The organism is Kitasatospora sp. NBC_01302, from assembly GCF_035976515.1.
Taxonomy (GTDB): domain Bacteria; phylum Actinomycetota; class Actinomycetes; order Streptomycetales; family Streptomycetaceae; genus Kitasatospora.
In genome coordinates this window covers 7,764,947-7,880,289 of sequence record NZ_CP108404.1, presented here as the reverse complement: position 1 = coordinate 7,880,289, position 115,343 = coordinate 7,764,947, and the positions used below count along the sequence as shown (strand labels likewise).

General features: G+C 73.6%; 75 protein-coding genes, 1 tRNA gene and 2 pseudogenes (2 of these 78 running past the window's edge). 46 read left to right on the top strand and 32 right to left on the bottom strand.

What is annotated here, in order from left to right; all coding sequences use genetic code 11:
* From OG294_RS34385 to OG294_RS34345, 9 genes and pseudogenes are all read right to left on the bottom strand, one after another.
* Positions 1–271, bottom strand: the 5' end (the start) of a protein-coding gene (locus tag OG294_RS34385; protein WP_327071776.1) for a phosphoribosylaminoimidazolesuccinocarboxamide synthase. 431 nt of this gene lie to the left of the window's left edge; 271 of the gene's 702 nt are visible here — the first part of the coding sequence; the start codon lies at positions 269–271; its stop codon lies beyond the left edge, outside the window.
* 21 nt (positions 272–292) lie between these two features.
* Positions 293–1,399: pseudogene (locus tag OG294_RS34380) on the bottom strand (adenosine deaminase); the annotation flags it as partial.
* 157 nt (positions 1,400–1,556) lie between these two features.
* Complete coding sequence (locus OG294_RS34375; RefSeq protein WP_327070466.1) at positions 1,557–1,994, bottom strand: hypothetical protein; 438 nt, start codon at positions 1,992–1,994, stop codon at positions 1,557–1,559.
* Positions 1,988–2,506, bottom strand: coding sequence for an AAA family ATPase (locus OG294_RS34370; protein ID WP_327070465.1), 519 nt, complete (start codon positions 2,504–2,506; stop codon positions 1,988–1,990). The genes OG294_RS34375 and OG294_RS34370 overlap by 7 nt, the downstream gene beginning before the upstream one ends.
* A gap of 46 nt (positions 2,507–2,552) precedes the next feature.
* The gene (locus tag OG294_RS34365) at positions 2,553–3,251 is read right to left on the bottom strand and encodes an SDR family oxidoreductase (RefSeq protein WP_327070464.1); all 699 of its coding nucleotides are present in this window, start codon (positions 3,249–3,251) and stop codon (positions 2,553–2,555) included.
* On the bottom strand, positions 3,248–3,754 hold the full coding sequence (locus OG294_RS34360; RefSeq protein ID WP_327070463.1) for a CYTH domain-containing protein: 507 nt from the start codon (positions 3,752–3,754) through the stop codon (positions 3,248–3,250). Before OG294_RS34360 ends, OG294_RS34365 begins: the two co-directional genes overlap by 4 nt.
* 1 nt (position 3,755) lies before the next feature.
* Positions 3,756–4,994, bottom strand: a complete 1,239-nt coding sequence (locus tag OG294_RS34355; protein WP_327070462.1) for an MFS transporter — start codon at positions 4,992–4,994, stop codon at positions 3,756–3,758.
* Positions 4,995–5,003: 9 nt separating this feature from the next.
* Complete coding sequence (locus OG294_RS34350) at positions 5,004–6,038, bottom strand: hypothetical protein (RefSeq protein ID WP_327070461.1); 1,035 nt, start codon at positions 6,036–6,038, stop codon at positions 5,004–5,006.
* 344 nt (positions 6,039–6,382) lie between these two features.
* Positions 6,383–7,303 (bottom strand): ParB/RepB/Spo0J family partition protein, encoded by a 921-nt coding sequence (locus OG294_RS34345; protein WP_327070460.1) that lies wholly within the window; start codon positions 7,301–7,303, stop codon positions 6,383–6,385.
* 633 nt (positions 7,304–7,936) lie between these two features.
* Between OG294_RS34345 and OG294_RS34340 the strand changes: the two genes are divergently transcribed.
* Both OG294_RS34340 and OG294_RS34335 read left to right on the top strand, forming a co-directional pair.
* Positions 7,937–8,701: an SAM-dependent methyltransferase gene (locus OG294_RS34340; protein WP_327070459.1), complete on the top strand. Its 765-nt coding sequence runs from the start codon at positions 7,937–7,939 to the stop codon at positions 8,699–8,701.
* Between the two features lie 314 nt (positions 8,702–9,015).
* Positions 9,016–10,146, top strand: coding sequence for a serine hydrolase domain-containing protein (locus OG294_RS34335; protein WP_327070458.1), 1,131 nt, complete (start codon positions 9,016–9,018; stop codon positions 10,144–10,146).
* Between the two features lie 79 nt (positions 10,147–10,225).
* Here the strand turns inward: OG294_RS34335 and OG294_RS34330 are convergent, their stop codons facing one another.
* The 3 genes from OG294_RS34330 to OG294_RS34320 all read right to left on the bottom strand — a co-directional run bounded on the left by OG294_RS34330 (position 10,226) and on the right by OG294_RS34320 (position 13,156).
* Complete coding sequence (locus OG294_RS34330; protein WP_327070457.1) at positions 10,226–10,840, bottom strand: DJ-1/PfpI family protein; 615 nt, start codon at positions 10,838–10,840, stop codon at positions 10,226–10,228.
* Positions 10,837–11,880: a GlxA family transcriptional regulator gene (locus OG294_RS34325; RefSeq protein ID WP_327070456.1), complete on the bottom strand. Its 1,044-nt coding sequence runs from the start codon at positions 11,878–11,880 to the stop codon at positions 10,837–10,839. The genes OG294_RS34330 and OG294_RS34325 overlap by 4 nt, the downstream gene beginning before the upstream one ends.
* A 112-nt stretch (positions 11,881–11,992) precedes the next feature.
* Complete coding sequence (locus tag OG294_RS34320) at positions 11,993–13,156, bottom strand: ADP-ribosylglycohydrolase family protein (RefSeq protein WP_327070455.1); 1,164 nt, start codon at positions 13,154–13,156, stop codon at positions 11,993–11,995.
* A 194-nt stretch (positions 13,157–13,350) separates the two neighbouring features.
* On the opposite strand from OG294_RS34320, the gene OG294_RS34315 reads away from it, so the two are divergent.
* The 5 genes from OG294_RS34315 (at position 13,351) to OG294_RS34295 (ending at position 18,611) form a co-directional block, all read left to right on the top strand.
* Positions 13,351–14,271 carry a YhjD/YihY/BrkB family envelope integrity protein gene (locus OG294_RS34315; RefSeq protein WP_327070454.1) on the top strand — a complete coding sequence of 307 codons (921 nt, stop codon included), beginning with the start codon at positions 13,351–13,353 and terminating at the stop codon, positions 14,269–14,271.
* 36 nt (positions 14,272–14,307) lie between these two features.
* Positions 14,308–15,612 (top strand): hypothetical protein, encoded by a 1,305-nt coding sequence (locus tag OG294_RS34310; protein ID WP_327070453.1) that lies wholly within the window; start codon positions 14,308–14,310, stop codon positions 15,610–15,612.
* A 137-nt stretch (positions 15,613–15,749) separates the two neighbouring features.
* Positions 15,750–16,370, top strand: a complete 621-nt coding sequence (locus OG294_RS34305; RefSeq protein ID WP_327070452.1) for an FxLYD domain-containing protein — start codon at positions 15,750–15,752, stop codon at positions 16,368–16,370.
* Positions 16,371–16,695: 325 nt separating this feature from the next.
* Positions 16,696–17,928, top strand: a complete 1,233-nt coding sequence (locus OG294_RS34300; protein WP_327070451.1) for a sensor histidine kinase — start codon at positions 16,696–16,698, stop codon at positions 17,926–17,928.
* Positions 17,925–18,611: a response regulator transcription factor gene (locus OG294_RS34295; protein WP_327070450.1), complete on the top strand. Its 687-nt coding sequence runs from the start codon at positions 17,925–17,927 to the stop codon at positions 18,609–18,611. The genes OG294_RS34300 and OG294_RS34295 overlap by 4 nt, the downstream gene beginning before the upstream one ends.
* 10 nt (positions 18,612–18,621) lie before the next feature.
* Here the strand turns inward: OG294_RS34295 and OG294_RS34290 are convergent, their stop codons facing one another.
* Positions 18,622–19,233, bottom strand: a complete 612-nt coding sequence (locus tag OG294_RS34290) for a helix-turn-helix transcriptional regulator (RefSeq protein WP_327070449.1) — start codon at positions 19,231–19,233, stop codon at positions 18,622–18,624.
* Positions 19,234–19,932: 699 nt separating this feature from the next.
* Here OG294_RS34290 and OG294_RS34285 point away from each other — a divergent pair.
* From OG294_RS34285 to OG294_RS34210, 16 genes are all read left to right on the top strand, one after another.
* Positions 19,933–20,256 (top strand): phosphopantetheine-binding protein, encoded by a 324-nt coding sequence (locus OG294_RS34285; RefSeq protein WP_327070448.1) that lies wholly within the window; start codon positions 19,933–19,935, stop codon positions 20,254–20,256.
* Positions 20,246–23,608, top strand: coding sequence for a non-ribosomal peptide synthetase (locus tag OG294_RS34280; RefSeq protein ID WP_327070447.1), 3,363 nt, complete (start codon positions 20,246–20,248; stop codon positions 23,606–23,608). Before OG294_RS34285 ends, OG294_RS34280 begins: the two co-directional genes overlap by 11 nt.
* Positions 23,608–25,797, top strand: a complete 2,190-nt coding sequence (locus OG294_RS34275; protein WP_327070446.1) for a beta-ketoacyl synthase N-terminal-like domain-containing protein — start codon at positions 23,608–23,610, stop codon at positions 25,795–25,797. The genes OG294_RS34280 and OG294_RS34275 overlap by 1 nt, the downstream gene beginning before the upstream one ends.
* On the top strand, positions 25,794–29,000 hold the full coding sequence (locus tag OG294_RS34270; protein WP_327070445.1) for an amino acid adenylation domain-containing protein: 3,207 nt from the start codon (positions 25,794–25,796) through the stop codon (positions 28,998–29,000). Before OG294_RS34275 ends, OG294_RS34270 begins: the two co-directional genes overlap by 4 nt.
* Entirely contained in the window at positions 28,997–29,743 is a 747-nt protein-coding gene (locus OG294_RS34265; protein WP_327070444.1) for a thioesterase II family protein, read from the top strand. Before OG294_RS34270 ends, OG294_RS34265 begins: the two co-directional genes overlap by 4 nt.
* Positions 29,744–29,787: 44 nt before the next feature.
* Positions 29,788–29,976 carry an MbtH family protein gene (locus OG294_RS34260; protein WP_327070443.1) on the top strand — a complete coding sequence of 63 codons (189 nt, stop codon included), beginning with the start codon at positions 29,788–29,790 and terminating at the stop codon, positions 29,974–29,976.
* Positions 29,977–30,027: 51 nt separating this feature from the next.
* A complete protein-coding gene (locus OG294_RS34255) occupies positions 30,028–31,617 on the top strand; it encodes an amino acid adenylation domain-containing protein (RefSeq protein ID WP_327070442.1) in 1,590 nt (529 codons plus the stop codon).
* 23 nt (positions 31,618–31,640) lie between these two features.
* Positions 31,641–34,763, top strand: a complete 3,123-nt coding sequence (locus tag OG294_RS34250) for a condensation domain-containing protein (protein ID WP_327070441.1) — start codon at positions 31,641–31,643, stop codon at positions 34,761–34,763.
* A 7-nt stretch (positions 34,764–34,770) separates the two neighbouring features.
* Complete coding sequence (locus OG294_RS34245) at positions 34,771–35,658, top strand: TIGR03621 family F420-dependent LLM class oxidoreductase (protein ID WP_327070440.1); 888 nt, start codon at positions 34,771–34,773, stop codon at positions 35,656–35,658.
* A 179-nt stretch (positions 35,659–35,837) separates the two neighbouring features.
* Positions 35,838–36,311, top strand: coding sequence for a DUF5709 domain-containing protein (locus OG294_RS34240; protein WP_327070439.1), 474 nt, complete (start codon positions 35,838–35,840; stop codon positions 36,309–36,311).
* A gap of 213 nt (positions 36,312–36,524) precedes the next feature.
* Positions 36,525–37,259, top strand: a complete 735-nt coding sequence (locus OG294_RS34235) for a (Fe-S)-binding protein (protein ID WP_327070438.1) — start codon at positions 36,525–36,527, stop codon at positions 37,257–37,259.
* A complete protein-coding gene (locus tag OG294_RS34230) occupies positions 37,256–38,710 on the top strand; it encodes a LutB/LldF family L-lactate oxidation iron-sulfur protein (RefSeq protein ID WP_327070437.1) in 1,455 nt (484 codons plus the stop codon). The genes OG294_RS34235 and OG294_RS34230 overlap by 4 nt, the downstream gene beginning before the upstream one ends.
* Positions 38,707–39,345: a LutC/YkgG family protein gene (locus tag OG294_RS34225; RefSeq protein WP_327070436.1), complete on the top strand. Its 639-nt coding sequence runs from the start codon at positions 38,707–38,709 to the stop codon at positions 39,343–39,345. The genes OG294_RS34230 and OG294_RS34225 overlap by 4 nt, the downstream gene beginning before the upstream one ends.
* 227 nt (positions 39,346–39,572) lie before the next feature.
* Entirely contained in the window at positions 39,573–40,346 is a 774-nt protein-coding gene (locus OG294_RS34220; protein ID WP_442789277.1) for a GNAT family N-acetyltransferase, read from the top strand.
* Positions 40,347–40,442: 96 nt separating this feature from the next.
* Entirely contained in the window at positions 40,443–41,402 is a 960-nt protein-coding gene (locus OG294_RS34215) for a hypothetical protein (protein WP_327070435.1), read from the top strand.
* Between the two features lie 87 nt (positions 41,403–41,489).
* Entirely contained in the window at positions 41,490–41,945 is a 456-nt protein-coding gene (locus OG294_RS34210) for a VOC family protein (protein WP_327070434.1), read from the top strand.
* A 40-nt stretch (positions 41,946–41,985) separates the two neighbouring features.
* Here the strand turns inward: OG294_RS34210 and OG294_RS34205 are convergent, their stop codons facing one another.
* Positions 41,986–42,564 (bottom strand): 3'-5' exonuclease, encoded by a 579-nt coding sequence (locus tag OG294_RS34205; protein ID WP_327070433.1) that lies wholly within the window; start codon positions 42,562–42,564, stop codon positions 41,986–41,988.
* Between the two features lie 222 nt (positions 42,565–42,786).
* On the opposite strand from OG294_RS34205, the gene OG294_RS34200 reads away from it, so the two are divergent.
* Positions 42,787–44,559 carry an MOSC and FAD-binding oxidoreductase domain-containing protein gene (locus tag OG294_RS34200; protein WP_327070432.1) on the top strand — a complete coding sequence of 591 codons (1,773 nt, stop codon included), beginning with the start codon at positions 42,787–42,789 and terminating at the stop codon, positions 44,557–44,559.
* A 33-nt stretch (positions 44,560–44,592) separates the two neighbouring features.
* On the opposite strand, the gene OG294_RS34195 is transcribed toward OG294_RS34200, so the two are convergent.
* Entirely contained in the window at positions 44,593–45,333 is a 741-nt protein-coding gene (locus OG294_RS34195) for a class I SAM-dependent methyltransferase (RefSeq protein ID WP_327070431.1), read from the bottom strand.
* 626 nt (positions 45,334–45,959) lie between these two features.
* Between OG294_RS34195 and OG294_RS34190 the strand changes: the two genes are divergently transcribed.
* The 7 genes from OG294_RS34190 to OG294_RS34160 all read left to right on the top strand — a co-directional run bounded on the left by OG294_RS34190 (position 45,960) and on the right by OG294_RS34160 (position 60,647).
* Complete coding sequence (locus OG294_RS34190; protein ID WP_327070430.1) at positions 45,960–48,245, top strand: WD40 repeat domain-containing protein; 2,286 nt, start codon at positions 45,960–45,962, stop codon at positions 48,243–48,245.
* Positions 48,246–48,347: 102 nt separating this feature from the next.
* Complete coding sequence (locus tag OG294_RS34185; RefSeq protein WP_327070429.1) at positions 48,348–48,920, top strand: hypothetical protein; 573 nt, start codon at positions 48,348–48,350, stop codon at positions 48,918–48,920.
* A 133-nt stretch (positions 48,921–49,053) separates the two neighbouring features.
* Positions 49,054–51,411, top strand: a complete 2,358-nt coding sequence (locus OG294_RS34180; protein ID WP_327070428.1) for a WXG100-like domain-containing protein — start codon at positions 49,054–49,056, stop codon at positions 51,409–51,411.
* Positions 51,412–51,502: 91 nt separating this feature from the next.
* A complete protein-coding gene (locus OG294_RS34175; RefSeq protein WP_327070427.1) occupies positions 51,503–52,609 on the top strand; it encodes a hypothetical protein in 1,107 nt (368 codons plus the stop codon).
* A 5-nt stretch (positions 52,610–52,614) separates the two neighbouring features.
* The gene (locus OG294_RS34170; RefSeq protein WP_327070426.1) at positions 52,615–59,292 is read left to right on the top strand and encodes a WXG100-like domain-containing protein; all 6,678 of its coding nucleotides are present in this window, start codon (positions 52,615–52,617) and stop codon (positions 59,290–59,292) included.
* 5 nt (positions 59,293–59,297) lie between these two features.
* On the top strand, positions 59,298–59,870 hold the full coding sequence (locus OG294_RS34165) for a GNAT family N-acetyltransferase (protein ID WP_327071774.1): 573 nt from the start codon (positions 59,298–59,300) through the stop codon (positions 59,868–59,870).
* A gap of 300 nt (positions 59,871–60,170) precedes the next feature.
* Positions 60,171–60,647, top strand: coding sequence for a DoxX family protein (locus OG294_RS34160; RefSeq protein WP_327070425.1), 477 nt, complete (start codon positions 60,171–60,173; stop codon positions 60,645–60,647).
* Positions 60,648–60,778: 131 nt separating this feature from the next.
* On the opposite strand, the gene OG294_RS34155 is transcribed toward OG294_RS34160, so the two are convergent.
* The 6 genes from OG294_RS34155 to OG294_RS34130 all read right to left on the bottom strand — a co-directional run bounded on the left by OG294_RS34155 (position 60,779) and on the right by OG294_RS34130 (position 70,672).
* Positions 60,779–62,047, bottom strand: a complete 1,269-nt coding sequence (locus OG294_RS34155) for a S53 family peptidase (protein ID WP_327070424.1) — start codon at positions 62,045–62,047, stop codon at positions 60,779–60,781.
* A gap of 455 nt (positions 62,048–62,502) precedes the next feature.
* Positions 62,503–63,228, bottom strand: coding sequence for a class I SAM-dependent methyltransferase (locus tag OG294_RS34150; RefSeq protein ID WP_327070423.1), 726 nt, complete (start codon positions 63,226–63,228; stop codon positions 62,503–62,505).
* A gap of 115 nt (positions 63,229–63,343) precedes the next feature.
* Positions 63,344–64,129: a DUF7158 domain-containing protein gene (locus OG294_RS34145; RefSeq protein ID WP_327070422.1), complete on the bottom strand. Its 786-nt coding sequence runs from the start codon at positions 64,127–64,129 to the stop codon at positions 63,344–63,346.
* Entirely contained in the window at positions 64,126–68,376 is a 4,251-nt protein-coding gene (locus tag OG294_RS34140) for an NEW3 domain-containing protein (RefSeq protein WP_327070421.1), read from the bottom strand. Before OG294_RS34140 ends, OG294_RS34145 begins: the two co-directional genes overlap by 4 nt.
* A gap of 76 nt (positions 68,377–68,452) precedes the next feature.
* Positions 68,453–69,409, bottom strand: coding sequence for a glycosyl hydrolase family 18 protein (locus OG294_RS34135; RefSeq protein WP_327070420.1), 957 nt, complete (start codon positions 69,407–69,409; stop codon positions 68,453–68,455).
* Positions 69,410–69,652: 243 nt separating this feature from the next.
* Positions 69,653–70,672 carry a LacI family DNA-binding transcriptional regulator gene (locus OG294_RS34130; RefSeq protein WP_327070419.1) on the bottom strand — a complete coding sequence of 340 codons (1,020 nt, stop codon included), beginning with the start codon at positions 70,670–70,672 and terminating at the stop codon, positions 69,653–69,655.
* A gap of 163 nt (positions 70,673–70,835) precedes the next feature.
* On the opposite strand from OG294_RS34130, the gene OG294_RS34125 reads away from it, so the two are divergent.
* The 9 genes from OG294_RS34125 to OG294_RS34085 all read left to right on the top strand — a co-directional run bounded on the left by OG294_RS34125 (position 70,836) and on the right by OG294_RS34085 (position 81,126).
* Entirely contained in the window at positions 70,836–72,149 is a 1,314-nt protein-coding gene (locus OG294_RS34125; RefSeq protein WP_327070418.1) for an ABC transporter substrate-binding protein, read from the top strand.
* Positions 72,150–72,182: 33 nt separating this feature from the next.
* Positions 72,183–73,055: a carbohydrate ABC transporter permease gene (locus OG294_RS34120; RefSeq protein WP_184933890.1), complete on the top strand. Its 873-nt coding sequence runs from the start codon at positions 72,183–72,185 to the stop codon at positions 73,053–73,055.
* On the top strand, positions 73,055–73,978 hold the full coding sequence (locus tag OG294_RS34115; RefSeq protein ID WP_327070417.1) for a carbohydrate ABC transporter permease: 924 nt from the start codon (positions 73,055–73,057) through the stop codon (positions 73,976–73,978). The genes OG294_RS34120 and OG294_RS34115 overlap by 1 nt, the downstream gene beginning before the upstream one ends.
* A gap of 37 nt (positions 73,979–74,015) precedes the next feature.
* Complete coding sequence (locus OG294_RS34110) at positions 74,016–75,275, top strand: glycoside hydrolase 5 family protein (RefSeq protein WP_327070416.1); 1,260 nt, start codon at positions 74,016–74,018, stop codon at positions 75,273–75,275.
* Between the two features lie 58 nt (positions 75,276–75,333).
* Positions 75,334–78,378, top strand: a complete 3,045-nt coding sequence (locus OG294_RS34105) for an alpha-mannosidase (protein WP_327070415.1) — start codon at positions 75,334–75,336, stop codon at positions 78,376–78,378.
* 57 nt (positions 78,379–78,435) lie between these two features.
* A complete protein-coding gene (locus OG294_RS34100; protein WP_327070414.1) occupies positions 78,436–79,473 on the top strand; it encodes an ROK family protein in 1,038 nt (345 codons plus the stop codon).
* A gap of 63 nt (positions 79,474–79,536) precedes the next feature.
* Positions 79,537–79,610 (top strand) — tRNA-Met (locus tag OG294_RS34095).
* Positions 79,611–79,700: 90 nt separating this feature from the next.
* A complete protein-coding gene (locus tag OG294_RS34090; protein ID WP_327070413.1) occupies positions 79,701–80,003 on the top strand; it encodes a hypothetical protein in 303 nt (100 codons plus the stop codon).
* Between the two features lie 106 nt (positions 80,004–80,109).
* The gene (locus tag OG294_RS34085; RefSeq protein WP_327070412.1) at positions 80,110–81,126 is read left to right on the top strand and encodes an aldo/keto reductase family protein; all 1,017 of its coding nucleotides are present in this window, start codon (positions 80,110–80,112) and stop codon (positions 81,124–81,126) included.
* Positions 81,127–81,188: 62 nt separating this feature from the next.
* Here OG294_RS34085 and OG294_RS34080 read toward each other — a convergent pair whose 3' ends face one another.
* From OG294_RS34080 to OG294_RS34070, 3 genes and pseudogenes are all read right to left on the bottom strand, one after another.
* Entirely contained in the window at positions 81,189–82,427 is a 1,239-nt protein-coding gene (locus tag OG294_RS34080) for a cytochrome P450 (protein ID WP_327070411.1), read from the bottom strand.
* On the bottom strand, positions 82,424–82,654 hold the full coding sequence (locus OG294_RS34075) for an MbtH family protein (protein WP_327070410.1): 231 nt from the start codon (positions 82,652–82,654) through the stop codon (positions 82,424–82,426). The genes OG294_RS34080 and OG294_RS34075 overlap by 4 nt, the downstream gene beginning before the upstream one ends.
* Before the next feature lie 86 nt (positions 82,655–82,740).
* A pseudogene (locus OG294_RS34070) lies at positions 82,741–90,225 on the bottom strand (amino acid adenylation domain-containing protein); the annotation flags it as partial.
* Between the two features lie 555 nt (positions 90,226–90,780).
* Between OG294_RS34070 and OG294_RS34065 the strand changes: the two are divergent.
* Positions 90,781–91,962: a tryptophan dimethylallyltransferase family protein gene (locus OG294_RS34065; RefSeq protein WP_327070408.1), complete on the top strand. Its 1,182-nt coding sequence runs from the start codon at positions 90,781–90,783 to the stop codon at positions 91,960–91,962.
* Between the two features lie 47 nt (positions 91,963–92,009).
* Here the strand turns inward: OG294_RS34065 and OG294_RS34060 are convergent, their stop codons facing one another.
* The 3 genes from OG294_RS34060 to cpt all read right to left on the bottom strand — a co-directional run bounded on the left by OG294_RS34060 (position 92,010) and on the right by cpt (position 93,907).
* Positions 92,010–92,639: a helix-turn-helix transcriptional regulator gene (locus tag OG294_RS34060; RefSeq protein WP_327070407.1), complete on the bottom strand. Its 630-nt coding sequence runs from the start codon at positions 92,637–92,639 to the stop codon at positions 92,010–92,012.
* A 152-nt stretch (positions 92,640–92,791) separates the two neighbouring features.
* Complete coding sequence (locus OG294_RS34055) at positions 92,792–93,238, bottom strand: hypothetical protein (RefSeq protein ID WP_327070406.1); 447 nt, start codon at positions 93,236–93,238, stop codon at positions 92,792–92,794.
* A 135-nt stretch (positions 93,239–93,373) separates the two neighbouring features.
* Positions 93,374–93,907 carry a chloramphenicol phosphotransferase CPT gene (cpt, locus tag OG294_RS34050; protein WP_327070405.1) on the bottom strand — a complete coding sequence of 178 codons (534 nt, stop codon included), beginning with the start codon at positions 93,905–93,907 and terminating at the stop codon, positions 93,374–93,376.
* A gap of 104 nt (positions 93,908–94,011) precedes the next feature.
* On the opposite strand from cpt, the gene OG294_RS34045 reads away from it, so the two are divergent.
* Genes OG294_RS34045 through OG294_RS34035 form a run of 3 tightly spaced genes read left to right on the top strand, consistent with a single transcriptional unit; the run spans position 94,012 to position 97,960 of the window.
* Entirely contained in the window at positions 94,012–95,646 is a 1,635-nt protein-coding gene (locus OG294_RS34045; protein ID WP_327070404.1) for an alpha/beta fold hydrolase, read from the top strand.
* Positions 95,643–96,524 (top strand): AAA family ATPase, encoded by an 882-nt coding sequence (locus OG294_RS34040; protein WP_327070403.1) that lies wholly within the window; start codon positions 95,643–95,645, stop codon positions 96,522–96,524. Before OG294_RS34045 ends, OG294_RS34040 begins: the two co-directional genes overlap by 4 nt.
* The gene (locus OG294_RS34035; protein ID WP_327070402.1) at positions 96,521–97,960 is read left to right on the top strand and encodes a vWA domain-containing protein; all 1,440 of its coding nucleotides are present in this window, start codon (positions 96,521–96,523) and stop codon (positions 97,958–97,960) included. Before OG294_RS34040 ends, OG294_RS34035 begins: the two co-directional genes overlap by 4 nt.
* Here the strand turns inward: OG294_RS34035 and OG294_RS34030 are convergent.
* A complete protein-coding gene (locus OG294_RS34030; protein WP_327070401.1) occupies positions 97,938–98,846 on the bottom strand; it encodes a LysR family transcriptional regulator in 909 nt (302 codons plus the stop codon). The two genes, OG294_RS34035 and OG294_RS34030, sit on opposite strands and share 23 nt — an antisense overlap.
* A 116-nt stretch (positions 98,847–98,962) precedes the next feature.
* Between OG294_RS34030 and OG294_RS34025 the strand changes: the two genes are divergently transcribed.
* Positions 98,963–99,370 carry a nuclear transport factor 2 family protein gene (locus OG294_RS34025; protein WP_327070400.1) on the top strand — a complete coding sequence of 136 codons (408 nt, stop codon included), beginning with the start codon at positions 98,963–98,965 and terminating at the stop codon, positions 99,368–99,370.
* Here the strand turns inward: OG294_RS34025 and OG294_RS34020 are convergent.
* Positions 99,328–99,870, bottom strand: a complete 543-nt coding sequence (locus tag OG294_RS34020; RefSeq protein ID WP_327070399.1) for a helix-turn-helix domain-containing protein — start codon at positions 99,868–99,870, stop codon at positions 99,328–99,330. The genes OG294_RS34025 and OG294_RS34020 overlap by 43 nt on opposite strands.
* A gap of 255 nt (positions 99,871–100,125) precedes the next feature.
* On the opposite strand from OG294_RS34020, the gene OG294_RS34015 reads away from it, so the two are divergent.
* Positions 100,126–102,540 (top strand): ATP-binding protein, encoded by a 2,415-nt coding sequence (locus OG294_RS34015; protein ID WP_327070398.1) that lies wholly within the window; start codon positions 100,126–100,128, stop codon positions 102,538–102,540.
* A 23-nt stretch (positions 102,541–102,563) separates the two neighbouring features.
* Here OG294_RS34015 and OG294_RS34010 read toward each other — a convergent pair whose 3' ends face one another.
* The 3 genes from OG294_RS34010 to OG294_RS34000 form a co-directional block, all read right to left on the bottom strand.
* Positions 102,564–102,932, bottom strand: a complete 369-nt coding sequence (locus OG294_RS34010) for a hypothetical protein (protein ID WP_327070397.1) — start codon at positions 102,930–102,932, stop codon at positions 102,564–102,566.
* A gap of 192 nt (positions 102,933–103,124) precedes the next feature.
* Positions 103,125–104,441: an MFS transporter gene (locus OG294_RS34005; RefSeq protein ID WP_327070396.1), complete on the bottom strand. Its 1,317-nt coding sequence runs from the start codon at positions 104,439–104,441 to the stop codon at positions 103,125–103,127.
* Positions 104,431–115,343, bottom strand: the 3' portion of a protein-coding gene (locus OG294_RS34000) for a non-ribosomal peptide synthetase (protein WP_327070395.1). The gene runs 5,746 nt beyond the window's last position; the window shows 10,913 of its 16,659 coding nt (coding positions 5,747–16,659); the start codon falls outside the window, past its right edge; it ends in the stop codon at positions 104,431–104,433. The genes OG294_RS34005 and OG294_RS34000 overlap by 11 nt, the downstream gene beginning before the upstream one ends.

Sequence of the window (115,343 nt, the reverse complement as noted above, 5' to 3'; positions counted from 1 at the left end):
ACGGCGGACCGGGCACGAAGTCGGCGCGGTAGGAGGTGTCGCTCAGGCGCTCCCGGAAGACCGTCCGGATCCCCCGCTCGGCGAGCCGGGCGGCGGCGGCCTGGTAGAAGTCCAGGCGCAGCTTGGCGGTGGCCGGGATGAGCTCGTCGCGGTCGTAGGTGTAGCTGCGCAGGCTGGGGATGATCTCGATGTCGCAGGTGCCGTCCGCCCTGCGCCACAGCCGCTTGCTGCGCCCGACGATGTCCGGGGCGCCCTCGCCGTCGGCGGGCACGGGCGGCTCCTGCACCGGCGGCTCCGCCTTCAGTGCGGCGAATCCCGGCTTGATCACGTCGTTGATCAGGGCCAGCCGCTCGGTGAAGGGCAGGAACGCGGACTTCATCGCGTTGACGGTGAACCACTGCACGTCGTCGAGGGTGTAGCCGAAGGCGGCGCTCAGCTCCTCGAACTCACGGCTCAGGCTGGTCCCGCTCATCAGCCGGTTGTCGGTGTTGACCGTCACCCGGAAGCCGAGCTCGCGCAGCTTCCCGACGGGGTGCTCGCCGTACGAGGCGGCGGCGCCGGTCTGCAGGTTCGAGGTGGGGCACAGCTCCAGCGGGATCCGCCGGTCGCGGACGTAGGAGGCGAGTTCGCCGAGCGCCGCGGTGCCGTCCTCGGCCACCTTGACGTCGTCGATGATGCGCACGCCGTGGCCGAGCCGCTCGGCGCCGCACCACTGCAGGGCCTCCCAGATCGAGGGCAGGCCGAACGCCTCGCCGGCGTGGATGGTGAAGTGGGCGTTCTCCCGCTTCAGGTAGTCGAACGCGGCCTGGTGGCGGGTGGGCGGGAAGCCGGCCTCGGCGCCCGCGATGTCGAACCCGACCACGCCCTCGTGACGGTAACGCACCGTCAGTTCGGCGATCTCCTGCGAGCGGGCCGCATGGCGCATCGCGGTGAGCAGGGCCCCGACCCTGATCGGGTGTCCGGCCTCGGCGGCCCGGCGCTCGCCCTCCCGGAATCCCCCGAGCACCGCCTCCACCACCTGCGCGGGCTCGAGGCCGGCCTCGACGTGCAGCTCGGGGGCGAACTTGACCTCGGCGTAGACGACGCCGTCGGCCGCCAGGTCCTCGGCGCACTCCATCGCGACGCGGAACAGGGCGTCCCGGCTCTGGGTGACGCCGACGGTGTGCCGGAAGGTCTCCAGGTAGCGCTCCAGCGAACCGGAGTCCGCCGCGGCCCGGAACCAGGAACCCAGTTCCTCGGGGTCGGTCGTCGGCAGGTGGCCGTACCCCGACTGCTTCGCCAGCTCGACCACGGTCAGCGGGCGCAGGCCGCCGTCCAGGTGGTCGTGCAGCAGCACCTTCGGTGCGCGGCGCAGCTGCGACGAAAGCGACCGGCTGACACGCGAGTTCGTAAGTGACATGACGAGAGCCTAGGTTCGACGCGCGTAGACATCAAGGGTGGTCCGCGGATCAACGGCACACCGCACGAAGGCGGTTGACGCAGGTCACGACAGCCCTCGGGGCCCGCGGGCGTCGATCCCGCGGGCCCCGGGGGCCTGCCCTCTCGTGCTGCGGCCGTCAGCCGCCCGTGGCAGCGCTGTCGTCGAGCACCAGGCGCAGCGCCAGCACGACGCCGTCCCGCAGCCACACCGACACCTGGGCCGTGCCGACCAGCCGGCGGTGGGCCATGCCCGGCCTGAGCCGGATCCAGACCCACCCGCTGTCGGCGTCCAGCAGCCAGGAGCCCGCGCCCTCGCTCTCCGTGCTGTTCCAGGAGTAGCGCGGCCGGGCGGCCCGCGGGACGACCACGGCCAGTGCGTCGGGCACGTCGTGGAGGTCGACCGCCATGACCCCTCCGTCGCTGTCCAGGGTCAGCCAGGCGAGCCCGCTGAAGGCCAGCAGGTCGACGCCGTCGGCCTGTTCGTCGCCGACCTCCCCCACCGAGAGGGACGACCGCGCGGCGTCCCAGCGCACCGGCGCGGTCACGGCGCCCCGGGCGCCGCCGCCCCCTACCATGACAGGAACTCCACGATGTCCGTCACGCACGCCTCGAACGGCCGCTCGCTCGTGTCGAGGAGGAGCGTGTCGGGCGACAGGGCCGCGTGGGACCGGTACAGCCGCTGGTAGTACTCGTGCTCCTCGAAGTCGCCCGGGTCCTCGCCGCGCTCGGCGAGACGGTCCATGACGACCTTGGTGTCCGCGTGGCACAGCACGGTCGGGCACAGCGGGTACCAGGCCTGCCAGTAGCTCTCGGGCAGCACCGTGAACATCGTGCTCCAGCACCGGTCGAACAGGACCGGGCGCGCCGGGTCGGACTTCTCCAGCACGCGCTCGATGCTCGACCTGGCGAGCGCGTCGGCCTCCGCGAACCGCTCGCCTCCCCACAGCCAGGCGATGTGGTCGCCGAGGCTGTCCGGATAGGGCTTGAGGACCTGCGCTCCGACGCGTTCGGCGACAGCCTGCGCCAGGGTCGACTTCCCGCAGCCGTCGTGGCCGTCCAGGGCGGCGTAGCGGCGTCCCGTGATCATGTCTCTTCTCCTTCGTGTCAACGCCGGCCGTTCGGGTGAAGGTCGGTCAAACGCGCTGCAGCCGCGCCAGTCCGCTCTCCGGCCCCTGCTCCAGCACGGCGGGGCGCACCTCGATCTCGCCCACCGCGAGGTCCGCCGGCATCCGGTCGACCAGGTCGACCACGAGCGAGCCGAACGAGGCGGTGGAGATCTTGCTCGGCGAGGCGTCCCAGTCCCGGTTGGCGATGGCTCCCGGCGAGACGAGCACCGCGCGCACGCCGTTCGCCCGCTCCTCCAGCAGCAGCACCTCGACCAGCGCCTTGAGCGCCGCCTTGGTCGAGCAGTATGCCGCCCCGCCCTCGAAGTACCGGGTCCCGGCGTGGCTGCCGATGAAGACGTACCTGCCGCCCGAGCGGCGCAGCAGGGGCAGCGTGGCCCGGGTCAGCAGCGCGGGGGCGAGGAGGTTGGTGGCCACGCTCGCCGACCAGGACTCCTCGTCGAGGTCCGCGACGGCCCCGAGCCGGCGGACCGCCGCGTTCCAGACGCAGACGTCGAGCCGGTCGGTGCGCCGGTGCACCTCGGCGACGGCCTCGGCCAGCGCCGCCGGGTCCGACAGGTCGCAGGCGACCTCCTCGACCTCCGGGGCGTCACCGGGCGTGCGGTTCAAGGCGATGACGCGGTACCCGGCCGCGTGCAGCGCGAGCGCGATGCCGCGCCCCGCGCCGCGGTTGGCGCCGGTGACCAGGGCGACGCGCTGCCCGCTCACGACCGGCTCCCGCGGGTCGGCTCCGGTGCGCCCGCGGCGCCCGGCACGGCCCCGGCGGCCAGCACGGCGTTGGAGTAGCGGTCGTCGTCGGTGACCTCGGTGCCGAGCCAGCCGGGGAGCACGGCGTCGGTGACCCCCTCGTCGTACTCGACCTCGGCGAGGAGCAGGCCCTGGTGGACACCGCCGAACTCGTCGACCGTCAGCTGGTAGCCGTCCGCTCCGCAGACGTGCCGCACCTTGTCGATCCGGCCCGGCAGGCACATCCGGTCGAGCATCTCGATCGCGTCGGCCACCGGGATGGGGTACTCGTACTCCGGGCGGCTGATGCCGCTGCGGGCCCCCTTGACCGTCAGGTACCCGGCGCGGTCGTCGACCACCCGGATCCGGACGACCCGTTCGAGGTCCCTCGACAGGAAGCCCTGGCGGATCCGGTGGGCCGACACGGCTTCGGCCCGCCAGTCCTCCCCGGTCACCAGGAACTTCCGCTCCCGCTCTGTTCCCATGTCAGTTCCTTTCCGGCCGACCGGCGGTGTGTGAGCGCAGCATCAGGCAGAGGAGCAGCGCGCAGGTTCCCCCGGCCGCCAGGACTCCCCAACTTCCCTCGGGCCCGGCCCTGGCGACCGCTGCGGCACCCATCGCCGGTCCGGCCAGGGTGCCCAGGCTCCAGGCGGAGCCCGAGGTCCCGGTGGCCCGGGCGGCCGCCCCCTGGGCGACCAGCCCGACGATCATGGGGGTCAGGGCGGAGGCGGCCACCACCTCCCCCGCGGCGAAGACCACCGCGAAGCAGACCAGCACGGCCTTGCCGAGCAGCGGCCGACCGTCACCGAGGCCGGCCGCTGCCAGGCCCAGCGCGTAGGCGGCCGTCCAGCACCCGGCCCCCGCGGCGACCGCACCGGCGTCGCTGAACCGGTCCACCCGCGACCGCAGCACGCGCTGCAGCACGACGACGGCGACGGCGTTCACCACGGTCACCGTCGTGACCATGGACAGGCTCTGCCCGGCGAGCCGCCGCAGGACGAGCGGAACGGTGGACTCCAGTTGCACCGCGCCGAAGGCCGACATCAGGAAGGTCACGACCAGCGCGATGCCGAAGGCGCGCGACCACACGCGCGGCCGCCCCGCGCCGGCGCCGCCGTTCTCGGGGTGCTGCTCCCGGGTCCCGCCGCCGTTGCGCCGGACCCAGAGGATCAGCGGGAGGTAGCTCGCGGAGTTGGCCAGGAAGAGGACGGCGGGCGCCACGCGCACGACGAGGAGCCCGGACAGCGCCGCCCCGGCGGCGATCCCGAGGTTGAGCACGGTGTACCGGAAGCCGAAGGTCCGCTTCCGCCGCTCCTCCGGGATGCCCGCCACGATCGTGCCGAACAGGGCGGGGAAGAAGAGCGATCCGCCCACACCGCACAGCACCGCCACCACCATGACCTGCGCCACGGAGGAGGCGAACGCCATCGCCGCCCAGCCCGCGATCTGGCACGAGCCACCGGCGAGCGCCGTCACCGGCGCGCCGAAGCGGGCGGTCAGCGCGCCCCCGACCGGGCCGCAGGCACTGGCGGCCACCGCCAGCGTGCCGTAGAAGAGTGCCACCGCCGGGACCCCGAGCCGCAGGTCCGTGGCGATGTGGATCGCGGTGACCGGGTAGACCAGGCCCGTGCCCGCCGCGGACGCGAAGGTCGCGATCCACAGGGCCCGCAGGGCCACCCGCCGCTCCTGCGACGGCGGGGCGACGGGGGAAGCCGTCCGTGTCATGGCGGGCGCCTAGCGCCTGACCGTGAGCAGGCCGGCCGCGACGAAGTCGTCGAGGTACTCGGCCGCTTCGGCCTCGGTGACCTGTCCGCCGCCCGCGCGCAGGTGCTCCAGGGTCAGCCGCACGGCCTCCTCGCGGGTGCGACCGTGGGCCAGCCCGAGGAGCAGGAGACCCTCCCGGCTGATCTCGGCCGCGTCGCCGCCGCGCAGGTAGACGAGCACGGAGTCGCGCAGCGGGACCGCGCAGGCCGTCGCCTCACGGCCCAGCTCGCCGGCGGCCACCCCCCGCCGCAGCGGATACGTCCGCCCGGTGATCGCCTGGATCAGCAGGTCCTGGCAGACCGCGACCGCGTCCCCGAAGGCCACCGGGTCGGCGGTCGCCGCCGCCGGCGACGGCAGCGCGAGGTCCGCACCGAAGGTCCGCGCCCAGCGGGCCCAGACCCACTTCTGCCCGAGGTAGAGGTCCCCGTGCGCGGCGAGGAGCGCCTCGGCCGCGGAGAGGAAGGCGAGTTGACCGGCCCAGGAGGCGGCTTCGAGGTCGCCGACCGCGTGGAACCCGTGCGCGTCCTCCAGGGCGTTGTGGACCTCGAAGGACATCACCCCGACGACGGTCCGCACCAACTCCGGGAGCGACTGCCGGGCCAGGGACGCGAGCGCCGCGATCGAGCCGTCGTCCAGGACCACCTCGCCCAGCAGGAAGCGCACCAGCGGCGCCAGCGACTTGCGCCCCATCGTGTTCAGGACGCCGAGGTCGTCGCGGTCCGCGCGGTAGTGGGAGGTCTCGGCGATGAGGGCCCGCAGCGATCCGACGCTCTGGTACGCGACGTCGAAGCGCCGTCCGTCGACGAACAACTGCCTGGCGGCGGAGGGCGTACCGTCCGCGACGACGAAGTAGACGTCCACATCCGACATCGGGGTACCCAGTCCGGCGGCGAGGGCACCGCCGATGTAGGCGGCTTCGACACCCTCCGCCCGGGCCAGGGAGAGAACGGCCTCGCGGGCCCGGTCCAGCTCCTCGGGATATCGGGGGAGGAATTCCTTCAGCATCTTCGCCGTCCTTGTCCTGGCGGTTCCTTCGGATTCTGCACATCGTGCACAGAATTCTTCGCACGGCCTTCTTGGGACACTCGGCATCCCGGTGGCCACCGCGCGCGCGTCGATCGGTGCGGGTGCGGTGGCCAGCCACCGCACCCGCACCGGTTCATATCGTCAGGACACGCCGTGAGCGGCCTGAGCCTTGACCATCGCAAGCTTGATACCCATGTCACCTCACCTCTTTCCCTCTCCAGAAGGCGGGCCGGAGTTGTCCCCTTCCGGGATTTTCCGATCGCCCGCCGGGCCGGTTCGAATAAGTTATCCGGATCCGCAGGGGAGCAACAGGTGTTCCGGTGTCAGGCGCCCATGGCCGGACGCTTTTCGGCACTCCGCAGGCTCTTGGCGAACTGATTCCAGGCGCGGCCGTAATCCGCGGCGATTTCCGCCACCAGGTCGACGCAGTGCGGCGGAACCGCCGCGAGCAGTTCCTCCCACTCGGCCGGTTCGATGGCGTTCGCGGTCAGCCGCCGGAGCAGTCCCCGGCCGGCCTCGGAGAACCTCAGCGACGGATCGTTCGCCAGCGCCTGGACGATGGTCCGCCCGTCCCGCTGCGTCGACGCCACCCGCTCCTGCCCCGCGGAGCCGCCGGCGGCCAGCTCCTGGCGCACCCGACGGGCCGTCCCCATCGAGACACCGGTGCGGCGGGCGACCTCCCGCAGGGAGGTCTCCGGATGGCTCGCGATGAGTTCGGCGGCCACCCGCCGCGGCTCGACCGAGCGCAGCGGGCGACTGCGCCCGTCCTGGCCGATCCGCGTGTGCAACTGTGGAATCTCCTCGGCTGCACGCCGCCTGACCACACCGGCCGTCTTCGGCGAGAGGCCCACGGTCTTGGCGACCATGCGGTCCGACCACTCCGGGTGCACCGCCAGGATCCGGGCCGCAGCGGCCTTGCGGTCGCTCAGCGACAACGGCAGGCCGTGCGCGATGTTCTCCTCGACGGCCCGCACGAAGATCTCGTCGTCCGGGCCGTCGACGTAGCTCACCTCGATCCGGGTGTCGCCCCGCAACTCGGCCGCACGCAACCGGTGCATGCCGTCCACGACCACCAGGGTGCTCCGCTGGACGAGGATCGGGGGCAACCGGGCCCCGCACTCCGCGAGCATGCGGACGTGGGCCTCGTCCTCCCCGGCGAGCCGGGGCGAGAGTCCCGGCCGGAGCGCCCCGACGGGCAGGTACTCCGTGCTTCGTACTGTGACGATGTGAGCGACGCTGCTCACATCGTGCGCCGTTTCCTGGGTGATGGGGTCACCTCTTCAGTGCGTAGCGGGCGTCCACGATCTTCCTGGAGCCGGGGGCACCGCTTCAGTCCGATCAGGAGCCGTCAAGACGATCAGGAAAATCTGGGTCGATGGTGGACGAACCCGCACAGCAGGCGAGTTGACGCCGCATCGGACCTGGGCGGTCCCGCCGCGGGCCGCTGCGGTGCGTGCCGCCGCCGCACCGCCTTCCCCCTGCCCCGACCGGGCTCCGCCTGCCCTCGGCCGGGTCGCGCGCGCTCCCCGCACGGCGAGGGAGGGCGGATCGGAGCTGCCCACCCGGACGGTCGGCGCAAACGGTCTGACATGTCCAGAGACTAAGTTCCACGCGCGTAGAGTTCAAGACCGGATATTCACCCCAACGACCCCTGCCATGCCTTGTATTCGAGCGGACGACCCACCCTCGAAGTCGACTCCCCACTCCCCGCGCCGGCGATTGTTACCAAAGAGCGTGAACCGATCTGACGATCCATCCGTTCGCGAGGGCGAAACCTGCGAACTGCGGAACCCCCGACGGCGACCCGGTGCGAGGAACGGGCCTGAACGGCCCTAAATCGGTGCCCGTCCGGCCCGCGCCGGTCTACCGTGCGCGTCATGGACGACACCGACCTTCCGCCGCGGCTGACCCGGCTCACCTTCCACGGCCCGCTCTCCGAGGCCCGCGCCGCCCGGCTGACCGGCAGGCTCAGCCGGGCCACGCCCACCACCGTGCTGGACATCGGCTGCGGCTGGGGCGAACTGATGCTCCGTGTCCTCGAAGCGACCCCCGGTGCCACCGGCCTCGGCGTCGATCTCAACGCCGTGGACCTCGCCCGGGGACGCGACAACGCCCGGGCCCGCGGGCTGGCCGACCGCGTCGAGTTCGCCGAGGAGTCGGCGATCGGCACCGCGCGCGAGCCCGCCGACCTGGTGCTCTGCCTGGGCGCGAGCCAGGCGCTCAGCGACGCCGAAGCGCCGCACCACACCGTCGCGGCGCTGCACGCACTGCGCCGGCTGGTCAGGCCGGGCGGGCGGGTGGTGCTCGGCGAGGGCTTCTGGCAGCGCCCGCCGACCGAGGCCGAACTCGCCGCCATGTGGCCGGGCGCCGCAGCTTCCGAGCACCACGACCTGGCCGGCCTGGTCGACCTCGCCGTCGCCGCCGGGTTCCGGCCCTCGTGGATCGAGACGGCCGATGCCGATGAGTGGGAGGAGTTCGAGTCGGGCTACCAGTGCGACGTGGAGGAGTGGCTGGCCGGCCGCACCGGCCACCCGCTCGCCGCCGAGACCCGGGAGCGGCTGGACCGTCACCGGGCGAGCTGGCTGCGCGGCTACCGAGGAGTGCTGGGCCTGGCCTACCTCACCCTGGTCCCCGTGCTCTGACCGGCCGCGCGACAGGTGACCGCAGCGCTCCCGGCGGGCGTGCACAGCGGGTTGCGCAGTCGGGCTCGCCGGCACCGGTGTGCACCTGGTGGGCAGCGGCTGGCGTTCGTGATGCGGCAGACGGGCTTCCCGGCGCTGCGCGCCCGGCAGGATCCGTCAGAGGGGCCCTGGGCCACCGGTCACGGATGGCCGGTGGCATGACCGGCCGGATGGCCTGTTCGGACTTCCCGCCCGGGCAGCAGCATCGGAGGTGTCCGGTCCACCGTCGCGCGCCGCGGCGGTGGACCACATCCGTCCGTCCATCAGGGAGTCCCATGAGGTCCGTACGTCTGATCGCCGCCGCCGCGAGCCTGACCCTGGCCGCGCTGGCCGGCATCGGCCCGGCGAGCGCCGACGTGCCGAGCGCGGTCGCCATCCTGCAGGCCGGCGCCAAGCAGGGCGTCCTCGACGGGTACCCCGGCGAGATCGGTCTGGTCCGCCAGGGCGACAGCACCACCTACATCCACGAGGGCAACGGCACGGTCACCGGCAGCGTCCCCGCCGACCCGCAGGCACTGTTCCGGATCGGCAGCAACACCAAGGCGTTCGTCTCGACCGTGCTGCTCCAGCTGGAGGCCGAGGGCCGGCTGTCGCTGGACGACTCCGTCGCCAAGTGGCTGCCGAACGCGGTCACTGCCAACGGCTACGACGGTTCGAAGATCACCGTCCGGGAGCTGCTCAACCACACCTCCGGGCTGCCCGACTACCTGCCGCTGGTCGCCCTCACCTGGCGTGCCAATCTCAACCCGAACCAGTCCTTCGCGCCGCAGGACCTGGTGAACCTCGCCCTGAACTCCCGCAAGCCGACCACGGCACCGGGCCAGCAGTGGGCCTACTCCAACACCGGCTACCTGCTCGCGGGCATGGTGATCACCGCCGTCACCGGGAACAGCCCGGCCGACGAGATCCAGAACCGGATCATCACGCCGCTCGACCTCACCCACACCTCGTTCCCCAGCGGCCCGGGCATGTCCGGCACCTACCTGCACGGCTACCAGTACGTCTCGGACTTCCTCCTCCTCGATTCCACGGTCTCCGACGTGCAGATCACCGGCACGGCCGGGGCGATGGTGTCCAACATGGACGACCTGGCCGCCTTCAGCCGGGCGCTGCTCACCGGCAAGCTGCTGCCGCCCGCCCAGGAGGCCGAGCTCAAGACCGGGGTGCCCACCGACAACACCGGCACCTCCTACTACGGCCTCGGCATCGTCCACAGCCAGATGCCCTGCGGCACATGGGCCTGGTCGCACAACGGCTCCGTCCTCGGCTACTTCAGTACCTGGGCCAGCAACGACGACGGCACCAAGCAGGTGGTGCTCGTCAACAACGAGTACCACCTGGCCCAGGGCACCACCGGCCAGCGCGACACCGGCACGGCCCTGATGAACGCCTACTGCGCGCTCTGAGGCGCGGCAGCCCCACGCCGACCCCACGCGCTTCGGCGCCCGGCCACGACAGACCCGCGGCCGGGCGCCGAGGCGCGTGTCAGTCCGCCAGCGGCTCGTCGGCCAGGTACGGCGGGGCCGGCTCGTACTGGATGTAGCGGCGCACGGCGCGGGCGTGGTCGCGGCCGTGCAGGCGGCCGATCAGCCACAGCGCGAGGTCGATGCCCGCCGAGACGCCCTGGCTGGTGGCGAGCCGACCGTCGATCACGTACCGGGCGTCGCGCACCACCGTGATGTCGCCGCGCGCCTGGAGGGTGTCCTCGAAGGCGTGGTGGGTGGCCACCCGGCGGCCCCGGGCCGGGCCGGCCTCGTGCAGCAGCAGCGCGCCGGTGCAGACGCCGGCGGTCCAGGCGGCCTGGGCGTCGGCCTTGCGGATCCACTCGAGGAGCACCGGGTTGGCCACCTCGGTGCGGGTGCCCTGGCCGCCGGGGACCAGCAGCAGGTCCAGCGGCGGGTGGTCGTCGAAGGTGTGGTCGGGCAGTACCCGCATGCCCTTGCTGCAGCGCACCGGGCCGGGGCGCTCGGCGATCAGCACGGCCCGGTCGGTGTGCCCGGCCTCGGCGCGGAGCATGGCGGAGGCGGTGAACACCTCCCAGGGGCCGACGAAGTCGAGCTCCTCGGCACGGTCGAACAGCAGCAGTCCATAGGTCGTCATGTCGCGCTCCCTCGAAGCTCGGGGACGGGGGCTGGATCGGGGACGGGCACCGGGCCGGGGACGGGCACGGGGTCGGGGTTGATGGTGCGGAAGCGGTCGCGGTAGTCGGAGGGCGTCACGCCGACCTGCCGGTGGAAGGAGCGGCGCAGCGTCTCCGCGGTGCCGAAGCCGTACCGGCGGGCGATCGCCTCCAGCGGGTCGTCGCCCTCGGCGAGCGCCCGGCGGGCCGCCTCCACCCGCACCCGCTCCACGTAGCCGGCCGGCGGGGCGCCGAGCTCGGCGGTGAAGCGGCGCTGCAGGTGACGGGGGCTCAGCCCGGCCTGGGCGGCCAGGTCGGCGACGGCGTGCCGGGCGCCGGGGTCGGCGTGGATCGCGGCCACCGCGGTGCGGATCGGATCGCTGGACGGCTGACGGGACCAGAGCGGCACGCTGAACTGCGACTGGCTGCCGGGGCGGCGCAGGAAGAGCACCAGCTCCTGGGCGACGGCGTGGGCCACCGCCCGGCCGAGGTCGTCCTCCACCAGGGCGAGCGCCAGGTCCATCCCGGCGGTCACCCCGGCCGAGGTCCACACCCGCCCGTCCCGCACGAAGATCGGATCGCAGTCCACCTGCAACCCGGGGTGCTCGCGGGCGAGTTGCTCACCGCGCGACCAGTGCGTGGTGACCCGGCAGCCGTCGTCGACCAGGCCGGCGGCGGCCAGCAGGAAGACCCCGCTGCAGACGGACGTCACCCGGCGGGCGTCCGCGCCGGCGGCGGCGACCCAGTCGACCAGCGCCCGCTGGTGCCGGGCCCGGTCGACGCCCGCGCCGCCCACCGCCACCAGGGTGTCGGTGCCCCGCGGATCGAGGTCCGCCACGCCGTACTCGGCGTGCACCGGCAGGCCGCCGGCCGAGCGCACCGGCCCGGCGGCGGGCGCCACCACCTGGCACTCGAAGCCGCCCGACTGGCGGCCCGCGTGCTGGAACACCTCGTACGGACCGACCAGGTCGAGCGGCTGGAAGCCGTCGAAGATCACGAAGACGATGCGGGATTTGGCCACGCCCTCAGCCTGCGCCCGCGCCGATCGTGGCGTCAACGACACGCATCCCACGAATCGCGCCATCCACCCGGAGGGGCGCACGGCACGGCGCCGGGCCGGGGCCGGCGGGGTGTCAGTAGATCCAGCTGCGCTGCTCGCCCGGGGCCACCTCGGCGGCGATGTCGTCCGCGAGCACGGCGATCGCCCGCCGGCCCTCGATCCGGCGCAGCCAGTCCGGCGGCAGGCACACGTCGCCGTACTGGGCGCCGAGCAGGTTGCCGCAGATCGAGCCGGTGGAGTCGCTGTCGCCCGAGTGGTTGACCGAGAGCAGGAAGGCCGCCTCGATCGGGGTGCGCGGCGGGCTCGGGTGGCAGTGGGTGCCCTGCTGGTCGACGTAGAAGGTCTGATGCCGGGTCGGCGCGAGCGCGGCGTAGACCGCGATGGCCAGGGCCTCCTCGGCGACCCAGCCGGCGCCCAGCGTCTGCAGCTTCTCCGCGGTCGCCTCGCCGCCCTCGGTGGCCAGCTCGTAGGCCGCGCGCAGGGCGGCGGTGGTCTCCTGGTGGCCGGGATAGCGGGCGAGCAGGTCCAGGGCGAGCAGCACGGCGGCGGCCAGCGGCACACCGTCGAGCAGGTGGTGGATCAGGGCGGCGAAGGCGCCGGCGGCGTAGTAGCCGGTGGGGTGGCCGTGGGTGATCTGGGCGCAGTGCGCCGCGGCTTCGAAGGCGGCCTTGGCGTCCCGGTCGGTGAAGCCGAAGGGGGCGGAGCGCATGACCGTGCCGCAGCCCTTGGAGTGCGGGTTCACCGGTCCGGGCCGCCCGTCGAGCGGATCGCCCAGGCGGGGGACGTGGGTCTGCCGCAGGCCGGACAGGCAGGCGTTGCCGGGCGCCCGACGGGCGTACAGCCACTGCTCCTCGCGCAGCCATCCGGTGCGGTGGCGCAGCCCCTGGTGCGGCGGCGGCGACGGCTCGGTCTGGGTCTCCAGCCAGCACAGGTAGGCGTCGCGCAGGATCGTCGTCTCCGCGCCGCCGATGCCCTTCGCCTTGGCGCGGGCGTAGCCGCTCAGCCAGCCGGAGGCGGTGAAGAGCGTCATCTGGGTGTCGTCGGTGACCCGGCCGATCACCCCCTCGCCGTCGGCGACCGGACCGGTGACGCCGTGCTCGCCGTACTTGGCCCGGATCTCCGGCAGGGACAGGAACTCGATCGGGTTGCCCAGGGCGTCCCCGATCGCGCCGCCGAGCAGGCAGCCACGCAGCCGCGCACGGTAGGCGGTCAGTTCGTTCCACGAGCGCTGCTTCACGCTGACAGATCCCCCTCGGGTCGTTCTCCGGCATTCCCGGCGCAGTGCAGCATTCCAGCACACTCCTCGAACGGACGGACGTGCTGCTCCGTCCGGCTGGTCGCCCGCCCGTCGCGGTACCCGGGCCGCGCTGCGGGGGAACACCTGGCGAGTTCCCCCGCAGCCGCCCGCAGCCCGAAGGAGCAGCCCCCTCGATGGCGCCCGATCGGCACGGTGTGCGCGCGCGGGTCTCCTCCTGGTCACGGTCGACGCGTGACTACTGCGGGCGCACGATCAGCGATGCCGAACGGCGGATGCCGGTGCTGACCACCCTGACGGGGCGTCTGATCGCCGCCCGCATCATGGAGTCCGGCACCCGGCTGGCCGCGCAGATCTTCCTGACCGCCGTCCCGCTGCTCTTCGTCGTCGCCGCCACGGCGCCCAACACCGTGCGCACCAACCTGGTGCACTCCGTGCGCACCGTCTTCGGCCTCACCGGCGCGGGCGCCGAACAGCTCCAGGCGCTCTACGCGACCGAGGGCGGCAACCTGCGCGAGACCACCAGCGTGATCGGCACCATCATGGTGCTGCTCTCCGCGACCGGCTCCAGCCGCGCGCTGGCGCGGATCTGCCAGCGTGCCTGGGACCTGGGGCCGTCGCCCACCCGGGTCGCGATCTGGCGGTGGTTCGCCTGGATCATCACCTGGCTCGTGGTCCTGGTCCTGCAGGGTCCGGTGCGCAACGGCTTCGGGGCCGGGCTCTGGGTGGGGGTGCCGCTGAGCTTCCTGAGCAGCGTGTGCCTCTGGTGGTGGACCCAGCGCCTGCTGCTGGCCGGCCGGGTGCCCTGGCTGCCCCTGCTGCCCGCGGCGGTGCTCACCGCGGCGGCGACCGCCGCGCTGTCGATCACCGCCCACCTCTACATCCCGCGCGCGCTCAACCGGAGCCTGGCCGCGTACGGGGCGCTCGGGTCGATCTTCACCCTGCTGTCCTGGCTGGTCGCCGTCTGCGCCGTGCTCACGGGCGCGCTGACCATCGGCGCCACCCTCGCCAAGGAGACCTTCCTGGCGCGCTACCTCGGCACCCCCGAGGACGACCCGCGGGAGCGGCCACCGCCGGTGGACCCGGCGGACGAGTAGCCGGCCCATCCGAGGGGGGAGGAACGGAGACCTGAGATGGCGACAGCCGATCCCACCGACGGCAATCCCCCCGGGGGCGAGCCCGCCGACGGCGAGCGCACCGACGCCGAGCGGGCCGGGCCGGCGGCGCGGCGCACCCGGGCGGCCTTCGCCGGGCTGCTGCTGGTGCTCGCGGCGCTGCTGACCCCGCTGAGCGTGGTCGCGGTCTGGGCCGCGAGCCTGGCCGAGGACACCGACCGCTACGTGGCCACCGTCGCACCGCTGGCCGGCGACCCGGCGGTGCAGAACGCGGTGGCCGACCGGATCGCCACCGCCGTCACCCAGAACCTGAGCGTCAACTCGCTGATCCAGCAGGTGGCGCCCTCCGACCAGTCCGTGCTGGGCGGGCTGCTCGGGCAGCTGAGCGGCTCGATCGACAGCGCGCTGCAGAGCCTGGTGCGCGGCGCGGCCCAGAACGTGGTCTCCAGCCCCGCCTTCGCGAGCTTCTGGGTGCAGGCCAACCGCACGGTGCACGACCAGTTCACCAAGGCGCTCACCGGCCAGGGCGGCGGCGCGGTGCAGCTGACCGACAACGCGGTGACCATCGACCTGGCCCCGCTCATCGGCCAGCTCAAGCAGCAGCTGGTGGACTCCGGGGCGAGCGTGGCGAACGCGATCCCCACCATCCACGTCCAGTACACCGTGCTCGACTCCTCCCAGGTCGGGTCGGTCCGCACCGGGATCCGCCTGCTGGAGCTGGCGGGCACCTGGCTGCCGGTGGCCGCGGTGCTGTTCGCCGTCGTCGGCCTGCTGCTCGCCCGGCACCGGCGCACGGCGCTGATCGCCCTCGCGCTCGGCGCCACCGCGGCCACCGTCGCGCTCGGGATCGGCCTGAGCGTCTTCCGGGTGCTCTACCTGGACGCGCTGCCCGCCTCCGTCTCCCAGCCCGCGGCGGGCGCGGTCTACGACGCGCTGGTGCGACTGCTGCGGGTGAGCGTACGGACGTACGTGGTGCTCGGGCTCGCGGTGGCCCTCGGGGCCTGGCTGAGCGGCCCGAACCGCCGGGCCCGGCAGCTGCGCGAGATCTGGCGGGCCGGTCCGCACGCGGCACGCGCGGCGGCCGGGCGGGCCGGGCTGCACACCGGGCCGGTCGGGCCCTGGGTGCACCGGTCCAAGCGGGTGCTGGAGTGGGCGGTGGTCGGCGCGGCCGGGCTCACCCTGGTGCTCTGGCCCTACCCCACCGGCTGGGTCGTGGTGGTGCTGGGGCTCGCGGTGGTCTTCGTGCTCACCCTGATCGAGCTGCTGGACGTGGTCGAGGAGGAGGCGACCCGACCGGCCGGACCGCCGGCCGCCGGCCCCTGAGCGCCGACCGGACGCCGACGCCCGGGTCCGGCCGGGCGCCGGTTGGAGCAGCGCGGGTGGCCGCCTGCTCGGGCCACGGGTGACGGTGGGTCATGACGGCGCGGGAGCGGTTCCCGGCCAGTGAGTAGGGCGGAACCTTGAACAGAAGCCACGCAGGGAACTCCACACGCCACACGACGGCCGGCCGCCTGACGGCCGCGACGGCGCTGGTGCTGACGGCCGGCGCCGTCGCCGGGCTGGCGGCGTGCAGCAGCTCCTCCAAGACCTCCTCCGGCGGCGCCACCAGCGCCACCCCGTTCTCCCCGGCGACGGCCTCCTTCTCCGGCTCGGTGCCCTCCGGGGTCTCCTCGCTCGCCTCCTCCGCACAGGCCGCGGTCTCCTCGGTCTCGGCCGCCGCCGCCTCCTTCGAGGCCTCGGTCTCCGCGGCCGGGGCCAAGGCGCAGGCCTCGGCCTCGGCCGCGCTCGCCGACGTCACGGGCACCGGCAACGCGGTGGGCGACGTGACCCTGACGGGGGTGCCCAAGGCCACCTCGGGCGGGCTGAACGCGGTGGTCGTGACCATCACCAACAGCACTTCCAGCGCGGCGAACTACGCCGTGCGGATCGACTTCCTGGACGCCTCGGGCGCCAAGGTGGACAGCACCGTGGTGGGCGTCCAGCACCTGGCCGCCGGTCAGAAGGCGCAGCCGGTGGCGTTCAGCACCAAGGACACGGACGTCGCGCTGAGCGCGAAGGTCACGACGGCGCAGCGCTACTGAGGGCGGGTACCCCGCGGGTCGGCCCCACCGCGACGAACGGTGGGGCCCGACCCGTGTCACGCGGTCCTCCGGCAGTGGTGCAGGTGCCGGGGGCTCCCGGCTGATCTCCAGACCATCACGGCCCGACCCCCGCCACCTCGGGGCACAGGAGGAGAACGCCACCGGGACCGGGGGCCGGGGAAGGGCCCGTGACCAGGACCCTGGTCCTGGTCACGGTCACCGCGGGGGCCCGGGGCAGGCTCCGCCCGCGGTGCGAGAATGGGCGCCGAACAGCTGTCATGGCGTACCGGTGAAGTCCCGGGTGCCGCTGCGGGAGGGACACCACATGGCCACGCGCCGGGCGCCGAGCGCGCTGGGCACACGGGTGCGGCAGGCGTTGCAGGCCGACACCCTGCTCTGGACCCGCAACGACGCGCTGCTGTGCGCCGGAGCGGCCTGTCTGGACCTGCTCGGCTACACGCTCGGCGGTTCGGCGGACGGCCGACCGGTCCAGGCGGCCGGCCTGGTGCTGACCGTGCTCGCCGTCCTGCCGCTGCTCGCCCGGCGCCGCTGGCCGCTGGCCGCGCCGGCGGCGGTGCTGGCCGTCAACCTCCTGCTCAATCAGGGCGCCTCGGCGGCGCCGCACCACTTCGGTGCCTCCCTCGCGCTGGCGCTGTTCTTCGTCGCGCGGGCCGGACGCATCGCGGTGACCCTGGCGGCCGCCCCGGCCACGGCCGCCGTGACGCTGATCGGCCGGGGGCAGCCGTTCCCGCCCACCCTCGGGGACGCGTCGAGCGCCGTGGTCGCCGCCGCGCTGGTCGTCGGCACGGCCGCCGTGGTCAACTACGTCCAGCGCGAGCAGGCCACCAAGCGCAAGCTGCTGGCCGACCGTGCGGTGGCCCGGGAACGCCGCCGCATCGCCCGGGAGTTGCACGACATCGTGGCGCACCACATCACCACCATGCAGCTGATGGCCGGCGGCGCGCGGGCCAACCTCGGGGGCGACACCGAGGTGGTGCGCGAGGCACTGGTCACCCTGGAGGGCTCGGGGCGCCTGGCGCTGCGCGAGATGCGCCAGCTGCTCGACGTGCTGCGGGCCGGTGACGAGGCCGAGGAGGCGCCGAACGCGCCGCAGCCGGGCACCGGGGACCTGGAGCGGATCGTCCAGGAGTCCCGACTCGGGGGCCTGCCCGTGGAGTTCACGGTGCGCGGCGAGCAGCGCGCGCTGGCGCCGACCCTGGGCCTGACCGTCTTCCGGATCGTCCAGGAGGCGCTGACCAACGCCCGCAAGCACGCCGGCGGCCAGGCGCAGGCCTATGTCCAGCTGACCTACCGCCAGGACCGGATCACCGTGGAGGTGCGCGACACCGGCCCCGGGGTGCCGACCGGGGTCGGGGCAGGCCGCGCCGGGGCGGCGGGCCCGGGGCCGGGGCGCAGCGGGTACGGTCTGATCGGAATGCAGGAACGCGTCGCCCTGCAGGGCGGCACCATGGTGGCCGGACCGCTGGAGCACGGCGGCTTCCGGGTGGCGGCCAGCCTGCCGGTGGCGCCGGGCGAGCGAGAGGAGCTGCTGGGATGAGTGAATCGCCGCAGCGGATCAGGGTGTTGATCGCGGACGACCAGCCGCTGGTGCGGCGCGGGCTGGCGCTGATCCTGGCCCCCGACCCGGCCGTCGCGGTGGTGGCGGAGGCCGAGAACGGCGAGCAGGCGGTCGAGCTCGCCCGGCTGCACCGGCCCGACGTGGTGGTGATGGACATCCGGATGCCGGTGCTGGACGGGGTCCAGGCCACCGAGCGGCTCGTCCGGGAGCTGCCCGAGTGCCGGGTGCTGGCCCTGAGCACCTTCGACATGGACGAGTACGTGGTGGCCGCACTGCGCGCGGGCGCCTCCGGGTTCCTGCCCAAGGACGTCTCGCCGGAGGAGCTGCTCGCGGCGCTGCGTACCGTGCACGGCGGCGAGGCCGCGGTGGCACCGCGCCTGCTCACCCGGCTGATCTCCACCTTCGTCACCACGCCCCGGCGCCCGCAGCCGCCCGCACCGGCGCCGGAGCTGGGCGAGCTGACGCCGCGTGAGGTCGAGGTGTGGCGGCTGATGGCCGGCGGTCTGGACAACGCCGCCATCGCGGGCGAGCTGGAGATCAGCGTCTCCACCGTGAAGAACCACATCACCAGCATCTTCGGCAAGCTCGATGTGCGCGACCGCGCGCAGGCGGTGATCGCGGCCTACGAGAGCGGACTGGTGACGGCCGGCTCCGCCGGCTGACGCCGGGGCGTCAGATGATCCCGGTGCGCAGCGCGTAGACCACGGCGTGGGTGCGGTTGCGCAGGTTGAGCCGGGTGACCACGCCGTGCACGATGCTCTTCACGGTGCGCTCCGAGTAGCTGAGCTTCGCCGAGATCTGCTTGGTGCTCAGGCCCTCGGCCAGGAACCGCAGCACCTCGACCTCGCGGTCGGCCAGACCCGCGAGGTTGAGGCCGGCCGGCGCCAGCGCCGTGTCCCGCAGCGCCCGGATGTGGCCGATCAGCGCCTGCTGCACCGAGGGGTCGCGGCCGCCGGCGGCGGCCTCGTGGACGGCCCGCTTGATGTCGTCGAAGCCGCTCTCCTGCCGGTGCAGATAGCTCACCAGACCGAGGTCGATGGCCCGCAGCATGTGGTGCTCGGGAAACTCCTGGGCCACCAGCACCATCGGCAGGACGCTGTCCGGTGTCTCGTGCTGGACCCGCTCCACCCGCGCGAGGGTGTCCGCGGTGACCTCGGTGGCCAGCACCAGCAGGACGTCGGCCGGGTGGCGCCAGGTCCAGTAGCTGGCGGTGATCTCCTTGCAGGAGGAGAGCCACCAGACCGCCCCCTCGCCCGTCACCGGGTCGTTCGCAAGAACAGCCACCGTGACGGATTTCACGGATTTTTCACTCATGATTAGCCCCCCGGCTACGCGTTGGACCGAATTCCCTGGGCGGGTATTCCGCAAGGGCCTGCCGAGGTGCACCACAGGTACTCGCGAGCCTCGTCGGACCGCCCGGCCCTGCGCTGACAAAGCGGCCCCGGACGACCGGAAGAGGCTAGATCGATCACGGTTGTCGGTGCAAGTTCAACCCGCTTCGGCGACTTGAACCCCGTCATTATGCGCCGTTCTCGGAACTCCCCGGATTCCTGGGCACAGAACCGGACAGTCCGGACAGGAGCGGCCCTATCGCCCCCACCGAGCAGCATCGCACCCCTGCCCGAGTGGCTGGAACTCGGCCCTGTCGGGCGTCCGCGAACCGCTCGACCGTGCAAGCGCCCGGCTGCACCATGAGGCGCACCCGAACTGCCCGAAGGGGCATCTCGCACAGCCCGGCCGCCCATCGGGCCACGACCACCGAAACCTTCCCGTGATCACCGGCCGGGAAAAACGGAATTTGGACTTCCGTTGCCCCTAAGTGCGACCGTCCTCGCCCCAAGGGGTAGGACGGGTTGCATTCCCTCTGCCCGGCCGGGAATCTTTGGATCAGTGCCAGGCCCCGCAACCTGTGTGAAGGTCTTTGCAGCAGGCCCGAATTGACCCCTTCCCACAACGCTTCGGACAGAGAGGAAGCCTGCGGCCATGACCCTCCACGGGCAATCGACGGACAGCACCGCACAGCAGGTGCCGGAATCACCGGCCAGCGTTGGTTCGCTGGACGAACTGCAGAACGCGCTCACCCTCATCTGGCAGGACGTGCTGCGCCTCGACGACCTGACCGCCGACGACAACTTCTTCGAGCTGGGCGGCCATTCGCTCACCGCCTCGCAGGTGATCTCCCGGGCCCGCCGGACGCTCGGGGTGGAGATACCGCTGGCGGCCTTCTTCGACCACCCCACGCTTGCCGAACTCGCCGGCTACACGGCACCCCTGCTCGCCGGAGAGGTGGCCACCGGTGAGCGGTGACGCGCACCAGCCGCTCTCGCCGCTCTCCTCGGCCCAGCAGCGGCTCTGGTTCTTCTGGCAACTGCGCCCGGACAGCAGCGAGTACAACGTGCCGCAGGCCACCAGGCTGCGCGGCCCGCTCGACCTGCCCGCCATGACCCGGGCGGTGGCCCGGCTGGCCGAGCGGCACAGCCTGCTGCGCGCCACCATCCCCTTGGTGGACGGCGTGCCGATGATGCGGATCGCGCCGCGGCTGACCGTGGAGCTGCCCGTCACCGACCTCACCGACCTGCCCGCGCCCGCCCGCGAGCGGGCACTGGGCGAGGCGGTGGACCGCCTCGCCCTGAGCACCTTCGACCTGGTGGGCGGCCCGCTCTTCCGGGCCGGGCTGATCAGGCTCGCGGCCGAGGAGCACGTGCTGGTGCTCGCCTTCCACCACATCGTGGTCGACGGCTGGTCGATCGGCCTCCTGCAGCGCGACCTGAACGAGGAGTACGCCGCCGCGCTCGACGGCGCCCCCGAACAGGGCGCCGAACCGGCTGTCGAGGCGTACGACTACCGGGACTACGCCGCCGCCGAGCGCCAGATGCTGGCCGGACCGCGCCGCGCCGAGGCCATGGCCTACTGGCGGGAGCAGTTGGCCGGTGCGCCCGAGCAGTTCTCGCTGCCGACCGACTGGCCGCACCCGGCGGTGCCGAGCGGCGCCGGGGCCTCCCGGCCCTTCCAGTTCTCCCCGCAACTCGCCCAGCAGCTGGGGACCCTGGCCACCCGGTACCGGGTCACCAAGTTCACCGTGCTGCTCAGCGCGTACGCCGTGCTGCTGGCCCGGCTGGCCGGCACCGCGGAGGTGGTGATCGGCGTGCCGGTCAGCGGCCGCACCAGGCTGGAGACCGAAAGGGTCGTCGGACTCTTCGTCAACGTGCTGCCGCTGCGGGTGCGGCTGCGCCCGGGGATGACCTTCGCCGAGCTGCTGCCGCAGGTCCGCGACACCTTCCTGGCCGGTCACGAGTACCAGGATCTGCCCTTCCAGCAGGTGGTGGAGGAGCTCCAGCCCGAGCGGACCACCTCGCGGCACCCGATCTTCCAGCACGCCTTCAGCTATGAGAGCGCCACCACGGCGGTAACCGGTCCGCGCGGCCTGACCGCGAGCCCGGTGCCGATCCGGATCAGCACCGCCAAGTTCGAGCTGACCCTGCAGGTGGCCCTCGGCCCGGAGCAGTCCGGCGGCTACGTGAGCTACCAGAGCGACGTGTACGAGGCGGGCACCGCAGGACTGCTCGGCGAGCGGTTCCAGCGACTGCTGACCGCGGCGCTGGCCGCACCGGAGGCGCCGCTGGCCCGGCTGCCGCTGCTCGGCGTCCAGGAGGAGCGCACCGTGCTGGCCGGTGCCGAGGCGCCGCCGGCGCCCGGCGCCGAGTGCGTGGACACGCTGGTCGAGCGGCAGGCCCGCGAACGGCCCGAGGCCATCGCGGTGCGCACCGCCGACCGGTCGCTGAGCTACGCCGAACTCGACCGCCGGGCCGAGCTGGTGGCGGCCCGGCTGCGTGCGGCGGGCGCCCGGCCCGGCGCCCTGGTGGCGACCTGCCTGCCGCGCGGACCGGAGCTGGTCGTCGCCGTGCTCGGCGTGCTGAAGAGCGGTGCCGCCTACCTGCCGCTGGACCCGGCCAACCCGCCGGGCCGGCTGGCCGCAGTGCTCTCCGAGGCACGCCCGCTGCTGGTCCTGACGGACCATCAGGACATTGAACTGCCGGACACCGTGACGGTGCTGACGCTCGCCCAGGCGCTGGCCGCCGAGGCTCCGGCCGCCGAGGCGGTGCCGCGCGCCCGGCTCACCGACCTCGCCTACGTGATCTACACCTCGGGCTCGACCGGCCTGCCCAAGGGCGTGATGATCGAGCACCGGGCGCTGGCCAACCTGGTCGCCTGGCACCACCGCACCTTCGGCCTGACCGCGGGCGACCGCAGCACGCTGATCGCCGCTCCGGGCTTCGACGCCTCGGTCTGGGAGATCTGGCCGGCGCTGGCCGCCGGTGCCACCCTCGAAGTGCCGGACGCCGCAACCGTGCTGTCCCCGGGCGAGCTGACCGACTGGCTGGTCGACCGCGAGGTGACCAGCTGCTTCGTGCCCACTCCGCTGGTCGAGCGGATCGCCGCCGCGCCCTGGCCGGCCGGCGGCGCCCCGCGCTCGGTGCTGACCGGCGGCGACCGGCTGCGCGGCATCGGGTCCCGGGAGCTTCCGTTCCAGCTGGTCAACAACTACGGTCCGACCGAGGGCACGGTGGTCGCCACCTCCGGCCCGGTGGCGCCCGACACGCACGGCCGCGGCGCCCTGCCGGACATCGGCCGGCCGATCGCGGGCGTCGAGGCCCTCGTGCTGGACCAGGAGCTGAACCCGGTGCCGATCGGGCTGCCGGGCGAGCTGTACCTGGGCGGAGTGGCGCTGGCCCGCGGCTACCTGGGCCGGCCCGAGCTGACCGCCGACCGCTTCGTCCCGCACCCCTTCAGCAGCACCCCCGGCGCCCGGCTCTACCGCACCGGCGACCTGGTGCGCCGGCGGCCCGAGGGCACTCTCGACTTCCTGGGCCGCAACGACCAACAGTTGAAGATCCGCGGCTTCCGGATCGAGGCCGGCGAGATCGAGAACATCCTGCGCGCCCACCCCGGCGTGCGGGACGCCATCGTCGCGCTGGTCGCAGCGGATCCGGCCGGGCCCGACGGGACGGCCGAACCGGTCCTCACCGCCTACCTGGTGCTCGCCGACCCCGCGAGCCCGCCCGACCGGGCCGAGCTGCACGAGCAGGTCGGCCGCCAACTCCCGGGCTACATGCGCCCGCACGACTACCAGGTGCTGGACGCGCTGCCGCTGACCGCCAACGGCAAGGTCGACCGCGACGCGCTGGCCGGACAGGCGGTGCCACTGGCCGGCCGGACCGTGCCGCAGGGCGCCGCGCGCACCCCGCTGGAGCAGCGGATCGCCGCCGTGTGGGCGAAGGCGCTGGGGCACGAGAACTTCGGCACCCAGGACAACTTCTTCGACATCGGCGGCCACTCGCTGCTGCTGGCCACCGTCCGCGAGGCGCTGGCCGCGGAGTTGGACCAGGAGCTGAGCATCCTCACCGTCTTCGAGCACCCCACCATCGCCGCCCTGGCCCGCCGGCTCGACGCCCAGCCCGCCGTACCCGCCGCCACACCCGCCGCCGCGACCGGCGATGCCGCCCCGACGGCCGCCGACCCCGCCCCCGCCGCCGACCGCCTGCGGCGCGGCAGCAGCCGACTGAAGTCGCTGCGCGCCCAGAACCGGCGCCCCACCCCTGCCCGTACCCCCGACGAGACCTCACAGCTCGCCGACAGCACACCGAAGGACACGATCTGATGACCGGCGAGGACTACGGCAGCGACGACTACGCCGCCGAGAACGACACGCACATCGCCATCGTGGGCATGGCGTGCCGGTTCCCCGGCGCCGCGACGCCCGAGGAGTACTGGGCGAACCTGACGGCCGGGGTGGACTCGGTGCGCGCCTTCTCCGCCGAGGAGCTGCGCGCCTGGGGCCACGACCCGGCGGCCCTGGAGGACCCGCGCTACGTGCCGATGCACGGCATCGTGGACGGCGTGGGCGAGTTCGACGCGGACTTCTTCCAGTTCTCCTCCCGCGACGCCACCCTGCTCAACCCGCAGCACCAGATGTTCCTGGAGTGCGCCTGGGAGGCCCTGGAGCGGGCGGGCTACGACCCGCGCGCCACGCCCGGCACGGTGGGCGTCTACGCCGGCACCGGCCGCAACGGCTACGCCGCGCTGACCCAGGCCCAGGCCGAGCGGTTCCCCGGCGTCGACGCCCTGACGCTGACCATCTCCAACGAGCCCGAGCACCTGGCCACCCGCATCTCCTACAAGCTCGGCCTGACCGGGCCCAGCATGGCGGTGCTGACGGCCTGTTCGTCCTCGCTGGTCGCCGTCCACGAGGCCGGCCGGGCACTGCTGGCCGGCGACTGCGACATGGCGCTGGCCGGCGGGATCACGCTGCGGCTGCCGCGCTCGGGCTACCGCTACGTGGAGGGCGGCACGATGTCGCCCGACGGCCGCTGCCGCACCTTCTCCGCGGGCGCCAAGGGCATCGTGGGCGGCGACGGCGCGGGCGTGGTGGTGCTGCGCCGGCTGCAGGACGCGCTGGACGACGGCGACCACGTGCACGCCGTGATCCGCGGCTCCGCGGTCAACAACGACGGGCACGAGCGGGCCGGCTTCACCGCGCCCGGGGTGCAGGGCCAGAGCGAGGTGATCCGGCTCGCGCACGCGGCGGCCGAGGTGAGCGCCGCCTCGATCTCCTACGTCGAGGCGCACGGCACCGGGACCCCGGTCGGCGACCCGATCGAGGTCTCCGCGCTGACCCAGGCCTTCCGCGCCGAGGAGGAGGTGCCGGCCGGTTCCGTGCTGCTCGGCTCGGCCAAGACCAACATCGGGCACACCGACACCGCCGCCGGCGTGGCCGGGCTGATCAAGACCGCGCTGGCGCTGGAACACCGGGCGATCCCCGCCACCCTGCACTTCGACCGTCCCAACCCCGTGATCGACTTCGCCAAGACCCCCTTCACGGTGAACACCGAGCACCGCGCCTGGGATTCGGCCGGGCCACGCCGGGCCGGCGTCAGCTCCTTCGGCATCGGCGGCACCAATGCGCACGTGGTGCTGGAGGAGGCGCCGCGCGCGGCCGAGCGGGCCGCGCGGGACGAGGGCGCCCAGCTGCTGGTGCTCTCCGCCCGGACCCCGGCCGCGCTGGTCGCGATGGCCGAGCGGCTGGCCCGGCACCTGGAGCAGCACCCCGAGCAGCCGCTGGCGGACGTCGCCTGGACGCTGCAGAGCGGCCGGCGCGCCTTCGCGCACCGCCGCCACGTGGTCTGCGCCGACCGCGCCGAGGCGATCGCGGCGCTGTCGGCCACCGCGACGGCGCCGGTCTCCCAGGCCCCCGGGAGCGCCACGCCGGGCGAGCTGCTCGACCGGCTGGCGCTGGAGCTTCCCACGGCTGAACGCGCCTCCCTGCTGGGCGCGTTGGGACGGCTCTGGCAGGACGGCAGCCCGGTCGACTGGGCCCGCCTGCACGAGGGCGCGCTCCCCCACCGGGTGCCGCTGCCCAGTTACCCGTTCGAGCGCCGGCACCACCTGATCCGGCCCGAGCCGTTCACCGCACCGGACACGGACGCGTCGGCCGTCACCGCCGTCACCGCCACCGTTGCTGCTGCCGACGCCGTCACCGGCGCCCCGGCGGAGCAGCCGGCCGGGGGTGCGCAGGACAGCGCGTCCATCGAGGAGCGGCTCGCGGTGCTCTTCGCCAAGGTGCTGGGCGAGACCGAGGACCTGGCGGAGCGCGACTTCTTCGAGCTGGGCGGCGACTCGCTCACCGCCGTGCAGCTGTTCTCGCTGGTCGAGGACGACTTCGGGGTCGCGCCGCCGCTGGAGGCGATCTTCGACGCACCCACCGTCACCGAATTCGCGGTCGTGATCCAGGAGTTGCTCACCACCCTGCAGGCCTCCGAGGCCGCCGACGACACCCGGGGGACCTCGTGACCGACACCGACCCGACCGGCGGCCTGCCGGGCGCCGGACGGTCGCCGGCCAGGACCGCGCCGGCCTCCTTCGCCCAGCGGCGGCTCTGGTTCCTGGACCACTTCACCGGCGGCAACGCCGCCTACAACCTGGTCTCGGCCCTGCGCCTGCGCGGCCCGCTGGACACCGCCGCGCTGCACCGCTCGCTCCAGCACCTGGTGGACCGGCACGAGATCCTGCGCACCACCTTCGCGGCCGAGTCCGGCGAGCCGCACCAGCTGATCGCCGCCGAGCTGCGACTCCCCCTGCCCGTCATCGACCTGACCGGCGTCCCGGCCGCCGAGCAGACCGAGCGGGCCAGCATCCTGGTGGCCGAGGAGGCCCTGCGCGAGTTCGACCTCGCCACCGGCCCGCTGATCCGCACCAGCCTGCTGCGGCTGGGCGCCGAGGACCACGGGCTGGCGGTGATCTGCCACCACGCGATCGGCGACGCCTGGTCGATGGCCCGCTTCCACCTGGAGCTGTCCACCCTCTACGCGGCCTACCGGGCCGGTGAGACGCCCCGGCTCGACCCGTTGCCGATGCAGTTCGCCGACTACGCGGAGCTGGAGCGGACGGAGCTGCTCGGCGAACCGGCCCAGCAGGCGCTGGCGCGGCTCTGCGAGCGGCTGGCCGGGGCGCCGGCCGTGCTCGAACTCCCCACCACCTACACCCGCCCGGCCGTCCAGGGCTACGAGGGCGCCGTCCACGCGTTCACCCTGGAGCCCGAGTTGTGGCAGCGCGTGCTGCTCACCTCGCGCCGGCACCGGGTCACCCCGTTCATGACCCTGCTGACCGCCTACGCCCTGCTGCTCTCCCGGCTCTCCGGCGCGCAGGACCTGGTGATCGGCAGTCCCTCGGCCGGGCGCACGAGCTCCGCGGCCCAGTCGCTGATCGGCATGTTCGTCAACACCCTGCCGCTGCGGATGGACCTGACCGGCGACCCGAGCTTCGCCGAACTGCTGCAGCGCGCCCGGCGCACCACGCTGGCCGCGATCGGCGACCAGGGCGTGCCGCTGGAGCAGCTGGTGACCGCGCTGCGGCTGGACCGCACGGCCAGCCACGACCCGCTGTTCCAGCACATGTTCGCGCTCCAGCAGCCGAACTCGTTCCCGGAGCTGGCCGGGGTCGAGGTGGACGTGCTGCCGGCGCGGCCGGCCACCACCTTCAGCGACCTCTGGCTGGAGATCACCCCGCGCGGGGACGGCGCGCTGGCGGTCATCCGGTACCGGACCGAGCTGTTCGACGCGCCGAGCGTGGCACGGATGGCCGAGCAGTACCGCAACCTGCTGGACGACGCGCTGGAGCGGCCGGAGGCGAAGGCCGCCGAACTCTCGCTGCTCAGCCCGGCGCAGGCCGAGCAGATCCTGCGGGAGTGGAGCCGCAGCGCCGAACCGCACGCCTGGGACCTGCCGGTGCACCAGCTGATCGAGCGCCAGGCCGAGGCCACGCCCGAGCGCGGCGCGGTGGCCTTCGAGGGCACCGGGCTGAGCTATGCCGAACTGACCGAGCGGGCCCGGCTGATCGCCGCCCGCCTGGCCGAGCAGGGCGCGCGCCCGGGCCAGGTGGTGGCGCTCTGCCTGCCGCGCGGGCTGGAGCTGGTGCCCGCGATCCTGGCCGTGCTGCGCGGCGGCGGCGCCTACCTGCCGCTGTCCACCGAGGACCCGGCCGGGCGGCTGGCCAAGCTGGTCCGCCTGTCGGGCGCCGCCCAGGTGCTGACCACGGCCGAGCTGGCCGACTCCTTCGCCGGGGCTGGGGTGCCGGTGCTGGCGGTCGACACCCTCACCGGGCCCGCCACGGCGCCCGCGGCGGCCCGCGTCGACCCGGACGACCTGGCCTACGTCATCTACACCTCCGGCTCCACCGGCGAGCCCAAAGGGGTGGGCGTGCCGCACCGGGGGCTGGCCAACCGGATCCACGCCCTGCAGGACTCCCAGCGCCTGACCCCGGCGGACCGGGTGATGCAGAAGACCCCGTACACCTTCGACGTGTCGGTCCAGGAGCTGCTCTGGCCGCTGACCGCCGGCGCGACGCTGGTGATGGCGGCGCCGGACGGGCACCGCGACCCCGGCTACCTGGTCGACCTGATCGAGCGCGAGGCCGTCACCACGGTGCACTTCGTGCCGCCGATGCTGGAGGCCTTCCTGGAGGAGCCGGACCTGGAGCGGTGCAAGTCGCTGCAGCGGGTCTTCTGCAGCGGGCAGGCGCTGCCGGCCCAGCTGACGCAGCGCTGCCTGGACCGGCTGCCGGTGCGGCTGACCAACTTCTACGGGCCCACCGAGGCCTCCATCGAGGTCACCGAGTGGCAGTGCCCGCCGCCACCGGCCGGCTCCGGTGCCCTGCGCGAGGCCCGGGTGCCGATCGGACGCCCCATCGCGGGCGTCGAAGTGTACGTGCTGGACGGGCAGTTGCGGCCCGTTCCGGTCGGCGTTCCCGGCGAGCTGTTCCTCGGCGGGGTGGCGCTGGCCCGCGGCTACCTGGGCCGGCCCGAGCTGACCGCCGACCGCTTCGTGCCGCACCCCTACGGCGACACCCCCGGTGCCCGGCTCTACCGCACCGGCGACCTGGTGCGCTGGCGGGCGGACGCCACCATCGAGTTCCTGAGCCGCAACGACCACCAGCTGAAGGTCCGCGGCTTCCGGATCGAGCCCGGCGAGATCGAGAACGTGCTGCGCGACCAGGCCGAGGTGCAGGACGCGCTGGTCACCACCACCCCCGCCGCCACCCCCGGCGGCGAACCGGCGCTCACCGCCTACCTGGTGCTCACCGCCGGTGCCGGGACGGCCGACGGGTTCACGGCGGTCCTGCGCGAACGGCTGCGCGACCAGCTGCCGCGCTACATGGTCCCCGGCCACCTGGTCGTGCTGCCCCGCTTCCCGCTCAACTCCAGCGGCAAGGTGGACCGCGCGGCGCTGCCGCTGCCCGACCGGCACCGCTGCGGCGAACCGACGGGGCCGCGCGACGAGCTGGAGCGCACCCTGGCGGAGATCTGGGCGGAGGTGCTGGGCCGCCCGCAGACCGGCGTGGACGAGGACTTCTTCGAGATCGGCGGCGACTCGCTGAAGAGCATCCGGGTGGTCCACCGCGCCCGCGAGGCCGGGCTGGCCATCAGCGTCAGCCAGCTCTTCCACCACCCCACCATCGGGGAGCTGGCCGATCGGCTGCGACAGGGGGGAACGCCGTGAGGAACCGCTGGCTGCTGCGCTTCCCGCCGCGCCCCGGGGCCCGGATCCGCCTGCTCTGCCTGCCCGGGGCCGGTGCCGCCGCCGCGATGTACCGCTCCTGGGGCGAGCTGCTGCCGAGCGAGGTGGAGGTCTGCGCCGTCCAACTGCCCGGCCGCGGCGGCCGGCTGCGGGAGCCGCTGTACACCCTGATGGACCCGCTGGCCGAGGACCTGGCCGAGGCGGTGCTGGCCGAGCCCGCGCTGCCCACGGTGATCTTCGGGCACAGTCTCGGCTCGGTGATCGGCTTCGAACTGGCCGACCGACTGCGGGACTCGGCCGGCCACGCGCCGCTCGCCCTGGTGGCGGCCGGCCACCGGGCACCCCGGCTCGGCAGCGCCGCGCTGCCCTACCACCGGCTGGGTGACCGGGAGTTGGCCGAGATCATGGTCGCGCTCGGCGGCACGCCCGAGGAGGTGCTGGCCCGCCCCGAGGTGCTGCGCCTGGCACTGCCCTCGATCCGGGCCGACTTCCAGCTCGACTTCACCTACCGCTACCGGGAGCGCCCGGCGCTGTCGATCCCGATCAGCGTCTACGGCGGCCTGGCCGACACCACGGTCGCGGAGTCCGAGCTCGACGCCTGGCGCAGCCACACCAATGGCGCGTTCAGCCTGCGGATGCTCCCGGGCGACCACTTCTTCCCCACCGGTCCGAGCGGCCCCGAGCTGCTCGGCCTGCTGACGGCGGACCTGCTCCAGCAGGTCTGACCGGACCCGACCGTTCACCGACCCCGTACAGGTAAGGACTCGAGATGTTCGAGGATGGCGACGACCGCCAGTACCTCGTGGTGCGCAACCACGAGGAGCAGTACTCCCTCTGGCCCGAGGGCCGGGAGCTGCCGGCCGGCTGGCAGGGCGTCGGCGTGACGGGCGACAAGGCCGCGTGCCTGGCCCGCATCAAGGAGATCTGGACCGATCTGCGTCCGCTCAGCCTGCGCTGAGCCCCGGCCGGTCCGACGCTGTCAGCCCCGACGAGGAGTGGGAAAAGTTCCATGCAGTCAGAACTCTGCCTTCACCAGATATTCGCCCAGCAGGCCGCGCTGCGGCCGGGCGCCCCGGCGGTCTGCGACACCGTCGAGGAGTTGACGTACCGTCAGCTCGACGAGCGGGCCGCCAGGCTGGCGGCGGTGATCCTGCGCGAGGTGGCCGGCCCCGGCGCCCGGGTCGGCCTGCACCTGGCCCGCGGCAACGCGGTGGTGGTCGCGATCCTGGCCACCTTGAAGGCGGGCTGCGCCTATGTGCCGCTCGACCCGGCCTACCCGGCCGAGCGGGTGCAGTACATGGCCGACGACGCCTCGGTCGACCTGGTGCTGACCGACGCGGACCCCGGCGCCGACGGCACCACCGTCCCGGCGGCGAAGCGGGTCGTCACGATCGACCCGGGCCTCTGGGCGGACGACGCACCGCGGGCCGACGAGGTCGAGGTGTCCCCGCAGGCGCCGGCCTACGTCATCTACACCTCGGGCTCCAGCGGCACCCCCAAGGGCGTCGAGGTCTCGCACGCCAACGTGACCGCCCTGCTGGCCGCCTTCGACCAGTTGCTGGAGACCGACAGCAGCGACGTGTGGACGCTCTTCCACTCCTACTGCTTCGACTTCTCCGTCGGGGAGTTGTGGGGCGCCCTCGCCCACGGCGCCAAGCTCGTGGTGGTCCCCGCCCAGGCGGCCCGCTCCCCCGAGGCGATGCTGGACCTGCTCGCCGCCGAGCAGGTGACCGTGCTCAACCAGGTCACCTCGGCCTTCCGCTACCTCTCCCGGGCAGCCACCGCCCCGGGCTCGACCGCCGGTGCCAAGGCGGCCCAGGCGCTGCGCTACGTGATCTTCGGCGGCGAGGTGGCGGACATCGACGCCGTCCGCGAGTGGCGCCAGGTCCTGGGCACGAACACCGCGTTCGTCAACGTGTACGGGATCACCGAGACCACCGTCTTCGCCACCGGCCGGCAGCTGCTGCCCGCCGAGATCGACGTGCCGATCGGCTCCCCCGCCCCCGCGGGGTCCGCCGACCCCGCACTCAACATCGGCCCGCCGCTGGACGGCTTCGAGCTGGCCGTCCTTACGCCCGAAGGCGATCTCACCGAGCCCGGCGAGATCGGCGAGATCTACCTGGCCGGACCGCAGTTGGCGATCGGCTACCTGAACCGGCCGGAGCTCGACGCCGAGCGCTACCCGGTCCTCGCACTGCCGGGCCAGGAGCCCCGCCGCTACTACCGCAGCGGCGACCTGGTCATGCTCCGGGCCGACGGCGCCTTGGAGTACGCCGGCCGTGCGGACGACCAGGTGAAGATCAACGGCTACCGGATCGAGATCGGCGAGGTCGAGACGGCGCTGCGCGCCACCCCCGGCATCGGCGACCTGGTCGTGGTGCCGACCACCAGCCGGGTCGGCGAGAAGATGCTGGTGGCCTTCTACACCGCCCCCGACGGCGGCGCGCCGGATGCCGGCCTGGCCGAGCGGCTGACCGGCCACGCCCGGGCCGCGCTGCCCGCCTTCATGGTGCCCGGACGGTTCGTCCACGTGCCCGAGCTGCCGCTGAGCCCCGCCGGCAAGACCGACAAGCGCGCGCTCGCCGCGCGGCTGCGCTAACCCACGGCCCCCAGGAGGACCCGATGGACCAGTCCGTGCCGACCCCGGCGATCCCTGCGACCCAGCTCCCGCTGTCGGTCAACCAGGAGGCGATGTGGGTGACCTGGCAGCTAGCCCCCGCCCGCTGGGAGCACACCGTCTCGCTCGCCCTGGTGGTCGACGGCGAGTTGGAGCTGCCCCGCCTGCGCCGGGCCGTCGCCCAACTGATGCGACGCCACCCCGAGTTGCGGTCCCGGGTGGCGCGCGGTGCCGAAGGGATGATGTGCCTGGACTGGTCCGGCACCACCGAGGAGACCGTGCCGGTCACCGTGCGCGAGGTGGACACCACGCGCACGGCGGCCCTGGCAGCGGCCCGCGTCCCGTTCGACCTGGCCGCCGGCCCGCTGTCCCGGGTCGAGCTGCTGACCGGGCCCGACTGGACGGTGCTGCTGATCGCGGTGCACCACATCACCGTGGACGGCACCTCGGTCACCGTCCTGCTGGACGAGCTGCGCCGGGCCTACGCGGGCGAGCAGTTGGCGCCGCCGGACGACCTCACGCCGCTGATCGAGCACGCCCGGCGCTCCCGGGCCGCGGCCGACGGGGCGAGCGGCGAGCCGCTGCGGTCGTACTGGCGCGAGGCGCTGGCCGAGCTGTCGGCGCCCCGGCTGCTGCCGGATGCGACGGACCCGGCGGATGCGGCGGACGCGGCGGATGCGATGGACGCGGCGGACGCGGCGGACGCGGCGGACAGCGCGGAGGAGGCCAGCAAGTGGCCCGTCCCCGTCGAACCGGAGTTGGCCGAGCGGGTGCGTGAACTGGCCGTGGAGCTGGGCGTCTCCACCTTCACCGTGCTGCTCGGCGCCTTCTTCGTGACCCTGCACCACCACACCGGCAGCGCCGACCTGATCGTCTCCACGCCCTACCACGGCCGTCCGGACGCGGAGTTGAAGGGGCGGGTCGGCTACTTCGTCAACACGCTGCCGCTCCGGCAGCGCATCCGCCCCGAGGACAGCTATGCGGACCTGCTGCGCGAGCTGCGCGCGACCATCCGCGCGGGCCTGCGCCACGGAGCGCTGCCGCTGCCCGCCATCCTGCGCAGCGCGAACCTGCTCGGTCCGGCCCGCCGGGAGCAGAACCGGCAGGTCGTCTTCCGGCACTGGAACACCCTCGCCGAGGACGGATTCGACGTCAGCGCCTTCGAACTCGTGGGTGACGGGACCCGCTGCTCGGTGTCGATGCTCGACCCGACGACGGTGACCAACTTCCGTCTCACCGTGCTGATGACCGAGGGCAGCGGCGGCCTCCGGATGCACTGGATGAACTCGGACGGCTCGGTCGGCCGCACCACCACCGACACGCTGGCCCGCGACTACCTGACCGTGATCGCCGACCTGGTGGCCGCACCGAACCGCACGCTGGCCGAGGCGCTGGCCCTGCTGCCCGCCGTCAGCCACCCGGGCGTCGCCCCGGCCCTCGCCGCACCGGCCGATCCGGAGCAGCTCGCGACGGTCACCGTCGCGGCGGCGACCATTGCGGAGGTCGGCGCGATCTGGACCGAGGTGCTGCGGGTGCCGGACCTGCTGCCCGCGGACTCGTTCTTCGAGCTGGGCGGCCACTCGCTGATCGCCGCCACCCTGCTGGCCCGGATCAACGAGCGCCTGGGCGTGGAGATCTCGATCCGCGACCTGTTCAGCCACCCCAGGCTCGTCGACATCGCCGGACTCGTCGACCGGCAGCGCGGCGCCGCGCCCTTGGTCACCGTGGTGGAACCCACGCAGGGCGAGGACGAGAGCGGGAGCGAAGGCGAGGAGTGGGGCGAGGTGTTCCCGGCCGCCGGCTTCCAGGAGGGCATCTGGCTGGCCCAGCGGCTGGACCCGAAGCACGCGCGCTACCACATCCCGCTCACCTGGCGCGTGGACGGCGAGTTGGACCCGGAGCGGCTGCGTGCCGCCCTCGCCCTGTTGGTCACCCGGCACGAGATCCTGCGCACCCGCTTCGTCGACCATGACGGCCGCCTCTTCCAGGAGGTCGGCCCGGCCTGGGAACCCGAGGTGGAGGAGGTGGAGTCGAGCACGACGACCGCGGCCGAGCAGCGGAAGTGGCTGCGCGGGTGGTGCGACGGCGCCGCCGACCGCTTCGATGCGGCCGCCGGACGGCTGCTCGCGGCGGGCCTGTTCACGCTGCCCTCCGGCGAGCGGCTGCTCGCCCTGTGCGTCCACCATCTGGTGCTCGACGGCGAATCGGTCCCGCTGCTGCTGCGCGAACTGACCAGCTGCTACCAGCAGGCGGGCGAGGACCGGGCGCAGCCCGCCGAGCCCGTGCAGCGGCGCCAGTACCGGGAGTTGGTCCGCGCCCAGCAGGTCGGCGCGGGACGGGTGCAGGCGACGGCGGACCTGGCGTACTGGGCCGACCAGTTGGCAGGCGCCCCCAGCACGCTCGGGCTGAACGGGGCCGCCACCCTCCCTCCGGGCAGCACCGCCCTGCCGCTCGCGAGCGACCTGGCACAGCGACTGCTCCCGGTGCAACAGCACTGGCGGGCATCGCAGTTCATGGTCAAGGCGACCGCGCTGGCCGCCGCCCTGCACCGCTGGTCGGGGCAGCACGACCTCACCTTCGGCGTGCCGGTGGCCAACCGCGCGGGCGGTGCCTTCGACGAGGTGCTCGGCCCGTGCCTCAACACCGTCGTCCTGCGCTCGCGTTGCACCCCCGGCACCACCCTCGCCGAGCTGCTGCGGGCCACCCGCGAGAGCGCGATCGAGGCCTTCGAGCACCAGAGCGCGCCCTTCGACGAGGTGGTCCGCCGGCTGCGCCCCGCCCGCTCCGCCGGCCGCACCCCGTACGTCGACTGCATGCTCAACAACGTCAGCATCGCCGACTGGTCCGGCACGCTCGGGGCGGCCCGGCTGACCTCGCTCGATCACGACCTGCAGGACGAGACGACCAACAAGTTCGGGCTGACCGTGACCTTCAACGCACGCGAGGAGGGGCGGCTGCTGGGCACCCTCGCCTACCGCAGCGGCATCCTCGCGGCCGAGGCCGCGGGGCAGCTGGCCGCAGAGGTGGCCGGCCTGCTGAACCACTTCCAGCAGCTCGCCGACCAACCGGTCCTCTCCCTCGACCCGACCGGGAACACCGGCCCGACCAAGACCACCGAAACGAGCTGAATCCCCCATGCGAAACTTCCGCTTCGGCGTCAACCTGGTCCCCTCGGGCGGGGCCGGCCAGTGGTCGGAGAGCTGCCGCACCGCCGAGCGCCTCGGCTACGACGTGATCGCCGTCCCCGACCACCTCGGCGTGCAGTCCCCGTTCCTCGCCATGGTGGCGGCGGCCGCGGCCACTGAGCGGGTACGGCTGACCACCTTCGTGCTCAACAGCGCCTTCTGGAACCCGGTGCTGCTGGCCCGCGACCTGCTGACCGCGCACGAGCTGACCGGGGGCCGGGTGGAGGCCGGGCTCGGCACCGGCTACGTGAAGGCCGAGTTCGAGCTGGCCGGCCTGGACTGGGGCACCGCGGGCAGCCGCGTCGGGCAGCTGGCCGAGACCGCCGCCGCACTGCGCGGCCTGCTGGCGGAGCCGCGCGCGATCGGCTTCGCCCGGCCCGCCCAGGCGCCGCCACTGCTGATCGGCGGCAACGGCGACCGGGTGCTGCGGCTGGCCGCCCGGCAGGCGGACATCGTCTCGTTCAGCGGCGCCGTGCTGGCCACCGGTTCGAACCGCGGCACCCTGCAGATGATCGACGCCGAGGCGATGGACGAGCGGGTGGCGTTCTTCGCTGCGGCTGCCGGTCCGCGCGACGCGCAGGTGGAGCGCAACGTCTTCGTCCAGACCGTCCTGGTGACCGACGACCGCCGCGCCGCCGCGACGACCGCCCGCCGCCGCCTGCCGTACCTCGGCACCGAGCAGATCCTGCGGGCCCCCACGCTGCTGATCGGCACCGCGGAGGAGATCGCGGCCGACCTGCTGGCCCGCCGCGAGCGCTACGGCTTCTCCTACGTCAGCGTGCAGGAGCGCGACATGGCCGCCTTCGCGCCGGTCATCGCGCTGCTGGCAGGACGCTGACGGTCGCCCCCGGCGACCGGTCGCGCACAGTCCGTGACGTTTCGCCGCACGGACACCGGTATTTTGCCCGCTGCCCCGCCCGTCCCGGCTCTCGGCGTGCCGGGACGGGTCAGGTGTTCCAGCCTGGAACAGGCAGGCAGAACAGGAATCCGGCCGGCGCCGGAGGGAGTGGTGCACAGATGGGACGCGAGGACGACCGCGCCATGGGCGATGACGTGTACCAGCCCGATGGCAGCGAGGTGACCGACGACACGGGCATTCTCGACCCCGAGGACACCCTCAGTGCCCGCGAGGCCGATCCGTACGACGAGGGCTGGTCGCCGCCCGAGCGGCCCCTGGCCGTCGAGCAGATCGGCACCACGGCCCAGGAACAGGTGGACGGCGAGTCACTGGACCAGCGCCTGGCCAAGGAGCTGCCCGACCCGGCCCTGCAGCCGCCCGGTGAGGAGACGGACGGCATCGGTGACGCCTCCGACACCGACGGTGAGCCGGTGGACGGCGAAGTCGGCGACCTGCGGGCCGGGCGGCTGGTCACGTCGGAGCTGGGCGTGAACCACCTGCTCGCCCAGGACGTGGGGATCGACGGGGCGGCGGCCTCGGCGGAGGAGGCCGCGATGCACGTCATCGCGGAGGAGAGCGACAGCGTGCTGTAGGGCCCGCCCGCGCAGCACCGCAGGGCCCCTCCCAAGGACGCCGTCACTCGGGCTCCCGAGGACGCCCGTCACCCGGCCCCCGAGGACGCCTGTCACCCGTTCGGCCTGCCGCCGCCCGCGCGCTGTGGAAGGATCTGCGCTGCGCGCCACGGGCCCACCGCCCCCGGGCCGCACCCGTCCCGGGAACGGAGAGCCCATGCGGTTGGAGGGTCCATGCGGGTAGCCCTGTTCATCACCTGCTTCAACGACACGCTCTTCCCCGAGACCGGCAAGGCCGTGCTGCGGCTGCTGGAGCGGCTCGGCCACCAGGTGGACTTCCCGCTCGGCCAGACCTGTTGCGGGCAGCCGCAGTTCAACACCGGCTACCGCGCCGAGGCACGACCACTGGTCCGCCGCTTCGCCGAGGCCTTCGCCGGCTACGAGGCCGTGGTCACGCCGTCCGGCTCCTGCGCCGCGATGGTGCGCGAGCACCACCCGCTGCTCGCCGCCGACGACCCGGGCCTGCGCCGGGCGGTGGCACAGGTGGCGCCGAAGGTCCACGAGCTGTCGGAGTTCCTGGTGGACGTGCTCGGCGTCACCGACGTCGGCGCCTCCTACCCGCACCGGGTCACCTACCACCCCACCTGCCACTCGCTGCGGCTGCTGCGGGTCGGCGAGCGTCCGCTGCGGCTGCTGCGCGCGGTCAAGGGCATCGAGCTGGTGGAACTGCCCGCCGCCACGGAGTGCTGCGGTTTCGGCGGCACCTTCGCGGTGAAGAACCCCGACGTCTCCGCCGCGATGCTGGCCGACAAGATGCGTCACGTGCTGGACACCCGGGCCGAGGTGCTGACCGCCGGCGACAACTCCTGCCTGCTGCACATCGGCGGCGGCCTGGGCCGGCTGCGCACGGGCGTGCGCACCGTGCACCTGGCCGAGATCCTGGCCGCCACCGAGGAGGATCCGCGATGAGCGGGGGATCAGGACTGGTCTGGCTCGGCACCCCCGCCTTCCCCCGGGCGGCCCGGACGGCGCTCGCCGACACCCGGATGCGGCGCAACCTGCGCAAGGCCACCGGCACCATCCGCGACAAGCGCCTGCGGGTGGCCGCCGAACTCGACGACTGGGAGCAGCTGCGGGACAGCGCCGCCGCGCTCAAGCTCCGCACGCTGCGCCATCTCCCCCGCTACCTCGAACAGTTGGAGGCATCGGTCAGCGCCGCCGGCGGCACCGTGCACTGGGCGGCCGACGCCGCCGAGGCCAACCGGATCGTCACCGAACTGGTCCTGGCCACCGGCGAGCGCGAGGTGGTCAAGGTCAAGTCGATGGCCACCCAGGAGATCGGCCTCAACGAGGCGCTCGCCGCCCGGGGCATCACCGCGCACGAGACCGATCTCGCCGAGCTGATCGTCCAGTTGGCCGACGACCGGCCCTCGCACATCCTGGTGCCCGCGATCCACCTGGGCCGCGCCGAGATCCGCGAGGTCTTCCGCACCAGGATGCCGGACGCACCCGCCGACCTGACCGACGACCCCCGCGCGCTCGCCGAAGCCGCCCGCCGGCACCTGCGCGAACGGTTCCTGCGCGCCAAGGTCGCCGTCTCGGGCGCCAACTTCGCGGTGGCCGAGACCGGCACGGTGCTGGTGGTGGAGTCCGAGGGCAACGGACGGATGTGCCTGACGCTGCCCGAGACGCTGATCACCGTGATGGGCATCGAGAAGGTGGTGCCCGCCTTCGGCGACCTGGAGGTCTTCCTCCAACTGCTGCCCCGCTCCGCGACCGGCGAGCGGATGAACCCCTACACCTCGGCCTGGACCGGCGTGCACGAGGGTGACGGACCGTCGGCGTTCCACCTGGTGCTGCTGGACAACGGCCGCACCGCCACGCTGGCCGACCAGGTGGGCCGCCAGGCGCTCGGCTGCATCCGCTGCTCGGCCTGCCTCAACGTCTGCCCGGTCTACGAGCGCACCGGCGGCCACGCCTACGGCTCGGTCTACCCCGGGCCGATCGGCGCCATCCTGACCCCGCAGCTGGCCGGCCCCGGCCACGCGGACTCGCTGCCCTTCGCCTCCACCCTGTGCGGCGCCTGCTACGACGCCTGCCCCGTGAAGATCGACATCCCCGAGGTGCTGGTCCACCTGCGGGCCAGGGTGGTGGACGCCGAACGCGGACGGACGGTGCCGACCATGGAGTCGCTGCTGATGCGCGCGGCCACCGAGGTGCTCTCCTCCCCCGAACGCCTGAGCCTGGCCCAGAAGGCCGGTGCGGCGGGCGGACGGCTGCTCGGGCGGCGGGGCCGGATCGGCCGCCTGCCCGGACCGCTGCACGCCTGGTCCGACACCCGCGACCTGCCGGTGCCGCCGGCCGAGTCCTTCCGCGCCTGGTGGCAGCGGACCCGACCGGAGGAGGAGAGCGCTCAGTGAGCAGCCGAGAGACCGTCCTGGCCCGGATCCGCGCCGCCCTCGCGGACGTGCCCGCCGAGGAGCGGCCCGAGGACGTCCCCGTCCCGCGCGGGTACCGGCGCAGCCACGCCGGAGCGGATGTGGTCGGCCGGTTCGCCGAGCGGGTGGCCGACTACCGGGCGACGGTGCGGCGGGTGGACACCGAGCGCGAGGTACCGGCCGCGCTGGCCGAGGCGCTGACCGCCCGGGGCGCGGCGAACGTGGTGATCCCGGCGGGCTTCCCGGCGCACTGGCGGCCGGCCGGTGCGTTCGCCGTGCTCTTCGACCCGCCCGAGCTGACGCTGCGTCAACTCGACGCCGCCGACGCCGTCCTCTCCACCGCGGCCGTCGGCATCGCGGAGACCGGCACCCTGGTCCTGGACGGCGGCCCCGGCCAGGGCCGGCGCGCGCTGACCCTGGTGCCCGACTACCACCTGTGCGTGCTGCGCGCCGAACAGATCGCCGGCGACCTGCCCGAGGCACTCGAACGGCTGGACCCCGGGCGCCCGTTGACCTTCGTCTCCGGCCCCTCGGCCACCAGCGACATCGAACTCGACCGCGTGGAGGGCGTCCACGGCCCCCGCACCCTGGAGGTGCTGCTGGTCGGCGGGGCGTAAATAGCGTTGCACGCCGCTCGAAGCCGCTGGTAGAACAGGCGACCTGCATCCCCCACCCGAGGAGGGTTCCCGTTCCCCAGGACCTGATCCTGCGCCCGATCGCCGGGCCGCAGGAGGTCGAGCTGTTCAACCGGCTCCCCTATGTCTTCAACCACGAGATCGCCCAGGACCTCGCCGACGGCCACCGCCGCCGTGAATGGCTGTGGGTCGCCCTGCGGGGCGGGCAGGTGCTCGCCCGCATCGGCTGGTGGTGCCGCGGCAGCCAGGACGACGCGCCGTTCCTGCTCGACATCCTCGACTACGCCGAAGGCGAGCAGGACACCGGCCGGCTGCTGTTCGAGACCGCCCGGGCCGCCGTCCTCCCCGAGGGCACCGCCCAGGTCAACTACACCCGCTTCGCCCCCGCCGACTGGCGCACCGACCCGGTGGCCCGACGCGTCGTCGAGGGCCGGACGGCGATCGTGGCGGGCGGCGGCGCGAGGCCCTTCGTCGAGCGGCTGCGCTTCGAGTGGCGTCCCGGCACACCGGTGCCCGCCCCCAGTGGGCGGCTGTCCTTCCGTCCGTTCGAGGACACCGAGGAACTCCTCACGGTGATGACCGAGGTGCTGGCGGGCACCCTGGACGCGTACAGCCTGCTGGACCTGAGGACCATGACACCCCGCCAGGCGGCCGAGGCCCACTACGAGGACGAGCTGGCCCGGTACACCAGCCCGCGCGAGTGGTGGCGCCTGGCCACGCTCGCGGACGGCGAGCCCGTCGGCTTCGTGCTCCCCTCCCAGGGCGGCTACCACCCGATCATCGCCTACGTCGGCGTCCGCCCCGCCCACCGCGGCCGCGGCTGCATCGACGAGCTGCTGGCCGAGGGCACCCGCGTCCTGGCCGCCGCCGACGCTCCCCGCATCCGGGCCACCACGGACGTCGGCAACCAGCCGATGGCCGAGGCCTTCCTGCGCGCCGGGTACGCCAACTACGAGCGCGAGATCCATCTGACCTGGGACTGACAGACAGAGTCTTCGCACGACTGACCCCCATCATCGCGTGTCGCTGCTGGGGTGTATGAAAGTCACGTCACATTCACACGAGGGGGAATTCCTGACATGCGCAACAGCATGCTCAAGCGCGCCGCCGCGCTCCTGATCGGTACGGCCGCAGTCGTCGGCACGGCGCCCGCCGCCTTCGCGGACGCGCCGCAGCAGCCGACCGTCTCCGCGCCCGCCCCGATCCACCGGACGATGCCGCACTCGCACGCGGTCTCCCGGTTGGCGAAGTCCGCGCAGTCGGCGCAGTCGGCCGCGGCCGCAGCGCCCAACGTGCTGCAGCCGGGCCAGACGCTGGAGCCGGGCCAGAGCCTGACCGACAACGACACCACCCTGGTGATGCAGCCCGACGGCAACCTGGTGCTCTACCTGGTCGCCCCGAACGGTCGCCAGCAGGCGGCGCTCTGGTCCTCCAAGACCTGGGGCAACAACGGCGCTTACGCGCTCATGCAGACGGACGGCAACCTGGTCGTCTACCGCCAGGGCAAGACCGACACGGCCGACGCCCTGTGGAGCTCCTGGACCTGGGGTCACAACGGCGCGTACACCGTCCTGGTGGACGGCGACCTGATGCTCGGCACCGACTCCGCCGACCAGCCGCTCTGGCAGACCAGCACCGGCTTCATCCCGACCCAGGTGAACGGCTCCTACACCGACACCCCGTCGGACACCCTCGCCTCCGGCCAGGGCCTGGCGGCCAACACCTGGGTGGAGTCGGCCAGCACCTGGCTGTTCATGCAGCCCGACGGCAACCTGGTGCTCTACCGCAAGCACGACGGTGCCGCCCTGTGGAGCAGCGGCACCTGGAACCACCCGGGCCTGGTCACCGTGATGGCCACCAACGGTGTGCTGGCCGTGGCGGACAACAACCAGGTCCTGTGGAACAACGGGACCTGGAACAACCCCGGCGCCTACGCGAAGGTGCAGTCCGACGGCAACTTCGTCGTCTACAGCCAGGGCCGCAACGACCCGGCCGGCGCGCTGTGGAGCTCCAACACCTACGGCACGGGCTGGCAGTAACAGCCGCGCGGGGCGCAGCGGCGGTACCCACCGCCGCTGCGCCCCGTCGTCGTCGGCAGTGTCAGTGCCGGCCGGTACAACTGCCGCATGGCACTCCACTGGAAGCTGGTCATCGACACTCAGAACGCCCCGGCGCTCGCGGACTTCTGGGCCGCCGCCCTGGAATACACCGTGGAGGACCCGAGCCCGCTCGTCGAGCGCCTGCTCGCCGCCGGGCAGATCGGCGACGACGCGGTCGCCGAGCACCACGGCCGCCGCATCTTCCGCGGCCACGCCGCCATCCGCCACCCCGCGGACCCGTTCGACGACCTGAGCGGCACCGGCCACGGCCGTCGCCTGCTCTTCCAGGACGTCCCCGAGCCCAAGCCCGGCAAGAACCGCCTCCACCTCGACATCCACGCCGGCCCCGGCGGCCTGGAGCCCCTGGCGGCCCGCCTGGAGTCCCTCGGCGCCACCCGCCTCCGCGAGGTCGACCGGGGCCCGGCCGGCCACTGGTGGATCATGCTCGACCCGGAGGGCAACGAGTTCTGCGCCGCGGGGTGATGGCGAGCTCGACCCCGCACCAGGAGCAGGCCCCGGCGCGTCAGGACGCGGCGGACCGCGGCCAGGCTCCCCGTTCGGAGAGGTGGAGCACGAGGGCGGCGATGTTCCAGGCGTCGTCCTCGCCGCGGTGGTGGCGGCCTTCGAGGCGCAGCCCCGCGAGGTTCAGGGCGTGCGCCATGCCGGGGCGCTTGCGCAGGCCGTGTGCCTCGGTGAAGGCGGCCTTGGCGTTGGTGTGGTGCCGACCGAAGGGATAGGGCGTGCCGGTGGACTCGCACTGCCGGGTGAACTGGTGGCGGTCGTAGTCGCCCCAACTGGCCCACGGGCAGGCCCCGGCATGGTGATCGGCCGCCAGCAGGCGGCACGCCTCGGCGAAGGCGACCCCGCCGTCGACCTCGTGCTGGGTGAGGCCGGTCAGCTCCGTGCAGAACTCGCTGACCGTGGACCGGGCTGGACGCACCAGGATCCGGTGGCGGGCGAGGCGCTCGCCGGCGTCCAGGTCGACGACGGTCAGCCCGATCTCGATGATCTCGCTGACCGCGCCCGGCGGTTGGTCGCCGTCCCAGCAGGTCGCTTCGACGTCCACGACGTTCAGGAGGCGCGCGGCGCCGATGCTGTCCATGGCGGGAAGCGTAGGAGGAGCGGCGCACCGGGGCACCTGGTTTTGCCGGCCGGACGCACCCGCACGGGCGGACCTGGTCGCCGGCCCGGCCGCACCGCGTCGGGCCATCGGCCCGTCGGTCCACGGTGCGCGGCGCACGGACTGACAGACTCGGTGCCGCACGCACAGGTCCGGGCGGGCGCGCCGCCGGTGCGCGGGCCCCGGGGAAGGAGGCCGTGGACGATGGCCCAGTTGCTCTCCGTCAACGTCGGCATGCCGAAGGACGTCTCCTGGCATGACCGGACCGTGCACACCGGCATCTGGAAGACCCCGGTCGACGGACCGGTGACGGCCCGCCGGCTCAACCTCGACGGCGACGGCCAGGGCGACCTCGCCGGTCACGGGGGCGAACAGCGCGCCGTGCTGGTCTACCAGGCCGAATCCATCGCGTACTGGCGCGAGCAGCTGGGCAGCGACGGATCGGGGGCGGGCGGTGCGGCCCAGGACTTCGGCTTCGGTGTCTTCGGCGAGAACTTCACCGTCGACGGCCTCCCCGACGACGAGGTCTGCATCGGCGACCGGTACCGCATCGGCCAGGCCGAGTTCGAGGTCACCCAGCCCCGGGTGACCTGTTACCGGCTCGGTCTGCGCCTCGACGCCCCGACCCTGCCCGCCCTGCTCGTCGAGCACGGCCGGCCCGGGTTCTACCTGCGCGTGATCACCGAGGGGCAGGTGCGGGCGGGGGACGCGATCACCCGCACCCGGCGCGGCCCGCACGCGTTGACCGTCGCCCGGATCGACGCGCTGCTGTACCTACCGAACCGCGACCGCCGCCTGCTCGAAGCGGCCGTGGACATCCCGGCGCTCAGCCCCGGCTGGCGCCAGTCGTTCCAGGACCTGCTGGCGGGGAGCACCGGCACAACCGGGGCGACCGGGGCCGCGCCGGCCTGGAGCGGCTTCCGCCCGCTGTGCGTGGCGGCCGTGGTTCCCGAGAGCTCGACCATCACCTCCCTCCACCTCGCGGCGCCCGACCGGGCGGCGCTGCCGCCCGCGCTGCCCGGCCAGTACCTCACCGTGCGCGTCCCCGGGCCGGACGGTGCGCCGGCGGTCCGCAGCTACTCGCTCTCCTCGGCGCCCGGCAGCGACCGGTACCGCATCAGCGTCAAGCGCGAGGGCGCGGTCAGCGCCTTTCTGAGCACCCGGGTACGCGCGGGCATGAGCATCGAAGTCGCCGCACCACGCGGCGAGTTCGTGCTCGCGCCCGGCACGGGGCCGGTGCTGCTGATCTCCGCGGGCGTCGGCGTCACACCGGTGCTCGCGATGCTCCACCAGCTCGCCGCCGAACACGGCGGCGGCGGATCCGGCGGGCGCGAGGTCTGGTGGCTGCACACCGCACGTGACGCGGCGCAGCAGGCGTTCGCGCGCGAGGCGCACGCGCTGCTGAACGGGATGCCGGCTGCGCGCGAACTCGTCTTCCACACCGCACCGGCGGACCCGGCCGAGCCCTCACCGGTCCCGGTCAGCCACGCCCGCCTCACCGCGCGGGTCCTCGCGGAGCTCGGCCTGCCGAGCGGGGCCTCGGCCTACCTCTGCGGGCCCGAGCGGTTCATGGCCGACACCACCAAGGCGCTGGTCGACCTCGGTCTCGACGCGCGCCGCGTGCACACCGAGCTGTTCGGCACGCTCGCTCCCGTCAACCCGGGCATGCGTCCGGCCGCGCAGGTCCCGCCGCACCCGCCGGCCGGCGAGCCCGGCACCGGGCCGCTGGTCACCTTCGCCCGCAGCGGCCTGAGCGCGCGGTGGAACCCGGCCACGACGACCTCCCTGCTCGAACTCGCGGAGGCGTGCGACGTGCCGACCCGCTGGTCCTGCCGCACCGGTGTCTGCCACACCTGCGTCACCGAGGTGCTGTCCGGTCGGAGCGCCTACCGGCCCGAGCCGCTGGAGCTCCCGGCCACCGGCACCCTGCTCATCTGCTGTTCGCGTCCCGCCTCGGACCTGGTGCTGGACCTGTGACCGGACCGGCAGGTGTGACGGACCGGCCGCGCGTCACCCCCGGCGGGCCAGGGTGATGATCTCCCGGCTGGCTGCGTCGATCGGCCCGCCCTCCCAGTCCCCGTACTGCGCCTCGATCGCGAAGCCGGCCTCGGTCAGGAACCCGCCCAGCGCTTCGACGTCGAGGAACCGCAGGCTATCGTGCAGTTCGCGCAGCACCGTGCCGTCCGGTTCGGCCACCGTTCCGTGGAAGGCGACCACGTCCCCGGTCACCGAGTCGACGTCGTGCCAGTAGCGCAGGTGCCGGCCGCTCTCGGTGACGACGTCGGCGATGTCCTCCGGGTTTGCCGAGGTCCAGCCCTCCCAGGCCCGGGCCTGCGGGTGCCGGGTCTCGAAGGCGAAGCAGCCGTCAGGGCGCAGGGCGGCGTGGATCGCGGCGAGCGAGGTGCGCAGCTCGTCGTCGGTGAGCAGGTTCTGGAAGGCGTGGCCGGTCATCACGGCGAGGTCGAAACCGGTGCCGCTGCTCGCCTCGGCCGCGGTGCCCTCGACCCACTCGATGTCGCCGCGGCGGCGGGCGCGGTCCAGCGCGGCGCGGTCCGGGTCGAGGCCGACGAGGCGGCCGCGGTGGCCGTGGTCGCGGGCGACGTGCAGCATCGCGCCGGTGCCGCAGCCGACGTCCAGGACCGAGTCCGCGGCCATGATCAGCGGGAAGTAGAAGCGGTCCCCGGGCCGCCGGTCCGGATCCCAGGGGTTCAACAGGTCGTACAGCGCGGCGACTTCGGCATCCGAGAACATGGCGACAGTGTCCGCCGCCGACTGCGTGACAGCAACCGGTTCAGGGCGGACGGCAGGTGTCGCGGATCGCATCGACCCGGTGTCGCAACGGACGGGAGCCCCTCCCCCCGCACGTGCCCTTTCGGGCACTCCTCATACTCGTCAAATTTGAACAACCACCAACAACGTGATCTGATAACCCCGCCAGGCGCCACGAGGGGGATTCGATGAGCCTGTCCGCATCGTCTCCAGTCGTGCCGCCAACCGTGGCCGTGGGGGAAACGGACATCCTGCGCAGGTGCGCGGATCGGGCCGGGGGCGCTGCTCAGAGCGCGAACTCCACACCCTCGGAGGTCACGGGCCTTGACGTCCAGCCAGCTGCGGGAGCCGCCCCGCCACTCCCGCCTTTGTCTTGAATTTCGTGGGGAACCGCTCGCGGGTCGTCGTCGTCCTACCGCCAGAATGCTTGACGTGACGTCAGGTCTACGCCCGTAGGTCCCGCCCGGTGCGGGAGACGACGACGCAGCCCTGACCCCGTGGCGCCGGCGGCGTCGGCCCACCCCGGCCCACGCACGTCGAGCCCCGACCCCGAAGGCCCCGCTGACCGCTGGTCAGCCCAACCAGGTGAGTGACAGGAGAGGATCCGCATGTCGGAGATCGACGGATCAGCCAGCACCGGCACAGCCGACGCCGGATCGGTCGGCACCGGAGCGGTCGGCACGGTCGATGCCGGCCTTCGGCTGACCGGCGCAGGCGCCGACCACCTGCCGGGTGGCGCCACCGAGGTGTTCCTCGGCCTGGACGGCGCGTTCCGCGTGACCGCCGGGGCCCTGGTCCGCACGGGCACCACCGACACCGCGTTCCTGCGCCGGGTCGCCACCGAGCTGCGCGCCGCACCCGCCGGCGCACCGGCGGGTGCGGCCCCGGCCGGTGCCGCGGCACGCGGCCTGACCACCACCGGCATCCCCGGGAACGCCGACGCGGTGTGGCGCGACGGCACCGCCCACCCGGTGCCCGCGTTCGCCGCGCTGCTCGACGCGCTGGCCGCCCGGGTGCTGCGGCCGGCCGACCCGGCGGCGCTGCCCGCCGCCCTGCTGCGCCTCGACCCGGTCGGGGCGTCGGCCGACGCCGGCCGGGCGGTGGCCGCGATCGGCGTCGTGCGCGGTCGCGCGGCCTACGCGCTGGCCGAGCAGGACGGTTCGTTCGGCCTCACCGCCCTGGACGACGCCCAGCCGCTGGGCGGCTCGGGCCCGGATGCGGGGCTGCTGCCGACCGCGGTGGCGCTCGGTGCCACGGCCGGCCGCGAGCTGTTCGCGGTCGGCGGTGCGGACGGCGCGGTGCAGGTCTGGGACGCCGTCTCGGGCGCGGTGCTGCACGGGACTTCGGGCGGCGAGGGCGCGCAGGCCGTGGCGGTGGGCCTGGTCCAGGACGTGCCGCTGGCCTTCTCCGGCGGCGCCGACGGGGGTGACGTGCGGGCGATGCGCGCCGACACCGGCCAGGCGCTCGGCACCCTCTCGGTCAACGGGAACGGCGCCGACGTGCTGTGCGCCGCCCGCTGCGCCGACCTCGACCTGCTGGCGGCGGCGGGCCAGGACGGCGTGATCCGGGTCTGGAACGTGGCCTCCGGGACGCAACTGCACCTGCTGGTCGGACACGTCGGACCGGTGGCCGCGCTCGCGGTGCTGAGCCTGGGCGACCAGGCGGTGCTGGCCTCGGGCGGGGCGGACCGGCGGATCCGGCTCTGGGACCTGGCGACCGGCGAGCCGGTGGCCGAGCTCGACGGCCACACCGCGACCGTCACCGGGCTCGCCTTCACCGAGCTGGCGGACCGTCCGGTGCTGGCCTCCTGCGCGCTGGACGGCACGGTCCGCACCTGGGACGTGCGCCGGGCCGAAGCCCTGCACGGCTGGCCGGTGGGCGAGGAGTGGCTGACCGGCATCGTCGCCGTCGCCTCGGGCGCCGGCCCGGTGCTGGTGGTCGGGCAGCAGAACGGCCGGCTCTCGCGCTGGGTCGCGGCGACCGGCTCGACGCTGGGCGAGTTCACCGTCCCGGGCGCGGCGGCCCACCCGGTCACCGCGCTGGCGGGTGGTGAGCTGACCGGCCGTCCGGTGCTGGCGGTGGGGTACGGCGACGGCACGCTGCGGCTGTGGGAGGCGGGGATCGGCGTGGAGCTCTACGCGCTCGCCCCGGACGGCGGCCCGATCACCTCGCTGGCGATCGGTCAGGACGGCCCCGACGGAGCGGTGCTGGTCTGCGGCACGGCCGCCGGCGCCGTCCGCAGCCACGCGCTGACCAACGGCGCACCGCTCCCCGTGCCCGCGCCGCACGCGGGCCCCGTCACCGGGCTCGCCTTCCGCACCGGCGGCGGCGAAGCCACGGCGCTGGTCTCGGCGGGCGCCGACGGCACCCTGCGGGTCCGGTCGGCGCTCGACGGGACGCCACTGCTCCAGGTGGCCACCGGCCAGGACGGCATCACCGCGCTGGCCGCCGGAGAGGCCGACGGCCACCTGCTGCTGGCGACCGCGGGCCGGGACCGGACGGTGCGGCTCTGGCACGGCGTCAGCGGGCAGGCGGGCCCGGTCTGCGAGGGCCTGGGCGCAGCCGCCGAGACCGTCACATTCGGGGTCTTCGGCGGGCGTCCGGTGGTGATCGCGGGCGGTGCCGACGGGTCGGTGCTGGTCTGGGCGGTGCACGACGGGAGCCGGATCGCCTCGCTCACCGGCGGTGCGTCCTCGGTGCGCACGCTGGTCGCGCAGGACCTCGACGGTGAGACGCTGCTGGCGGCCGGCGACGAGCAGGGCACGCTGCGGCTCTGGCACCTGCCGAGCGGCACCCTGCTCAACGAGGCGGGCCTGGCCCAGGCCGCGCTCGCCATCAGCTTCGCGGACACCGGTCTCACGGTGGTCGGCCCGGGCGGGGTCACCACGCTCTGACCTCCGGGCCGGCGCGGCGCGTCGGCACCCGGAGGTCCGCTCCGTCATCTCTGTCGTCCCGGCTGTCCGCAGCCGACTCTAGGAAAACCCGCGGGGGAATCGATGGCTGGTACCGGCGTACAGATCGACCTGGACACGGTCGAGGCGACCGCGAAGAAGATCCACGGCCTGCTGGACGAGCTGACCACGGCCACGGCGAAGCTGAATGCGGTGATCCAGCAGGTCCAGCCGTCGGTGTACGGCACCGACGCGCTCGGCAAGGCGCTGACCGGCGGCAGTTCCTCGGTCGGCGGCCTCGCCGACCACCAGAAGCAGGTGCTGGCCGGTATCCAGGACTACCTGACGAACTCCACCTCGATGGCGCAGAACCTCACCCTGATGTGCCAGCGCCACCGCACGAACGACGGCGAGCAGGCCGCCAACCTGAAGGGCATCGGCACCAACGGCGACACCACCTCGCCCACGCTGCCGGACCGGGGTCCGGACACGACCGACCCGACGCCGACCCCCACGGACGACCCGTCCCAGGGCACGGCCTACCAGGACGACCCGACCAAGGATCCGACGTACAAGGATCCGACCGCGCCGACCCTGCCCGACGACAGCACGACGAAGAAGTACCCCGTCAACAACGTCGGCGCCCACCCTGGTGCCGGCGGGCACCAGCTGATCTGAGCAGGACCACCAGCCGAGCCGGGCGTGCCCCGGCCCGGTGCCACCGTGGCTCGCCGCCGCACGCCCGTTCACCCGTCCTGGCTTTCACCCGTCCTGCCAAGCCCGACCGTCCCGTCGAGGAGAGTGCGTCGCCGTGATCGAACTGCCCGATGATCTCGCCGAGGTCCTGAAGACCGTCCAGAGCAACAAGGACGGTTCGAGCATCGTCTTCCCGGACGCGGACGAGGACCTGATCGGCCAGCTCGCGCAGGCCTGGGACACCTGGAAGTCCGTGGCCGAGAGCCACATCCCGGCCATCGTCAGCAGCGCCGCGCAGGCCTCCTCGGCGATGTCGGGCGAGGCGGCGGACACCTTCCAGGACTACCTGCGCAAGTACGGCAGCGGCGAGGACTCGCACGCGGCGACCACCCTGGCGGCCGGCCGGGCGATCGGCGACTCGCTGCACTCGGCGAGCACCGCCGTCGCGCACACCAAGACCGAGATGATCCGCGAACTCCAGTACACCAAGGAGTGGATCGCCAACAACCCGGCCGGGAAGCACGACGACATCGCGCAGTCGGACGGCGTCAAGAAGGCCGCCGACCTCTACAACTCCTACATCGGCCAGGTCGGCACCAACGTCAACACGATGCTGCGTCAGAACAGCGGCTTCGTGGAGGCGATGACCGGTGCGGGCGCGGTCTGCAAGCTGCCCGGCGGCAGCGGCACCTCCGGCGGTTCGGGGATCAACCCCGTCACCGGCCTGCCGGACGGGACGACCTCGGGCCCGCCGCTGCCCACCGGCGTCGACGCGCTGGGGCCCGACGGCCAGTTGCTGCCCACCCAGGTCGACGCGCTGAAGCTGCCGGACGGCACGTCCCCCGGCGGCCCGGACGGCACGGGGGGCACAGGGGTCACTCCGTTCAGTCTCCCCACCGGCGGTCCGGGCGGCAGCGGCACCTCCGGCGGCCCCGGCTCGACGCAGGCGCCGCTGCCGTTCCAGATGCCCGACGCCACGATGCCGTCCCTGCAGTCGAAGGACGGCACCTCACCGTCGTTCAGCCTGCCGGGCACCGGACAGCTGAAGCCGTTCATGACGGACACCAGCACCGCCCCCACCTCGCCCATGAGCAAGGACGGCATGCCGGTCTTCCAGCCGCTGTCGACCAGTGCCCCGAAGCTGGACCTGGCCGGGCTGGACGGATCGCCGTGCACCACCCCCAAGATCTACTCCACCGGAAGCACCGGCACCTCGGGGCTGAGCCCCTGGCAGGGCGGGTCGCCCACGCTGCCCTCGTTCACCGGGCGCGACGCCGCCAACACCGGTAACTCCGGCTCCACCGGCGGGCCGTTGACCGGTCTCGACTTCCCCGCGCCGATCAGCACGACCGGCGGTCCCGACGGTGTCAGCGGGACGAAGATCCCCTTCAGCCTCCCCACGCCCGACGGCACCGACAAGCTCGGCTCGCTCTCGCTCGCCGGACTGGGCGACGGCACGGGCAGCGGGGGCGGCGGGGGCGGTTTCGGCGGCGGTGGCGGTGGCGGCGCAGGCGGCGGGGTCGGCAGCCTGGGGCTCGGCGGTTCGGGCCTCGGTGGGAGTGGCGGCAGTGGCAGTGGCAGCGGCCTGAACCTGGGCGACGTGAGTGGCAGCGGCGTGGGCGGGGCCAACCTCGCGGGGGCGGCCGGCAGCGCGGCCCTGGGCAGCTCCGTCGCGAGTGAGCTCGGCACGGCCGAGTCCACCGCCGCCTCCCTCGGCTCACAGGCGGCACGGGCCGCCGGCGGGGTCGGCGGGGCCGGCAGCACCAGCCGCAGCGCGACGCCCGTCGCGGGCGGGGCCGGCGCGCTCGGGGGCCGTGGCGGCGGTGGCGCGGGCAGGGCGGAGCGCAAGGGCAAGTCCAAGTACGTCCGACCGACCCGCTTCGGTGCCGAGATCGCGGACGAGGAGGACGAGGCAGCGCTGACCGACCGGGGCATCGTCGGGGTGGCCGGCGAGGGGCGGCAGGGCGACCGTTCCTGGCAGCGCCTGCGCCGCAACTGGCTCGACGGCGCCCGCACCGAAGGCGGTGCGACGGTCGAGGACGGCGCCGTGGAGCCGACCGCCGGGCCGCAGACCAGCGAGGAAAAGCACACCCTGGCCACGCAGTTGACCAGCGCGATCCTGGGCACCGACCCCGACGCGGCCCCGGTGGGCGGGGACGGTGCGGCCCTGGTGGGCGGCGCGGCGCCGGCCCACGAGGCGTCGGCACACGAGGCGCGGGTCCACGGGGAGGCGGCGGATCGGCCGGCGGCCGAGGCGGCACCCTCGGAGCCGGACTCCTACCTCGACCGGGCCAAGAGTGCCGCCACCCGTCGCGGCCACCCGGACGCTCCCGAGTCCGCCGCGCCGGCCGCAGCCCCCAAGAAGGCCCCGCTGCTGGAGGAGGGCGGCTACCAGGTGCCCAGCCCCTTCCTGCGGGCGGCGCTCGCCAAGCTCGCCGACGCCGGGGCGCTCGAAGGCGCCGGAGCGGCTTAGGTGCCTGCGAGCCCCGCCCGCTTCATGGGGCGGGGCTCGCAGGCACCGGACGGACCCACCGACCACGTTGACCAAATGATTCGGAAGCCCCATGGATGACGACTCCCGCACCGTCGCGGACACCATGACGCCGTACTCCGCCGACGCATCCGGCGGTGGGACCAGCACGACGCCGTACCTGACCGAGACACCCCGCAACCTCACCACCGAGGTGCCCCTTTCGCCGGTCGACGCCACCCCTCGTGACCTCACCATCGGGAGGCCCCTTTCGCCGGTCGACGCCACCCCTCATGACCTCACCATCGGGAGGCCCCTCTCGCCGGTCGACGCCACCCCCCGCGACCTCACCATCGGGAGGCCCCTCTCGCCCGACGACGCCACCCCCCGCGACCTCACCATCGGGAGGCCCCTCTCGCCCGACGACGCCACCCCGACCAGCGTCACCCCCTTCCTGACCGACGCCACCCCCCGCAACCTCACCACCGAGACACCCCTCTCCGCCGTCGACGCCACCCCCCGCAACCTCACCACCGAGACACCCCTCTCCGCCGTCGACGCCACCCCCCGCAACCTCACCACCGAGACACCCCTCTCCGCCGTCGACGCCACCCCCCGCAACCTCACCATCGGGGTGCCCCTCTCCGCCGTCGACGCGACCCCCCGCCTCGCCAGCACGACGCCCTACTCCAGCACTGCGACCAGCGGCCCGACCGGTGGCACATCCGGTGGCACATCCGGTGGAGCGGCCGGCAGCGGCTTCGCGGTCGACCCGTCGCGCTACCGCGCCGCGGTCTCGCCCCTGCTCGCCGCTGTCGAACAACTCACCGAGCTCAGCACCGGCATGACCGCCTTCCTCTCCACCATGGAGGGCCAGGCGCCGTGGGGCAACGACGAGTCGGGCAAGAAGTTCGCCGAGGGCGACAAGGGCTACCTGAAGTACAGCGCCGACACCATGAAGACCCTCAACGGCATGCCGGACGGCCTGAAGTACGTCGCCGACGGCCTCAAGGCGATGGCCGACGGCTACGAGGGGGCCGACGGCTCCGTCCAGGGCGACCTGAACAACGCGGACACTCCGGCTCAGCAGAGCGCGCCGCTGCAGCCGATGGAGACGACGGTCAGCCCGATCCTGCCCCGTGAGCCGATGTACCGGGGCGCCCCCGCCCAGGACCGCACCCCCGTGAACGGGAAGGGCTGAGAACCATGGCAGTCGAGTTGCCCGAACCCCTGCAGTGGGTCCTGATGCTGCTCGCCGGCACCCGTTGGCCCGAGGCCGACGAGGACGCGCTGCGGGAGATGGCGGACCGCTGGCGCAAGACGGCGAAGAGCGTGGAGGACGCCGGACACGCCGCCGACAACGCCGTCAAGCAGGCGCTGGACGGGCAACAGGGCTCCGCGGCCGAGTCGTTGAACACCTTCTGGGCGCAGTACACGGTCGGCAAGGGCACCGCGGACCAGCCCGGCTACTTCCCCGGGCTGGTCGACTCCTGCAACAGCATGGGCGACATGCTGGAGGAGATGGCCAACTCCGCCGAGACCGCCAAGATCCAGATCATCGCGTCACTCGCCATCCTGGCCTTCGACATCGCGACGGCGGAGGCCGAGGCACCCGAGACCCTGGGCATCTCGCTCGCGCAGATCCCGATCGCCATCGCGGCCGGCCGTGCGGCCGTGCAGGCGCTGCTGAAGGCCTTCCTGAAGGAGGTCGTCACGATGGCGGCCAAGCAGGCGGCCCAGATGGCGGCCATCAACCTGATGGCTCAGGGCATCGAGGTGGCCCAGGGCCACCGCAAGAGCATCGACTTCAAGGAGGTCGGGCAGGCCGCGGAGGGCGGAGCGGTCGCCGGTGCGGCCGGGCACCTGATCGGCAAGGGCGTCGGCGAGGGCGGGGCCGCACTCGGTCTCAGGGGCGCGATGGGGACCGTCCCCGGCAAGATGGCCACCGGAGCCGCGGTCGGCGTCGCCACCGACGCGACCACGCAGGCGATCACCACCGGGCACGTCGACGGCAGCACCCTGCTCGGCTCGGGGCTCGGCGGTGCCGGGGCCGCCGGTGCGCACGCGGCCGCCGGTGCGTTCCGGGGGCACTCCGGGCCGCCGTCACCGGAGATCCCGCACCACGACCTGCCCACGGGTCAGACGCACCTCGACTCGACCGGCAACCCCGTCTTCACCAAGAGCGGCAACCCGAACCTCGGCGACGACGCAGGAGCCGGGCTCGACGGCACGGGCTCGGGCTCCGGCTCGACGTTCCGCGGCGTCAAGGACACGTCGTCGCAGGACGACGGCGGTACCGCTCCGCACGGCCTGTCACCCTTCACCCTGGATCGCGACACCCCCTCGCCGACCGGCAGCGGCGCCGACCGCAGCGGCTCGAACGAACCGATCGGGTCGACCGGCTCGACCGGGTCGACCGGCGGGCGGACGACGGGATCCTCGCGCGTCGAGCCCGAGCCCGAGCCGCAGCCCGCTGCTCCCGTGCAGTTGAACGCGGACCGCTCGCCCGCGCCGACGGACCTGCCGGCCGAGAACCGGTCGGCCGTGCACGAGCCCGAGCCCGTGGCGCCCACCGTCGAGACCCCGCGGGAGGCCCCTGCCCCGACGCCGGTCGAGACGACCCAGATCCGGCCCGAAGCCCCAACCCCCGTCGAGAGCACCCAGATCCGGCCCGAGGCCCCGACGCCGGTGGAGACCACCCAGATCCGTACCGACGCCCCGGCGCCGGAGGAGACTGTCCGCCCGACGCCCACCGTCGAGACCCCGCGGGAGGCCCCTGCCCCGACGCCGGTGGAGACGACGCAGATCCGCACCGACGCGCCAACCCCGGTGGAGACCAACCAGATCCGGCCCGAGGCTCCGACCCCGGTCGAGACCACCCAGATCCGCACCGAAGCGCCAACCCCGGTGGAAACCACCCAGATCCGGCCCGAGGCCCCGGCCCCCGTCGAGATGACGCAGATCCGCACCGAGGCTCCGGCCCCGGTCGAGATGACGCAGATCCGCACCGACGCCCCGGCCCCGGCCCCGGTCGAGACCACCCCGATCCGCACCGACGCCCCGACCCGGGTGGAGGCTCCGGCCTTCCAGTCGTCCGACGTCCCGCACCCGGTCCTGTCCGGCGTGCACCTCGACGACACGAGCATGCCCGCGCCCGTCCACAGTGCGGTCGCCGTCGACCCGTCCGCCATGCGGTTCGGCGACCACGTGCCGTCCCCGTCGGCCGCGCCCGCCTCCTCGCACGGCGGCGGCGACCACGAGGCCCAGCAGCAGCCGGTCATGGCCGGCGCGCCGCCCGTGAGCGTTCCGGCGGGCGCGGGGGCGGGCGGTGGTGGCCGGGCCGAGGGCTCCGCCTTCGCCACACCCACACCCACCCCCGTGCCCCGTCACGACACATCGGACGTCGCTCCGCCGCCACCGGCGCCCGGCGCCCCCCGCCCGACCACCTCGCTCGGGGGGCTGCGTCCGGCTCCGGAGCGCCCGGCCGGGCCGCGACCCGACTCGGACCGGCCCGCGCCGCCACCCGGCACCAGCAGCGGCACCGGCACCGGCCGGTCGGCCGGGGGCGGTACGCGGCAGGCGAACACCAAGCCCGTGGACAACCGGCCGCCCGTGCTGACCTCCCACACCAAGTGGATGGCGGAGGGTCACAGCCGCGACGTCTTCCGCACGACGGACCTCGATCACGCCACCGAACTCGTCGACAAGCTGCCGGGGATGACACCGGCCGACCGGGCCAAGGCCATCGGCAGCCTGGACGCGAACGGGCGGCACTGGCTCGCCCGGAACCCGGAGCTGGTCGACCGCCTGCGCGACGAGCTGCCGCCGGACGAGTTCGCGCGTACCGCCGCACACTTCATGGTGAACGTCGACCCGCGCAGCGAGCAGCCGGTCTCGGCCCGCGAGGCCGCGCAGGCCCAGGTCGCGCGGATGCTCCAGGACCCGCACGTGGCAGCCGAGTTGCTCAAGCGCGGCGCCGCCGTGACGGTGGTGCCCAAGGGCGTCAAAATGACCGACGTGCCCGCGTTCCAGCGCCTGGCCGGCGCCCAGGCGGGCGGGGCCTCCGGCGGCGGCCGCGGGTGGGACACCATCCGCGGTTCGGGTGGACTGCACACGGCCTTCGCCGAGGAGAACCTGCTCGGTGGGCACACCACCGTGCCGGGTGCCGGGGACTACGCGGACGGCTACTCCACCTCCACGCACGAGTTCGCCCACAACATCCACCAGTACGGCCTGTCGCCCGACGACCGACGGACCATCACCGAGGCGTACCAGGGCAAGATCAACACCGACGACATGACCAGGATGTTCGGCGAGGAGACGCCGATCACCTGGTCCGACGGTGCCCGGAACCTGCACGACACCGACAACGACAACTACGCCTCGCGCGACGAGCTGGAGTACTTCGCCCAGGTCAGCAACGCCTACCTCGGCACCAACCACGGCACCGACCTCTACACCGGCGAGGCGCGCAACAACGGCCCCGACTGGGTGAAGGAGAACGAGCCGGACCTGCTCCCGCTGATGGAGCGGCTGTACGGCAAGGACCCGCAGGCGATCCACCCGGAGCCCGCCAACCCGGTCAACGCGGTGCAGGAGGACCACGACCTGCACGAGGCCGTCCGCAACCTGCTCGGCGACGGCACGCTCCCGCCCGCGCCGGTGGGGCACGCACCCGTGCCCCCGCAGCACCAGCCGCCGGCCGTACCGGGACAGCACGTGCCACCGCAGCGCCAGGCCCCCGCCGTGCCCGGGCAGCACGTGCCCCCCGCCGCACCCACGCAGCACCACGAACCGGCGCCCACCGTGCTGGAGCACCACGACCCCACCACCAACCAGGCGCAGCACCAGCCGGCGGACACCGGCCTGGACCACCAGCAGCCCGAGGCCACCGTGCCCCTGCAGCACGAGCCCCCCGCCGTGCCCGGACAGCACGTGCCCCCCGCCGCACCCACGCAGCACCACGAGCCGGCGCCCACCGTGCTGGAGCACCACGACCCCACCACCGTCCAGGAACAGCACGAACCCCCGACCACCAACCAGGAGCAGCACCAGCCGGCGGACACCGGCCTGGACCACCAGCAGCCCGAGGCCACCGTGCCCCTGCAGCACGAGCCCCCGCTCGCGCCGCCGGCACCGCCCCTGCCGAAGCAGCAGGAGCCCGCGGCCCGTCCCGGCTCCTCGGTGCGCCACGACCCGCCGCCGGCACCGCCGGTGGCGCCGTTGAAGCGCGACGGCTCCGACGTCTCCATGGGTTCCGGGTCCGAGCGCGAGAGCGACGACGACGCGTCGATGGGCCGGGTGTCCGACACGTCCATGGGCCGGGACTCCGATGCCTCCATGGGCCGGCACTCCGAAACCGAGTCCGAGAGCGACTCCGACGAGTCGATGCGCAGTGGCTCGCAGGATTCCCGGACCGGCCCGCCGCGCCCGCCGGTCGAGCAGCGCCGCCCGCTGCCGGTGGGGGTGCACCTGGACGTACCGGAGGGCCGGACGGACAAGCTCGCCGGCCACGAGGTGAGGGTGAGCGAGATCTCCATCTCCGCCGACCGCCCGATGACCCGCTACGGAGGCAAGCAGCGCTCGCACACGGTGCCCTGGACGCTGACCCGCCGCGCGGTCGGCGGACTGGCGGGGCGCAATGCCCACGAGCTGTGGACCGAGCTCAAGACCGAGGTCAAGGAGCTGCGGGAGTACAAGCCGCGCGGCACCGGGGCCGAGGCCAAGGACTCGGCGAAGGTGGCGACCCGCTGGGACGACATCCTCGACCGGCTCGACCGCCTCCCGGACACCCCGCCGCACGACCAGCAGCTGCACGAGTGGCACGAGCAGTTGGGCGACCTGCTCTCGGGTTACGTCGAGCTGTCGCAGCTGACCAGCTTCGCCTCGTTCGCCGACGGCCGGGCCGTCGGCCGCGGTGAGCACTCCACCATGAAGGGGCTCGACCAGGCCGAGCAGAACGCGGCGAAGAAGCCGAAGCCCCAGGAGGACGAGGGCACGGGTGACGAGAGCGACGAGGAGCCGGTGGGGGAGAACACCATCGGGGACGTCGTCCGCAACAAGCTGCTCGACCTCAAGGAGAACAAGTCGCTGACGCCGGAGGACGTGGTCGCCGCGAAGCGGCACCTGGCCCGTGGCCTGCTGCGCTCCTTCCCCAAGCTGATGGAAGGCAAGGAGGGCCCGGCGATCCTCAAGGAACTCGGCTTCGACAAGACCAACCCACCGCCGGAGACCTACGGCTCCGGGAAGCTTCCGAAGCAGGGCTTCCTCGCGGACGTCTCGGTCAAGCCGGGCGGAGCGGACGGGCCCCGGGTCGGCCGCATCATGCTGAGCGAAAAGGACCGTCCCCCCACGCAGTTCGGCGGTGGCGGACAGCTCTCCCACACGGGGTCGTGGTCGCTGCTGCGCGGAACGCTGCTCTCCTTCGAGGGGCGGGGCACCAGGGAGCTGGGCAACTGGCTCGGCGACCGGTTCAGCGGTATGGAGACCGTCGTCCGCGACATGCCGGGCCACGCCGACGACCTCAAGGCCATCAAGGAGGCCCAGAAGCAGCTCGGCACACTGGACTCCGCGAGCGACCACGAAGCGTCCCGGAAGCTGGGCGGCCTCCTGGAGACCTTCGTGACGGTCCACCAGAAGATGCCGTTCGCGAGCTTCCCCGACCACCTGCAGGGCGGCACCGCCAGCAGCAGCGGCGAGATCGATCTGCCGGTCACCAAGGGCGGGCACGACGGGGCCCCCGTCGGGCCCAGGGCGCTGGCGAGCCACTTCGACGGGGCGGCGCCGTACGGCATGGGGCTGAAGGACCTGGCGCACTCGTACCAGGACTGGAAGGCGCACGCCGAGGTCCTGGGGCCGGTCGACCAGGAGGCGATCAACCAACTCGCAGGCCGCACGTTCACCCCGAAGAACCTCGAGGGCCTGAAGGCCAGTTCCGCTGCCAAGACCGCACTCGGGGCCGAGCAGTACCTGAAGGGCCTGGGGAACTGGGACCGCGGCATGTCACTCGCCTTCGGGAAGGAGGGCGAGCAGGCGGTGAAGGGAGCATGGGCCGAGCACCGCGGCGAGTTCGGGCTGAAGGCCCTCGGTACGTTCTCGGCGCCGCCGGATCACATCACGCAGCTCGGCAAGTGGCTGGGCGCGGTCACCAGCGCCGACCGGCCGACGGACCGGCCGCAGGAGTTGGCGGCGCTGACCCGGTACTACCACGGCCTCGTGAACGCGCCGTCCACCCGGTCACAGGCGAAGGCGGCCGAGCTGGAAGCCTTCGCGGAGGCGGAGAAGACGTTCAAGGAGACCCCCGCGACCACCCCGCCGAGCCATGACGAGATCTCGCTCCGACTCGGAACCGCGATGCTCGGCAACACCATCCCGCGTGACGGCGACTGCCTCTACCACGCCGTCGGCGTGGCCCTGACCGGCGCCCCGCCCTCCCATCACGCCGCGCTCGACCTCCGCAGCCGGGTCACCGACTGGGTGCTCCAGGACGGGAACCTGGAGACGGTCCGGCAGCACGCAACCCAGTACGGGGTGGGCATGGACGACCTCATCGAGACACTGTCGACCAGCGGCAACTGGGCGGGGAACGCCGGCGACCTCGCTCCCCAGATCGTCGCCACCGCGCTCGGCGCGTCGATCCGCGTCCACCTGCCGGACGGCACCGAGCATCTCCTCGCACCGCTGACGGTCCAACCCGGCCCGACCAGGATCATCGAGCTGGACCTGGAGGACGGCCACTACGAGGTCCACGGTCCTGGTCTCGGCGGGAAGCGCCAGGACTGGGAGGAGAGCGAAGACGAGAGCAGCGGCGACGAGGGCGACATCGGGAGCTCGGACGACAGCGACGGCGAGATCGTCCAGGCCCAGAAGAAGTTCAAGCCGTGACCGCGATGCGACCGCTCAGTTCGCTGCCCGGCGTGCCGACCCTGGTCGACGGTGACGTCCTGCTCCGGCCGCCCAGTGCCGAGCAGGACGCCGACACCGTGCTGGCCGGCACCCGGGACCCGATCGTGCGCGAGTTTCTGCAGGGCGTCGTCCCGCACCGGGACCGGTCGGCCGCCGCCGAGTGGCTCGACCGGGTCCCGCCGCGGCTGTGGGCCGAGGACCGGGCCGCCTACTTCGTGGTGGCCCTCGGCGCGGGGCCGGCGGTGGGGTGGGCCGAACTCGTCGACTTCCGGGCCGGGACGCAGAGTGCCGAGGTCGTCGTGTGGCTACTGCCGGAAGCCCGCAGCCTGCGCACGGCGACCAGGGCGCTGCGCCTGATCTGCCGGTTCGGCTTCGAGCAGCTGGGTCTGGCACGGATCGACGCCTATGCGGCGGCCGACAACATGCCGAGCCAGGTGATGGGCGCCTGGATCGGCTTCCGCCGGGCGGGCTACCGGCCGGCGCTGTTCCGCAGCTCGAGCAGCCACCGCCTGCACGACGCGGTGCACGCCACGCTGGTCCCCGAGGACCTGAGCTGAACCAGGTGGCAGTGGAACGGTGTTGGGGGCGCGGGGCCTCCCCTGGTGTTTCAGCGGTGTTGCAGCGGTTCTGCAGCAGCCGTACAGAAAATTCTCAGAGCGCTGAGGGGTGGCCAGGAGAGCCGACGGACCGTCAGACTTGACGCAATCGCGTCAATGATGATCATCGGCGCGCGGTCGGTCCGGCCGGTCCTCGGCATGCCGCGGCCCTCCCGCCGCGGTCGGGCGGCGGGGTCCTGGGCAGCGGACTCCGCGCGCCACGCCGCGGCCTGTCCCCACGTCACCCAAGGAGCCCCTTCGATGGCAGCCACTCCCCGCCCGCTGACCGAGCAGGCGACGCCCCACGTGTTAGGGCTGTTCCGGATCGTCACCGCCCTGCTCTTCGCCTGCCACGGCGCCTCCTCGATCTTCGGCATCCTCGGCGCCCACGGCGGCCACAGCCTGCCGGTCGGGCAGTGGCCCGGCTGGTGGGCCGCGCTCATCCAACTGGTGGGCGGCGCCCTGGTCCTGCTGGGCCTGGGCACCCGGCCGACCGCGCTGCTCTGCTCCGGCTCGATGGCCTACGCGTACTTCACGGTCCACCAGGAGCACGCGCTGTGGCCGATCCAGAACGGCGGCGAGCTCTCGGTGCTGTTCTGCTGGATCTTCCTGACCGTCGCCACGGTCGGCCCCGGCAGCTTCGCGATCGACTCGCTGGTGCGCCGCGCCGCCGCCGGTGACCGGGTCGCGCCCCAGGCCCGGCCGACCGCGAAGTCGCCCGCGAAGTCGGCTGCGTAGTACGCACGTCAGGCCCGCACGTCGGGCCGGCACGGCGCGTCGGGCCCGGACAGCCCGCTGCCGCGGAGCGCCAGGCAGGGCGCTTCGCGGCAGCGGTTCAACTGGGTCGACGGCCAGTCGGCCGGCCGGACTCAGCCGGTGAAGGCCGCCAGGCCGTTCGGGGTGCCGAGGCCGGTGGGGCCGTCGTAACCGGCGCCCGCGGTGCACAGGTACGAGCCGCCGCAGTCACCGTTGGTGCCGCTGGTGACGTCGTTCAGCGCCGAGGTGTTGGCGTAGGCGTCGGCCGCCGGGACCGCCGCGCTCGGGTTGCCGGCCAGCGCGTACACCGAGGCGATGATCGGCGAGGAAGCGCTGGTGCCGCCGTAGACGTTCCAGCCGGTGGCGCCGTAGGTGTCGTAGACCGCGACACCGGTGGCCGGGTCGGCGACCGCGGAGACGTCGGCGACGGTGCGGTTGGCGCAGTCGCTGTCGGTCTGCCAGCTCGGCTTGGCCTCGTACGCGGAGCAGCCGGAGCCGGTGCCCTCGCCGCCGGCGCTGGTGCCCCAGACCGACTCGCTCCAGCCGCGGGAGCTGGAGTCCGCGGTCAGCGAGGTGCCGCCCACCGCGGTGACGTACGGGGAGGCGGCCGGGTACTCGACGCCGTAGCCGCTGTCACCGGCGGAGGCGGTGATGGCGACACCCGGGTGGTTGTAGTACTGGTCGGCCGAGGACGCCTCGTCCGAGGTCTCCGAACCGCCGTAGCTGTTGGAGACGAACTTGGCGCCCATGGAGACCGCCTGGTTCACCGCGGTGCCCAGGTCCTGGGTGCTGGCCGAGGCGGCCTCCACCAGCAGGATGTTGCAGTTCGGGCAGGTGGCGCTGACCATGTCCAGGTCCAGCGAGATCTCGCCGGCCCAGCCCTGGTCCGGCGACGGGTAGTTGGTGCCGCCGTTCTCGTCGACTTTGGTGAAGCAGCCGCCGGCCGAGGTGCAGGCGGGCAGGCCGAACTGGCTGCGGTAGGCGGCCAGGTCGGACTCGGCGTTCGGGTCGTCCTGGGCGTCGACGATCGCGACCGTCTCGCCCGCGCCGTTGGAGGCGGCGGCCGAGGTGAGGTTGTACGCGCTCTGGATGTCGGTGGGGCCGAAGCCGGAGACCGAGCCGTCGGCCTTGGCGGACCGGGCGTTGGCGTGCAGGCCCTTGGCGTGCGCCTTGACGGTGCCGCCGGTGACGCGCAGCGCGTTACAGGCCAGGAAACCGGGCAGCGGGTCGGCACAGGACCGCGCGAAGCTCACCCCTTGGGGAGCGGTGCTCGCCGGTGCGGCCGACGCGGGTATCGCGGCGAAACCGGAGACGGCGAGGCCGGCGGCGGCGGTGACCGCGAGGACGGCGCGCCGGACGGCGGGCGTGACGGAGGTACGCAAGGTAACGTGCTCCTCTGTTCTGGTGAACCGGAATGTGGGGGTCGGCCCTGGGCGTGGGGTGCCGAGAGCTCCGGCCGCACGCGAACACTGACGGTGGTTCATCCCGCCGTGACGCGCCTTGGTTGCGGCTGGGGATGACCTTAGATTTGCATGAACTCGTCAGACAACGGGTGCGGCAGGGTCGGCACACGATCCCCTCGCCAGGCCCGCCGTCTCCATCATCTCCGCGCGGTCGTCACCATCGCTTGGGCTGACGATGGGCTGTGCCGCGAAACATGCCTGACGGGAGGTCAGTCCCCTGGCCTGACGGACTTTTGGTGGTCGGCCGGGCCGCATCCACGCGCTGACCCCGCTCTCATCCGGGCATCTGCCCCGGCCTTTCAGCCGACTCCCAGGGAGGCCGTCACTCTCGGTACGCCCCGGTGCCGCCTCGGAAGGCCGGTGACAGCGCCGGTTCAGTCCAGCGGCCGGCCCAGCACCAGGAGCAGGAAGACCGGCGTCCGGTACACGGCGTCGAAGGCCACGCCGTACGCCTCGCGGTGCGCGGGGTCGGGACGCGGCTCGATCAGGTCGAGCAGCACCAGGCCCGCCTGTCGCGCGCTGTCCAGCGAGGCGCTCAGCGGGCGGCGGAAGAAGTGGACGGCGAGCGGCGGGCCCTCCTCGGTGGGCCACTCGTCGTGCACCTCCTCCACGGCGTGGTAGTCGCCGCTGGGCGACAGGCGCTGCTCGGCCATCGGGTGGCCGGTGGAGACCAGCACGACCCCGCCCGGCGCCAGCACCCGGCGCAGCTCGGTCAACGCCGGTACCCAGTCCCGCAGATAGTGCAGGCAGAGCGAGACCACCACCACGTCGAAGGAGGCGTCCCTCGCGAAGTCGAGCGGCTCACGCAGGTCGTGGACGACCAGGCGTGCCGCGCCGCCGACCCGCTGCCGGGCGAGGTCGACCATGGCGGCACTGGCGTCGAAGCCGACCACCGAGGCGCCCCGCGCCAGCAGCAGTTCGGTCAACCGGCCGCCCGCGCAGCCCACTTCGAGGACTCTGCGGCCGGCCAGCGGCGGACAGGCGGCCAGCATGGCCGGCCGCTCCAGCAACGTGTTGTACGGGCTGACCGCACTGTGCCGGTCATAGCGCCGCGCTATCGCGTCGTACTGCGCCCGCTGCGCCGTCTCCTCGGATGTCATACCGTCAGGACCTCCTGATCAAGGGATTCGACCTTGCCCCACGCTAACCGGCTCGGGCTTCCTTGATCAGGTGGTTCCGACGACTTTTCGGTGCACAGAACCGGGCGGGGCCTGGTCAGTGCCGGTGGTGGTTGTCCGGCTGGGCCGGGTCGCCCGGGTGTTCGAGCCCCGGGACCAGGGTGAGGCGTTCGGCGCGAGCCCGGTCGAGCCAGCGGACGAAGGCGATCCGCCGCGCGCAGTCGCGCAGTTGCTCGGCCGCCTGGTCACTCGCCCGGTCGGCCGCCCGGGCGCTCGCCCCAGCGGCCGCCTGCTCCGTCGCCTGCTCGGCCGTCCGGCCGGTCAGGGCCGCCGTCCAGGCTCCCACGGTGACCGTCTCCCCCGCCGGGGCGCTGCGCAGGGCGGCGACCAGGCCGGCCGGCAGGCTCGCCGGGTCGGCCTCGAAGTCGCCATCAGGGGTGGTCAGTTGCCAGCGCTCGGCGACCGGGGCGCGGCTGCCCGCGACAGCGGCGCGGTAGGCGGCGACCTCGGCCGGCGTGGCGTCGACGTCGGCGGTCACGGCGGCGAAGACCGCGCGGACGGCGGCGCTGCCCTCGTAGGCCGCCGCCGCGATCGAGCCCAGCTCGACCGCGGCCCGCTGGTCCAGGCGCACCGGCTCGGTGGCGGAGCAGTCCAGGCCGCGCGCGAGGGCCTCGGCCCGGCAGAGCTGCTCGGTGAGCACCACCTGGGCCACCCAGCGGGTCAGTTGCCGGTCCTCGGCGCTGCCGGGTGCGGGCAGCGCCGAAGCACGCGGGCCCTCGCGCAACGCGGAAAGCCGGCGGTCGAGTTCGGTGCGCGGCAGCGGACGTCCGTCCAACAGGCCGATCAGGTCGACCGGTTCGGCCAGCACCGGCACGGCCGTCACGGCGCCACCACCAGCGCGACGGTGGGCGCGTACTGGCAGCGGCCGAACCACATCACCTTGGTGACCGCCCAGTAGGAGCCCGGGTCCATGTCCAGTGGCGGCGCGACCTCGAAGCCGAAGGTCTGCCGCTCCCCCGGCGCCAGGCTGAAGCCGGCCACGGGCGCGCCGAGTGCCGTCCAGGTGCCCCACGGCGAGACGGTCTGCAGCTCGCCGCGGATCTCACCCCGGGTGCGGTTGGTGAGGACCACCTCCAGCCAGCCCCGCCCGCCGGGCGCCACCCGCAGCTCGGTGGCGGCGGACTCCACCAGCAGCCCGGTGTCGCGCCCGATCTCCGAACCGGTGCCCTGCGCCTTGCCCCAGTCGTCCAGCGGCTCGCCGGGCGCCGGCAGCAGCTCGGGCAGGTCGCCGACCGCGACGGTGGCCACGTCCTCGATCCGCTGGCCCGCGTGCTCGGTGCGCACCGCGACGAAGTACAGGCCGGCCGGCGTGCCGGCGGGCGGGGTCACGGTGACCGGGAAGCGCAGGTGCCCGGCGGCGTCCAGGCGGTAGGGGCGGCGGCGCAGGTCGACCTGCCAGCCGTCCGGCGCGATCACCTCCGCGGTGCCCTCCACCGCCGCGTCCCGCAGGTGCGAGGCGAGCACCACGGAGAGCTCCAGCGCCTCGCCCGCGGCCTCGCCGCAGGTCAGCAGGCCGGGACTGACGCCCACCGAGACCGGCAGGTAGCCCATCGGGGCCGGGCCGCGGTTGTGCAGCCAGTAGCGGGCGTGCACGGGCTGGGCGATCTCACCGACCGGGCCGAGCGGTTCACCGCAGGCCGAGCCGCCCGCCGGGCCACCCTCCGCACCGCCCGCCGAGCCGCCCACCGGGCCGAGCGGGCGGGCGGTGAGGGTGGCGACCTGCGCCCCGGTCAGCTCCAGCTCGCCCGTCACCGGTGCCTGCGGGCGCTCCAGCAGGTCCGCCCGGTGCAGGCCGTCGAACTCCAGCGCGCCGCTGAGGCGCGCGGTGCGGCCGAGGCCGGTGGACTCGACCAGCCGCAGGGTGATCCCGGCGGCCGGGTCGAGCACGGCGGCCGACCCGGCGGCGATCGGGTCGCCGGTGGGCTTGAGGGTGCTCAGCCGCACCTCGCGGGCCGGCTCGACCCGCAGCCAGGACCGGGTCGCGGGCAGCGCCCCGTCCTTGGCCGGCACCACCCGGGCGAGCAGGTCGTGGTTGAACTCCTGGCCCTGCGCGGGCAGCGTCAGCTCCCGCCAGTCGCCCGCGCCGGAGACCAGCGAATAGCTGAAGTCATGCGTCCAGTGCTGGAGTTGGAAGGAGGAGCCGTCCGGCACGGTGCGCCGCGGCGGGTCGATCCAGACCCCGGAGGGCCAGCCGGTGCAGGAGCGCAGCAGCGACAGGTGCAGCGCGCCGGTGGGGTCGACCGCGAAGCCGGGCAGGCCGTAGGTGAGCAGTGCCGCCGTGTGGTCGGTGAGCTGCTCGGTGGCGGGCAGCTCACCGGGGCAGACCGCCTCGATCCGGGCGTCGGCCAGGTCGGCGGCCAGCGGCCCGGGGTCGAGGACCACCAGGGCGGGCAGCGCGCGCAGGTCGCGCAGGTCGGCGCCCGGCTGCCAGACCTCGGTCAGCGGCTTGTCGGCGGGCACCCAGACCCGGCCGTGCTCGGCCAGCACGGCCGCGTGGTCGGCGCCGGCCCGCTCCAGCAACTCGGCCGCGGCGGCGTTGGTCTCGGGGCCGCCGAGGACGATCCGGAAGTCCGGCAGGTTGGAGTCGACGTCCAGCCAGCCGTACCTGGACCAGTCGGCGCTCGCGGTGGTCGCGGTGACCCCGGCCGCGGCGAGCGCGACCACCAGGTCGCGGGCGTCGGCGGCGGCCGCCAGCTCGGGGACGATCACCTCCGCGACGCCCAGCGCGCGCTCGCCCAGCGCCTCGCCGCCCGGGCCGGTGAGCGTGACGCGGGCGGTGGCGCTGAGGCCGAACCAGGTGTTGGCCGGGTTGTCGAGCGTCCAGGGCGCCTCGGCCACGTCCACGTCGGGCAGCGCGAAGCCGCGTCCGACCACGGCGTCGGCCACCTCGCTGACCGGCAGGGTGCCCGGCAGGTCGAGCGGGAAACGCAGTCGCAGCAGGCGGTCGGCGCTGGTGTGGTCGATCACCCGGGTGCGGCAGTCGACCCGCGGCACACCCTGCCACAGCGTAACGGTCTGCTCGTAGGCCAGGCCGTCGACGGTGCCGGTGACCACCAGCCGCTCGCCGAGCGGGCCGGTCTCGCGCCGCACCTCGGCAGCGCCGGCCCGCGAGCCCACCACCGGCCCCTTGGGGACCAGGTGCCAGGGGCCCTCGCCGAAGTCCGGGTGCTGCGGGTACTCCTCGTACATCCGCAGTTCGTTGCCGATCTGCTCGGGGCTGATCAACTCCCGCCCGTGCACCTTGTCGTGGACGCTGCTCAGCCCGCCGCCGCGCTCGGGGTCGGCGGTGACCCGGTAGCGCGCGTTCTCGACGGTCAGGCCGTCGGCGGCCTGCCACAGGGCGTCCGACGGTCCGTCGACCAGGCGCCAGGTGCGCCAGCCGAGCGCGGGCACCAGGCCGGCGTGGAAGTACAGGGTGCCCCGGTCGACGGCGCAGGCCACCGGCGTGCCGCTGTCGTCCAGCACCCGCACCTGGGTCAGGCCCGCGGGCAGCTGCACCGCGACGGTGCCCGAGCGGTCGAAGGAGAGCGTGTTGGTGACCACCACGGCGTGCCGGCCCTCGCCGGCGGTGTCGATCCGGGCGACCAGCGCGTCGAGCGCGGTGTCCCGCACCTGGGCGGCCAGGTCGTGCGCCTCGCGCCAGCCGCCGAGCAGGTCGAGGTAGACCTGGTCGGACTCCGAGCCGGTGATCGCGTCGTGGTGCGCGCCGTAGGCCAGGTGGCGCCAGACCTTGTCGAGCGCGGCCTGCGGGTAGCCGCCCAGCCCCTGCAGCGCCGCCAGGGTGGCGAGCTTCTCGGCGTCCAACGCCGCCACCTCACCGGCCCGCTGGGCCTGCTTGGTGTCGATGTAGGAGACGTCCTTGCCGGTGTAGACCGGGTTCATGTCGCGGGTCTGCGGGCTGGGCCGGCGCCCGGTCGCGGCGAACTCCTCGCGCACCGCGGTGAGGAAGTCGCGCGGGGTCGCACAGACGAACCGCGGCCAGAGGTACTTCTGGGCCCAGGAGCGGTGGATCTCGGTGACCCACTTGTTCGGCGGGGTGTAGTCGGTGCCGACCGGCAGCAGCAGGTTCTTCGTCGCCCCGACCGGCTTGAGCTTGCGGTACAGCTCGTAGACGGCCGCCTCGGCGGTGGCCAGGTCGGCGGAGGAGTCCATCCACCAGCCGGCCGAGTAGTGGTTGGGCATGTAGTGGGTGAGCACGCCGCGCCCCGAGGGCGAGAGCCACTCGAACTCGCTGGGGAACTGCATCACGGTGGCGTCGTCCTTGGCCACCTGGAAGTTCTTCTGGATCGGGCCCCACTGGTGGAAGGGACCGCGGGCCCAGGCGCTGCCGGTCAGGCCCGCGTCGGCCAGGTAGCCGGGGAACTGCGGATCGTGGCCGAAGACGTCCAGCTGCCAGGCGGTCTGCGGGTCGCCGCCCAGGATCTCGCGCTGGTAGCCGATGCCGTAGACCAGGTTGCGGATGGTGGTCTCGGCACCGGTCAGATTGGTGTTGGGCTCGTTGTAGGTGCCGCCGACCAGCTCCACCTGGCTGCGCTCCAGCAGCCGGCGCAGATCGGCGCGGCGCTCCGGGTGCTGGTCGAAGTAGGGCTTGAGGTAGTCGACTTCGGCGAGCACGAACTTGTAGACCGGGTCGCGCAGCGCCAGCTCCAGGTGGGCGTCCACCAGGGCGAAGCCGTTGCGCTCCCACAGCGGGCGGGTGGTGGCGTCGCCGGAGAGCAGCTCCCACGGGGAGGTGTAGGCGGCCTGGGTGTTCCACCACACCGGGTCGTAGTGGAAGTGCGAGACCAGGTACATGGTCCAGCCCGGCTCGGCGACCGTGACCACGGCCTCGGCGCTCGCCTCCCCCGCCGTGACGGTGACCGGGAGTTCGGCGCCCGGGGCGGCGTCCGCGGGCAGGTCGAGCGGGATCTCGACTGTGCCCGTGCCGGTCGCTGCGCCCCGCACACCCGGTCCGTGGACCGCGATCGGGGTGGGCGGGCCTTCGATGGTCACCCGCAGCACCTGGTGGGGTGCCTGTGCGGTGCCGACGAACAGGTCGGTGCATTCGACGGCGGTGATGGCGACCGGCACGGGTCGATCCTCTCTGCTGAACAGTCAGACGGTGGAACGGCTATGCGGTGTGACTACCAAGCGAGTTGGGCGGCCTTCAGCCCATCGCGCGCTTGGCCGCGGCGTACCAGGAGGCCGGGCCGGTGCCGTTGACCGGAACGGCGTTGAAGTACTCCCAGCCCGCCACGCCACCGAAGTTGGCGTACTCACCGACCAGCGAGCCCAGCGTGCCGGCCAGCTGGCCCGGGTCGATGTAGCCCGAGCAGTTGGCGGAGTTGGTCACCGTGCCGGCGACCACCCGGGAGGGGTCGAAGCCGTTCTGGATCACGGCGTCGTAGGCGGAGGTGTCGCCCAGGTCGCCCCAGCCGCAGTAGAACTGGGCGTTGTACCAGGAGATCTTGCTGCCCATGTCCTGGTCGAGCTGGCTGTAGCTGAAGCCGCCGGAGAAGTTCGAGCCGCCGGACAGGTCGCTGGCCACCGGCGCGAGGTTGATGATGAAGCCGCTGCCGAAGTCGGTCCGCAGCTGGTTGATCAGGTGCTCGGTGTCGGCCAGCGAGAAGGTCTCCTCCATGTCGAGGTCGACCCCGTCGAAGTGGTAGGTGCGCAGCGTGTCGCGCAGCTGCGGGTAGTAGGTGTTGAAGTCGTTGTGCAGGTCGGCGTAGCTGCCCTGGGCGGCGCCGCCGAGCATCGCCTCCACGTGCGCGCCGGACTGCTGCAGGGTGGCGAGGTCCTGCCACATCCGGGTGTACTTCGACGAGGACGGCGGGTCGTCGTTGAGCGTGATGCTCTTGCCCGCGTTGAGGTGGAAGGCGGCCACGTCGATGTCGGTGGCGGTGTTCTTCAGCGGCAGCGGCGAGACGTAACTCCCGTTGCTGTACTGGGTCTGGTAGTAGGCGACGACGTGGTGGGCGGGGGTGCCGCGGTGGTGCAGCGCGGTGGCGTTGTGCTGGGTACCGCTGTCGGCGGGCGCGTGGGCACTGGCCTGGCCTGCGGTGAGCGCGAGGGCGCCGACCGCGAGCAGGGCCGTGCAGGCACGAGCGAGGCGACCCGACATGGTTACCTCCCGGTGTGGGGGTGGATGAGGGTGGTCGCGGAGCGTCCGCCGATCGTCGGACGCTCCGCCCCGGGACGCTAAAGCGATTTAGCTCACCCGTCAATGCCATCGACTGTTCTCGACGGCGCCTGCGGTGTCTTCGGCCGGTTTCGCTGCCCTTTCGGCCACCGCCGGCGCCCTCGGCGCACCGCCCGCCGAGCCCTCGGCGCACCGCCCGAGCCCTCGGTGCCGCGGCCCGCGCCCTCAGCGCCGCGGCATCGCCGTGCTCTCGCGCACCGTCAGCCGCGGGGTGGGCGTCTTGAGGTCGGCCGCCGACTCCGGGTCGTCGATCACCGCGAGCAGCGTCCTGGCCACCTGCTCGCCGAGCGTGAAGGTGTCCCGGGAGAGCGCCGTCAGCGGCGGGTGCACGATCCTGGCCAGCACCGAGTCGTCGAAGGAGACGACGGAGAGCTCGGCGGGCACCGCCACACCCATCTCGGTGGCCACCCCGAGCCCCGCCACCGCCATCACGTCGCTGTCGTAGATGATCGCCGTCGGCCGCTCCCGGCGGGCCAGCAGGGTCCGGGTGGCGGCGGCCCCCTCGGCGTCGCTGAAGTCGGTGGGCAGCGAGAGCGCCTCGGTCAGGCCCAGCCGCTTGGCCGCGTCGCGCAGCGCGCGGATCCGGCGCTGGGTGTGCTGGAAGGCGGGCAGGCCGGCCAGGTGGGCGATCCTGCGGTGCCCGAGCGCGGCCAGGTACTCCACGATCGAGAGCATCGCCTCCCGGTCGTCGGCCCAGACGCTGGGCAGCCTGCCGTGCTTGCCGGGGCCGCCCAGCACCACGGTGGGCATGCCGAGCTCCTCCAGCACCTCGATCCGCGGGTCGCGCACCTGCAGGTCGACCAGGACGAAGCCGTCCACCCGGTGCTCGGAGGCCCAGCGCCGGTACACCTCGATCTCGGCGGCGGTGTCCTCGACCACCAGCAGCTGCAGCGCGGTGGAGTGCACCGAGAGTCCGGCCTGCAGGCCGGAGAGCAGCTGGGCGAAGAACGGTTCGAGCCCCAGCGTGCGCGCCGGGCGCGCCAGCACCAGGCCGACCGCGCCGGCGCGCGCCCCGCCGAGCGCCCTGGCCGCGCTGTGCGGGCGCCACTTCATCTCCTCCGCGACGCGCAGGATCCGGGTGCGGGTCTCCTCGCTCACCCCTGGGCGTCCGTTGAGAGCGAACGACACCGCGCCCTTGGACACCCCCGCCTGTCGGGCGATGTCGGCGATCGTCGGTCTGCCCATCGTGTTCTGTTTCCTCTCTTGACACCTTTGCCGTGCTGGAGCATAGTCCACCATCAACTGGACCGGTTTAGTAAATCGCTTCAGCACCCACTCAGCCCCCGCTTTCCCCCCGCACCCACCCTCGAACCTCCCTCACCTCGTCGGGCAGGACCAGGAGTTATCGATGCGAAGAATCCAGGCCGGCATCACCCTCGCAGCCCTCGCAGCCCTCGCGGCCCTCACCGCAGCCACCCTCACGGGCTGCGGCGTCGGCAGCAGCAGCGACTCGGGCGCCGCCAAGCAGACCGTCGCGGCGGACGCCCCGATCAAGGGCGAGATCACCTTCCAGACCTGGTCGCTGAAGAACGACAAGTTCACTCCCTACTTCAACGGCCTGATCAAGGACTTCGAGAGCCAGCACCCGGGCACCACGATCACCTGGGTCGACCAGCCCGGTGACGGCTACGCCGACAAGGTGACCAGCCAGGTGACCAGCAACAGCCTGCCAGACGTGATCAACCTTCCGCCGGACATCGCGCACTCGGTCGCCAAGGTGGGCGCACTGCTCGACCTCAGCAAGAACGTGCCGACCCTGTCGCAGGACTACGTGCACAGCGGCCTGGCCGCCTACACCTACTCCGACATCGGCCCCGACGGCTTCGGCCTGCCCTGGTACCTGGGCACCGACGTCAGCTACTGGAACAAGGGGATGCTCCAGCGCGACGGCCTGGACCCGAACAACCTGCCGAAGACCTTCGACGAGCTGGTCGCCCAGGCCAAGATCATGCACGACAGGTCGGGTGGCAAGGACTACCTGATGAGCCGCCCGCCCGGCCTGTCGGACATCGTGAACTCCGGCACCCCGCTGATGAGCCCGGACGGCAAGAAGTTCACCTTCAACACCGACGGCGCAGCCGCCATGCTGGACAAGTACACCGCCGCCTACGCGGCCGGCTACCTGCCCTCCAACGTGCTCACCAGCACCTACGAGGGCAACTCCGCGCTGTTCAACAAGCAGCAGGTGGGCTGGACGGTGGCCGGCGGCAACTTCATCACCAGCGTCGGACAGAGCAACCCGAGCCTGGCCCCGCAGATCGTCCCCTCCCCCGCGCTGGACACCGCCCCGCTCTACGTCCAGGGCCTGTCGGTCTCCGCCAAGAGCAAGAACCTGCCGCTCGCGCTGGCCTTCGGCAAGTTCGTCACCGACAACGAGAACCAGGTCGCCTTCGTCAAGCTGGCCCCCGGCTACCTGCCCGGCAGCGCCGCCTCGGCCAACGACCCGGCCTACAGCAAGAGCGACGGCACCCCGCAGGGCGACGCCTCGGTGATCGCCTACCAGGACATGCAGAAGGCGGTGAACTTCACCCCGCCGCAGTGGACCGACGCCATGGACACCTACCTCAACCAGCAGGTCGCCCTGGCGATGACCGGGAAGGAGTCGGCCAAGCAGGCCCTGGACAACGCCGCCAACCGGGCGAACCAGCTGCTCGGTCAGTGAGCCAGTGATCCGCCACGCTTCCTGGAGGACCCGATGAAGGCCCACCGCTGGTACACCCCCTGGCTGTTGATCGCCCCCGCGCTGATCTGGCTCGCCGTCTTCAGCCTCTGGCCGGCGATCAACACCGGTGTGCTCTCGTTCACCAACGTGCACACCCTCAGCGGCGGGCAGTTCATCGGCGTGCACAACTACGCCCTGATGTGGCACGACCCGCTGCTGCGCGACGCGATCCTCAACACGCTGATCTTCATGGCGGTCTGTGTCCCGCTGCTGACCTTCCTGCCGCTGCTGCTGGCCATGCTGGTCCAGCGCACCCTGCCGTTCATGGGCTTCTTCCGGACCGTCTTCTACTTCCCGGTGATCGCCTCCGCCGTGGTGGTGGCGCTGATCTGGCAGTGGCTGCTGGACGACCGGGGCCTGGTCAACGGGCTCGGCAAGCAGATGGGCCTGATCCACTCGACCGTGCCCTTCCTGACCGACCGGTGGCTGCTGCTCTTCAGCGCCATCACGCTCACCGTCTGGAAGGGCCTGGGCTACTACATGGTGCTCTACCTCTCGGCGCTCGGGAACGTGCGCCGAGAGCTGCACGAGGCCGCCGCGGTGGACGGCGCCGGCACGGTGCGCCGCTTCTGGGCGGTGACGGTGCCCGGTGTGCGCGGCACCATGGCGCTGGTCTCGGTGCTGATCGCGGTCAACGCCATGCGCACCTTCTCCGAGCTGTACATCCTCGGCGGACGCACCGGCGGCATCGGCGGCCAGGACGTCTCGCTGGTGATGCTGATCCAGCAGGCCGCCTCGGGCAGCGACGGCCGGCTCGGCTACGCCTCCGCGCTCAGCGTGCTGCTCTTCGTGCTGACCATCGGCCCGCTGCTGCTGCTGGCCCGCTGGAACCGGAGGACCGACTGATGACCGCCCTGTCCGACCGGGTCGACGCCCCGCCCGCCCCCGCACCGGCCCCCGCCGCCAGGCGCGGGCCCGGGCGGCGCCGCTCCCCCGTCTTCGACGCGGTGACCCCGCTGGGCCTGACCGCCCGCTACCTCACCCTGCTGGTGATCCTGGCCGTCACGGTCGGGCCGATGCTCTGGGAGCTCTCCACCTCGCTGAAGAGCGCCTTCGAGGACGTCTACACCGCCACCCCGCAACTGCTGCCGCACCACCCGACCTTCGCCAACTACGGCAAGGTGGCGCGGGCCGTGCCGATCGGGCACTTCGCGCTCAACTCGATCATCGTGGCGGCGCTCTGCGTGGGCGGCAACCTGCTCGGCGCCACCGCCGCCGGCTACGCGCTGGCCCGGCTGAGGTTCCGCGGCCAACGGCTGGTGCTGGGCCTGTTCCTGTCCACCCTGGTGCTGCCCGGCGAGGTGACCATCATCTCGCAGTACCAGACGGTGACCAAGCTCGGCTTCGGCAACTCGCTGATCGGCGTGGCGCTGCCCGCCATGATCGGGGCGCTGAACGTGCTGCTGATGCGCAACGCCTTCCTGGCCCTGCCCGCCGACGTGGAGGAGGCCGCGGTGATCGACGGGGCCACCGTCTGGCAGCGCATCCGCTACATCGCGCTGCCCAGCGTCAAGGGCACGCTGAGCGTGGTCGCCATCCTGACCTTCATCGGCGCCTGGGACGACTTCCTGTGGCCGCTGCTGGTCCTGCAGAGCCCCGACAAGCTCACCCTCACCGTCGGCCTCTCCTACCTGCAGAACGTCTTCTCGGCCGATCCGCGCACCCTGGCGGCCGGCGCGATGATCGCCCTGCTGCCGATCCTGGCGCTCTTCGTGGCACTGCAGCGGTTCTTCTTCCGCGGCGTCGGCGAGGGCGCGGTGAAGGGCTGATGACCAGCCGACACGTACCGGAGAACTGAGACTACTCATGAGTGACGCGATCGACGCGCCGAGGTTCGGCGTCAACTACACCCCGGCCAAGGGATGGTTCCACCACTGGCTCGACTTCGACCTCGACGCGGTGCGCACCGACCTGGACTCGATCGCCGGGCTGGGCCTGGACCACCTGCGGGTCTTCCCGCTCTGGCCGCTCTTCCAGCCCAACCGCACGCTGATCCGCCCGCGCGCCGTCGAGCAGTTGGTCGCGCTGGTGGACGCGGCGGGCGAACGCGGCCTGGACGTCGCGGTGGACGGCCTGCAGGGCCACCTGTCCAGCTTCGACTTCCTGCCCTCGTGGACGGCCACCTGGCACCGGCGCAACATCTTCACCGACCCCGAGGTGGTCGAGGGGCAGGAGGACTACCTGCGCACCCTGGCCGGCGCGCTGGCCGAGCGGCCCAACTTCCTGGGCCTGACGATCGGCAACGAGATCAACCAGTTCTCCGGCGATCCGCACCCCGACCCGGACCGGATCACCCCGGAGCAGGCCGCCGCCTGGCTGCGCCGGGTGCTGGCCGCCTGCGAGCAGGGCGCGCCGGGCCGGCTGCACCTGCACGCGGAGTACGACGCGGCCTGGTACCAGGACGACCACCCGTTCACCCCGGCACAGGCCGCCCGGATCGGCGCCGCCACCGCCGTGCACTCCTGGGTCTTCAACGGCACCGCGCAGCGCTACGGCGCCGACTCCACCGCCTGCGACCAGCACGCCGCGTACATGGTCGAGCTGTCCAAGGCCTGGGCCGAGGACCCGCACCGCCCGGTCTGGCTGCAGGAGGTCGGCGCACCGGCCCCGCACATCGCCCCCGAGGCGGCGGGCCGCTTCACCGCCACCACGGTGGCCGCCGCGCTGGACTGCCCCGACCTGTGGGGCGTCACCTGGTGGTGCTCGCACGACGTGGACCGCTCGCTCGCCGACTTCCCCGAACTCGAGTACAGCCTGGGCCTGCTCACCAACGACCAGCAGGTCAAGCCGGCCGGGCGCGCGCTGGCCGAGGCGGTCGCCGAGGCCCGCGCGAACGGCCGCAGGCCGCTGCCGCGCACCACCGCGCTGGTGCTCGACCTGCCTCTCGACGCGCCCAAGCGCTCCACCTGCGCCCCCGGCGGCGCCTTCTTCGAGGCCTTCATGCGGCTGGCCGCCGACGGCGCGCGGCCCACCGCGCTGCTCGCCGAACACGCCGCCGACCAGGCGCACCTGACGGCCCGCGGCATCACCGAGGTCGTCACGGTCGAGGACGTCGACCGCACCTGACCTACCCTCGAGTCATCCGACCCGGCACACCCCACCCTCGCCCTCTCCTGGAGCCCACATGCACGACGACCGCAGCCTGGTCGAGTCCCGTCTCAAGCGCGTACTCGACGAGCGCATCCGCCCCGCGGTCTATCCGGAGTCCGTCCCGCTGGAGGTCGGCATCTGGACCGCCCCCGACGAGCCGGTCCCGGTCGCCGAGGGCCTGGCCGCCCCCCGCAGGCCGATCGCGGTCGGCGACGCGTGGGGCGCGCCCTGGGGCACCAGCTGGCTGACCGTCTCGGGGACGGTGCCCGAGGCCTGGGCCGGGCGGACCGTGGAGGCCCTGATCGACCTGGGCTTCGACAAGAACATGCCCGGCTTCCAGTGCGAGGGCCTGGTCTACCGCCCCGACGGCACGCCGGTGAAGGGCCTGAACCCGTGCAACCAGTGGGTGCGGGTGGCCGCACCGGCAGCCGGCGGCGAGCAGGTGCTGCTGCACGTGGAGGCCGCCTCCAACCCGGTCATCCTGGACTACCACCCCTTCCTGCCCACCGAGTTGGGTGACAAGGAGACCGCCGGCGACCAGCCGCAGTACACGCTGGCCCGGATGGACCTGGCGGTCTTCGACGAGACCGTCTGGCACCTGGTGGCGGACCTGGAGGTGCTGGGCGAGCTGATGGCCGAGCTGCCGGTGGACGGCCCGCGCCGCTGGGAGATCCTGCGCGCCGTGGAGCGGGCGCTGGACGCCGTCGACCTGCAGGACGTGGGAGCGACGGCCGCCGCCGCCCGCGCCGAGCTGGCCGGGGTGCTGGCCGCCCCCGCCGTGCCGTCCGCGCACAGGCTCAGCGCGGTGGGCCACGCGCACATCGACTCCGCCTGGCTGTGGCCGCTGCGCGAGACGGTCCGCAAGGTGGCCAGGACCACCGCCAACATGACGGCTCTGCTGGAGGACGAGCCGGACTTCGTCTACACCATGTCCCAGGCCCAGCAGTACGCCTGGATCAAGGAGCACCGGCCGGAGGTGTACGACCGGGTCAAGCAGGCGGTGGCCGAGGGCCGCTTCGTGCCGGCCGGCGGGATGTGGGTGGAGTCGGACACCAACATGCCGGGCTCGGAGGCGATGGCCCGTCAGTTCGTGCACGGGAAGCGGTTCTTCCTGGAGGAGTTCGGCGTCGAGAACCAGGAGGCCTGGCTGCCCGACACCTTCGGCTTCACCGGCGGCCTGCCGCAGATCATCAAGGCGGCCGGCTCCAAGTGGCTGCTGACCCAGAAGATCTCCTGGAGCCAGGTCAACAGCTTCCCGCACCACACCTTCTGGTGGGAGGGCATCGACGGGACCCGGATCTTCACCCACTTCCCGCCGATCGACACCTACAACTGCTCCATGAAGGGCAGTGAAATCGCGCACGCGGCAAGGAACTTCAAGGACAAGGGCCGGGCCAGCCACTCGCTGGCGCCCACCGGCTGGGGCGACGGCGGCGGCGGGACCACCCGCGAGATGATCGCCAAGGCGGCCCGGATGCGGAACCTGGAGGGCTCGGCCACCGTCACCTGGGAGAAGCCCGCCGACTTCTTCGCCAAGGCGCAGGCCGAGTACCCCGAACCGCCGGTCTGGGTCGGCGAGCTCTACCTCGAACTGCACCGCGCCACCCTGACCAGCCAGGCGAAGACCAAGCAGGGCAACCGGGCCAGCGAGAACCTGCTGCGCGAGGCCGAGCTGTGGGCGGCCACTGCCGCCGTTCAGGCCGGACTCCCCTACCCCTACCAGGAGTTGGACCGGATCTGGAAGACCGTACTGCTGCACCAGTTCCACGACATCCTGCCCGGCTCCTCGATCGCCTGGGTGCACCGCGAGGCGGAGCGGACGTACGCCGCCGTCGCCGAGGAGCTGACCGGGATCATCGCGGGCGCCCAGCAGGCACTGGCCGGTGACGCCACGTCAGGAACCGAGGTGGTCTTCAACGCGACCCCGCACGAGCGGGGCGGGGTACCGGCCGCCGGCGGGCGCCCGACGACCCGGGGCCGGCGCGGCAGTTGCTCGCTCCAGCAGCGCCCCGAGGGCGGCTACCTGCTGGACAACGGCCTGCTGCGGGTCGCGGTGGACGGGCGCGGCCTGGTCGTCTCGGTCTACGACCTGGCCCAGGAGCGCGAGACCATCGCCCCCGGCACCGCCGCCAACCTGCTACAGATCCACCCGGACTTCCCCAACATGTGGGACGCCTGGGACGTCGACCAGTTCTACCGCAACACCGTCACCGACCTGACCGGCCTGGACGAGCTGACGGTGGCCGCCGAGCAGCCGGAGGCGGTCGCGGTGCGGGTGACCCGCTCCTTCGGCGCCTCGAAGGTGGTGCAGACCCTGACCCTGACGGCCGGCACCAAGCGGCTCGACCTGGACACCGAGGTGGACTGGCACGAGACGGAGAAGTTCCTCAAGGCCGCCTTCCCGCTGGACCTGCACACCGAGCGCTACGCCTCCGAGACCCAGTTCGGCCACCAGCACCGCGCCACCCACACCAACACCAGCTGGGAGTCGGCCAAGTTCGAGGCCTGCAACCACCGCTTCGTGCACTTCGCCGAGCCCGACTGGGGCGTGGCCCTGGTCACCGCCTCCACCTACGGCCACGACGTGACCCGCACGGTGCGCCCCGAGGACCACGGCACCACCACCACGGTGCGCGTCTCGCTGCTGCGCGCCCCGCGCTTCCCCGACCCGCACACCGACCAGGGCCTGCACCGCTTCCGGCACGCGCTGGTGGCCGGCGCCACGATCGGTGACGCGGTGCGCGAGGGCTACCGGATCAACCTGCCCGAGCGGCGGGTGCCCGGCGACGCCGAGGTCGCCCCACTGGTGCACGTGGACAACGACGCGGTGGTGGTCAGCGCCGTCAAGCTGGCCGACGACGAGAGCGGCGACGTGGTGGTGCGGCTCTACGAGGCGCACGGCGGCCGGGCCAGGGCCACGCTGCACACCTCCTTCGAGCACACCGCGGTGCAGGTCTGCGATCTGCTGGAGCGCCCGCTCGGCACCGAGGCGCAGGTGCGCGAGGATGGGATCGCGCTGCACCTGCGCCCGTTCGAGCTGGTCACGCTGCGCCTGACCCGCACCGGGGCCACCGCGTAGCGCCGCGCTCCACCCGTCCCGTCGTCCACCGGCTCCCGCCAGTTCCCGAGGCCCACGATGTCCACCGAAGAGTCCATCGCCCAGCCCGCCGTGCAGCCCGCCGCCCCGCACCCGGCACAGCAACCCACCGGCCTGATCGCCGCCCTCGACATCGGGGGCACCAAGATCGCCGGTGCGCTGGTCGACCAGCAGGGCACCCTGCTGCACCGTGCCCAGCGGCCCACCTACGCCCACGACCCGGGCGAGGCGGTCATGCTGACGGTCCACCGGATCCTCGGCGAGCTGGCTGAGGACCCGCGCTGGTCCGAGGTCCGGGCGGTGGGGATCGGCTGCGCGGGGCCGGTGGACATCACCCGCGGCACGGTCAGCCCCGTCAACATCGCCGGCTGGCGCGACTTCCCGCTGGTCGCACGGGTCGCCGCCGACCCCGCGGTGCTGAAGCTGGCCAGGGCGACCGGGCCGGGGACGGAGCAGGGCGTGCCGGTGCGGCTGGCCGGGGACGGCGTCGCGATGGCGGCCGGCGAGCACTGGCGCGGGGCCGCCCGGGACAGCGCCGACGCGCTCTGCCTGGTGGTCTCCACCGGGGTCGGCGCCGGGCTGGTGCTCGACGGCGCCGTGCGGCCCGGCCCCAGCGGCAACGCCGGGCACCTGGGCCACCTGAGTGTGGACCTGAACGGCGAGGTCTGCCCGTGCGGCTCGCGCGGCTGCGTCGAGGTGCTGGCCAGCGGCACCGCCATCGCCCGCCACGCGCTGCGCTCCGGCTGGCGCCCGGCGGCCCGGGACGCCGCCACCGACGCCGCGGCCGTCGCCGAATCCGCGCGCCAGGGCGACCCGCTCGCGCTGGCCGCCTACGAACGCGCGGGCCAGGCGCTGGCCGCGGGCATCGCTGCCACCGCCACCCTGCTGGACCTGCGGCTGGCCGTCATCGGCGGCGGCGTGGCCGGGGCGGGCGACCTGCTGCTCGCCCCGCTCCGCCGCCACCTGGACACCTACGCCGCCCTCTCCTTCGTCCGCCCCTTCGAGGTGCGGCTCACCGAACTCGGCCCCGACGCAGGCCTGATCGGCGCCGCGGCCCTCACCCTGGTCAGACCGTGAGGCGCGGCCCGGCGAAACCGATTTCCCCTCACCGCCGCCATGCCGTAGAGTCGTGTTCACCGACGCGGGGTGGAGCAGCTCGGTAGCTCGCTGGGCTCATAACCCAGAGGTCGCAGGTTCAAATCCTGTCCCCGCTACTCAGTAGCACGCAGTGGCCCGGCACACCCAGTGTGCCGGGCCACTGTGCTTTCCCTTCCCGCGCCGCTCCTGCGCCACCGGAGGCAACCGTGACCGACCCCGCCACCGAGATCCCGCTCGACCGGCTGCGCGAGGTGCTCGACCTGCTGGTGCGCCACGTCTCGGCCCAGGCGCCCGGTGGCCGACTGGCGCTCCCCGCCGACGCGTTCTGGTCGATCCCGACCGCGTCGCTGACCGACATCTGCGCCGAGCCGCCCGAGCCGACGATCGGCATGGTGTCGGAGTCGTGGCACGGCCTCGAAGCGATGCTCACGGACGAGGGCCGGGTCATCGGCCACGGCTTCGTCTGGCTCGCCGACGTCCTGCGCGCCATCGGCGCCGAGGCCGTCTGACGGCAGGGCTCGACGACGGCCGGGCCGTCGATCCCCGTGCCCGTGGCGGCGGTTCCGATTTCCACATTCCTCTCCGGGGGAGGAACTCGGTTGCTAGCGTGGTGATATGAATTTCCGTCACCTTGGACGCAGTGGCCTGATTGTCAGTCGGCTCGCTTACGGCAACTGGCTGACCCGGAGTTCTTCGAGGAGTGAGGAAACCGAGCTGGCCTGTGTGCGGGCCGCACTCGACGCCGGAATCACCACCTTCGACACCGCCGATGTGTATGCCGGCTCGCAGGCCGAGGAATCCCTCGGCCGGGCGCTGAAGGGCGAGCGCCGGGAGGGCCTGGAGATCCTCACCAAGGTCTTCGCGCCCACCGGTCCCGGGCGCAACGACATGGGCCTTTCCCGCAAGCACATCCGGGAATCCATCGACAACTCGCTGCGCCGCCTGGGCATGGACCACGTGGACGTCTACCAGGCGCACCGGTTCGACCCCTCCACCCCGCTGGAGGAGACCATGGCGGCGCTGGCCGACGTGGTGCACGCGGGCAAGGCGCACTACATCGGGGTCTCCGAGTGGACCGCCGAGCAGATCCGGCGCGGCCATGCCCTCGCGGGTGAGCTGCGGATCCCGTTCATCTCCAACCAGCCGCAGTACAGCGCCCTGTGGCGGGTGCCCGAGGTCGAGGTGATGCCGCTCTGCGAGGAGCTGGGGATGGGGCAGATCGTCTGGTCACCGCTGGCCCAGGGCGTGCTGACCGGCAAGTACCTGCCGGGCGGGCAGTGGCCCGAGGGCTCCCGGGCCACCGACTCCAACGACGGGTCGGAGGTGCTGGCGCCCTGGCTGACCGACGAGGTCCTGCACCGGGTCCAGCGGCTGCACCCGATCGCCGCCGACCTCGGGCTGACCCTGGCCCAGCTCTCGCTGGCCTGGGTGCTCCAGCACCCCAATGTCTCGGCCGCCGTGATCGGCGCCTCCCGGCCCGAGCAGATCACCGACAACGCCAAGGCGGCCGGCGTCACGCTCGACGCCGAGGTGCTCAGCGCGATCGACGCGGTGCTCGACCCGGTGGTCAGCCGCGACCCGGCCGCGACCACCGACAGCAGCCCCACCGATCCCGCCTGGCGGGTGGGCTGACCAACAGCCGCGAGGGCCTTTCCGGGGAAACCGATCGTTTCCCCGGAAAGGCCCTCGCCTTGTCAGCCCGCCCAGTTCACCGGCAAATGCAGCAGGCTGCGCACCTGCATGCCGTCCTTCCATTCCAGCTCCGCCGCCGGGACCGCGCAGTGCAGTCCGGGCAGCCGGGCGAAGAGCGTTTCGAGTGCCACCTGCAACTCCAGCCGCGCGAGCGGCGCGCCCAGGCAGCGGTGGATTCCGTACCCGAATCCCAGGTGCGGATTGGGCGTGCGGCGGACGTCGAACCGGTCCGCATTCTCGAAGACCGACTCGTCGCGGTTGGCCGAGGGAATCGCGGGCAGCACGGACTCCCCGGCCCGCACCAGCGTGCCGCTCAGCTCGACGTCCTCGGTGGCGTAGCGCGCGAAGGTGACGTGGGAGATGAGCGGCACGTAGCGCAGCAGCTCCTCCACCGCGCCCGGCAGCAGCTCCGGCTCCCGCCCGAGCGCCGCCAGCTGCTCGGGATGGCCGAACAGCACGTGCAGCGAGTCGATGAGCTGGGAGGAGACCGTCTCGTGGCCGGCGATCAGCAGCACGCTGGCCAGCTCCACCAGCTCCTTCTCGGAGAGCTTGTCCTCCTCGTCGCTGGCCTTGACCATGGCGCTGATCAGGTCGTCCTGCGGCTCCTCGCGCCGGCGCACCATCAGCTTGCCGATGTAGTCGTACAGCCGCTGGGTGTCCTCCTCGATCTCCTGCTCGGACATCACGGTCGTCGCGGAGAAGGCGTCCAGCCAGCCGCGGAACTGCTCGCGGTCCTCGAACGGCACGCCCAGCAGGTCGCAGACCACGGTGCCGGCGAACGGCACCGCGAAGCCCTCCATCAGGTCGCCCGGCGCGCCCGCGGCCACCAGCTCGTCGATCAGCCGGTGCGCCTCCTGCTCGATCCGCGGGCGCAGCAGCTCGACCCGGCGCATGGTGAACGTCTTGGAGAGCAGGCGGCGCAGCCGGGGGTGGTCGGGCGAGTCCATGCCCAGGATGCTGGTGTTGATCGGCAGCGGGGTCAGCCGCGACTCGTCGTGCTCGGCGGCCAGCGCGCGGCTGAAGCGGGGATCGCCGAGGATCGTCTTCATGTCCGCGTGCGTGGTCACCAGCCAGGCGTCCTCGCCGTAGGGGCAGGAGACCCGCGTCACGGGCTCCTCGGCGCGCAGCTTCTCGTACAGCGGGTCGAGGTCCAGCGCCACGGCCTCGCTGAAGGGGTAGGGACGCGGCGGGCGCTTGCCGGTCGTCGCGTCGTCCAGGTACTCGTTCACCATGTCGCTCATGCGGATCGGGCCTCCGAGAGATCAGTGGGGTGGTCGACAAGGCTCTTGGGCCGCATGTCGGTCCAGTTCTCCTCGACGTACGCCAGGCACTCGTCCCGGGTGACCGGTCCGCACACCGTGGTCCAGCCGGCCGGGACGGCGGTGAAGGCGGGCCACAGCGAGTGCTGGCCCTCGTCGTTGACCAGGACCAGGAAGGTGCCGGCGGTGTCGTCCCAGGGATCGCTCACTGTCTTTCCTCCGTGCAGGGTAAGGGAGTTGGTGGTGCGCCGGGGGTCTGTGGGGCGGCCGGGGCCTGTCCTACGGAAGGCAGGCCCTAGGCCGGCGGGGGCGGGAAGAAGCCCGAGGTGACGAAGTAGTCGGCGTAGGCGCGCAGCAGCGCGTCGTCCAGCCGGGGGAAGGCCAGCTCCGAACCGGCCAGCCCCGCCTGCGTGTTGGTCGCATCCAGGCGCACCTGGCCGAGTCGGCCCAGTGCGGGCAGGGTGTCGGCGAGCAGCACCGCGCCGTCCAGCGTGCCGGTCCCGGTGCGGGCGTCCGCCTCCGCGCGCTCGTGCAGGGTGCGCACCCAGGCGTCGGCCGCCATCGGCTCCAGCCGGTAGCCGTAGCGCCGCAGCCGGTCCAGGACCTCGGCCACCGGCAGCGGCTCGGGGCAGACCAGGTGGTGCGCCAGGCCGGTGGTGGCGGGGCGGCGGGAGAGCCGCACGATGGCGGCCGCGGTCCAGTCCACCGGCACCAGGTCGACCACCGGCGGCGCGTCCTGGCCGGCGGCGGGCAGCGGGGCGGCGCCGATCACCAGCATGGCGCGCACCAATTGCCAGAACACGTCCCGGTGCGAGCCGGCGCCGCTGACCGTGTGGCCGCTCACCCGACCGCACCGGTAGACGCTGACCGGCAGGCCGCGCTCGCCGGCCGCCCAGACCAGCTCCTCGGCCACCCACTTGCTCTCCGGGTAGCCGCCCGCCATCACCTGGTGCGGGCCGAGCCGGCCCGACTCGGGCACGGTGGCGCGCCGCTCGTCCGCGGCCACGGCCACCGCGGCCGTGGAGATGTGGTGCACGGGCACCGGCTCGCCCAGCGCCGCCAGCCGCAGCACTTCCTGAGTACCCGTCACATTGGCCTCGCGCAACCGGCGGTAGGGGTCGACCGCGCTGACCCGGGCGCCGTTGTGGTACACCGCGTCGACCAGGCGGGCCAGTTGCTCGAACCGCTCACGTCCGAGGCCGAGCAGCGGCTGCGCCAGATCACCGGGGACGGGCACGATCCGGCGACGGGAGAACTCGTTCCACAGCCCGTACTCGGTCAGGTTGCGCCGGATCCGCCGCAGGGCCGCCGCCTCGTCCTCGGCACGCACCAGGCAGTGGATGTCGGCGCCGGTGCGGTCGAGCAGTTCGCGCAGCAGGAAGGCGCCGAGGAAGCCGGTCGCGCCGGTCAGCAGCAGGTTCTCCCGCCCGCCGGCCGGCCGCCGGGCGGGCCCAGGGCGGCGCCCCTCGGCTGCGGCTGCGGCTGCGGCCGGGGGGCGCACGGTGATCGCGGGGTCGAGCACGGCGTCCGCGGCCAGCTGCGCCGGCGTCGGGCCGCCGGCGGGGCCGTCCTCGGCGGTACCGTCCACCGCCGCGAGCAGCGCGGCCACCGACTGCCGCTCGAAGAGCGTGCGCACCGCGAGCTCCACGCCCAGCCGGCGGCGGATCCCGCTGATCACCCGGGGCACCAGCAGCGAGTGCCCGCCCAGGGCGAAGAAGCTGTCGTCGATGGTGACCCGCGGCACCCCCAGCACCTCGGCGAACAGCTCGCACAGGATCCGCTCGCGCGGGTTGCGCGGCTCCCGGCCGGCCGAGAGCGCCGCGAAGTCGGGCACCGGCAGCGCGGCCCGGTCGACCTTGCCGGTGGCCGCCAGGGGCAGCGCGTCCAGCACCAGCACCACGGCCGGCACCAGGTAGTCGGGCAGCAGACCGGCCAGGTGGGCACGCAGCTCGCGGCCGTCCGACGGCGCGGCGCCGTCCGACGGCGCCGTGTCGGCCAGCACCGCGTACGCCGTCAGGAAGGTGCCGCCGCGCTGGTCCGCGCGCGGCACCACCACCGCCTGCGCGACGCCCGGGTGGGTGCCCAGGGCGGCGGCCACCTCGCCGGGCTCGATCCGGAAGCCGCGGATCTTGACCTGCCCGTCGGCGCGGCCGACGAACTCGAGCTCGCCGCCCTCGTTCCAGCGCACCAGGTCGCCGGTGCGGTACATCCGGCTGCCCGGCGCGCCGAACGGATCGGCGACGAAGCGGTCGGCGGTCAGCGCGGGCCGGTGCAGGTAGCCGCGCGCCACCCCGGCCCCGGAGACGTGCAGCTCCCCCACCACACCGGGCGGCACCAGGGTCAGGTCCCGGTCCAGCACGTAGACCCGGGCGTTGACGGTGGCCCGGCCGATCGGCGGGGTGGCACCGCCCTCGAGCGGGGCGCTGAGCGTGGCGCACACGGTGGTCTCGGTGGGGCCGTAGCCGTTGAGGAACCGGCGCCCGGCCGACCAGCGGCGCACCGTCTCGCCCGAGGAGGCCTCACCGGAGACGATCATCGAGGTCAGCGAGGGCAGCTGCGCCGGTTCCAGCACGCTGAGCGCGGCCGGCGGCAGGGTCGCGTGGCTGATCCGGTGCCGCTCCACCAGCGCGGTCAGCGCCGGCCCGGGCGCCGCGACGTCGGCCGGCGCCATCACCAGCGTCGCCCCGGTCAGCAGCGCGCCGCACAGCTCCCAGACCGCGCCGTCGAAGCTGTGCGAGGCGAACTGCAGGATCCGGCTGGCGGTGGTCACCCCGAAGCGCCGCACCTGGGCCTCGGCCACCCCGGCGATCCCCGAGTGGGTCACCACCACGCCCTTGGGGCGGCCGGTGGAGCCCGAGGTGTAGACGACGTAGGCCGGGTGCCCGCAGCTCAGCGGCCGGATGCGGTCGGCGTCGGTGATCCGGGTCAGCGGCCGCTCGGCCACCGCCCGCCGGGTCCCGGGCGCGTCCAGCACCAGGCGCGGCACCCGCGCCAGGGCGGGCAGCGGCAGTTCGGTGGCCGAGTCGGTGAGCAGCACCGCGGGCCGGGCGTCCTCGGCCATGAAGGCCAGCCGCGCGGCCGGGTAGCCGGCGTCCAGCGGCAGGTAGGCACCGCCGGCCTTGAGCACCGCGAGGGTCGCCACCACCGCGTCGATGGTGCGCGGCAGCGCGATGCCCACGAACCGCTCCGGGCCCACCCCGTGGGCGATCAGGTGCCGGGCCAGCCGGTTGGAGCGCAGATCCAGCTCGCGGAAGCTGAGCGTGCGCACCTCGCCGGTGCCGTCGTCGTGGACCAGGGCGGTGGCCCGCGGGGTGCGCCGCACCTGCGCCTCGAACAGCTCGGGCAGGGTGCGCGGCGGCACGTCGTGGCTGCGGTCCCCGCTGTGCGCCAGCAGCTGCTCGCGTTCGGCGGGCAGCACCACGTCCAGGGTGCCCAGGCGGCGGGTGGGGTCGGCGGTGACCTCGGTCAGCAGCCGGGTGAAGCGGCGCAGCAGCAGCTCGATGCCGGCCCGCTCGAAGAGATCGGTGCTGAATTCCGCCACCCCGGTCATGCCCTGCGGCTGCCGGTCCTCCCCGTGCCGCTCCTGCAGGCTGATCGACAGGTCGAACCGGCAGGCCCCGGTGCCCGCCTCGCGCGGCGTCACGCCGAGCCCCGGCAGCCGCGGTGCGCCCTGCGGGGCGTTCTGCAGGGCCAGCAGCACCTGGAAGAGCGGGTGGTGGGCCAGGCCGCGGCTCGGGGCGAGGGTGTCCACCAGGCGCTCGAACGGCACGTCCTGGTGGGCGTAGGCGGCCAGGTCGCCCTCCCGGACCCGGGCCAGCAGGTCGCGGAAGGCGGGGTTGCCGCCGGTGTCGGTGCGCAGCACCAGCGTGTTGACGAAGAACCCGACGAGCGCGTCGAGCGCGTGGTCGGTGCGCCCGGCGACGGGGGTGCCGATCGCGATGTCGGTGCCCGCGCCGAGCTTGGTGAGCAGCGCCGCCAGCGCGGCGTGCAGCACCATGAACGGGCTGGCGCCGGCTGCTTCGGCCAGCTCGGTGATCCGCCGGTGCAGCTCGGCGTCGAGGGTGAACTGCACGGTGTCGCCCTGCTGGCTCGCCACCGGCGGCCGGGGCCGGTCGGCGGGCAGCTCGATGCACTCCGGCAGCTGGGCCAGGGCACCGCTCCAGTAGGCGAGCTGACGGCTCATCAGACTCTGTTCGTCGCCCTCCTCGCCCAGCAGCCGCTGCTGCCACAGGGTGTAGTCGGCGTACTGCACGGGCAGCGGCTCGGCGTCCGGCGCCCGGCCCGCGCGGCGCGCGGTGTAGGCGGCGGCCAGGTCGCGCCAGAGCGGCGCCAACGACCAGCCGTCGCAGGCGATGTGGTGGATCACCAGGACCAGCACGTGCCGGTCGGGCGCGGTGCGCAGCAGGCCGGCCCGCACCGGCAGCCGGCCCGCCAGGTCGAAGGGCTCCCGGACCACCGCGTCCACCGCCGCGTCCAGCTCGCCGGGCGCGACATCGGTGGTCGCCAGCCGGAGCCGGGCGGCGGCGCCCTCCAGCACCAGCTGGCGCGGCACCCCGGCGACGGCGGGGAAGACGGTGCGCAGGCTCTCGTGGCGGGTCAGCAGGTCGGCCAGCGCCGCGGCCAGCGCCGGCTCGTCCAGCTCGCCGTCCAGGTCGAGCACCAGCGGCACGTGGTAGGCGGCACCCTGGCCGTGCAACTGGTCGAGGAACCAGAGCCGGCGCTGGGCGTAGGAGAGCGGGACGGTCCCGGGCCGCGGCGCGGCGGTCAGCGCCGGCCGCTCGCCGGCCGAGGCCAGCTGCACCGCCTCGGCCAGGCCGGCCACGGTGGGGATCTCGAAGACCGTGCGCACCGGCACCTCCAGGCCCAGCACCGAGCGCAGCCGGGCACTGAGCCGGGTGGCGGAGAGCGAGTGGCCGCCGAGCGCGAAGAAGCTGTCGTCGATGGTGACCCGGGAGACGCCCAGGATGTCGGCGAACAGCTCGCAGAGCAGCCGCTCCATCGGGTCGCGCGGCGCCCGCCCGCCGGGGGTGGATCCGGTGTCCGGCTCGGGCAGCCGGTGGCGGTCCACCTTGCCGTTGGGTGTCAGCGGCAGCGCCTCCAGCACCACGGTGGCCGCGGGCAGCAGGTAGGCGGGCAGCCGGTCGCGCAGGTAGGCGCGGATCGAGGAGAGCAGCGCGCCGGTGTCGCGGGCGGCCGCGGGGGCGTTGACCAGCGCGGTCAGCGGCACCCCGGCGGGCGGCGGCACCTGCAGGCCCGGTTCGCCCGGGCGGCGCGCGGTCAGCGTCACGTCCAGCGTGTGGGGGGCGGTGGCCGACCAGCTCACCGAGGCACGCAGGCCCAGGCGCTCGGCCACCTCGTGGAACTCCTCCAGGTCCGCGCTCTCGGCGTCGTCCGCGGCGCCCAGCAGCGGCAGCCGGTCGCCGGGGCGGGCCGCCTCCAGGGCCGCGAGGGCCCGGGCGACGGGCGCAAGCCTCGCGTCCGGCACCCCGGTCACCCGCAGCTCGCTGCCGCGCACGGTGGCCAACCGGGCGGCTTCGGTGATGTCCTGACCCCACGTCAGTTCAACGGTCGGCGGCGCCGGTTCGACCGGTGCCGCGGCGGCCTTGCGCAGCACCGCGTCATAGCGGTAGCGGGTCAGCTCGTTGACGTACCGGCCGCGCTTGACCCGCACCTCGCTGCCCGCCACCTCGGGCAGGGTGCGCGCGAGTTCGGCGAAGAACGCCGGGTCGACCAGCAGCTCCTTCTCCCGCACCACGGCCTGCTCGACGGCGGCGCCAAGGGCCTCGGGGTCCTCGGGCAGCGGGTCCCGGCGCAGCCGCACGTCGGTGTGGAAGGCGCGCAACAGCCGCAACTGCCGTACGTCACCGACGAAGACGGCGCCGCCGGGGGCGAGCAGCGCCACCGCCTTGGTCAGCACCTCGGCGAGGTAGCGGCCGTCGGGGAAGTACTGGCTGACCGAGTTGATCACGACCGTGTCGAAGAAGCCGGCCGGCAGGCCCTCGGTGTCGTCGGCGGCCCGGGCCCGCAGCTCGACCCGCCCGGCCAGCGCCGGATCCGCCGCGACCAGCGAACCGAGCGCCCGGACCACCTGTCCGGACAGGTCGGTGCCCCAGTAGGACTCGCAGTGCGGGGCCAGCCGGGCGAGCAGCAGCCCGGTGCCCACGCCGATCTCCAGCACCCGGCGCGGCTGGAGCTCGCGGATCCGGGCCACCGTGGCGTCCCGCCATTCGCGCATCTGCTCGGCCGGGATCGGCAGGCCGTCGTAGCTGCTGTTCCAGCCGGAGAAGTCCTCGCCGAGGCGTGCCTCGGCGGCGCGCCGGTAGAGCGCGTCGTAGATCTCGCGCCACTCGGCCACCGAGTCCGCGCCGCCGTCCGGGTCCGCCCGGCCGGCCCCGGGCCCGCTCCGCTCGGCCGGCACCACATAGCCGACCAGCCGCTTCTGGCCGGCCGCGTCCGGGCGGACCACCACCGCGGCCTGGGCCACCTCGGGGTGCCCGCCGAGCACCGCCGCCACCTCGCCGGGCTCCACCCGGAAGCCGCGGATCTTCACCTGGTCGTCGCCGCGGCCGACGAACTCCAGCCTGCCCTGGACGTCCTGGCGCACCAGGTCGCCGGTGCGGAAGAGCCGCGCGCCGGGGCCGCCCTGCGGATCGGCGACGAAGCGCTCGGCGCTCAGGCCGGGGCTGCACCAGTAGCCGCGGGCCAACCCGGTGCCGCCCAAGTAGAGTTCGCCCACCTCACCGGGTGCGACCGGGCGCAGCCGTGGGTCCAGGACCAGGGTGCGCATGCCGGCCATCGCGGCGCCGATCGGTGTCACGGCGCCGAGCCCGGCGGCCCCGGTCACCCGGTGGCAGGTGGCGAAGGTGGTCGTCTCGGTGGGCCCGTAGCCGTTGACCACGGCGAGGCCGGGGCAGGCGGCCAGCACCCGGCGCACCGCGGCCGCCGGAACGGCGTCGCCGCCGGTCCACACCTCGCGCGCGCCGCGGAAGCACCCGGGGTCCTCCTCCGCCAGCACGGCGAAGAGCCCGGCCGTCACCCAGAGCGCGGTGACGCCCGCCGTGCCGACGGCGTCCGCGACCGCCCGCGCGTCCAGGGCGCCGGGCGGTGCGACCACCACCGTGCCGCCGGAGAGCAGCGGCACCCACAGCTCGTAGGTCGAGGCGTCGAAGGCGTGCGGCGAGTGCAGCAGGACGCGCTGCTGCGCGCCGCCGTGGAAGGCCGGGTCCTGGGCCAGCGCGACCACGTTGCGGTGGCTGACCGCGACGCCCTTGGGGGCGCCGGTGGAGCCGGAGGTGAACATCAGGTAGGCCAACTGGTCCGGCTCGACCGGCCCGAGGGCGGGGGCCGGCTCCCCCGGACCGCCCGCGGCGGGCGCCGCCGCGGCCACGGGGAGGACCCGCAGCCCCTCGCCGATCCGCGGCGGTGCGCTCCGGTCGGCGGTCAGCAGCAGCCGGGCGCCGCTCCGCGCCAGCATGCCGTCCAGCCGGGCGGCGGGCTGGCCGGGGTCCAGCGGCAGATAGCAGCCACCGGAGGCGGCGACCGCGAGCAGTGCCACCACGAGTTCGGCCGACCGGTCGGCCAGGACCGCGACGGGCTCCTCCGGCCCCACCCCCTCGGCCACCAGCCGCTGGGCCAACAGCCGGACACGGGCATCGAGCTGACGGTACGTCAACACCGTGTCGCCGCTGACCACCGCGGTCGCGGCGGGGGTGCGCTCGACCTGCCGGGCGAAGGCCGCCGGCAGTGAAAGGGACTGACAGGAGGGGCGCTGGACGGACACGTGTCACGAACTCCTCTGCGCGGGACCCCGGAACGCGACAACGGCGTCCGGTTCGAAGGCACACGGAAGGGCACCAGGCAGCCTGGTGCGGGCACTGTTCGACGTCGTGTAGCGATCATGCCAAACTCCGCCACGATGCGGAACGACATGTTCATGTTTTCGGCTCTTCTTGCGCACAGTCCGCCAACCGCACGTCACCGCGGGCAAACCCCGGGCGCATATGGCCGCGGCACGTCCGGCCAGGCAATCTCCACCGCACCCGGCGACCGCCGCCCGCCCCCGGAACGCGTAGCCGACCGGCTACGCATGGTCAGTCATATTGGCCGGAACAGATGCCCGTTCACGATCCGGAGCAGACAAGCTTGGGCAAAACGCGGACCCGAACCGCCACCCGATGAGACGATCGCGCTCGCTCCGGCCCGGCGCGCCACTCCCGTCCCGGCTCGTCCCAGGTCCGCCGGCACGCCCCGCAAGCACCGGACAGCACACACGCCTCGTTCACCCCACCCGCATCTCAGGCACGCCCCGGCCACCCCGGGGAGACAGGGAGACCCGATGGACGCCCACGCAACCGCCGCCGCCGGCCCGGAGGCCGGCTTCAGCCCGGACACCGGCGTCATCGCCGAGATGGTCGGACGCCCGCTGCGCTTCGACTCCACCCGCTACCTGCCGACGGACAGCTACGCCGAGGTCGCCACCGACCGCGTCTGGCGCGCCCACCAGAGCCTGGGGCTCACCGGCGAGACCCGCGCCTCGATCCTGGCCCTGCTCCAGGAGCTGACCGAGCCCTGGGGCCGGCTGCCGGTCGGCACACCCCCCGAGCGCGCCTGCTGGGTGGCCATCGACGGCATGCCCTTCGAGCCCTCGGTCGCCTGGGTGAACGGCACCGCCGGCGTGCGGCTCTCGCTGGAGCCCCCGGGCGACGGCACCGCGGTCTCCCGGATGCGCGCGGCGATGGCCCTGACCCGCCGGCTGGCCGGCCGGCCCGGCGTCTTCGTCGACCGCCTGCTGGAGATCGAGGACCTCTTCGTCGAGGACGATCCGCAGGGCTTCTTCACCATGGCCCACGCGGTCGCCTGGCGCCCCGGGGCCCACCCCGAGTACAAGATCTTCCTCAATCCTGCGGTGGCCGGCCGGGAGCAGTCCGCCGACCGCACCGAGCAGGCCATGCTCCGCCTCGGCCTGGAGCGCCCCTGGCGCGCCCTGGTCGAGCACCTCGGCGGCGCCTTCACCCCCGCCCACGAGCCCGTCGCCATCGCCGTGGACCTGGTCGGCGGGGACGACTTCCGGGCCCAGCTGTACCTGGCGCACTCCGGGGTGAGCGCCGCCGAGATCGACGCCAAGTCCGCCGTCGCCCACGACCACGTCCCCGGCCTGTTCGCCCGCGCGCTGCAGCAGATCAACGGCCCGCACGACGCGGCCGCCTGGCAGCGCAAGCCCCCGGTCACCACCTTCACCCTGGACACCCGCCACGACCGGCCGAGCGCCACCCTCTACGTCCCGCTGATCCCGGTGCACGACAGCGACGCGGCGGCCCGCGACCGGGTGGCGGCCTTCCTGCGCGCCGAGGGCGCGCCGTCGGCCGACCCCTATGTCGCCCTGCTCGACGACCTCGCCGACCGCCCGCTGTCCCGCTCGCTCACCCAGAACTTCATGTCCTACCGGGGCGGCGACGCCGCACGGTTCTCCATCTACCTGGCCCCCGGCACCTACCGGGCGGCCGACGGACTCGGCTGACCCGGCGGCCCACCGCCGGCCGGCAGCCGGCAGTCGGCGGCCTCACCTCAGAGCAGCCCCCGGCGCATCGCGTACGCCAGTGCGTGCGTGCGGTTGCGCAGGTTCAGCCGGCTGGTGAGCCGGTGCAGGACGTTCTTCACCCAGCGCTCGGAGTACCCGAGCCTGGCGCCTATCTCCGCGGTGTCGCAGCCCTCGGCCACCAGTCGCAGGACCGCGATCTCCCGCTCCTCGAGCGGCTGCCCGCGCCTCGGCGCGCTCTCCGCGTTCTCCGCGCCCTGCTGCACCCTGCCGATCCGGTCGAGCAGTTGGTTCAGCAGGCCGGGCGGCAGCGAGCTGCTGCCGCTGTGCGCCCCGTGCACGGCGCGCAGCAGCCGCGCCGGGGTCACCTCGTGCCGCAGCAGGAGGTGCGAGATCCCGCTGGCCGCCACGTCGATCAGCTCGTCCTCGCGCAGCCGCTCGACGATCAGCACCAGCCGGATCCGCGGGTCGAGCACCAGTTCGCGGGCCTCGCGCAGCAGGTCGCTGCTGACCGCGTCGGCCAGCTGGACCACCGTGCAGCGCTGGTCGGCCGGCCGGTCCGCCACCAGGGTCACCCCCGGCACGGCCCGCAGATAACTGTCCAGTCCGGCACGGGAGATCGGATCGGGTGCCTTGGTCAGAACCGCTACGGCGGACACCGGCCACCTGCCTTCCTGGAGTCCTCGTCCAGCTCGGAGCGCACGGCTGGTTCAGCACGTACCACCCTTACTACGGGCCGACGGCCGACTCTGGTTGCCCATCCGCCACACCCGTCCCGGACTCCCGCCCGGCAACCCGGGCCGACGCCGGCTCAGGAGGCCCTGCGGTCGCCCTCCGCCCTGCGGTCGACCTCGGCCCTGCGGTCGCCCCCCGACCGGCGCTCGTTCCCCGACCGGCTCCCCGGCACCCCCGTCGGTGCGGACAGCGGCAACGCCGCGGGCGGCGGCAGCGGGGCGGGCAGCGGCAGCGGCAGCGGCGCGGGCAGCGGCGCCGGTACCGGGGTGAGCTGGACCCGCGGAGTGTGCCCCGCGACCCAGACCGTGGGCCCGCTCGGCGGTGCCGCCCGATGGGCGGCGATGATCCAGCGGGTCAGGGCCTGGACGAAGTCCGGCCCCAGCGCCGCCGCGTCGTGCAGGCGCTCCAGGTCGCCCGCCCCGAACGGGACCCCGGCCTGCGAGATCGCGGTGAGGAGCGGGTGGAGCAGGGCCCAGGTGGTCCGGGTGGCCGGCAGCCGACCGGTATGTTCGCAGTCGTTCACGCCCACCCCAACCCCGCGCGGGCGCCCCGGGTCACGCCCGCCGCGCCGGAGTCAGCCCTTGGTGGGACCGACGTTCGGCGGATCCCCCCGGTCCGCTCGCCCGGTCCGGCCAGCCGGTCCCCTCGCCCGGCCCGGTCAGGCGACCCGCGCCGCGACGAGCCGCGCGCACTCCAGCGACTCGCGCCGGGTGCTGTCCACCTCCAGGTCGTAGCGCACCCCCCGGTGCACCAGCTCCGCCTGCGCCCGGGCCATCCCCACCGTCCGGTCGCCGCGCGCCAGCTCGCGCCCCGCCGCCACCGCGCTCTCGCACCGCACCCCGACCCAGAGCACCCCGAGCCCCTGGAGCGCCCGCAGCCACCGCTGCTGGGACTGCGCGCCGCCGAGGAACACCTCGTCCACGATCACCCGGGCACCCGCGCGGGCCATCGCGGCCACCCCCTCGATCCACGCGGCCTCCAACTCCCGGAACACCGCGCCGACCTGCACCTCGCCGTCCGGGGCGAACTCGATCCCGGCCTGCGAGGAGCGCATGGCCGCGGGCAGCGAGTCGACGAAGGTGTCGACTCCGAGGGCCAGCCACGGATCCGGCAACACCGCCTGCAGGCACCGGACGATGCCGGACTTGCCCGAGCTGGAGCCGCCGTTGAGGATGATCACGTCCGTCTTCACCGCGTCACCGTAGCGGAACCACCCCAGGGTGGAGAACGGAATAAACCCGCATCTCCACCCCGGGGACCAGGTGACGGACCGTCAACTCTCCTACCGTCGCGCCCATGACCTCTCCGTACCGTCCAGCGCGACCGCACTCCGCCCACCGGGCCGGCCGCGTGCCGGCCGGCGGCGCACTGCTGGCCGCCGCCCTGCTGCTCGGCGCCGCACTCGCCGAGCCCGCCGCCGCCACCGCCGGTCAGCCCGCCAGCGGGCTCAGCCGGTCCGCGCTCGACTGGGGCGCCTGCCCCGCGCCGACCCCGAACGCCAACGGCAGCTACTACCCGCGCGACCCCCGCGAGCAGTGCGCCACCCTGCGGGTCCCCCGCGACTACCGGCAGCCCGGCGCCGGCAGCATCACCCTGACCGTCTCCCGGATCCGCACCGCCGACCCCGCCCACCGGCTCGGCGACCTGGTCGTGGTCCCCGGCGGGCCCGGCGGCTCGGGCCTGGACTACCCCAGCCAGCTGCTCGGCATCCTGCCCGCCGCCGTGCCGGCCTCCTACGACCTGATCGGCTTCGACGAGCGCGGCGTGGGCAACAGCACCCCGGTCGCCTGCGGCCTGAGCGCCGCCGACCGGGCCGCCGAGCTCAACTACCCCTACCCGGCGCCCGACGGCGACATCTCCGGCAACCTGGCCTTCGCCAAGCGGGTCGCGGACACCTGCGCGGCAACCGCCGGCGACTACCTCGGCGACATCAGCACCGCCGACTCCGCCCGCGACCTGGACCGGATCCGCACCGCCCTGGGCGTGCCGAAGATCTCCTACCTGGGCAGCTCCTACGGCACCTACCTGGGCCAGATCTACGCCACGATGTTCGCCCCGCACACCGACAAGGTGGTGCTGGACAGCACGGTCGCCCCCGGCGGCGTGGAGCAGGGCATGAGCCTGTACGGGCTGGGCACCGAGCAGGCGTTCCCGGCGCTGGCGGCCTACCTGGCCCAGCAGGACGCCACCCTGCACCTGGGCGCCACCCAGACGGCGGTCCGCGCCGGCTACTTCCGGCTGGCCGCCAAGCTGGACCGCACGCCGCTGCGGCTGGGCGACGGGCGGGTGCTGGACGGCAACGGGTTCCGGGCGCTGACCTTCTCGGTGCTGACCAACGCCGCCTACTACCCGCTGGCCGCCCGCGCCTGGCAGGCCGCCGACACCGGGGTGCTGCCGCCGCCCGGTCCGGGTGGCGGCAGCACGCTGCCGACGGTGATCCCGGACAACTTCGTCGCCGCCCAGGATGCCGTGATCTGCAACGACACGCCCTGGCCACGCGATCCGGGCTACTACGCCGCCCAAACGGCCGCCGACCGGATCCGCTACCCGCTCAGCAACGGCATGCCGGGCAACGTCTGGCCGTGCGCCTACTGGCACTACGGCCCCACCGAACCGCCGGTGCGGGCCGACCCGATCGGGCCGCGCAACATCCTGATGCTGCAGAACCTCAAGGACCCGGACACCGCCTACGCCGGGGCCCGCCAGACGCTGAGCGCCTTCGGCCACCGGGCCGCCATGGTCACCCTGGAGGCCACCGGCCACGGCGTGGACTTCGCCGACCCGAAGGTGGCCGGTCCGTTCACCGCCTTCCTGCTCACCGGCCGGCTACCCACCGGTAACCGATCCTCGTGCACCGGCCCGCCCAGCCGCTACAGTGCGAGGACGAGGCGCCCGCGCGGCGCGCCACAGGCGGGAGTTCGACAGCAATGACCGGTGAACAGCACACGGGCTTCTTCGCCTCCGTCGAGGAGGTGTCGGCGCGGTTGGCCGAGGTGGGCTACCTGGCCTCCACAGCCGTCGCCACCACGATCTTCCTCGCCGACCGGCTGGGCAAGCCGCTGCTGGTGGAGGGCCCGGCCGGGGTGGGCAAGACCGAACTGGCCAAGGCGGTGGCCGCCGTGGCCGGCGCCCGCCTGGTGCGGCTGCAGTGCTACGAGGGCGTGGACGAGTCCCGCGCGCTCTACGAGTGGAACCACGCCAAGCAGCTGCTGCGGATCACGGCCGGGCGCGAGGAGAGCTGGCAGGAGGCCAAGGCCGACATCTTCTCCGAGGAGTTCCTGCTGCCGCGCCCGCTGCTCACCGCGATCCGCGGCAGCGAGCCCACCGTGCTGCTCGTCGACGAGACCGACAAGGCCGACGTCGAGGTGGAGGGCCTGCTCCTGGAGGTGCTGAGCGACTTCCAGGTGACCGTCCCGGAGCTGGGCACCATCACGGCCGAGCGCCGCCCGTTCGTGGTGCTCACCTCCAACGCGACCCGCGAGCTCTCCGAGGCGCTGCGCCGCCGCTGCCTCTTCCTGCACCTCGACTTCCCGGACGAGGAGCTGGAGTGCCGGATCGTCAGGTCCCGGGTGCCGCAGCTGGACCAGGCGCTGGCCGAGTCGGTGGTCAAGGTGATCGGTGCGCTGCGGGCGATGGAGCTGCGCAAGGCGCCCTCGGTCGCCGAGACCATCGACTGGGCCCGGACCCTGCTGGCGCTGGGCGCCGACTCGCTGGACGACGCGGTGGTCCGCGACAGCCTGGGCGTGGTCCTCAAGCACCAGGAGGACCTGCGCCGGGCGGTCGAGAAGCTGACCCTGGCCTCGGCGTGACCGGGGCCGCGCAGCGCGCGCTGCCCGAGCGGCTGACCGGCTTCGTGCACGCGCTGCGCGGACACCACGTGCGGGTCGGACCCGGCGAGACGGTCGACGCCGCCGCGGTGCTGGCGGTGCTCGGGCTGGCCGACCGGGAGCGGCTGCGCGAGGGACTGGCGGCGGCACTGCTGCGCGGGCAGGGCCAGCGCCCGGTCTTCGACGCCACCTTCGACCTGTACTTCCCCCGCTCGGTCGGTGATCCGAGCACCGCCCGGCCGGCCGCGGCCGGCGCCGCCACCTCCGTCGAGGAGCTGCGGGAGCGGCTGGCCGAGGCGCTGGCCGCGGGCGACTCGGCGGCGATGGCGCGGCTGGCCGGCCTCGCGGTGCAGGCGCTGGGCCGGTTCGGCAGCGCACCGGGCGCGGGAGCCGGGGCTACGCCCAGTGCCACCCCCGGCTCGGGCGGCTGGTCGGCCCACCAGACGCTGGAGCGGCTGCGCCCGCAGATCCTGCTGGCCCGGGTGCTCGCCGCGCTGCGCGCCGGCCGCCCCGGCGCGCCCGCCGACGCACCCGACGCGCTCACCGACCGGATCGAGCCGGACGAGATCCGCCGCCGGATCGAGGCGTTCCGCGGCCTGGTGGCCACCGAGGCCCGCCGCCGCACCGCCGAGGAGCAGGGCACCGCGGAGATCGCCCGCCGGGCAGTTGCGCCCAGCGTCGACCAGATCGACTTCCTGTTCGCCGGGCGCGACCAACTGGCCGAGCTGCGCCGCTCGGTGCGCCCGCTCGCCCGCAAGCTCGCCACCCACCTGGCCGCCCGGCGCCGCCGCGCCGCCCGGGGCCGGATCGACCTGCGCCGCACCGTGCGCCGCTCGCTGGGCACCGGCGGCGTACCGCTGCGGCCCGCCTACCGCCAGCGCCGGCCGCAGCGTCCCGACCTGCTGCTGCTCTGCGACGTGTCCAGCTCGGTGGCCGGGTTCTCCGACTTCACCATGCTGCTGGTCCAGGCGCTGCGCGAGGAGTTCAGCCGGGTACGGGTGTTCGCCTTCGTCAACCGGGTGGACGAGGTGACCCAGCTGGTCACCACCGGCACCGCGGACCCGGGCGGGCTGGCCCGGCGGATCACGACCGAGGCCGCGGTGATCGGCCACCACCCCTACAGCGACTACGGTTCGGCGCTCGGCGAGTTCGCCGACCGCTACCAGGAGGCGGTGACCCCGCGCACCTCGGTGCTGATCCTGGGCGACGCCCGCAACAACCGCCGCGACCCCAACCTGCCCGCCCTCGCCCAGCTCGCCGGGCGGGCCCGCCGGGTGCACTGGCTCAACCCCGAACAGCCCGCCCTGTGGTCCACCGGCGACTCCGCGGCCCTCGACTACGCGGGCCTGGTGGCCATGCACCCCTGCCGGAACGCCCGCCAGCTGGGCGAGTTGATCACCCGTCTGCTGCCGGTCTGACCGGTCGGCCCGCCAGCTCCGCCGCGAAGGCCCGGAACCGCCGGCAGGGCGCCGTGGCCGGGCGGTCCTCGCGCCAGGCCAGCCCGATGCCGCGCCGGGCGTCCCGGTCGGCGAGCGGCACCACCCGCACCCCGGGCTGCGGCGCCGCGCGGCCGTCCCCGGCGGGCAGCACGGCCACCCCGAGCCCGGCGCCGACCATGCCGCGGATGGTGGCCACCTCACCGGCCTCCAGCACCACCGAGGGCGTCACGCCCGCCTCGTGGAAGATCCGGCAGGTGATCTGCCGCAGCCCGGCCGCGTCGCGCATGATGATGAACCGCTCGTTGTTCAGGTCGGTCAGCCGCACCGCGTCGCGGTCGGCCAGCCGGTGCCCCTCGGGCACCGAGAGCGCCAGCCGCTCCTCGCGCAGCGGCAGCCAGCCCCAGCCCGCGCCGGCGGGCCGCGGCGCGGTGACGGCCAGCTCCGCCGAGCCGTCCTGGACGAGTTCGAGCACCCCCGCCGCCGACTCCTGGTGCAGCGCGAACCCGGTGCCCGGCGACTCGCGCTGGTAGGCGCCGAGCAGTTCGGGCACCAGCCAGCCGCCGAGCGAGTGCACGAAGGCCAGCCGCAGCGTGTCCTCGGCCGGGCGCAGCAGCGCGGCGATCCGGTCCTCGGCCGCCTCCAGCTCCGCCAGCGCCCGCCGGGCGTGGCGCCGGTAGACCTTGCCGCAGTCGTTGAGCCGCAGCCGGTGCCGGTCACGGTCGAACAGCGGGGTGCCGAGCCCGCGTTCCAGCCGGGCGATCGCCCGCGACAGCGTCGGCTGCGAGGTGCCGACGAGCGCGGCGGCGTCGGTGACGTGCTCGGTCTCCGCGACGGCCAGGAACCAGCGCAGCTCTTCGATGGTCATCCCGGCATTATGCACACCGGGAATGATCCGCAGGTCAGGACGGTATTTCCGTTCGCCGCCCGCCCGGGGAAAGCTGAGGGACAACACCGAGACCGACCGCTTCGGAGGGATCCGCCATGTCCGACCAGCCCACCACCCCCATGAGCGACGAGGCCAAGTTCCGCCTGGTCGAGGACTTCCGCCTCAGCCTGCAGACCGGCGACTGGGCGCGGCTGCGCTCGCTGCTGACCGAGGACGCCAGCTGGACGCTGCCCGGCGACAACACGATCTCCGGAACCGCCGAGGGCGTCGACGCCGTGGTCGAGCGGGTCCGGCTGATCGCGAGCTACGGGGTGAACTTCGAGTTCCTGCGCCCGTTGTACAGCCGCGACAACGTGGCGCTGTCGCTGCACAACACCGCCGAGCGGGACGGCCGGGTGCTGGACGAGTACCTGTCCACCGTCTGCTTCCTGCACGAGGGCCGGATCCGCTCGATCGAGACCTACCTCTCCGACGTGCCCGGGATGAACGCCTTCTTCGTCTGAAGAAGCGCCGAGTGGTCGATCAACCGCCAGGCGTGCAGGGGCAGGGCCAGGACGGCGGCGAGCAGGCCGCCGATCGCCCGCGCCTGCGGTGGTGCCCCGGGCGCGGCCGGGGCGAGGTCGGAGGCGGGCGGTGCGACGGCGGCGTGCGGAGCCGGCACGGGTGGTTCCGCCGCCTGCTGCCGCATCTCGATGCGCTGCCAGGCGCACCGCCAGCGGGCGAGCTCCTCGGCGGACGCGCCGAAGGCGGTGACCAGCGTCGACACCCGTTGCAGCGGCGGCAGGCGGTCCCGGCGAGGGCTCAGGTCACCCGAGATCGTGCTCCGCGGAACGCCGGTGCGGCGCTCCAGCTCGCGCAGCGACGGGTTGCCCGACCACGCCTTGAGCGCCCGGAGCCGGCGGACCAACTCCTGCGGGGTGGCGGCGTCGCCCGGATCGGGCCTCGCCGCCAGCGCCCGTTGCGGTGACCGGCTCGGATCCCCGTTCATGTTCCGCCCAGTCATGTACCCAGTCATGTATCCCCCCTTGGGCCCCGGCTCGATCGGTCGAGCACGGCGCATGTGGCCGGGACCAGTCTCTTCACTGCCGACTTTCCACTCCATGGCGTTTTCCTGGCGTTAGCATGATGCTTTGTTCTCGGGCGCCCGTCAGGGCCGCAGAGTCGGGGGGCCGCTGACGGTGGAACGGGGTCCGGGGCGCTGGGCCGTTCCCGCCGTCGTCGTTCCCGCAGGGTGCTCACCCTTCGGAGGCGATCGATCATGCTGGGGGATTTCGGAACGCTCCTGCGGCAGTACCGGCTGACGGCCGGGTGGACGCAGGAGGAGCTCGCGGAACGCTCGGGGGTCTCGACGCATGCGATCAGCGTGCTGGAGTCCGGGCGGCGGCGGCCGCGGCTGTCGTCGGTGGCCCGGCTGGCCACGGCCCTGGGCGTGGACTCCGCGAGCCGTGACCAGTTGCTCGCCGCGGCGCGCGGGGAGCCGGAGCCGCGGACCGGCCTGGCACCGGTCGAACACGTGGTGCCCCGTCTGCTGCCCTACGCCGTACCGGACTTCACCGGACGGCACAGCGAGGTGGAACGGCTGCTGGCGCTGGCCGGCGGCCCGGACGGCAGCCAGGGCCGTCCGCTGGTGATCTCGGCCATCGACGGCATGGCCGGTGTCGGCAAGACCGCCCTGGCCGTTCACACCGGGCACAGTCTCACCGGCCGCTACCCCGACGGTCAGCTCTTCGTGGACCTGCACGGTTTCACTCCGGGCCGGCGGCCGCTCGACCCGGGTGCGGCGCTGGAGAGCCTGCTCTGCGCGGTGGGTGTCAGCCGGACCGCACTGCCCTCGCGCACCGAGGAGCGCGCCCAGCTGTGGCGCAGCCGGGCCGCGGGCCGGCGGTACCTGATCGTGCTGGACAACGCCGTCGACGCCGAGCAGGTCCGCCCGCTGATCCCCGGCAGCCCGCGCTGCCTCACGCTGGTGACGTCCCGGCGGCGGATGCTCGCGCTGGACGGGGCGGTCAGCGTGCCGCTGGACGTGCTGAGCCATGACGAGGCCGTGGAGCTGTTCGCCCGGGTCGCCGGCCCGGAGCGGGTCGCGGGCCACGCCGCCACGGTGGAGGAGATCGTCGCGCTGTGCGGCAGGCTGCCGCTGGCGCTGCGGATCGCCGGCGCGAGGCTGGCCCACCATCCCACCTGGACACCCGTCCAGGTGCTGGAGCGGATCCGGCGCCCGCAGAAGTTATTGACCGAACTCTCCGACCGGGACCGGAGCGTCGCGGCCGCCTTCGTGGACTCCTACCACGCCCTCACCCCCGCCCAGCGGCGCGCGTTCCGGCTGGCCGCGCTCCACCCCGGCGAGGACTTCGCGCCGCCCGCCCTCGCCGCGCTGCTCGACGCACCGCCGGCCGAGACCGAGGAACTCCTGGAGTCGCTGCACGACCACCACCTGCTGATCGAGCACACCGCCCTCCGGTACACCTTCCACGACCTGCTGCGCACCTTCGCCGACGAGCTGCTCGCCCGCGAGGAACCCGAACCCGTCCGCCGCGCCGCGCTCGTCCGGCTCTTCGACCACTACCGTCACACCGCCGCCGCTGCGATGGACCAGCTGGCCCCGCTGGAACGCCACCACCGGCCGCAGGCTCCCGCGCCGGGAGGCACACCGGTGGTGTTCGCCGACCAGGTGGACGCGACCGACTGGCTGGCGCGGGAACAGGCCAACCTGCTGGTCCTCTCCCACCACGCCACCGACGCCGCGCTGCCCCGCTACGCGGCGGACCTGCCGGCCATCCTGTGGCGCCACCTCAAACGCCACATGCCGGCCCAGGAGGCGCTGGTGCTGGGTACCCGTGCCCTGCGAGCCACCCGGCAGCTGGGCGATCCCGCCGGTGAGGCCGCCGCGCTGCGGCACCTGGGGCTGGTCCAGTACCAGCTCGGCGACTTCCCGCAGGCACTCGACCTGCTCCATCAGGCCCTGACGATCCAGCGCGCGATCGGCAACCGCGCCGGTGAGGCCCACGTGCTGGCCAACCTGGGCCTCACCCAGACCCGGATGGGACGCCTGGAGGAGGCGCTCGACCACCTGCAGCAGGCGCTGCAGCTCAGCCGGGACCTCCCCGAGCCGGCCGTCGAGTCGATCGCCCTGACCAACCTGGGGCCCACGCTGACCAGGCTCGGACGGCTGCCGGAGGCCCTGGAGTACCACCGGGCGGCGCTGAAGTTCCACCGACGCGGCGGCAACCGTCTCGGCCAGGCCATCGTGCTCAACCAGTTCGGCGAGTACCAGCAGCGGCTGCACCACCATCCGCAGGCGCTCGACCTGTACCAGGAGGCGCTGGACCTGCACCGCGACCTCGGCGACACCTTCGGCCAGGCCGAGTCGCACACCCTGCTCGGCGACGCCCTGCTGGCCATGGACGCTCCGGCGAGCGCCCTCCAGCACTACCGGGCCGCGATCGACTTCCTCCCGCACACCGGCGAGCGGTACAACCTCGGGCGCATCCACGTCGGGCTGGCGCGCACGCACCAGCGTCTGGGAGACCTCGGCACCGCTCGGGCGCACGCCGAACAGGCCGTCGAGATCCACAGCTCGCTGAACATCCCCGAGGCGGACGAGGCCCGGGCCCTGCTCGACTCGCTCACCCAGGGACCGGCACCTCGTCCCGGAGCGTTCGGTGTCGGTTGACCCGGGCCGCCCACCGTGGCAGGTCAGTTGACCGGGCCGCACACCTCCGCGCTGCGCGGCCCCCAGGTACACGCCTGCAGGCTCGTGCCCGGGCCGTCGTAGTACCACCCCGACTCGCGGGGGTCGGTGGTCGGGCCGTAGATCCACTGGCCGGTGCCCACGTTCTGGATGCCGAACTCACAGCCGGTGGGGGCGGCTGTCGGATCGATCGCCATGTGGTCGTGGCCGCCCTGGAGTTCGACCAGCTCCAGGGCGACGCAGCCGCCGCTGCGGATCTGCCAACTGCCCTCGGCGGCCTGGGCCGAGGTCGCGCTGCCCACCCCGATCACGCCCATCGCCACCACGGCGAGCGCGGCGGCCGAGGCACGCTTCCTGGTCCTGGTGAATCGCATGGAACCCTCCGGTACGTCGATTCCGCCCCCGAGCCGGTGCCGGGGCACACCCCGAAGCTCAGCGCCCGGTGGAACGGAAATCAACCGGTCGAGCAGGGTCCGGACACCCCCGGACACCCCTGGACACCCCCGGACGGGGATGGACGGGGCTGGACAGGGTTGGACGGCGCCGGACCCTGCACCACCGGCCTCTCACCGCCCGGGTCGCCGGCCCGCCTCGTGGGTGAAGAGGTAGCCGGCGGCTGCGGCCACCGTGAGCGCCATGGTCAGCAGCACCACCCGGAAGTCCACCACCGCGATGAGCGCGGCGCCCGCGGCCATCGCGATCAGCTGCGGCACCGTCATGACGACGGTGAACCCGGCGTAGACCCGCCCGACCAGCTCCGGCGGCGTGTGGCGGAATCCGATCGTGGTCAGCCCGATGGCGATCCACGGCATGCTGGCGCCGCAGAGCACCATCCCGGTCGCCACCACCGCCACCGAGGGCACGGTCTGCAGCAGCGCGCCGAGCCCGAAGGACGCCATGCCGGCGGCGACCAGCAGGCCGTCCCCGATCCGCCGGGCGAGCCGGGCCGCGGTCAGCCCGGCCAGCACGGCGCCGATCCCCTGGCCGACCAGCAGCACGCCGAGGAAGGCCGGCGGGCGCCCCAGACCGTCACCGACCACGGCGAGCCCGACCGTCTCGGCCAGCCCCATCCCCACCATGGTCAGCGCGCAGCCGATGGTGAGCTGCCGGAGCACGACGGTGTTCGCCAGGTGCCGGAGGCCCTCGGTGATGTCGGTGCGCCACCCGCTGCCGCTGGACGACGGCGCGGCCTCGTCCAGCCGCACCGCCAGCAGGGTGGCCACGGCGACCAGGAAGGTGGCGGTGTCCACCAGCACCACGGCATGGGCCCCCACCGCGGCGAACAGCCCGGCCCCGGCCAGCGGCGAGACCAGCCGCAGCGACTGCTTGGCGGTCTGCAGCAGGCCATTGACCTCGCCCACCTGCTCCTCGGGGACCAGCACCCGCAGCAGACCCGCCTGCGCCGGATCGAGGAAGCTGTTGGACAGGCCGTAGACCACCATCACCAGGTAGACCAGCCAGACCTGGCCGCCGCTGTGCACCAGCAGCAGCACCGGCAGCACGGCGGCGGTCGCCAGGTTGAGCACCAGGAGCAGCGGGCGCCGGCGGTAGCGGTCGGCGACCATGCCGCCGAGCGGGGCGCAGAGCGTGCCGACGATCACCAGGAAGAAGGTGAGCGCGGCCGCCGAGTTGCTCCCGGTCAGCTCCTTGACCCAGATCCCGGCCACCAGCCAGAGCATCGTGTCGCCGAGCACGGAGACGATCTGCCCCAGCAGGAACCAGCGGACGTTCCGGTCGGCCAGCAGCCGCCGCAGGCCCCGGCGGCCGTCGCCCCTGCCCTCGCCGGCCGCCGGGGCCGCGGGGTGCTGGTCCGCGGGGTGCTGGTCCGCGGGGTGCTGGTCCGTCACGTCGGCCCTGTCCTGCGCCGTCAGGTCATGCGTCATGGCCGAGCCTCTCGGTGAGAATGCGGCCGAGCTCGGCCAGGCCTTCCGGGCCGAGCAGTTCGGCGTGCCGGCAGTCGACGTGGTACTCGTGGACCTCGCCGGTCAGGTGCAGCTGCCAGGCAGCGCGCGCGGTCGGCGCGTCGGCGGCACGACCGCCGGTCGCGGTGACGAACACGAGATCGCCCTCCACCGTGCCGGGCACGTGGTCGAGCACCAGGCGGCTGCTGTGCACGGCCGTGTCCAGCAAGGCGGTCACCACCTCCTCGTCCACCTGCAGCCGTTGTGCGTGCTCCTCGCGCAGCAGGGCCAGGATCCGCTGCCGGTCGGCGCCCTGCGCCACCAGCTCGCGCACGGCGGGCCCCGCGCCGGGCAGCAGCGCGGAGAGCACCTCCTGCTCCGCCTCCGCATCGAGGACCGCCGGGTGCAGGGGCTGCGACTCCTGCGCGGCGGCGGCCGGGTAGGAGTCGAGCAGTGCCAGGAAGGCCACCTGCTCGCCGTCGCGCTGGAGCAGCTCGGCCATGGCGTGCGCGATCGTGCCGCCCAGCGACCAGCCGAGCAGGTGGTACGGCCCCGCGGGCTGCACCTCGCGGATCCGCGCGACGTACTCCCGCGCCATCGCCGTGATCGACGCCGGGCGGGCGTCCGGCCGGCGGATGCCGCTCGCCTGGAGCCCGTACAGCGGTCGCTGCGGGTCCAGCCGGCGCAGCAGGGCCGCGTAGCCCCAGCTCAGGCCCATCACCGGGTGCACGCAGAACAGCGGTGCCTCGCTGCCACGGGCGCGCAGCGGCAGCAGCACATCGAGCGGATCGCCGGCCGACTGCGCGCCGGCGGACTGCTCACCGTCCGACTGCTCACCGAGCCGGGCGGCGAGGCCCGCCGCGGTCGGCGTCTCGAAGAGCGCGCGCAGGTCGAGCCGGGCACCGAAGGTCTCCTGGACGGCGCTCATCAGCCGCACCGCCAGCAGGGAGTGGCCGCCGAGCGCGAAGAAGTCGTCGTCCGGACCGACCTCCGGCAGGCCGAGCACGTCGGCGAAGAGGGCGCAGAGCACCACCTCCCGCGGGTCGCCCGGCACCCTGGCCGGGGCCGCCCGGTCGATGCCCGGGGCGGGCAGGGCCCGGGCGTCGAGCTTGCCGTTGCGGGTGACGGGCAGGGTCTCGAGCCGGACGAAGGCCGAGGGGAGCATGTAGCCGGGCAGCAGCGCGCCGGCGTGGGCCCGCAGCCGATCCGGGTCGAAGCTCTCGCCCGCGGGCACGACGTAGGCGACCAGCCGCTGATCCCCCTCGGCGGCCTCCCGCACCACGACGGCGACCCGAGCGACGTCCGCGTGTCCGGCCAGCACGTTCTCGATCTCGCCGAGTTCGATCCGGTAGCCGCGCACCTTCACCTGCTGATCGGCCCGGCCGACGAAGACCAACTGCCCGTCGGCGCCCCACCGCACCAGGTCGCCGGTGCGGTACATCCTCTCGCCCTTGCCGAACGGAGAGGCCACGAAGCGCTCCGCCGTCAGGCCGGGCCGGCCGAGGTACCCGCGCGCCAGAGCCTCGCCCGCCACGTAGAGCTCACCGACCACGCCCGGCGGCACCAGCCGCAGACCGGCATCCAGGACGTACAGGCCGGTGTTCCGGACCGGCCGGCCGATCGGCACCAACGGGCCCGCGCCGTCCCCGGCCGGCGTGCCGGCGGTGACCTGGATCGTCGTCTCGGTGGGCCCGTACAGGTTCACCGGTTCGACACCCCACACCGCCCGCACCCGCTCGGCCAGTTGGGCGCCGAACGCCTCGCCGCCCACGAACACCTGCCGCAGACCGGCCACCGCCCCGGCCCCCGGGGCTGCCACCAGCGCGGCCAGCAAGGTGGGCACGAACTGCGCCACCGTCACCCCGAGCACGGCCAACTCCCCTATCAGCAGCCCGGGGTCCTTCGCCACCTCGTCGCCGACGACCGCCACCGCGGCCCCCGACAACAGCGGGAGCCAGACCTCCCACACGCCCGCGTCGAACCCGGGCGAGGTACGGGCCAGCACCCGGTCCCCCACTGCGACGGAGAAGCGATCGCCCATCCAGAGCAGCTGGTTGACCACTGCACGCTGCGACACCACCACCCCCTTCGGCCGACCGGTCGAACCCGACGTGTAGATCACATACGCCGCCTCCGCACCGGGCACCGGGACCGGCAGCGACAGCGCCGGACCGGGCTCCGCCGACCGCGCCCCGGCCTCCTGGTCGAGCACCACGCACCGGGTGCCCGACGGCACCAGCCCGGCCGTCCCCCGCACCGCGAGGACCACCGCCGTGGCCGCCTCCTCCAGCACGCCCGCGATGCGCCCCGCGGGCAGCCCCGGGTCCAGCGGCAACCAGGCCGCCCCCGCCAGGGCCACGGCCACCTGAGCCACCACCCAGTCCGCCGACCGCGGCAGCAGCAGGCCGACCAACGCCCCGGGCCGCACCCCCATCGCCGCCAGCCGGTCCGCCAACTCAGCGGCCAGGCTCATCAGTTCGCCGTAGGACAGCTCGGCGCCCGCAGCGACGACCGCCACCGCGGCCGGTGCCTGCGCCGCGCGGGCCGCGAACAGCGAGCCCAGCGACCCGCCGACCGGCAGCGCCAGCACCGCGCCCGCACCCTGTCGAAGCACCTCGGCCCGGCCGCGCTCCGACAGCAGCTCCACCGCACCGACCCGCAGGTCCGGCCCGGCCACCGCCGAGTCCAGGAACCGCACGAACGAGAGCGCCAGGAACTCCACCGACTCGCGGTCGAACAGGTCTGCCGCGTAGTCGAGTTCACCGTCGAGGCCGCGGAGGTCGCGCTCCTCGCCGAAGCGCTCGGCGAGGGTCAGCGACAGGTCGAACTTCGCCGCCGCGCCGGTCACCTCGACCGGCCGGGCCGTCAGGCCGTCGAGCTCGATCCGAGCCGACGCGGTGTTCTGCAGCGCGAGCATCACCTGGAAGAGCGGGTGCCGTGCCATGGCGCGCGGCGGGTTCAGCTCCTCCACCAGCCGCTCGAACGGGAGGTCCTGGTGCGCGAAGGCCGACAGGTCGGCCTCCCGCACCCGGCCGAGCAGCTCCCGGAAGGTCGGGTCGCCCGAGACGTCGGTGCGCAGCACCAGCGTGTTGACGAAGAACCCCACCAGGTCGTGGACCGCCTCGTCGGTGCGGCCGGCCACCGGGGTACCGATCGGGACGTCCTCGCCGCCGCCCAGCGCGCTCAGCCAACCGGCCATCGCGGCCTGCAGGACCATGAAGACGGTGGTGTGCGTCCGGCGGGCCAGGTCGGCGACCCGCGCGTGCAGTTCGGCCCCGATCCGCACCGGCACCGTGCCGCCCTCGCCGCTCGGGTACGCGGGGCGCGGGCGGTCCACCGGCAGCGGGAGCTCGTCCGGCAGGCCGTCGAGCTCCTGCTGCCAGTAAGCGAGTTGCTGTGCCAGCAGGCTCCCGGGAGCGGACTCGTCACCGAGCAGCTCGCGCTGCCACAGCGTGTAGTCCGCGTACTGCACGGGGAGTTCCTCCCACTGCGGGGCGGTCCCCGCGCGGCGGGCCGTGTAAGCGGTGGTGAGGTCGCGCACCAGCGGTGCGGTCGACCAGCCGTCGGAGACGATGTGGTGGGCCGCCAGGAGCAGCACGTGCTCATCGTCGGCGGTCCGGAACACCGTGGCGCGCAGGGGCAGTTCACTGGTGAGGTCGAAGGCGTACCCCGCTTCGGCGGCCAGGCGCGCGGCCAGCTCCTCCTCGGTGCACTCCCGCTCGTCCAACGAGAGCACCACCTGGGCCATCGGCACGATCCGCTGCTCCGGCTCACCGTCCCGCTCGGGGAAGACCGTGCGCAGACTCTCGTGCCGCCCCACCACGTCATGCAGCGCGGCAGCCAACGCCGCCGTGTCCAACACACCCGTCAGCCGCAGCACCAACGGCATGTTGTAAGCACCACTGCCCGGCTCCAACCGGTTCAGGAACCACAACCGCCGCTGAGCGAACGACACCGGCAACCGCTCCGGCCGCACCACCGGCCGCAACCCCGGCCGCAAACCGACCTCCCCACCCTCCAGCACCGCCGCCAGCCCGGCCACCGTCGGCGCCTCGAACAACGTACGCAACGGCACCTCCACCCCGAGCACCGACCGCACCCGACTCGCCAACCGAGTCGCCAACAACGAATGCCCACCCAACTCGAAGAACCCCTCATCGACCCCCACCCGCTCAACACCCAACACCTCGGCGAACAACCCGCACAGAATCTCCTCCCGCGGCGACCGCGGACCCCGACCCACCCCCACCACCACGAACTCCGGCTCCGGCAACGCCCGCCGATCCACCTTCCCGTTCGGCATCAACGGCAACGCCTCCACCAACACGAACGCCGACGGCACCATGTAATCCGGCAGACACCGCCCCAACCCCTCCCGCAACCCCACAACCGTCTGCGACCCACTCACCACATACGCCACCAGACGCCGCTCACCCCCCACACCCTCATGCAACACCACCACCGCCTGCGCCACCCCCGGCAACCCGTCAATCGCCGCCTCCACCTCCCCCAACTCAATCCGGAAACCACGCACCTTCACCTGACTGTCCGCCCGACCCAAAAACACCAACTGCCCATCCCCACCCCACCGCACCAGATCCCCCGTCCGATACATCCGCTCACCCACACCGAACGGACACGCCACAAAACGCTCCGCCGACAGACCAGCCCGCCCCAAATACCCACGCGCCAACCCCTCACCCGCCACATACAACTCACCCACCACACCCGGCGGCACCAACCGCAACCCCCCGTCCAACACAAACACCCGCTTGTTCCACACCGGCCGACCAATCGGCGGAACCGCCGCACCCGACATCGGATCACTCATACTCGCGCACACCGTCACCTCGGTCGGCCCATACGAATTGATCATCCGCCGACCCCGGAACCACCGCTCCACCAACCCCGGAGAACTCGCCTCACCACCAACAATCAACGTCCCACCCAACGGCAACGACCCCTCCGGCATCACCGCCAAACCCGCCGGCGGCAAATCAATATGCGTAATCCCCTGCTCCGCCACCAACTCCACCAACGGCTCACCCGGCATCATCCGCTCCAACGGAGCAACCACCAACCGCCCACCCCCCAACAACGCCGACCACACCTCAGAAACATGACTGTCAAAACTCAACGACGAAAACTGCAACACCCGACTCTCCGACGTCGTCACATACCACTCCACCTTCGCATGCGCCAACCCCGGAATACCACGATGCGCAATCACCACACCCTTCGGACGCCCCGTCGAACCCGACGTATAAATCAGATACGCAGGATGATCAGGCAACAACGACGCATTCCGATCGGCGTCCACGACATCGGTGGGGCTCTGCGCGGCCAGATCGGCCACGACATCGGCCCGGTCCAGTACCAGGACCGTCCGCCCGCCCGACGGCAACCGGTCCGCCACCGCCCCGACCGTCACCACCAACGCCGGCGCCGCATCCCCCAACATGTAGGCGATCCGGTCCGCCGGATACTCCGGATCCACCGGCAGATACGCCGCACCCGACTTCAACACCGCCAGCAACGCCACCACCATCAACTCACTACGCGGCAACGCCAACGCCACAAACCCCTCCGGCCCCGCACCACACGCGATCAACAACCGCGCCAACCGATTCGCCCGCGCATTCAACTCCGCATACGACAACTCCACCTCCTCACACGCCACAGCCACCGCACCCGGCGCCACACCAACCTGCCGCTCGAAATGCTCATGAATCAAACCCTCCGGCACCACCCGCGCCGTGTCGTTCCACCGCTCCAGCACCAACGCACGCTCATCCGCCGACACCAACTCGACATGACCGATCCGGTCGTCGGGTTCGCTGCCGACGGCGGTGAGGAAGGCGGCCAGTCGACCGACGAAGGCCGTGACCGTCGCGTGGTCGTAGAGGTCGGTGGAGTAGTCGAGGACACCGTCGAGGCCGGCGGGGGCGCCGCCCTCGAAGCCTTCGGTGACGTCGAGCGAGAGGTCGAACTTCGCGGCGGCGCGGCTCAGCGGCTCCGCCGCCACCTGGAGGCCCGGCAGGCCGAGTTCGGGCAGTGCGGTGTTCTGGAACGCCAGCATCACCTGGAACAGCGGATGCCGCCCCATCGACCGCGGCGGGTTCAGCACCTCGACCAGCCGCTCGAACGGCACGTCCTGGTGCGCGAACGCCGCCAGGTCGGTCTCCCGTACCCGGGCCAGGAGTTCGCGGAAGGTCGGGTCGCCCGAGGCGTCGGTGCGCAGCACCAGGGTATTGACGAAGAACCCGACCGCGTCCTCGAGCGCTTGGTCGGTGCGGCCCGCGATCGGGGAGCCGATCGGGATGTCCTCACCGGCGCCGAGCCGGGCCAGCAGGCCGGCCAGCGCCGCCTGCACCACCATGAAGACGCTCACCCCGCACTCCCGGGCCAGCCGCACCAGGTTCGCGTGTGCCGGGGCGGGCAGGGTGAACGGCACACTCGCACCGCCGCCCGCGGTGGCGGTGCGCAGACGGTCGCCGGGCAGGGTCACCTCTTCGGGCAGTCCGGCCAGGGCCTGGCGCCAGTAGTCGGTCTGGCGGGACAGCAGGCTGTCCGGATCGCTCTCGTCGCCCAGCAGCTCGCGCTGCCACAGGGCGTAGTCCGCGTACTGCACCGGCAACGGCTCCCAGTCCGGCACCTCGCCGGCCACCCGCGCCGCGTACGCCACCGACACGTCCCGCGCCAACGGCGCCAACGACCAGCCGTCACCCGCCACGTGGTGCAGCACCAGCAGCAGCACGTTGACGTCCGCCCCGAGGTCGAACAGATGCACTCGCAGCGGGAGTTCGGCCGCGAGGTCGAAGCCCTGGCGGACGGCTGCCTGCAGCGCGGCCGGCAGCTGGGCCGCACCGGTCTCCCGGACCTCCAGCGGGACGATGGCCGTGGCGGCGGTCCGGACCGCCTGCTCCGGCTCGCCGTCGTGCTCGGGGAAGACCGTACGCAGGCTCTCGTGCCGCTCCACCACGTCCGCCAGCGCCGCGACGAGCGCGGCGCGGTCCAGCTCACCGGTCAGCCGCAGCGCCAGCGGCATGTTGTAGGCACCGCTCTCCGGGGCGAGCCGGTTGAGGAACCAGAGCCGGCGCTGGGCGAAGGAGACCGGCAGGTGTTCGGGACGCACGGCCGGCCGCAGGGCGGTCCGTGCACCGGCCTGCTCGCCCTCCAGGGCTGCGGCCAGGGCGGCGACGGTGGGCGCCTCGAAGAGCGCGCGCAGCGGCAGTTCGACCCCGAACACCGCGCGCACCCGGCTCACCAGACGGGTCGCCAGCAGCGAGTGCCCGCCCAGCTCGAAGAAGCTGTCGTCGATCCCGACCGAGTCCAGGCCGAGCACCTCGGCGAAGACCCCGCAGAGGATCTCCTGCTGCGCGGTGGCGGGAGCGCGCCCGCCACCGGCGGCGTAGTGCGGCACGGGGAGGGCCTTGCGGTCGAGCTTGCCGTTGTCGGTCAGCGGGAAGGCGACCAGCGCGACGACGGCCGAGGGGACCATGTAGTCGGGCAGCAGCCGCTGGACGTGCGCGCGCAGTTCGGCGGCGTCGGCCTCCGCGGTGCCGGTGACGTAGCCGACCAGTCGGGTGTCCCCGGGGCTGTCCTCGCGCAGCACGACGGTCGCCTGCGCGATGCTCGGGTGGCTGGTCAACGCGGCTTCGATGTCGCCGAGTTCGACGCGGAAGCCGCGGATCTTGATCTGGTGGTCGGTGCGTCCGAGGTAGTCGAGCGTGCCGTCCGCCCGCCAGCGGGCGAGGTCGCCGGTGCGGTACATGCGCTCGCCCGGTGCGCCGAAGGGGCAGGCGGTGAAGCGTTCGGCGGTGAGGGCGGGGCGGTTGAGGTAACCGCGGGCCAGGCCGTCACCGGCGAGGTAGAGGTCGCCGGCGACACCGGCGGGGACGGGGTTGAGCGAGCCGTCCAGCACGTAGCCGCGGGTGTTGGCGATCGGGCGGCCGATCAGCGGATTGCCCGCGGCCGGCGGCCGGTCGAGCCGGTGGGCCGTGGACCAGATGGTGGTCTCGGTGGGGCCGTAGAGATTGGTGCTCTCGCCGATCGAACGCAGAGCGGTGGCCAGCGGGGTGGGCAGGGCCTCGCCGCCGACCAGGACGCGCAGGGCGGGAAGGCTGGTCGAGCCGGTGGCCGAGTGGGCGAGCAGCGCCTGCCAGAGCGAGGGGGTGGCCTGCATGATGGTGGCGCCGCAGTCGTGCAGCAGCGCGGTCAGCGCAGCGGGATCGAGCACGGTCGGGCGGTCGGCCAGGACGACGCGGGCCCCGCTGATCAGCGGCAGGTAGAGCTCCAGCGCGGCGATGTCGAACGCGATGGTGGTCACCGCCACCCAGCGGTCCTGCCCGGTGAGGGGGAACCGGGCACCCATGTCGGTCAGGAAGTTCGCCAGGGCGTGGTGCGGCACGACAACGCCCTTGGGGCGACCGGTGGATCCCGAGGTGTAGATGACGTACGCAGGGTGCGTGGGCCGCAGCGCCGTGCCGAGGTCGTGCTCCGGCTGCGCGGCGACCTGCGGGTCGTCGACGGCCAGGGCCGGGGTGCCCGCCGGGAGGTCGCTCCGGCCGTCCGTGAGGACGAGGGCGGGTGCGGCGTCGCCGAGGGTGTACGCGATCCGCTCGGCCGGGTAGCCGGGGTCGATCGGCAGATACGCCCCGCCGGCCTTCAGCACGGCCAGCAGCGCGACCACCAGCTCGACGGACCGGTCCAGCACGACCGCGACCAGCGACTCCGGCCGCACGCCACGGTGCACCAGCACCCGCGCGAGCCGGTTGGCACGGGCGTTGAGCTGACGGTACGTCAGTTCCGTCTCGCCGAAAGCCACGGCGACCGCGTCGGGGGTGCGGGCGGCCTGCGCCTGGAACAGCTCGGGCAGCGTGGCCCCGGGCAGCTCGCGGGCGGTCTCGTTCCACCTCGCCAGCAGCGTGCGGCGCTCGTCCTCGGTGAGGATGTCGGCGCGGGTGACCGGGCGGCCGGGGGCGCTGGTGAGGGTGTCCAGCAGGTCGGCGAAGCGTCGGGCGATCGCCTCGGCGGTCTCGGGGTCGAAGAGGTCACCGGCACAGGTGAGGGTGCCGGTGATCCCGGCGGGGCCGGTCCCGGGGTCGAACTGTTCCGAGAGGTCGAGGGCGAGGTCGAACTTGGCGGTCACGGTGCCGACGGCCTCGGGCCGGACCGCCAGCCCGGTGAGCTCCAGGCTCGGGGCGGTGGTGTTCTGCAGGGTGAGGAGGGTCTGGAAGAGCGGGTGGCGGGCCAGGGAGCGCGCGGGGTTGAGGGCTTCGACGAGGTGGTCGAAGGGGAGGTCCTGGTGACTGTAGGCGGTCAGCAGGCTGTCGCGGGTCCGCTGCAGCAGGTCGCCGAAGGTCGGGTCCCCGCTCAGGTCGGTGCGGGTCACCAGGGTGTTGACGAAGAACCCGACGAGGTCGTTGGTGGCCTCGTCGGTGCGTCCGGCGATAGGGGTGCCGATGGGGATGTCGGTACCGGCACCGAGCCGGGACAGCAGCGTGGCGAGCGCGGCGTTCAGCCCCATGAAGAGGGTGGCGCCGTGGGCGCCGGTGAGCCGGACCAGCCGCTGGTGGGTGGCGGCGGGGATGACGACCGGGACGGCAACGCCCCGATGGGTGGCGACCGCCGGACGGGGGCGGTCGGCGGGCAGCGTGAGCTCCTCCGGCAGGTCGCCCAACGCCTTCCGCCAGTAGGCCAGTTGCTCACCCAGGCGGCTCGCGGGGTCGGCGACGTCGCCGAGCACCGCGCCCTGCCACAGCGCGTAGTCCGCGTACTGGATCGGCAGTGGCTGCCAGGCCGGAGCCTCGCCGGCCACCCGTGCCGCATAGGCCCGCGACACGTCCTGCGCCAGCGGCACCATCGACCAGCCGTCACCGGCCACGTGGTGCAGCACCAGCAGCAGCACATGCGCCTCGGGTGCGATAGCGAACAGCACCGCCCGCAGCGGGAGTTGCGCCGTCAGGTCGAACGGCTGCCCCGCCACCGCGGCCAGTTCGCCGGCCAGCGACGCCTCGGCGCACTCGCGCAGCTCGGCCACCGGCCCCTGCAGGCCGTCCACCGGCAGGACCTGCTGCCACGGCTCGCCGTCCTGCTCGGGGAAGACGGTGCGCAGGCTCTCGTGCCGCTCCACCACATCGGCCAGCGCCGCGGTCAGCGCGGCACGGTCCAGCGCTCCGGTCAGGCGCAGCGCCAGCGGCATGTGGTAGGCGCTGCTGTCGGGGTCGAGGCGGTTCAGGAACCAGAGCCGCCGCTGTTCGAGCGAGAGCGGCACCCGGACGGGGCGCGGCGTCACCGGCTCGATGGCAGGCCGGGTCGCGGTGGCGCTGCGGGCCACCAGCGCCGCCAGGCCGGCCACCGTCGGCGCCTCGAAGACCGCGCGCAGCGGGAGTTCGGCCCCGAGCAGCGTGCGCGCCCGGGTGATCAGGCGGGTCGCCAGCAGCGAGTGCCCGCCCAGCGCGAAGAAGCTGTCGTCCACGCCCACGCTGTCGAGTCCGAGCAGGTCGGCGAAGACGCCGCAGAGGATCTCCTCCGTCGCGCCGGTGGGCGCCCGGTGCGGGGTTCCGGTCACCGGAACGGGGACGGGCAGCGCCGTGCGGTCCAGCTTGCCGCTGGGCGACAGCGGCACGGCGTCGATCGGCACGAGGACCGACGGCACCATGTACTCCGGCAGCGCGGCGGCCAAGTGCGCCCGGAGCTCCTCCTCACAGCAGCTGCCGTCGGAGACCAGGTACGCGGCGAGGAACTGGTCGCCCTCGGCGCGCTCGTGCACCAGCGCGGTCGCCCAGGAGACGCCGGGGGCGCCGGCGAGCACGGTCGCGATCTCGTCCAGCTCGATGCGCAGGCCGCGCAGCTTCACCTGGTGGTCGGCGCGGCCGAGGA

Bases quoted from the DNA above. Each gene is read 5' to 3' on its own strand.
- OG294_RS34375 (WP_327070466.1), bottom strand. From the start codon at position 1,994: ATGGTAGGGGGCGGCGGCGCCCGGGGCGCCGTGACCGCGCCGGTGCGC.
- OG294_RS34370 (WP_327070465.1), bottom strand. From the start codon at position 2,506: ATGATCACGGGACGCCGCTACGCCGCCCTGGACGGCCACGACGGCTGC.
- OG294_RS34360 (WP_327070463.1), bottom strand. From the start codon at position 3,754: ATGGGAACAGAGCGGGAGCGGAAGTTCCTGGTGACCGGGGAGGACTGG.
- OG294_RS34355 (WP_327070462.1), bottom strand. From the start codon at position 4,994: ATGACACGGACGGCTTCCCCCGTCGCCCCGCCGTCGCAGGAGCGGCGG.
- OG294_RS34350 (WP_327070461.1), bottom strand. From the start codon at position 6,038: ATGCTGAAGGAATTCCTCCCCCGATATCCCGAGGAGCTGGACCGGGCC.
- OG294_RS34340 (WP_327070459.1), top strand. From the start codon at position 7,937: ATGGACGACACCGACCTTCCGCCGCGGCTGACCCGGCTCACCTTCCAC.
- OG294_RS34335 (WP_327070458.1), top strand. From the start codon at position 9,016: ATGAGGTCCGTACGTCTGATCGCCGCCGCCGCGAGCCTGACCCTGGCC.
- OG294_RS34330 (WP_327070457.1), bottom strand. From the start codon at position 10,840: ATGACGACCTATGGACTGCTGCTGTTCGACCGTGCCGAGGAGCTCGAC.
- OG294_RS34315 (WP_327070454.1), top strand. From the start codon at position 13,351: ATGGCGCCCGATCGGCACGGTGTGCGCGCGCGGGTCTCCTCCTGGTCA.
- OG294_RS34310 (WP_327070453.1), top strand. From the start codon at position 14,308: ATGGCGACAGCCGATCCCACCGACGGCAATCCCCCCGGGGGCGAGCCC.
- OG294_RS34300 (WP_327070451.1), top strand. From the start codon at position 16,696: ATGGCCACGCGCCGGGCGCCGAGCGCGCTGGGCACACGGGTGCGGCAG.
- OG294_RS34295 (WP_327070450.1), top strand. From the start codon at position 17,925: ATGAGTGAATCGCCGCAGCGGATCAGGGTGTTGATCGCGGACGACCAG.
- OG294_RS34285 (WP_327070448.1), top strand. From the start codon at position 19,933: ATGACCCTCCACGGGCAATCGACGGACAGCACCGCACAGCAGGTGCCG.
- OG294_RS34275 (WP_327070446.1), top strand. From the start codon at position 23,608: ATGACCGGCGAGGACTACGGCAGCGACGACTACGCCGCCGAGAACGAC.
- OG294_RS34260 (WP_327070443.1), top strand. From the start codon at position 29,788: ATGTTCGAGGATGGCGACGACCGCCAGTACCTCGTGGTGCGCAACCAC.
- OG294_RS34255 (WP_327070442.1), top strand. From the start codon at position 30,028: ATGCAGTCAGAACTCTGCCTTCACCAGATATTCGCCCAGCAGGCCGCG.
- OG294_RS34250 (WP_327070441.1), top strand. From the start codon at position 31,641: ATGGACCAGTCCGTGCCGACCCCGGCGATCCCTGCGACCCAGCTCCCG.
- OG294_RS34245 (WP_327070440.1), top strand. From the start codon at position 34,771: ATGCGAAACTTCCGCTTCGGCGTCAACCTGGTCCCCTCGGGCGGGGCC.
- OG294_RS34240 (WP_327070439.1), top strand. From the start codon at position 35,838: ATGGGACGCGAGGACGACCGCGCCATGGGCGATGACGTGTACCAGCCC.
- OG294_RS34235 (WP_327070438.1), top strand. From the start codon at position 36,525: ATGCGGGTAGCCCTGTTCATCACCTGCTTCAACGACACGCTCTTCCCC.
- OG294_RS34230 (WP_327070437.1), top strand. From the start codon at position 37,256: ATGAGCGGGGGATCAGGACTGGTCTGGCTCGGCACCCCCGCCTTCCCC.
- OG294_RS34215 (WP_327070435.1), top strand. From the start codon at position 40,443: ATGCGCAACAGCATGCTCAAGCGCGCCGCCGCGCTCCTGATCGGTACG.
- OG294_RS34210 (WP_327070434.1), top strand. From the start codon at position 41,490: ATGGCACTCCACTGGAAGCTGGTCATCGACACTCAGAACGCCCCGGCG.
- OG294_RS34205 (WP_327070433.1), bottom strand. From the start codon at position 42,564: ATGGACAGCATCGGCGCCGCGCGCCTCCTGAACGTCGTGGACGTCGAA.
- OG294_RS34200 (WP_327070432.1), top strand. From the start codon at position 42,787: ATGGCCCAGTTGCTCTCCGTCAACGTCGGCATGCCGAAGGACGTCTCC.
- OG294_RS34195 (WP_327070431.1), bottom strand. From the start codon at position 45,333: ATGTTCTCGGATGCCGAAGTCGCCGCGCTGTACGACCTGTTGAACCCC.
- OG294_RS34190 (WP_327070430.1), top strand. From the start codon at position 45,960: ATGTCGGAGATCGACGGATCAGCCAGCACCGGCACAGCCGACGCCGGA.
- OG294_RS34185 (WP_327070429.1), top strand. From the start codon at position 48,348: ATGGCTGGTACCGGCGTACAGATCGACCTGGACACGGTCGAGGCGACC.
- OG294_RS34175 (WP_327070427.1), top strand. From the start codon at position 51,503: ATGGATGACGACTCCCGCACCGTCGCGGACACCATGACGCCGTACTCC.
- OG294_RS34170 (WP_327070426.1), top strand. From the start codon at position 52,615: ATGGCAGTCGAGTTGCCCGAACCCCTGCAGTGGGTCCTGATGCTGCTC.
- OG294_RS34165 (WP_327071774.1), top strand. From the start codon at position 59,298: ATGCGACCGCTCAGTTCGCTGCCCGGCGTGCCGACCCTGGTCGACGGT.
- OG294_RS34160 (WP_327070425.1), top strand. From the start codon at position 60,171: ATGGCAGCCACTCCCCGCCCGCTGACCGAGCAGGCGACGCCCCACGTG.
- OG294_RS34150 (WP_327070423.1), bottom strand. From the start codon at position 63,228: ATGACATCCGAGGAGACGGCGCAGCGGGCGCAGTACGACGCGATAGCG.
- OG294_RS34135 (WP_327070420.1), bottom strand. From the start codon at position 69,409: ATGTCGGGTCGCCTCGCTCGTGCCTGCACGGCCCTGCTCGCGGTCGGC.
- OG294_RS34130 (WP_327070419.1), bottom strand. From the start codon at position 70,672: ATGGGCAGACCGACGATCGCCGACATCGCCCGACAGGCGGGGGTGTCC.
- OG294_RS34125 (WP_327070418.1), top strand. From the start codon at position 70,836: ATGCGAAGAATCCAGGCCGGCATCACCCTCGCAGCCCTCGCAGCCCTC.
- OG294_RS34120 (WP_184933890.1), top strand. From the start codon at position 72,183: ATGAAGGCCCACCGCTGGTACACCCCCTGGCTGTTGATCGCCCCCGCG.
- OG294_RS34115 (WP_327070417.1), top strand. From the start codon at position 73,055: ATGACCGCCCTGTCCGACCGGGTCGACGCCCCGCCCGCCCCCGCACCG.
- OG294_RS34110 (WP_327070416.1), top strand. From the start codon at position 74,016: ATGAGTGACGCGATCGACGCGCCGAGGTTCGGCGTCAACTACACCCCG.
- OG294_RS34105 (WP_327070415.1), top strand. From the start codon at position 75,334: ATGCACGACGACCGCAGCCTGGTCGAGTCCCGTCTCAAGCGCGTACTC.
- OG294_RS34100 (WP_327070414.1), top strand. From the start codon at position 78,436: ATGTCCACCGAAGAGTCCATCGCCCAGCCCGCCGTGCAGCCCGCCGCC.
- OG294_RS34085 (WP_327070412.1), top strand. From the start codon at position 80,110: ATGAATTTCCGTCACCTTGGACGCAGTGGCCTGATTGTCAGTCGGCTC.
- OG294_RS34080 (WP_327070411.1), bottom strand. From the start codon at position 82,427: ATGAGCGACATGGTGAACGAGTACCTGGACGACGCGACGACCGGCAAG.
- OG294_RS34065 (WP_327070408.1), top strand. From the start codon at position 90,781: ATGGACGCCCACGCAACCGCCGCCGCCGGCCCGGAGGCCGGCTTCAGC.
- OG294_RS34045 (WP_327070404.1), top strand. From the start codon at position 94,012: ATGACCTCTCCGTACCGTCCAGCGCGACCGCACTCCGCCCACCGGGCC.
- OG294_RS34040 (WP_327070403.1), top strand. From the start codon at position 95,643: ATGACCGGTGAACAGCACACGGGCTTCTTCGCCTCCGTCGAGGAGGTG.
- OG294_RS34030 (WP_327070401.1), bottom strand. From the start codon at position 98,846: ATGACCATCGAAGAGCTGCGCTGGTTCCTGGCCGTCGCGGAGACCGAG.
- OG294_RS34025 (WP_327070400.1), top strand. From the start codon at position 98,963: ATGTCCGACCAGCCCACCACCCCCATGAGCGACGAGGCCAAGTTCCGC.
- OG294_RS34020 (WP_327070399.1), bottom strand. From the start codon at position 99,870: ATGACTGGGCGGAACATGAACGGGGATCCGAGCCGGTCACCGCAACGG.
- OG294_RS34015 (WP_327070398.1), top strand. From the start codon at position 100,126: ATGCTGGGGGATTTCGGAACGCTCCTGCGGCAGTACCGGCTGACGGCC.
- OG294_RS34010 (WP_327070397.1), bottom strand. From the start codon at position 102,932: ATGCGATTCACCAGGACCAGGAAGCGTGCCTCGGCCGCCGCGCTCGCC.
- OG294_RS34005 (WP_327070396.1), bottom strand. From the start codon at position 104,441: ATGACGCATGACCTGACGGCGCAGGACAGGGCCGACGTGACGGACCAG.